This window comes from Halopseudomonas pelagia CL-AP6 (assembly GCF_000410875.1).
GTDB classification, from domain to species: Bacteria; Pseudomonadota; Gammaproteobacteria; order Pseudomonadales; family Pseudomonadaceae; genus Halopseudomonas; species Halopseudomonas pelagia.
Genome location: NZ_AROI01000035.1, coordinates 1 through 112,432, shown reverse-complemented (window position 1 = coordinate 112,432; position 112,432 = coordinate 1). Strand labels below are relative to the sequence as shown.

The window sequence follows — 112,432 nt, the reverse complement described above, 5'->3', positions numbered from 1 at the left end:
GTTTTTACACACTCTGGGCCAGAAGCGGATTCCCGATTTCTGTGAGAGAATCCGAATCAGTTTACTCAAGCTAGAACGGACTCGATCTTATATGGAATTGAATCGCCCAACTCTCTACGACATTGCATGTCACTTCTGCGTCAGTGGCATAACGGGCGCGACCATTCCCTACACTCGCCTGAGTAATATCCTCGAAAGCATGTTTCATGAACGACCGCTCACTGCATTGTCTCTGAGCTACTTACAGCAGCAAAATCTCAACGAACTGCATCAACTTGCGAGCGGCCATATCACATATGAAGCCTTCATCGAGGCTTTAGACCCAGTGTTAGTAGCTCGCGAGCAGGCAGCCAGATTAGAGCACCAAGTCAAGGAAGTAGAGCGACTGACTCAGGAAGCCGAGCTGGCAAAACGCAAGCGCGAAGCAGCAAAGGCTGCCCGTATTGCTCGCAAGGTGAAGTACGATTATGAGTGCGAGGCTGCTGAGACAGCTCGTGTTGCTCGAGAAACCGAGTTGGCGGAGCAGCGCGAGCGTAATTGCGAGGCTGCTGAGGCCATGTACAACGCTCGCATCAGCGAACCCGGCTCCATAGCTCCAACCCCCTACGATATTGCCCGGCACTACCGGATGAGCAACGCGCAAAGTGCAATTACATCGCCACTGAGTAATATTCTGGAAGCGCTCTATAAAGGTCTTCCGCTATCTGTAGCATATCTCAACTACCTCAAGATCAAGGGGTTCTCCCGGCTGTATGCACTAGCCATTGGTCAAACCACCTACGAGTCCTATATTTCAGACATTGATGCAGCGGAAGCTGCCGAAATCGTTCGCCTCGAACTGGCTGAAGCTCAAAGACGCCGGCGAGAGGCTACCGAGGCCGAACGCCTTGCTCGCGAAAGCGATCCGGCATACATCCTGCGCAAGAAATACGGGATTCTTGCCAACGCTCAGTCATTGAAGCGGCGATTGATGGATATCCTCCAGAACCTGGAGGTCGGCAACCGAATGGCAGCTGATGACCTCGTTTGGCTCAAAACCGAGGGCAACGTGTATTTCACTCAGGAACTTCGGGAGGCCTACCATATGCGCGAAGCCGAATTCGCCAGCAATGAGTACCGGCGCACCCTAGACCCGTGGAACGCAATCAACGCCAGTGGTCACTTCCGAAAATGCAATCAGCCTGAATCGGCACTTGAAATACTCGCTTGTGTGCCGGCCAACAGACTCAAACTGCCCAAGCTCCACTCAGCTATGTGCACTACCCGCGGCGGAGCCATGCGTGACCTGGGGCGTCGTGAAGAGGCACTTCAGCTCGGCAAGCAGGGGCATGAGTTACAACCGAGAAACTTCAGACCATGCACTTTGATAGGTGCTGTGTGCATGGAGCTAGGCGACTATGCAGCCGGGAATGATTGGTACGCCAAGGCTGAGGAGCGCGGTGCCAGCAAAGAGATCATCGACACCGAACTGCGAGGCATCTTCCTGCGGGCGGACAAAGCTTGGCGCGAAAGAATGCGGGCGTCCTTGCTGGCAAAAGATCCAGACCGTTACCGCTGGGTGAATGAGAAGAAATATTTTAGTGGATCGTTGCCAATTTCGAAGGCTAAACCAAGCATCCGCTGATTGTTAGCTGGAGTCCCTTTGAAAGTCCGCTTCTGGCCGGGAGCAGTCATTGCTTTATCGAATGGGCACAACCTTTCTCGCATTTTCTGGGTTAACAGAAGCGACAGAAAGGCTTCCAGTGGCGGCCTGATCAATATGCTGACTCCACCATTCCATCATTGGTCTGCGCCGTTCAATGTAGTCAGCACGGTTATAAGCGCTTCTGACCTCATTCTTGTCTACGTGCGCCAGGGCTACTTCAATCAGTTCAGGGTCAAATCCATGCTCGTTGAGAACGGTGCTGGCAATAGAGCGCATGCCGTGGCTTACCAGTCGGCCAGCAAAGCCCATGCGCTTAAGGGCCATGTTAGCGGTCTGGCTATTGCAGTGAGTGCGTGGATCGCGATCAGCCGGGAAAACGAACTCTCTATGCCCGCTGAAAGGCTTCACTGCATCCAGGATGGAGAGTGTTTGATCTGTTAGCGGCACGATGTGCGGACGACGCTTTTTCATGCGCTCTGCCGGGATAGTCCAGATCTTCTTATCAAAGTCGATGTCAACCCAGCGTGTGGTTGCTGCCTCTACTGGTCGGGTCATTGTGTGCAGCTGCCATTCGATCAAGGCACGGGTAGTGCGTTTGATGCTCGCATTGGCGATGGCAATCATTAGCTCTGGCAACTCTTCTGGACTAAGAGCTGCCATGTTCTGTTTCTTTGGCTTTTTGAAGACTGCTCTAATGCCGCTGAGGGGATTGGCGAGTACAAGACCTGAATTGACTGCATAGGTCATGATTTCGTTCAGCCGCTGAGACAGGCGCTTCACTGTTTCCAAACTGCCTTTAGCTTCAATGGGGCGAAGAAGCTCGATGACTTTCGGCGCTGTAACGCTAGATACCTGGGTATCTCCAAGATCCGGGAAGACATGCAGCGTCAGTGACCGCCAAATGTCTTCGGCATAGGCTGGTGTGACGTCCGTTTTCTTGAGATCAAACCAGGCTCCGGCAACTTTTCTCAAGGTGTGCTCGCTGGCAGCTTTTTGCTGCTGGCGGGTGTTATCTCGCTGTTCCTTAGGATCGGTTCCCTGAGAAATCAGCTGTCTTGCATCGATGGTGAGCTTGCGAGCTTGTGAAAGTGAGATTTCGGGATAGGTTCCAAGTCCCATGTTGAGACGCTTTTTGGTCACCGGGTGGTAGTAGTTGAAATTCCAGAGCTTAGAGCCATTGCTTCTCACTCGCATTTGAAGGCCGTCGCCATCACCTAAGACGTAATCCGTCTTTGCGGGGGCGGCATTCTTCACCTTGGCTTCGGTGAGACGTATGGCTTTGCCTGACATTTTGGTATTCCAGCGGCGTCTTTGGTATTCCAAAAAATACCATGTGAATGCTTGGAATACCATTTGGAATACCAGAAGTGCTGGCTGCTGTTGGACGTATATGGACACTGATGGATGCTAAGTTATTGATTTATATAAGCTTCAGGCGCAAAAAAAGACGTCCGGAGACGTCTTTAGATGTATATTTGGTGGAGCCGGGGGGATTTGAACCCCCGTCCGCCAGTCCGCCGCTATCGGTTCTACATGCTTAGCCATCTCAACTGAGTTAACTCCTCACCGCCCGAGTGGCAGGGTGTTTGGAGCGAGTTACGTAATGTTTAGCCGCTTCGTCCGTAACATACTAGGCGACGATTCTGTTCTATATGACAATCATTTCGAGTTTACAGACATCCTCTAATGATTGCTGGAGCCGAAGCTACCAGAAGTGCGACTAGGCTGCTTACGCAGCTAGTTGGGCACCGTAATTGTCATCATTGGCAATTATATAGGTTTGCAACAGTTTATTTACGAGTTCTGTTACCAACTCGGCATGCCCCTCCAGTTTTGTAACCGTCGTCGAATCCAAATCGGCCCCAAAACCATCATGGTCTTTCATACAGACTTAATTGTACGCGAAAGGTTCCCTGCTTCATAGAGTGCTGCTCAGCCTGAGAGACGGCGAGGGAAGAGGTGGACAAAAAAATGCCCCGCAGAGCGGGGCAGAAGTTCTTGCTTGCTTGGCCTCACGCCGGATTGGTGGAACTGACCAGTCCGGTATGCATACATTGACTGAGGCGCTGGCAGAAAGTTCACGTGCGCCACAAAAAAAATATCAGCCTGGCGAATATGCTGCCTTTAACGACTGTTATCGCGCACAACCCGCTGTTTTTCTCTGGCCCAGTCGCGCTCTTTCTCGACCTGACGCTTGTCGAAGTCTTTCTTGCCGCGTACCAGCGCTATCTCGCATTTGACCAGATGGTTCTTCCAGTAAAGGGCCAACGGTACGCAGCTGAAACCCTTTTGCTGTACGCCAGTGATCAACTTATCCAGTTCCCGTGCGTTCAGTAGTAGTTTGCGCGTGCGGGTTGGGTCGGCGATCACGTGGGCGCTGGCGGTTTGCAGCGGGGTGATGTGGGCGCCGAGCAAAAATGCTTCGTTGTTCTTGAGAAGGATATAGCTATCCACCAGCTGAACCTTGCCGGCACGCAAGCTCTTCACTTCCCAGCCGGTCAGTGCGATACCGGCCTCGAAGCGATCCTCGACAAAATATTCGTGTTTGGCCTTTTTGTTCAGCGCGATGTTGCCGCTGTTGGCCTGGGGTTTCTTTTGATTGCTCATAGGCGGCGCATTATAGGGCCTGATGCCCAGTTCGGCTACACGGGCCTTGTGAGCGCTGATCAAAATCTGGACAATGCCCCTCTTTTTTCTAAACGAAACTGGTGTGTATTCATGGCCAACGAGCGCATTTCAATACACGGCGTATGGACCAGCCGCTGGGTTTTTATTCTGGCGGCAACGGGTTCAGCCGTGGGCCTGGGGAATATCTGGAAGTTTCCCTACATGGCTGGGGTGTATGGCGGCGGTGCATTTGTACTGGTCTATTTGGTCTGTATTGCGCTGATTGGTCTACCGATCATGCTCGCAGAAACAGTGCTGGGCCGCCGCGGACGCCAGAGCCCGGTCAATACATTGCGCAGCTTGGCGCTGCAGGCTGGAGCGTCCCCGCACTGGTCCTGGGTAGCAATGATGGGCATGGTGGCAGCGCTGTTGATCCTCTCGTTTTACAGCGTGGTGGCGGGCTGGTCGCTGGATTACATCATCGGCATGGGGCGTGGGGAGTTTGTCGGGATCGACGGTGCGAGCGCGGGCGCGCGATTTGGCGGCCTGACCGCTGACCCCTTGCGGCTGACGCTCTGGCACACTCTGTTTATGCTGGTCACGGCAATAATCATTGCTCGTGGCGTGGTCGCCGGGCTTGAGAAGAGTTTGCGGATCATGATGCCGCTGCTGTTCTTGCTGCTGATTATTCTGCTCGGCTACAGCATGACCACCGGCCATTTCATGCAGGGCCTGACATTTCTGTTTCACTTTGATCTGAGTGAAGTGCCTGACGGCATTCTCGCCGCCATGGGGCACGCCTTCTTCACCTTGAGTATCGGGGTGGGCTCGATCATGGTGTTTGGCTCCTATATGCCGAAAAAATCCTCTATCGGCGGAACAGTCATGACAGTGGCGCTATTGGATACCGTAGTGGCGCTAACCGCAGGTATGGCGTTGTTTCCAATCGTCTTTGCTGCGGGCCTGGAACCCGGCGGTGGGCCTGGGTTGATGTTTGTTACGCTGCCAATTGCGTTTGGCAATATAGCCATGGGCCAGGTATTCGGGCTGCTGTTTTTTGTGCTGGTGGCGGTTGCTGCTTGGAGCTCGGCCATCTCGATGCTAGAGCCAGCAGTGGCCTATTGGGTTGAACGTACGGGGCGCACTCGCGCGCAGATTACCGCACTGATCGCGCTGATCTGTTGGGTGGTTGGTCTGGGTACCGTGTTGTCCTTCAACGTGTTGTCCGACGCCCGTTTCTTTGTGACTGACGAAGGCGGTTGGACATTCTTTCGCTGGGGCGCTGAGGGTGGCAAAACGGTGTTTGAAAGCATCGATTACCTGACCAGTCGAATCATGTTGCCTTTGGGTGGGCTGCTTTTTGCGGTGTTTGCCGGCTGGATTCTGGGGCGTGAGGTGTTTCGTGCCGAGCTGGCGCTACGCCACCCACGGCTGTTCCCGGTGGTATATTGGCTGTTACGCTACGTGGCTCCAGTAGGGGTTCTGATTGTATTTGTGACCGAACTGCTTAAATGAAGAGGCTTTGATACCAAGCTATGACTCATATCCAGCGTTCAGCGTTGCTGCCTTATCCGGCACAGCGCTTGTATGACCTGGTCAACCGGGTGGAACGGTATCCCGAATTTCTGCCCTGGTGTGCTCAGGCAGATATTCTGCATGAGGCTGATACCGAAATGCGCGCGCGCCTGACAGTGGCCAAGGCGGGGATGAGCCAGGCGTTTACTACTCGTAACGCACTGATCCCCGGTCAGCGCATCGAACTGCGTCTGGAAGATGGCCCATTCAGCGAGCTGCATGGCGTGTGGGAATTCAAGATGCTCGGCGAGCATGCCTGCAAAATCAGTCTTGATTTGCACTTCAACTATGCCGGGCCGTTGATCAAGGCAACGTTGGGGCCGCTGTTTAATCAGGCTGCTAACAATATGGTCGAGGCCTTTTGTCAGCGCGCCAAAGAGCTGTACGGTAATGGATAAGACATTGGTGGTGGAGGTGGCCTACGCGTTGCCGCACAAACAGAAGATACTCAGCGTGACCGTACCGGAAGGCACTACCGCCTGGGAAGCGGTGCAGCAGTCGGGCATCGAGAAGCATTTCCCGGAGTTGGATCTGGATACTCTCTCGGTAGGTATTTTTGGTAAGGCGTTGGCTAAGCCCGCAGAACGGGTGTTGCAGTCAGGGGAGAGGGTGGAAATCTATCGACCTCTGATCGCAGACCCCAAAGAAGTCCGCAAGCAGCGTGCGGCCAAGGCCAAGGCGGCCAAGGACGGAGAGTAGGGCTGTCACTCGACAGCCCATATTGTGTTACTCGCCGGTACCCAGCGGTGCACCCAGATCAACCGGGTAGGTTTCCAATGCTTCAGGCTCGGCCTGCTGGCGTGTGCCCATGATCTGTTCATCCCGGCTGGCGCCAGGAACGAAGTCGCCGGACAGGCCGACCAGCAGATCATTTTCGAAATTCAGGCTGATGCGCTCTTGGGTGCGCTCTTGATGGCCCGCCTGCATGCTGTAGATATAATCCCAGCGATTCGGATGAAAGGTGTCTTCTACCAGCGGAGTGCCCGTGATAAAGCGCACTTGGCGGGTCGTCATGCCTGGGCGTAATTGGTCCACCATGTCCTGGGTGACCACATTGCCCTGTTGAACATCAATCTTGTAAACACCCGGAAAACTGCAGCCAGAAAGGCTCAGGGCGGAGAGACACAACAGGATACATAGGATTCGGTATAAGCTATTTGGCATCACGTGGTAACATCCACTATCGTGAAATGGCTGAAAGGCCTTGAATCATACCCGACAGATCCCGCCCTGCGAAGCGCTGAACGAGAAACTGACATGGTTGAAAATCAAGAACTCCGGAAAGCTGGCCTTAAGGTCACCCTGCCACGCGTCAAGATCCTGCAGATGCTGGACCATTCGCCTGAGCGTCACATGAGCGCAGAGGACGTATATAAAGCGCTGATGGAAGCCGGTGATGATGTGGGTCTGGCTACGGTATACCGCGTCCTGACGCAGTTTGAGTCCGCTGGTCTGGTGGTGCGCCACAACTTCGACGGCGGCCATGCCGTGTTCGAGTTGGCCGACGGTGAGCATCATGATCATATGGTTTGCGTGGACACCGGTGAGGTGATCGAATTTTTCGATGCCGAAATCGAACGTCGTCAGCGTGAGATAGTGAGAGAGCATGGTTTTGAGATGGTTGATCACAATCTGGTGTTGTATGTGAAGAAGAAGGGCGTCTAGGCGCCTTTTTTCTTCAGCGGCAAGCTATAAGCGACAAGTGTTCCGAGCGGAAATGAACTCTCTTGGTCATTCTGATCGGAAGTGCTTGTCAGGTAAGGCTTTAAAGCCAGATCCTTGCAGCTGTCCTTAGACCGCCGACAGTAGTTTGCGCGCGTGCGCGAGCGACTCGTCGGTCAGGTCAATCCCCCCCAGCATTCGCGCCACCTCGTGCACCCGGCCATCCTCGTCCAGGTTGTCGATGCGGGTGCTGGTGGACTCCTTGCCTTGCTCTTTGCGCACAAATAAATGCTGATGCCCTTGTGCCGCCACTTGGGGCAGGTGGGTGACAGTCAGCACCTGGCCATGACCACCGAGCTGGCGTAGCAGGTTGCCGACGATTTCTGCCGTTGGCCCGCCGATACCCACGTCTACTTCATCGAATACCAGCGTGGGTACCCGAGAGGTCTGCGCGGTAGATACCTGAATGCCCAGGCTGATACGCGATAGCTCGCCGCCCGAGGCGACCTTGGCCAGGGGTTTGGCTGGCTGGCCGGGGTTGGCGCTGACCAGTAACTCGACGCTTTCCCTCCCGTGCGGCAGGCAGCTATGTGCTTCGTGGGTATTGAGCTGAACTTTGACCTGGCCGCCGGGCATGCCCAGTTGTTGAATCTCCCGCGTTACTGCCTCTTCGAGCTTGGTAGCGCCAGTCTGACGCTTGCCGCTCAGCTCGTCCGCCAACTGCCGGTAGTGCTCGCGGTAAGATTCCAGCTCTTCCGCCAGGCGCTCGGCATCGGCGTCCTGCTGCTGCATGCTCTCCAGTTCATCGATCAGTTGCTGTTGCAGCACGGGGATTTGATCCGGGTTGATCTTGTGCTTGCGCGCCAAGTCGTAAATGGCGCCCAGGCGCTCTTCCACCTGTTGTTGGCGTTCCGGATCGGCTTCAAAATGATCCAGATACCGCGTTAGCTCGCCCACCGCTTCTTCAATCTGGATCTGCGCGCTGGCCAGCATGCCGTCGGCTTCTTCCAGGCTGTGATGGCTGTTGCGAAAGGCCGCTAGCCGCTGTTGGCTGATGGTCAATGCATGCAGCACGCTGCCACTGTCGTTCTCGCTGCACAGGTTGATCACATGCTGGCAGGACTGCATGATCTCGCCGGCGTTGGCTAACTGCCGCTGGTCGTTCTCCAGTTCTTCCAGCTCACCTTCCTGCAGGCTCAGGTTCTCCAACTCTTCGAGCTGGTAGGTGAGCAATTGCAGGCGCGAGGTTTGCTCGTTGCCTTTTTCGCTGGCCTGCTTGAGCGCCTGCTCAGTCTGTTTGCAGCGTTGGGCGGCCAAATGCACTTGGCGGGCCAGGTCGGTGCTGCCGGTGTAATCATCCAGCAGGCGGCGGTGGGTGTCAGGTTTGAGCAGTGACTGGTGTTCGTGCTGGCTATGAATGTCGATGAGCATTTCGCCCAAGGCTTTCAGGTCTTGCTGGGGGCAGGGGCTGCCATTGATATAGCCACGCGAGCGGCCTTCGGCGGTAATCACCCGGCGCAGAATGACCTGCTGATCGGCGCTGTTCAGGTCGCGCTCATCCAGCCAGGCCTGGGCCTCGGGGATCTGACTGATATCAAAGGTCGCGAGAATATCGGCTTTGTCAGTGCCGGGACGCACAGCACCACTGTCGGCGCGGTCGCCGAGCGTCAGTGCCAAAGCATCAAGCATGATCGACTTGCCGGCGCCGGTTTCCCCGGTTATCACCGTCATGCCGCTGCTGAGCTCCAGCTCAAGGTGGTCGACGATGGCGTAATTGTTCACCGCAAGATGTACCAGCATGGCCGCGCTCCCGTATCAAGTCTGGTTATTTATACAGTAGTTTGGGTTTTGTTCACAAGAGGCGCGGGCTTTTCTGGTTTTTACGTCCTCGGGCTTTTCTGTTCTCTGGTCTTTTGGCCCTTGAAGCCTGCATTAAAGACCCCATATAAGGTGTAGACAATGATCAACAGGGTGCATGCTGCCCGATTGCTAGAACAGGAGACACAGATGGCAGACGAACAGAGACAGGATCCGGCCACCGACGAGTTGGCTGAAGATGCGCTGGATGCCGCAGCAACTGACGATCTGGCGGCACAGGTTGCCCGCCTCGAAGAGCAGTTGGCGGCAGCGCAGGATCAGGCTCTGCGGGCTGCTGCCGACGTGCAGAATGCCCGCCGCCGTGCCGAGCAGGAAGTGGAAAAAGCGCACAAGTTCGCTCTTGAGCGCTTTGCCAACGAGTTGTTGCCGGTGGTCGACAGCCTGGAGCGCGGTATGGAGTTGTCCGACGCCGAGGATCCGGCCATCAAGCCAATGCGTGATGGCATGGAGCTGACGCTGAAGATGTTTGCCGACACCCTGGGCCGTTTTCAGATTGTTGCGGTAGAGCCGCATGGCGAACCCTTCAATCCGGAACTGCATCAGGCGATGGCTATGGAAGAGCGCGATAACGTTGAACCCAATACGGTTATTCGCGTATTCCAGAAAGGCTACACCATCAGCGGTCGTCTGCTGCGGCCGGCTATGGTGGTGGTCAGCAAGACCCCGACAGACAAGCCGGCGTCTCCATCGATTGATGAGCAGGCTTGAAATAATTTCCACTGCCCCCATTAAGGGTGCATGAACAGACTAACCCGTGCCGCCGGTTATCCGCGGCAAGTTTAATCGGAGAATAGATATGGGCAAGATTATCGGTATCGACCTGGGGACTACCAACTCCTGCGTTGCAATCATGGAAAATGGCGTTGCCAAAGTCATCGAGAACGCTGAGGGCGCTCGCACCACTCCTTCGATCGTAGCCTACACCGGCGACGGCGAAACACTGGTCGGTCAATCCGCCAAGCGCCAATCGGTCACTAACCCGCAAAATACCCTGAACGCGGTCAAGCGTCTGATCGGCCGTCGTTTCGAGGAAGATGTGGTCCAGAAAGACATCAAACTGGTCCCTTACAAGATCATCAAGGCCGACAATGGTGATGCTTGGGTTGAAGTGAAGGGCGAGAAGATGGCGCCTCCGCAGATTTCTGCTGAAGTGCTGAAAAAGATGAAGAAGACCGCCGAGGATTACCTGGGCGAAGCCGTGACTGAGGCGGTTATCACCGTACCGGCTTACTTCAACGACAGCCAGCGTCAGGCCACAAAAGACGCCGGCCGCATTGCTGGTCTGGACGTCAAACGCATCATCAATGAGCCGACCGCTGCCGCACTGGCCTACGGTATGGACAAATCCCGTGGCGATTCCACCATTGTCGTATACGACCTGGGTGGCGGTACCTTCGACGTGTCCGTTATCGAAATTGCCGAAGTGGATGGCGAGCACCAGTTCGAAGTGTTGGCCACCAACGGTGACACCTTCCTGGGTGGCGAAGATTTCGACATGCGTCTGATCGACTATCTGGCCGACGAGTTCAAGAAAGAGAATGGCATCGACCTGCACACAGATCCGCTGGCGTTGCAGCGTCTGAAGGAAGCGGCAGAGAAGGCCAAGATCGAGCTGTCATCCAGCAGCCAGACTGACGTCAACCTGCCCTACATTACTGCCGACTCTACCGGGCCGAAGCACCTGCAGGTCAAGGTTACTCGCGCCAAGCTGGAATCGCTGGTGGAAGAGCTGATCAAGCGCAGCATCGAGCCTTGCCGTGTCGCGATGAAAGATGCCGGTCTGGACGTGTCCGAGATTAATGAAGTGATCATGGTCGGTGGTCAAACCCGTATGCCGCTGGTGCAGAAGACCGTAGCTGATTTCTTCGGCAAAGAACCGCGCAAGGACGTCAACCCCGATGAAGCGGTTGCCGTAGGCGCGGCGATCCAGGGCGCGGTACTCGCCGGTGACGTGAAAGACGTGTTGCTGCTCGACGTGTCCCCGTTGTCACTGGGTATCGAAACCATGGGCGGTGTAATGACCACGCTGATCGAGAAGAACACCACTATCCCGACGAAGAAGTCGCAGGTGTTCTCGACCGCTGACGATAACCAGACTGCCGTGACCATTCACGTGCTGCAGGGTGAGCGTAAGCAGGCCGGACAGAACAAGTCGCTGGGTCGTTTTGATCTGGCCGACATTCCGCCAGCGCCACGCGGTGTGCCGCAGGTTGAGGTCAGCTTTGACATCGACGCCAACGGTATTCTGAACGTGTCGGCCAAAGACAAGGCCACCGGTAAGCAACAGTCGATCATCATCAAGGCCTCTTCGGGCCTGACCGATGAAGAAATTGACAACATGGTGCGTGATGCCGAGGCCAACGTCGAAGAAGATCGCAAGTTCGAAGAGCTGGTGACTACCCGCAACCAGGCCGACCAACTGGTGCACGCAACCCGCAAGACGTTGACTGAAGCGGGTGACAAGGCTACCGAGGAAGAGAAAGCTGCAATCGAGACCGCCTTGGCGAATCTGGAAGCGGCAATCAAGACCGACGACAAAGCCGACATTGAAGCCAAGATCAATGCCTTGTCCGAAGCATCCGGCCCGCTGGTACAGAAGATGTACGCCGAGCAGGCGCAGCCAGACCAGGGCGGTGCGGATGCCCAGGCTGATGCGCAGCAGGAAGCGGGCGACGACGTGGTCGATGCCGAGTTCGAAGAGGTCAAGGACAACAAGTAGGCTCCTGACTCATCGGCGGTGCTGGCGCAAAGATGCGCCGGTAGCTGACCATTACCAGGCAACGCGGGAGCTATTCCCGCGTTGCCGTTTGTGTAACAGGGGCAGGCAAGCGTCCCGGTAAAGGAAATTTGAACGATGGCCAAGCGTGATTTTTACGAGGTGCTGGGTGTCGAGCGCGGCGCTAGCGAAGCGGAGCTGAAAAAGGCCTACCGCCGTCTGGCAATGAAGTATCACCCGGACCGCAATCCGGATGATGAAGGCGCCATTGAGAAGTTCAAGGAGGCCAATGAGGCCTACGAAGTGCTGACCGATGCCCAGAAGCGCGCTGCCTACGACCAGTACGGCCATGCCGGGGTCGATCCGAGTATGGGCGCTGGCGCTGGCGGCGCCGGTTTCGGTGGCGGTAATTTTTCCGATATTTTCGGCGACGTCTTCGGCGATATTTTTGGTGGTGGCGGCGGTGGTCGCGGTGGTCGTTCCAGCGTACAGCGCGGCAGTGATCTGCGGTACACGCTTGAGCTGGACCTGGAAGAGGCAGTGCGTGGCACCACGGTGACCATTCGTGTTCCAACCCTGGTCGAATGCGCTACTTGCGATGGTTCTGGCGCCAAGAAAGGAACCTCTCCGGTGACCTGTACCACTTGTGGTGGTCATGGTCAGGTACGCATGCAACAGGGCTTTTTCTCTGTGCAGCAGACCTGCCCACGCTGCCACGGCACCGGCAAGATGATTACCGATCCGTGTAACGACTGCCACGGCCATGGCCGGGTAGAAGAGCAGAAAACCTTGTCGGTCAAGGTGCCTGCGGGCGTCGATACCGGCGACCGGATTCGCCTGGCGGGCGAGGGCGAGGCGGGTGTGCACGGTGGCCCTGCGGGTGATCTGTATGTGGTGGTCTCTGTGCGTGAGCACAAGATCTTCCAGCGCGACGGTAAGAACCTGTTTTGTGAGGTGCCGATCAACTTCGCCGATGCCGCGCTCGGTGGTGAGTTAGAAGTGCCGACTCTGGATGGCCGCGTGAAGCTGAAGATTCCGGATGGTGCGCAGACCGGCAAGCTGTTCCGCTTGCGTGGTAAGGGGGTGACGCCGGTACGTGGTGGCTCTGCTGGAGACTTGCTGTGCAAGGTGGTGGTGGAAACACCAGTCAACCTGACCAAGCGCCAGCGCGAACTGATCCAAGAATTGCGTGAAACCCTGCAGGAAGAAGGTTCCAATCAGTCGCCGCGGGCCAAGAGCTGGTTCGATGGAGTAAAGAACTTCTTCGAAGATATGAAATTCTGATCGGAGTCAGCATGAGAAGAATAGCGGTGATTGGCGCCGCCGGGCGCATGGGCAGAACGCTGATCGAAGCGGTAAACCAGGCGCAGGGGGCGCAGCTGACTGCGGCCATCGAACGGCCCGAGAGTTCGTTGTTGGGTGCTGATGCCGGCGAGTTGGCGGGTATCGGGCGCACTGGTGTGAAAATCGCCGGCAGCCTGCAAGACGTGCTTGAAGACTTCGACGTCCTGATCGATTTTACCCATCCGACTAGTACGTTAGTAAATTTGGCGCTCTGCCGCGCGGCGGGCAAGGCCATGGTCATCGGTACTACCGGCTTCAGTGACGATGAGAAGCGCTTGCTGCTTGAGGCCGGCCAGGATATGCCGATTGTCTTTGCGCCCAACTTCAGTGTCGGCGTTAACCTGTGTCTGAAGCTGCTTGATATGGCGGCCAGGGTTATGGGTGACGAAGCCGACATTGAAATTATTGAAGCGCACCACCGGCACAAAGTCGATGCGCCATCGGGTACCGCCTTGCGTATGGGTGAAGTAGTAGCCGATGCTCTGGGTCGTGATCTCGCCAAGGTGGCAGTATATGGTCGCGAGGGTCAGACCGGTGCGCGCCCGCGCGATACCATTGGTTTTGCTACGGTGCGGGCGGGTGATGTGGTGGGTGATCACACGGTACTCTTTGCCACCGAAGGCGAGCGAGTGGAAATCACCCATAAAGCCTCCAGCCGCATGACCTTTGCCAAAGGCGCAGTGCGCTCTGCGCTCTGGCTGGATGCGCGTGCGCCTGGCCTGTACGACATGCAGGATGTGCTATCGCTCAAGGATTAGCTGCCGAGCATAATATAAAAAAGGGCGACCGCGTGCAGCGTGTCGCCCTTTTTTGTGGCTGAGTTGCTGATTAGCGGGTGACCATTTTCTGGTTGCCCTGTGGGGCGCTGACCCGATAGCGTCCATCGTTATCGCGCTCGACATGGGCGATCGCGACCAGAGGGTCATGGGTAAATACCAGACGTCCTCCACGCTCCACCAGAGTATCCAGAAGACCTTCCTTTTCATCGATCAGGGTTTCCGGAAATCGGTCATAGCCCATAGTGATGGGCAGATGTACCCATGGGGTGCCAGGTATCAGGTCTCCGGGGAAGACCACAGGGCCGTCAGGCATGTCGAATTCGGGAATCATCAGACCGGGCGTATGGCCATCGCTGAAGTGAAAGCGCCAGCTCTTGCCCAGAATCGATGAGTGTCGGCCATCTTCGATCAGTTCCAGTCGCCCGCTGGTTTCCAGCAGCTGTAGCAGCTCCGGGATAAATGAAGCCTGATCGCGCGGATGTGGGCGTTTGGCGCGGTGCCAGTGACGCTGACCAGTAATGAAGGTGGCATTGGGAAACAGCAGCGTCGATGGCTGGCCTTGCTCCCAGGCGCTGAGCAGGCCGCCGGCGTGATCAAAATGCAGGTGTGTGAGTACAACTACGTGGATGTCCTCATGGGTCAGACCGACTTCGCTAAGGCTGTCGAGCAGTACGTGGTGGTCTTCGACTATCCCGTAACGCTCTTTCAGACGCGGCTCGAAGAAGGCGCCAATGCCGGTTTCCACCAGAATGTTGCGACCTTCTTCCTGCACCAGCAGCGCTCGGCAGCTCAGATTGATGCGGTTCTGTTCATCGGTTTCAACCCAACGCGACCAAAGAGCCTTGGGCGCGTTGCCGAACATGGCACCGCCATCGAGTCGCTGACTGTTGCCTTCCAGAGTGGTGAATATGCGCATTGGCGCTCCTATTTTCGCTAGTGGGTGCGGGTTGTGTGGCACAGATCAAAACGAGATGTTGTACCCAACAATAATCCGGTTCTCATCCATGTCGCTGGCAAAGCTGCTGCGGTAGGTTGCGTTGCGCCAATGCAGCGACAGATTTTTCAGCGGGCCACTCTGCAGGGTGTAGGCCAGATCGGTATTGCGCTCCCATTCACTGCCACGACCCGTGGCCAACTCGATGTTGTCACCGTGGGTGTAACGGTTCATCAGGCTCAGTCCGGGCAGGCCAAGATCGGCAAAACTGTAGTCGTGGCGCACTTGCCAGCTGCGCTCATCGCGATTGGCAAAGTCGTTGATCTGGACCAGATGGGTCAGGAACGGATCAGTACCGCTGAGGTAGGCGAAGCCGGTACGCCCGTTCATCTGCTGATAGCTGGTACCCAGCCGATGCATATTGTGCTGCCAGGTTAACGCCAGACTGGTCATGCGGTTGTCGATGTTGCTGCGCCCGGCATTGCTGCTGTCGGCATAGCGCAGGTTGGAATCAAGCTTGCCGATGCTCAGTGGCCGGCTGTAGTTGAGTACCAGGTAGTGCTGACGATAGATGCTGTCGAGTTCGCCATAGTGGTAGCTGGCCCGGGTGTTGTCGCTGAAGCGGTAGCTGGCTCCGGCGAAGTCAAAGGCATTGCTGTCTGGCTTGCCGCTGACAATCACATTGCGCGCGCCGCCCTGCACCGGCGTCATGCGCTGGTGGTCGGAGGAATCGCGCAGGTTGATGGCATTAAAGCGTCCGAGGTCGAAGCTCAGTGCCTCACTGCCCTTGGCTTGCAGCCAGCCGCCACGGAAGGTCTGAGGCAGCAGCCGGGAATCATTGTGCATGGCCAGTGGCAATTGTGGCAGTAGGGTGCCCAGGCGCAGAACGTGCTGATCCAGTCGCAGTTTGGCGGTTAGGCCTAGTTGGCTGTATTCATCCATCGCGCGGTTGTCACTGCGGTCTCGCTTGAGCAGGCCGGTGCCGGTGCGATCAGGGCTGGAGTCCAGTTTGATACCTGACAGCGCAAGGGCGTCCAGGCCGACGCCGAAACGGCCGTCGGTATAGCCCGATTGCCAATAGGCACGAATGCCCTGAGCCCATTCTTCGGCCTTGCTTTGGCTGGCGCCGGACTGGCGAAAGTCGCGGTTGAAATAAAAGTTGCGCAGCTCGATACGGCTCTGGCTGTCTTCCAGAAAGCTGGCGCTGGCCGGCAGGGCTAGCAGCGTGCTCAGGGCTATCAGGGTGGTGTTGTGCAGTATTTTCATTGAAATGGTCTCGCTTGTTTTTGTGTTAATCGCGGCTTTCAGGGATGCGGTCAGTGGGCGTTTCTGCGCTGTCCTTGATGCTGCGGAAACGCAGGATATGGGTACGCTCGATCAGAATGTAGAGTGCGGCGCCCGCCGCCAGTCCCCAGCCGGCGCCATAGACCGCCAGGACCACGCCCATGGTGCCGGCGATACCGCGTTCGGTGTTGTTATTGAGCTGTTCGAAGCCGACCATCAGGCAGATGTAGCCGGTCAGGATCAGCGTTAGCGACAAGGCAATCGGCAGTACCGGTTGGAAAAAACTGACCAGCGGCAGTGTGAACAGGGCAATAAAGCCGGTAATCCAGAACGTGCCGCCGCCGCTGTAGATCGAGTCCATCGCTTTACGACCATACTTGTAACGCTCGGCCATGGTGGCGGCAACGGCGGTCCAGATTGGCCCGGCCAGGCCAGGATAGGGTGCGAAGAAGGCATGCAGGCCATTGCGCAGGGCGGTGACCAGATGTACGCGATCTATGTTGTTCTCGATAAGTTCATCCGGGCGTAGTTCATCGGCACGCTGCATCAGCGACTGGCCGACAATGATGTCACCGAAGGCAATGATGTAGGCGATAACAGCGGTGGGAATGGCGAGCATGAACACCTTGGCATCCGGGATGCCGATGACCAGCGGCAGGTAGTTCCAAAGCTCACCGAAGGCCGGTGTGGTGATGCCCCAGCGCACGTCCGGCATCTCGTATTCGCCCACCACAATGCCCACGATAATGGCGATCAACATGCCCGGTACCATGCCGTAGTTGACGATCTTGCGCATGAACGGCAGGCGTTCGGTCAGCCCCTTGAAGGATACCGAGAACATCAGATACAGGCAGATCAGACTGCCCAGTACCAGAGAGATAGGCGTATTGGCCAGTCGCCCGCCGCTGGATATCTCACCCATCAGGGCCGCAATGCCGGCACCGATGATAATGCCGCCTTTCATCGAGTTGGGTACGATACGCACCATCACGCTGCCGAGCCGGGTAATGCCGAGTATCAGAAAGATCAGGAAGACCAGAAGCTGCAGCGCAAACAGCGCCTGAATGGCCTCCGGGCCGGGTTCGAAGTCGCCCAGAAACAGCAGCACCACCGGAATCGCCGGGGTAATCCAGCCAGGCACCATGGGCACCCCCAGCAGCGCGGGTAACATGAAGCCAATTCCCCCGACCACGACATAGGCCAAGGCAACGTCATAGGGCAGGCCAAGGAATCTTTCCAATAGTGGAATCATGGCCAGGCTGACCACAAACATGATCAGTGCCTGCAGCATTTCCGCGGTTTCCCAGCGGTAATGTACAAAGGGCAGACGAATCTTGAACGGTCCGCATGGCCAGTAGGGTTGCTCCGCGCCGTCAGCGCGCTTGTAAACTTGCATGATAAACCTCCGTCAGCCGGGTAGAACCCGGCCTATTGTTGTTGTGAAAAGGGTTATGCGAAGTTGGTGGTGTCGCGCTAGAGCGCCTTGGCCCAATCGCGAAGCACGTATTTCTGAATCTTGCCAGTCGAGGTTTTCGGAAGCTCGGTGAACACCACGGTCTTGGGCACCTTGAATCCCGCCAGGTGCTCGCGGCAGTACTGCATGATGGTTGCGTCGTCGGCCTGGTGACCGCTTTTAAGGGTGATAAAAGCACAGGGGGTTTCACCCCATTTCTCGTCAGGCCGGGACACAACGGCCGCTTCCAGTACGGAGGGGTGTTTGTAGAGCGTATCTTCAACCTCGATGGTGGAGATATTTTCACCGCCGGAGATGATGATGTCTTTAAGGCGGTCGCGGATCTCCACATAGCCGTTGGGATGCCACACCGCCAGGTCGCCGGTGTGAAACCAGCCGCCCTCAAAGGCTTCGGCTGTTGCTTCCGGGTTTTTCAGATAGCCCTTCATCACCGTGTTGCCGCGCATGAAGATCTCACCGATAGTTTCACCGTCACGCGCTACTGGCTGTAGCGTCTCGGAATCCGCCACCATGACGCCTTCCAGCGTCAGATAGCGCACGCCTTGGCGTGATTTAAGGCTGGCGCGTTCTTCTAGTGGCAAGGCGTTCCATTCGTCATGCCAGGCACAAACGGTTACCGGCCCGTAGACCTCGGTCAGGCCATAAACGTGAGTGACTGCAATGCCCATGGACTCAACGGCACCAATGATTTTGGCTGGCGGTGCCGCGCCGGCGACCATGGCCTTGACCGGATGGTCGATGGCGGCTTTGGCCGAGTCGGGCATATTGACCAGCGCGTTGAGTACGATGGGTGCGCCGCACAGGTGCGTGACCTGATGCTCATGGATTAGATTGAGGATTTTTTGCGGATCCACCCGGCGCAGGAACACATGCACGCCGGCCATCGCGGTGATGGTCCAGGGGTAGCACCAGCCGTTGCAGTGGAACATCGGTAGCGTCCACAGATAGACTGGGTGCTGGCCCATGCCCCAAGTCGCCTGGTTACCCAGGGCATTCAGGTAAGCACCGCGGTGATGGTAGACCACGCCCTTGGGGTTGCCGGTAGTGCCGGAGGTGTAGTTGAGCGAAATGGCCTGCCATTCGTCGCTGGGCCAGTGCCAGTCGAAGTCTGGATCGCCTTCAGCCAGAAAGCTCTCATAATCAAGCTCGCTGACTGCCTCCCCTTCACCATACTCGGGGTCATCAACGTCGATCACCAGAATGGGGCGCTTGATCAGGGTCAGTGCCTCACGCACGACATCATGAAACTCGCGGTCAGTGATGAGTGCACGGGCTTCGCCGTGATTGAGCATGAAGGCAATGGCCTCCGCGTCCAGCCGCACATTGAGCGTATTGAGCACAGCACCGATCATGGGGACGCCGAAGTGCGCCTCGAGCATGGCTGGAATGTTCGGCAGCATCACCGCTACGGTGTCCCCTGCATTGACGCCCCGCCCATGCAGCGCTGAGGCCAAACGGCGGCAGCGCTGATAGGTTTGCTGCCAGTCACGACGAATCCCACCGTGGATGACGGCGGGATAATGCGGGTAGACGCTGGCGGTGCGCTCGATGAAGCTGAGAGGGGTGAGGGCTATGTGGTTGACCGGGTTCGGAGACAGGCCTTCCTGGAAGATCGACATGGCAATACCTGTGGCTGATTATTTATTGGCTCTGGGTGCATACTTGCCGTGTGGGTCAAGGCGTTCAGCATTTGATCGGAGGAACTATAGAGTAAAGTCGATTAATATAGAAACATGTCTAAGGTATTATAGTAAGACTACTATAAGGTGTTTCAGTGACGGAAAACTCTGATTTACGCTGTGCTGTAGCCACTCTTTTGCTCGAAAGTGAGCCGCTTCCGGCGTTGTTAATCCCTGCTCGAGGTGAAGTGCTGCCAGCCAATCCTGCTCTGCAGCAGTGGATTGATCAGGTGGCGCCCTTGGCGACGTTGCTGCCTGCCAACCATGCACCCTTGGTGGCAGCCTGTCAGCGTCAGCAGCGCTGCATTGAAGATGTCGAGGTAAGCGTCGGCGATCGCTATCTACTCTGGACTTACATTCCCCAGCCAGCACTGCAAGCCGTGTTGGTGCGCGGGCGTGATGCCAGTGAGAGCCTGCGATTACAGCATGAAGCCATGCGTGCCAGCCGTCTGTACCGACTGATCATCGAGAACACGACGGATCTGATCTCCCGGCATACGCCCGACGGCCGCTTTCTCGATGCCTCGCCTGCCGCCTGGACTCTGCTGGGCTATTGGCCAGAGCAATTGCGCGGCGAGTCGATGGTCGAGCTGTTTCACCCGCAGGAGCGGGAGCAACTGATCGAGCGCTTTCAGCGCGCGCTGGAGCAGGACGGTTACCTGACGCTGACCTATCGCATTCGCCATCAGGCTGGGCATTACCTGTGGTTTGAAACGGCCAGCCGCGCTATACGGGAGACTTACACTGGTGGCGTTGTTGAGGTGATCAGTGTGTCGCGCGACATTACGGCGCGGATTCAGAGTGAGGAAAATAACCGCCGCCTGCAGGACGAACTCGCGCATGCCGCGCGGCTGGCGACACTGGGTGAGCTTGCCTCGGGTATTGCTCACGAGCTGAACCAGCCGCTTGCCGCCATTCTCAACTATGCCAATGCCAGTCAGCGTTATCTGGCTGCTCTGCCGCAGACCGGAGAAGGCTGTAACGGCGAGGAATCTGACAAAGTTGCCCAGGGCTTGGCGCGCATCGGGGAGCATGCGCAGCATGCGGCCGAGGTCATTCGTCGGCTGCGGGGCTTTCTGCGTAAAGGGCAGCGCCGGCAGCAGCGTGTAAACCCCTTGCCGCTGGCCCGTGGGGCGGTAGGTCTGTGCGCCTGGGAGGCGGGGCAGCATCAGGTCGAGATTGTCGAGCAGGTCGACGGATCCTTGCCAGAGGTCATGGTCGACCCGATCCTGTTGCAACAGGTGTTACTTAATTTGCTGCGTAACGCCATTGAAGCCAATCGAGAGCAACACCCGGAGAGCCCCTCACGGATCGAGCTGGGCCTGAGTACGCATGATGACAGACTGCATATACGGGTCACGGATCAGGGCCCAGGTGTAGATGAAGCGGCGCGGGCGCGGTTGTTCACGCCTTTCTATACCAGTAAGCCGGAGGGGTTGGGCTTGGGACTGTCGATGAGTCAGGGTATCGTAGAGGGTTTTGGTGGCGGCTTAGAGGCTTTGCCGGCTGACAGCGGAGGGCTGTGCCTGCATTGCTGGTTGCCAGTGGTCAGCTCCGACTAGGGGCAAGGTGATACAACGAGGAACGCGAATGCCCGATCTATCTCAGCAACTCGTCTATGTGGTCGATGACGATCAGGGCATGCTTGATTCGACTGTCTGGCTGTTCGAGTCGGTAGGGCTCAAGGCCCAGCCTTTTACCAGTGGGCAAGCCTTTCTGGACGCCTGCGATCCGGCCGCGCCGGCCTGTGTTCTGCTGGATATCCGCATGCCGGGCATGGGTGGTCTGGCGGTACAGGAAGCCATGCGCGCCAAAGGGATTGATCTGCCGGTGATCTTTGTCAGTGGTCATGCCGACGTGCCCATCGTAGTGCGTGCCTTTCGTGGTGGCGCGCTGGACTTCATTGAGAAGCCCTATAATGAGCAACTGCTGCTAGACAGCGTGCAGCGTGCGCTGAGCCGCCAGCCTGTGATGGCGACCAATCAGCGGGCGCAGAATGAGGTCAAGGCTCGGCTTGGCAGCCTGACACCACGCGAACGCGACATCTTGCTGCCATTGGTCCAGGGCTTCAATAATCGTGAAATTGCCGAGCAGCTGGGGGTCAGTGTCAAGACAGTTGACCTGTATCGCTCACGGGTGATGAAGCGAATGCAGGCCGCCAGTCTGCCGGCACTGGTGGGCATGGCCATTGGCGCTGGACTGGTTGAGCCCTTCAGCCTGGAGGCTGCCAGCGCCTGATTGGGTTGCTAGTGGCAGCGCTCAGGCGCCGCTGCGTACCGCTTCGCGTGCCAGGTTGTTCAGTGTTTGCACGTTGCGTTGCAGGTAAAACGCGGCAATGGTCGGTACCCAGTCTGATAGCGGGTTCTTCAGTCGCGGCTGGATAAAGTCATATTGCTTGTCCAGGCGTGAGAAAGTGTCGGCTTGCCCGGGGTAAAGTCCCTTCAGTTCGGCAGAGCGGGCAAGGATACTGGCATCGAGAATGTCGAACAGGCCTTCCTGGTTTTCCAGAAAATACACGCCTACCGAGCTGAACATGTTGTTCTGGTAGAGCGTCAGTATCTGGCTGGTCTCCAGGCTTTGTTTGTGTAGGGCGCGCAAGTCGGCGGGCATGTCCACGGCGGCTTGTTCATAGGCGTTGGCGGCGGCCAGGTCGAATTCGCCATGCGCCTGCATGATGCGATTGACGGTGGCCAGATTGTAGTGGGCTTCTTCTTCTCCCAGCGCCTCCAGCTCACGGATCAATAGTTGGAAGCTGGCGAAGGGAGTGCTCAGCTCGGACGGGTTGCCCAGTTCTTGCAGCAGGCGGCTCATATTGCCCAGTGAGCGGTTGTACTCTTCCCGGTTGCCGGGCTCGCGTACGCGCTCGAACAGATTGTTGTCAATCAGCAGATAGGTGCCAGCGGTGTAGCCTTCGCTGCGTAGTTCATGCAGGGCTTGTAGGCGCTGCAGATCGGCATGAGCCATGGGCGCCAGGCACAGCAGTACCAGTACAAGGAAGCGTTTCAGGTGCAATACCATCATCTAGTCCCCGAATCCTTTTGTTTTTTATGATGCTGTCGCCAGATCACGCCAGCTTATTGTCCCATTTATTGTTTTATCACAAATGTCTCGGCATATGAAACATAGCGGCCTGTATGTTGTCTCGCTTATCGCTCTGCAGTGTGTTTGTGCAGGTCATTCGGTCTAGATATTTGCGTGTCAAGCCGTTACAATTACGAGCTAATCTGTTCAGCGCGCATCTGACAATGCCTTGCAGCGGGATGAAGTGTTAAGCACCTCATTCCCGCTTTTGTGCAGCCCGCGTTTGGTAAAAACTGTCAGTCCTATCGGAGGTTTTCTTGTCCAAGCCAGCCATTCTCGCCCTTGCTGACGGAAGCATTTTCCGTGGTGAGGCCATCGGCGCCGACGGTCACAGTGTTGGCGAGGTCGTATTCAACACGGCCATGACCGGTTATCAGGAGATCCTCACCGATCCGTCCTACGCCCGCCAGATCGTCACACTCACTTATCCGCACATCGGCAATACCGGGGTAACCCCGGAAGATGTCGAATCCGACCGCGTGCATGCTGCCGGTCTGGTGATTCGTGATCTGCCGCTGCTGGCCAGCAGCTGGCGTAACAAGCAGCCGCTAGATGCCTATCTGCGGGATAACAACGTAGTGGCGATTGCCGGCATTGATACTCGCCGCCTGACCCGCATCCTGCGTGAAAAGGGCTCACAAAATGGCTGCATCATCGCCGGTGACAACATCACTGATGAGCAGGCGCTGGAGTTGGCGCGCAGCTTCCCCGGTTTGAAGGGGATGGATCTGGCCAAGGAGGTCAGCGTTAAGCAGGCCTATCAATGGCGCTCGAGTGTTTGGAATCTGGAAACGGACAGTCACCCCGAGATTGCCGATGCCGACTTGCCCTACCACGTTGTTGCCTTCGATTACGGCGTGAAATACAACATTCTGCGCATGCTGGTGGCGCGCGGCTGCCGCTTAACCGTGGTTCCGGCGCAGACACCAGCCTCTGAAGTGCTGGCGATGCAACCCGATGGTGTGTTCCTGGCCAACGGCCCGGGCGACCCGGAGCCTTGCGATTACGCCATTCAGGCGATCCGTGAAGTGCTGGAAACCGAGATTCCGGTCTTTGGCATCTGCCTGGGGCATCAGTTGCTGGCCCTGGCCTCCGGCGCCAAGACGGTGAAGATGGGTCACGGCCACCACGGCGCCAACCACCCGGTCCAGGATCTGGATACTGGCGTGGTGATGATTACCAGCCAGAACCACGGTTTTGCGGTGGATGAAGCGTCGCTGCCGGACAATCTGCGGATCACGCACAAATCGCTGTTTGACGGCACATTGCAGGGTATCGAGCGTACCGACAAAGCGGCCTTCAGCTTCCAGGGTCACCCGGAAGCGAGCCCCGGCCCGCACGATGTCGAGCCGCTGTTTGACCGTTTCATCGAGGCCATGGCGAAAAGCCGCTGAGCCGCCGGTACACCCAAGGATTTGTAGACGACTATGCCAAAACGTACAGACATTAAAAGTATTCTGATCCTCGGCGCCGGCCCCATCGTGATCGGCCAGGCCTGCGAGTTCGACTACTCCGGTGCCCAGGCTTGCAAGGCGCTGAAGGAAGAGGGGTTCCGCGTCATTCTGGTGAACTCCAATCCGGCCACGATCATGACCGATCCGTCGATGGCCGATGCGACCTATATCGAGCCGATCAAATGGCAGACGGTCGAGAAGATCATCGCCAAGGAACGTCCCGATGCCGTATTGCCGACCATGGGCGGCCAGACCGCGCTGAACTGTGCGCTGGACCTGGAAAAGCACGGCGTACTGGAAAAATACAACGTCGAAATGATCGGTGCCAATGCCGACACCATCGACAAGGCCGAAGACCGTTCGCGCTTCGACAAGGCGATGAAGTCCATCGGTCTGGCCTGCCCTGTATCGGGTATCGCTCACGATATGCAGGAAGCCTACAAGGTCCTCGATCAGGTCGGCTTCCCGTGCATTATCCGCCCCTCATTCACCATGGGCGGCACCGGCGGCGGCATCGCTTACAACCGCGAAGAGTTCGAAGAAATCTGTAACCGCGGTCTGGATCTGTCGCCGACCAAGGAGCTGTTGATCGACGAGTCGCTGATCGGCTGGAAAGAGTACGAGATGGAAGTGGTCCGCGACAAAAAGGACAACTGCATCATCGTCTGCTCGATCGAGAACTTCGATCCGATGGGTGTACACACCGGTGACTCCATCACCGTCGCACCGGCGCAGACGCTGACCGACAAGGAATACCAGATCATGCGTAACGCCTCATTGGCGGTACTGCGTGAAATCGGTGTAGAAACCGGGGGCTCCAACGTCCAGTTCGGTATCAATCCGGTCGACGGCCGCATGGTCGTGATCGAGATGAACCCGCGGGTATCGCGCTCCTCGGCATTGGCCTCCAAGGCAACCGGTTTTCCGATCGCCAAGATCGCCGCCAAACTGGCTGTGGGTTATACCCTGGACGAACTGCAGAACGACATTACTGGCGGCCGCACCCCGGCTTCCTTTGAGCCGTCGATCGACTACGTGGTGACCAAGATCCCGCGTTTTGCCTTTGAGAAATTCCCCAGTGCCGACGCGCGCCTGACCACGCAGATGAAATCGGTAGGTGAGGTCATGGCCATTGGTCGCACTTTCCAGGAATCCCTGCAGAAAGCCTTGCGCGGTCTGGAAGTGGGTGTCAGCGGCCTGGATCCCAAGCTGGATCCGGCCGCTACCGATGCCAAGACTGATCTGATCCGCGAACTGACCGTGCCCGGCGCAGATCGTATCTGGTATGTCGCAGATGCCTTCCGTTTTGGCATGAGCATGGAAGAAATTTTTGAGCTGACCAAGATTGATCCCTGGTTCCTGGTGCAGATCGAAGATTTGATCAAGGACGAAGAGCGCATCAAGACTCTGGGTCTGGTCGATGTCGATCGCGACCTGATGTTCCGTCTCAAGCGCAAGGGCTTCGCCGATATTCGCCTGGCCGATCTGCTCAGCGTCAGCGAAAAAACCCTGCGCAGCCTGCGTCACAAGCTTAACGTCTATCCAGTTTACAAGCGGGTAGACACCTGCGCTGCGGAGTTCGCTACCGACACGGCTTACATGTACTCGACCTATGAGGAAGAGTGCGAAGCCAACCCCAGCAGCCGTGACAAGATCATGGTGTTGGGCGGTGGTCCGAACCGTATTGGCCAGGGTATTGAATTCGATTACTGCTGTGTACATGCGGCGCTGGCGATGCGTGAAGACGGTTACGAGACCATCATGGTCAACTGTAACCCGGAAACTGTCTCCACCGACTACGACACCTCTGACCGCCTGTATTTCGAGCCGGTGACCCTGGAAGATGTGCTGGAAATCGTCCGCGTCGAACAGCCCAAGGGCGTGATCGTGCAGTACGGCGGGCAAACCCCGCTGAAGCTGGCGCGTGCGCTGGAAGAGGCCGGTGTGCCGATTATTGGTACCAGCCCGGAAGCCATTGATCGCGCCGAAGATCGTGAACGCTTCCAGCAGATGGTCGAGCGTCTCAATCTGCGTCAGCCGCCGAACGCCACCGTACGTAGCGAAGAAGAAGCCATCCGTGCCGCCGGCAAGATCGGTTATCCGTTGGTAGTGCGTCCGTCTTACGTATTGGGCGGCCGGGCGATGGAGATCGTCTACCAGGAAGAAGAGCTCAAGCGTTACCTGCGTGATGCTGTGAAGGTCTCCAACGACAGCCCGGTGCTGCTGGATCACTTCCTCAACTGCGCGATCGAAGTGGATATCGACGCCGTATGTGACGGTACCGACGTGGTGATCGGCGCGATCATGCAGCATATTGAACAGGCTGGGGTGCACTCCGGCGACTCCGCCTGCTCGCTGCCACCGTACTCGCTGCCGGCCAATATTCAGGACGAGATCCGCGACCAGGTCGCCAGAATGGCGCTTGAGTTGGGTGTGGTTGGTCTGATGAACGTGCAAATGGCGGTGCAGGGCGAGACCATCTACATCATTGAGGTTAACCCGCGCGCCTCGCGCACCGTGCCCTTCGTGTCCAAGTGCATTGGCCAGTCACTGGCCAAGATCGCTGCACGGGTCATGGCCGGCAAGACGCTTAAGGAGATCGGCTTTACCAAGGAAGTGGTGCCGACCTACTTCAGCGTCAAGGAAGCGGTATTCCCGTTTGCCAAGTTCCCTGGTGTTGACCCTATTCTCGGGCCGGAAATGAAATCTACCGGTGAAGTCATGGGTGTGGGCGACAGCTTCGCGGAGGCTTTTGCCAAAGCCATGGTTGGTGCCGGCGAAACATTGCCTACCGGTGGCTGTGCCTTTATCAGCGTACGTGACGACGACAAGCCCTATGTGGTGGAAGTGGCTCGCGCGCTGATTGACCTGGGTTTTGAAGTCGTCGCCACCAGCGGTACTGCCAAGGTTATTCAGGCGGCCAACCTCAAGGTGCGTCGCGTCAACAAGGTCACCGAAGGGCGTCCGCATATTGTCGACATGATCAAGAACGATGAAATCAGTTTACTGATCAATACCACTGAAGGTCGGCAGTCGATGGCGGACTCCTACTCCATTCGTCGCAATGCATTGCAGCACAAGGTCTGCTCCACGACCACCCTGGCTGGTGGCGAGGCAATCTGCATGGCATTGAAATTCGGTCCGGAAAAAACGGTTCGCCGTCTCCAGGACCTGCACGCAGGAATCTGAATATGAAATATCCAATGACCAAGCAGGGCGCAGAAGCCCTGGAAGCCGAACTCAAACACCTGAAAAGTGTGATGCGTCCGCAGATCACCCAGGCTATCGCCGAAGCGCGCGAGCTGGGCGATCTCAAGGAAAATGCCGAATACCATGCCGCGCGCGAACAGCAAGGCATGGTTGAAGCGCGCATCCGCGATATCGAAGGCCGCCTGGGCAATGCCCAGGTGATTGATGTCGCCAGCTTGCCTCGTACCGGCAAGGTGTTTTTCGGCACTACCGTTGAGATCGTTAACGTCGATAACGACGAGTCAGTCAGCTACCAGATCGTCGGTGACGACGAAGCCGACATCAAAATCGGCAAGATCTCTGTCAGCTCGCCCATCGCCCGCGCCTTGATCGGCAAGGAAGAGGGTGATGTCGTGGCGGTAAAAACACCGGGCGGTGTGGTCGAGTATGAAATCGTCGAGGTTGCGCACAAGTGACCGCTCCGGTGACGCCCGCCGCGCCAGCCCCCGGGTTGCGTGGCGGGCGTATTGCCTGGCAATTAGCGCAAACGCTTTGGGTCGGCGGGGTATGGATGCTGCACTTCGTGCTGCTACCTGCCTTGCAGAAGTTTGGCCTGGCGCCGCTGCTGATCCACGAAATCGCCGGATTCATGCGCCCGTTGGTGCTCGGCTTTGCCGGGGTTTGCGCGGTGCTGCAGTTGCTGGTTGTGTTGGCGGCGCAAGGCCGAGGCGTCATGCTTGACCTGCGGGCACAGCTGCTGGTGGTGGTATTGCTGGCGGTGGGCAGCTTTTTTGCGGTAACACCCTTGGCAAACGGGCCTTATTTGCAGCTATTTGCGTACCTGGTGGTGGCCTTTTCCGGGCTGGTGCTGGTGCTGCAGCGGCGCCCGGATGAAACCGGGCGCTGAGGCTGAGCCACTTACATCTCTTTGAAGCGCACCAGATTCGACAGATTGGGGTTGGCCTTGTTGTTTTTGCGCAGCAGAATGGCCATCTTGCCGATCACCTGTACCAGCTCGGCGCCACTGGCCTTGCACACCTGCTCGACCAGCGCGTTTTTGGTATCACGGTCAGCCACGCTGATGCGAATTTTGATCAGTTCATGATCATCAAGGGCACGATTCAGCTCCGACAGCACGCCTTCGCTGGCGCCCTGGTCGCTGACGATGACCACCGGCTTGAGATGATGGCCAATACGTTTGTAGTCTTTCTTCTGCGCTGAGCTGAGGGTCATAATGATCTGTATGCTTACCGGATTGAATTGAAGAAGTAATGAAGTAGTAATGTCGTGCCTGCCAGTCTGGCAGTGCTGACCACAGTTTAACAGGCGGCGCGTTCCGCTGCATGGGGTATTCCGTGGCACAATCGAAGACCAGCAAAGGCTGGTTGAAAGAACATTTCGACGATCCCTTTGTCAAACAAGCACAGAAGGATGGTTATCGCTCGCGGGCCAGCTACAAGTTGCTGGAAATTCAGGAAAAAGACCGCTTGCTCAAGCCCGGTATGACCGTGCTGGACCTGGGGTCTGCGCCCGGTGGCTGGTCCCAGGTTGCCAGTCGGCTGATTGGTGAGCAGGGTACGATCATCGCGTCAGATATCCTGATGATGGACAGTATTCCAGATGTGACCTTTATTCAGGGTGACTTTACCGAAGACAGTGTATTTGAAGCCATCCTTGCCGCCATTGATAACCAGCCCGTGGACCTTGTTATTTCCGATATGGCCCCCAATATGAGTGGTACACCGGAAGTAGATCAGCCGCAGGCGATTTATCTCTGTGAGCTGGCGCTGGATATGGCTGAAAAAGTGCTTAAGCCAGGTGGCGATTTTCTCATCAAGGTGTTCCATGGTGAAGGCTTTGATGCGTACCACAAGCTGGTGCGCAGCCGCTTTGACAAGATGGTCACGCGCAAGCCTGATGCATCGCGTGGCCGCTCCCGCGAGACCTATTTGCTGGGCAAGGGCTTCAAGGGCGCTAGCAACTGATCAAGCGCCGGTCCGCTAGGGCTGGCGACATAGTGCGTTACACTGGTTTGACTGCAGCGCAGGGTGGATCTGGTGTAAGGTGATTAAAGGTATATAAGACTCAGCTAGGCCTTGGCTGCAAGTGCGGCAAGGCAAGAGGGTAGCGAATTGAACGACATGGCGAAGAACCTCATTTTGTGGCTGATCATTGCCGCTGTTCTGGTGACGGTGATGAACAACTTCAGTGGTCCCGCAGAGACGACCAACAACCTCAACTACTCTCAGTTTCTTGAGTTGGTCAGGGATCGTCAGGTCGAGCGCGTCACGGTTGACGGCTTTGAAATCACTGGCAAGAGTGTTGACGGCAACACCTTCAAGACTGTGCGTCCTGCTATCCAGGACAACGGCCTGATCGGTGACCTGCTGAATAATGACGTGGTGATCGAGGGCAAACAGCCTGAACAGCAGAGCATCTGGACCCAGTTGCTGATTGCCAGCTTCCCGATTCTGATTATTATCGCCATCTTCATGTTCTTTATGCGTCAGATGCAGGGTGGAGCGGGCGGCCGTGGCGGCCCGATGAGCTTTGGCAAGAGCAAGGCGCGCATGCTCTCTGAAGATCAGGTCAAGACTACCTTTGCCGATGTCGCCGGTTGTGACGAGGCCAAGGAAGAAGTCGGCGAGCTGGTTGAATTCCTGCGTGATCCGGGCAAATTCCAACGCCTGGGCGGCCACATTCCACGTGGCGTATTGATGGTCGGTCAGCCGGGTACGGGTAAGACGTTGCTGGCCAAGGCCGTCGCTGGCGAAGCCAAGGTGCCATTTTTCACCATCTCCGGTTCCGATTTCGTCGAAATGTTCGTCGGCGTCGGCGCCAGCCGCGTGCGTGACATGTTCGAGCAGGCCAAAAAGCACGCTCCGTGCATTATCTTTATCGACGAGATCGATGCTGTAGGCCGTCATCGTGGCTCGGGAATGGGCGGTGGCCATGACGAGCGCGAGCAGACTCTGAACCAGTTGCTGGTTGAAATGGACGGTTTTGAACCCAACGACGGCATTATCGTTGTGGCGGCGACCAACCGGCCTGACGTGCTTGACCCTGCCTTGCTGCGCCCGGGTCGTTTTGACCGGCAGGTGGTAGTGGGTCTGCCGGATATCCGTGGCCGTGAGCAGATCCTCAAGGTGCACATGCGCAAGGTGCCGTTGGGCGATGATGTCATGCCCGCCAATATTGCCCGTGGCACACCTGGTTTCTCCGGTGCCGACCTGGCCAACCTGGTCAACGAGGCGTCACTGTTCGCTGCGCGGTTTGGCAAGCGGCTGGTAGAGATGAAAGAATTCGAGATGGCCAAAGACAAGATCATGATGGGCGCTGAGCGCAAATCCATGGTCATGTCCGACAAAGAGAAGCTCAATACCGCCTACCACGAGTCTGGCCATGCCATCGTCGGGCGTCTGGTGCCTGAGCATGACCCAGTCTACAAAGTCTCGATCATTCCCCGTGGCCGCGCCCTGGGCGTGACTATGTTCCTGCCCGAGGAAGACCGTTACAGCCTGTCCAAGCGTGCGCTGATCAGCCAGATCTGTTCGCTGTTCGGTGGCCGTATTGCCGAGGAAATGACGCTGGGCTTTGACGGCGTGACCACCGGCGCTTCCAACGACATCATGCGTGCCACCCAGTTGGCCAAGAACATGGTCACCAAGTGGGGCTTGTCCGAGAAGCTCGGGCCGCTGATGTACGGCGAAGACGAGAACGAAGGCTACCTGGGTCGCGGTGGTGGTGGTCAGGCGTCAGGCATGTCTGGTGAGACGGCCAAGCTGATCGATCAGGAAGTGCGCAGTATCATTGACAGCTGCTACGCCACGGCGCAGCAACTGCTCAAGGATAACCGCGACAAACTGGATCTGATGGCTGAAGCCTTGATGAAGTACGAAACCATTGATGCCGACCAGATTAACGACATCATGACCGGTCTGCCGGCACGTGAGCCCAAGGATTGGGGCAAGGACGACAAACCCGGTCCCGGTGCTGCGGCCAAGCCTGAGCCGGATGACAGCATTGATGTTGCCGGAGACGGCAAGTCAGATGACGATAGTGGTACCGTCGGTGGTCCGGCCAGCGGGCACTGATCTGGTATGAGCACTGCAGACTATGGCTCCCGGTTGCCTTGCGGCGATCGGGAGCTTGATCTTTCCCGTACCCATGTCATGGGTATTCTCAATACCACGCCTGATTCCTTTTCCGACGGCGGCCAGTACCTGCAACTGGACGCTGCGCTGCGGCATGTCGAGCGCATGCTGGAGGACGGCGCCACGCTGATTGATGTGGGCGGGGAATCAACTCGCCCCGGTGCCGCGCCGGTCAGTCTTGAACAGGAGCTGGAGCGCGTGGTGCCGGTTGTTGAGGCCATCAAGGCGCGTTTTGATACCATCGTCTCGGTTGATACCAGCACCCCTGAAGTGATGCGCGATAGCGCCGCGGCAGGTGCCGGGCTGATCAATGATGTGCGCGCCTTGCTGCGCCCAGGGGCCTTGCAGGCGGCAGCACAAAGTGGTTTGCCAGTGTGCCTGATGCACATGCGTGGCGAGCCGCAGACTATGCAGGAAGCGCCCCGCTATGAATCCATTCTGACAGAAGTGGGACGTTTTCTTACCGAGCGGGTCCAAGCCTGCGAACAAGCCGGTATTGGGCGTGAGCGTTTGTTACTGGACCCTGGTTTTGGCTTTGGCAAGACGCTGGAGCACAACCTGGAGCTCTTCGCCCATATGCACTTGTTGCAGCCTGCCGGGCTGCCATTGTTGGTCGGCGTGTCACGCAAGAGCATGATTGGTCAGCTATTGGGGCGCCCGGTCGATCAGCGTCTGGCGGGCGGGCTGGCGCTTGCCGCCTTGGCGGTAGCCCGGGGCGCGCGTATCATCAGGGTCCATGATGTGGCCGCCAGCGTTGATGCAGTACGCATGAGCGAGGCCGTGCTGCAAGCGCAGGCCCGGTAATCGCCACACGGCTCGATCACCCTTATTACACTCGCACTTATCCCAGGATTCTGCAGATGGACAAAAAGTATTTCGGCACGGACGGCATTCGTGGTCAGGTAGGAACACATCCCATTACCCCCGAGTTTGTACTCAAGCTGGGTTGGGCGGTGGGCACGGCCTTTCGCAAGCAGGGCACCTGCCGCGTCATGATCGGCAAGGACACGCGCATCTCCGGTTATATGTTCGAGTCCGCGTTGGAAGCGGGCCTGTCTGCAGCCGGTGCGCATGTGCAATTGCTTGGCCCGATGCCCACTCCGGCGATAGCCTACCTGACGCGCACCTTTCAGGCGGATGCGGGCATCGTTATCAGTGCCTCGCATAACCCCTTCTACGATAACGGCATCAAGTTTTTCTCGGCCGACGGCAGCAAGCTACCCGATAGTCTGGAGCTTGAGATTGAGCGATTAGTTGATGCGCCCATGGAAGTGGTGGATTCGGCGTCGCTGGGCAAAGTTTTCCGGGTCGAGGACGCGTCTGGTCGCTATATCGAATTCTGCAAAAGCAGTGTGCCGACCAGTACCAGTTTCAAAGGCCTGAAAATCGTGCTCGACTGCGCCAATGGGGCCACCTACAAGGTCGCGCCCAGCGTGTTTCGTGAGTTGGGTGCCGATGTCACGGTGATTGGCGCCAGCCCCGACGGGTTGAATATTAACGACAAGGTCGGCTCTACCGATCTGAGTGCGTTGCGTGAACAGGTACTTGCTCGCGGTGCGGACCTGGGTATTGCTCTGGATGGTGACGGTGATCGGGTGTTGATGATCGATCACCAGGGGCATGAGGTCGATGGTGATGAGTTGTTGTTTATCATGGCCATGGAGCTGCAAGAGCGCGGTCAGTTACGCGGCGGAGTGGTTGGCACGCTGATGAGCAATCTGGGTCTGGAGCTGGCACTGCAGGAGAGGGGCATCGAGTTTGTGCGGGCCAAGGTCGGTGATCGCTACGTTATGGCCGAATTGCGCCAGCGCGATTGGGTGCTTGGCGGCGAAGCCTCGGGGCATCTGGTGTGCCTGCATCACTCCAGCACCGGTGATGGCATTATCGCCGCATTACAGGTACTTAAAGCATTGCAGCGCTCGGGGATAAGCTTGGCTGAGGCGCGCAAGGGCATGCACAAATGTCCGCAGGTGTTGATCAATGTGCGTTATCAGCGCGGTAGCGAGTCGCCGCTGGCTGACCCCACGCTGCTGGCCGCCGTCGAACAGGCAGAGCAGCGCCTTGGGCACACCGGTCGCGTGCTGCTCAGGCTGTCTGGTACTGAGCCGTTGCTGCGCGTCATGGTTGAGGGGCAGGACGCCAAGCAGGTGTCTGCCGAAGCCAATGGCCTGGCAGCACAGGTACGCACTCTGTTCGCCGACTAAAAAGGCGGTTGTGTCGCTCGGGCAACTTGGTTAAGATTGGCGCCCGCTTGAGCTGAGAGGTTTGGCATGCGTCGCCCGCTAGTCGCCGGTAACTGGAAAATGCACGGTACTCGGCAATCCGTTGACAGCCTGTTGAAAGGGCTCGGTCAGCAGGACTGGCCAGAGGGTGTGGATGTCATGATAGCCCCGCCGGCACTGTATATTCAGCAGTGCCACGCGAGCCTGATCAAGACGCCGGTGTATATCGGTGCTCAAAGTTGCGCTTCCCAGGCCGAACCTGGTGCGTTGACCGGTGAGATTTCCCCGGCGCAACTGCGTGACGCAGGATGTGAATATGTGCTCGTTGGGCACTCCGAACGGCGTAGCCTGTTCGACGAGTCTGACGAGGTGGTACGCAAGAAGTTTGCCGCAGCATTGGCCTGCGGATTGCGTCCGGTACTCTGTGTTGGTGAAACGCGTGAACAGCGTGACGCTGGCCTGACCGCCGAAGTGGTGGGTACCCAGTTGCAGATTATTCTCGACGCCTTTGGTGTCGGTGGTTTGGCCCAGGGCGTGATTGCCTATGAGCCGGTGTGGGCTATTGGTACTGGCTTGACAGCCGATCCGGAGCAGGCTCAGGATGTGCACGCCATGATTCGCGCCCGGCTGGCTATTGTGGATGATGAGCAGGCCCAGCTGGTACAGATTGTTTACGGTGGCAGCGTCAAGGCCGATAACGCCGAAGACCTTTTTGCCATGCCGGATATCGATGGGGGGCTGGTAGGTGGTGCCTCCCTCAATGCAGATGAATTTGGCGCGATCGCACGTGCCGCAGGACGAGTGTAATGATTGAAACCGTAGTAGTGGTTATACATCTGATGGTCGCCATCGCCCTGGTCGGACTTGTTCTGATCCAGCAAGGCAAGGGTGCCGAAACAGGTGCGTCATTTGGTTCGGGTGCGTCCGGTACTGTGTTTGGCAGCCAGGGTTCGGCTACCTTTCTCAGTCGCCTGACAGCAGTCTTGGCCACGGTGTTCTTCGTTACTTCTCTGGGTCTGGCTTATTACGCCAGTCACCAGTCGGATGTCATTCGCGACGCAGGCTTGCCGGAACCGGCCCTGCAAATGGCGCCAGTGGTGCCGGCGGCGAGTGAAGATGTACCGGTTCTTGAACAAGAGCTGGCTCCTCAGGCTCCTGCTGCGGATGAAGTACCTGCAGTAGAGTAAGCCAACAGTTTTGCGGAAGTGGTGGAATTGGTAGACACGCTATCTTGAGGGGGTAGTGCCTTAGGGTGTATGGGTTCGAGTCCCATCTTCCGCACCAATCAAACAGGGCCTGCATTTGCAGGCCCTGCTGTTTTCAGGGCTGAGTGCGCTGGTTGTCTTGTCAGGCTTCCAGGCGTATAATCATCGCCCTAGATTCGACGCGGGGTGGAGCAGTCTGGTAGCTCGTCGGGCTCATAACCCGAAGGTCGTAGGTTCAAATCCTGCCCCCGCAACCAGTTTTAAAGCCCCTTTTCAGGGGCTTTTTATTAGCTGTCCTGTTCAATGACGGACGCTGTAGACAGGATGGGCTTAGTGCCCATTTTTTATTTGTAATGTTTTTAGACTATACGAGGCGGTAAATTTGTCCGGCAAATTGACTGAGTTGGAGGCCATGGTGGTCCCGATTGTCGAAGCCTTGGGCTATCGTTGTTGGGGCATTGAGTATTTGTCCCAAGGGCGCCATACCCTGCTGCGGGTGTATATCGACCATGCAGATGGCATCAGCGTGGAAGCCTGCGCGGAAGTCAGCCGGCAAGTAAGTGCCGTACTGGATGTGGAAGATCCGATCACTGGCGACTATACCTTGGAGGTATCTTCTCCGGGTATGGATCGGCCATTGTTTACACTTGAGCAGTTTGCCGACCACATCGGCGAGCAGGCCAAGATCAGATTGCGCGTTCCTTATGAAGGGCGGCGGAATTTTCAAGGTGTCATCCGTGGAGTCGAAGGCGACGAGATCATATTGCAGGTAGATGAGCACGAATATCTGCTGCCGATCGATAGCATCGACAAGAGCAACATTATTCCGCGGTTTTGAGCATTATTTTGGGCTCCTGTGGCCCCAATGGATGGCGTTAGGCGAGGCATACGATGAGCAAAGAAGTGCTGCTGGTTGTGGAATCCGTTTCCAATGAAAAGGGCGTACCGCCCGGTGTAATTTTCGAAGCATTGGAACTGGCATTGGCCACAGCGACAAAGAAGCGTTATGAAGACGAAGTAGATGTACGCGTGGCAATTGATCGCCACACCGGCAGCTACGAAACCTTTATGCGCTGGACTGTGGTCGCTGATGAGGATTTCGAAGAGCCCGGTATGCAGCTAACGCTGGACCAGGCCCAGGAGCGCGATGCTGCGCTGAACATCGGCGATGTGATCGAAGACAAAATCGATTCCGTCGAGTTCGGCCGTATCGCAGCGCAGATTGCCAAGCAGGTGATCGTCCAGAAGGTCCGTGAAGCCGAGCGCGCCCAAGTGGTTGACGCTTACCGTGATCGCCTTGGCGAAATCATCAGCGGCACCGTGAAGAAAGTGACCCGTGACAGCGTCATCGTTGATCTGGGTAACAACGCCGAAGCGGTGCTGCCGCGTGAAGAAATGATCCCGCGTGAGACTTTCCGTACCGGTACGCGTATTCGTGCGCTGCTCAAGGATATCCGCACCGAGAACCGCGGTCCGCAGCTGGTACTGTCGCGTAGCTGCCCGGAAATGATCATTGAGCTGTTCCGCATCGAAGTGCCGGAAATCGCCGAAGAGCTGATTGAAGTCATGGGCGCTGCCCGTGATCCGGGTTCGCGTGCCAAGATCGCCGTACGCTCCAAAGACAAACGCATTGATCCGCAGGGTGCTTGTATCGGTATGCGCGGTTCACGCGTGCAAGCCGTTTCCGGTGAGCTGGGTGGCGAGCGGGTCGACATCGTATTGTGGGATGACAACTTCGCCCAGTTCGTGATCAACGCCATGGCTCCGGCCGAAGTAGCGTCGATCATTCTGGATGAAGACACTCACACGGTTGACATCGCGGTTGCCGAAGACAATCTGGCCCAGGCCATTGGTCGCAGCGGGCAGAACGTCCGTCTGGCCAGCATGTTGACCGGCTGGACCCTGAACGTGATGACCGAAGACGACATCCGCGCCAAGCAGGAAGCCGAAACCGGCGACATTCTGCGCACCTTCATCGCCGAACTGGATGTTGAAGAAGACCTGGCGCAGTTGCTGGTAGAGGAAGGCTTCACTTCCCTGGAAGAGATTGCCTACGTACCGATGGAAGAAATGCTGGCGATCGATGGCTTTGACGAAGACATCGTCAACGAACTGCGTTCGCGTGCCAAGGACCTGTTGTTGACCAAGGCCCTTGCCAGCGAAGAAAAGTTGGATGAAGTACAGCCGGCTGACGACCTGTTGAACATGGAAGGTATGGATCGCGCCCTGGCATTTCATCTGGCCGCCAAAGGCATTATCACCATGGAAGATCTGGCAGAGCAGTCAATTGACGAGCTGCTGGATATCGAAAATATAGATGAAGAACGTGCCGGCGCCCTGATTATGGCTGCCCGCGCACCCTGGTTTGAATAACCGGTCGGCATAGCAAGCCCACCCTGCGATAACGCAGGGCCCCGACTGAGGAGAGAGTTGAATGGCGGAAGTAACGGTCAAAGATTTAGCGCAAACAGTAGGCACGCCTCTGGAGCGCCTGCTGCAGCAAATGCAGGAAGCTGGTTTGCCCCAAACCAGCGCGGAGCAGCGTGTCAGTGATGATGAAAAGCAGACTCTGCTGGCATTCCTGAAGAGTGCCCACGGCGGTGGTTCAGCTCCATCCGAGCCACGCAAGATCACGCTCACGCGCAAAACCGTCAGCACCCTGAAAGTGGCTGGCAGCAAGACGGTCAACGTCGAAGTGCGCAAGAAGAAAACCTACGTCAAGCGCGATCCGGCCGAGCTGGAAGCAGAACGCACTCGCGAAGCTGATGAGATGCGCGCTGCTGAAGACGCCCGCCAGGCCGCTGTAGAAGCCCAGCGCAAGGCCGAGGAAGAAGCCCGCAAGAGCGCTGAAGTATCAGCAACTGCTGCGGCCGAAGCGCCTGCCGCTGTGCCCACCGAAGCCCCTGTTGTCAGCGAAGCAACGCCCGCGCCAGCAGCACCTGCGGCGCCAGCTCCTGTAGCCCCCGCAGCCCCGGCTGCGCCAACCGTAATCGCCCCTCCGGCCGACAAGCCCGACCATTCCAAGAAGAAAGACGCGCATCGCAAGCCGACCCGCGCCGAGGAAGAGGAAGAGCGCAGCCGCAAACGCGCCGGTGGTCATGCAGGCAAAGGCCGCAACGCAACGCGCAGTGGCAGCGACGACGACGACGCTATGGCCCGTCGCCGTGGCGGCGGCGGTGGCAAGCTCAAGGCAAACAAAAAACGTAACCAGCACGGCTTCGAGAAGCCGACAGGACCTTTAGTGCGAGAAGTTGTAATAGGCGAGACCATTACTGTGGCCGAACTGGCGCAGAAAATGTCGATCAAGGCTGCTGAAGTCATCAAGTACATGTTCAAGTCCGGCAACATGGTGACCATCAACCAGGTACTGGATCAAGACACCGCCAGCATCATTGCTGAAGATATGGGCCACAAGGTCAAGCAAATCAGCGATAACGATCTGGAAGATGCGCTGGTATCGGCATCGCAGACGCATGAAGGCGAACTGCTCAGCCGCGCACCTGTGGTCACGGTCATGGGCCACGTTGATCATGGCAAGACCTCGCTGCTCGACTATATCCGGCGCGCCAAGGTCGCCTCCGGCGAAGCTGGCGGCATTACCCAGCATATTGGTGCCTACCACGTTGAAACTGAACGCGGCATGGTTACCTTTCTCGACACCCCCGGTCACGCGGCGTTTACCGCCATGCGTGCCCGTGGTGCCAAGGCCACCGATATCGTGATTCTGGTGGTGGCAGCGGATGACGGCGTGATGCCGCAAACTGAAGAAGCTGTGGCTCACGCCAAGGCTGCCGGTGTGCCGCTGGTCGTTGCCGTGAACAAGATCGACAAGGAAGACGCCGATCTGGACCGCATCAAGAACGCCCTGGCGGCGCTCGATGTGATCCCGGAAGAGTGGGGCGGCGACACCATGTTCATGCCTGTCTCGGCCAAGGTCGGTACCGGTATCGATGAACTGCTCGAAGCGGTTCTGTTGCAAGCCGAAGTGCTCGAGCTGCGCGCTCAGCCGTCTGCACCTGGGCGTGGCGTTGTGGTTGAGTCACGTCTGGACAAAGGTCGTGGCCCGGTCGCTACCGTGCTGGTTCAGAACGGTACCCTGCGTCAGGGCGACATCGTTCTGGCCGGCGTCAACTATGGCCGCGTACGTGCCATGTATGACGAAAACGGCAAGCCGATCAAGGAAGCTGGCCCGTCCATCCCGGTCGAGATTCTCGGCCTGGATGGTACTCCGGATGCCGGCGATGAGCTGACCGTAGTCACCGACGAGAAGAAAGCCCGTGAAGTGGCGTTGTTCCGTCAGGGCAAGTTCCGCGAGATCAAGCTGGCCCGTCAGCAGTCCTCCAAGCTGGAGAACATGTTCGACAACCTCGGCCAGGACGAGAAGAAAACCCTCAACATCGTTCTCAAGTCCGATGTGCGTGGTTCTCTGGAAGCGCTGCAAAGCTCGCTCAACGAGCTGGGTAACGAGGAAGTACAGGTCAAGATCATCTCCGGCGGTGTCGGCGGGATCACTGAGACCGACGTTAACCTGGCACTGGCTTCCAACGCCGTGGTCTTTGGCTTCAACGTGCGTGCCGATGCAACAGCGCGCAAGATCGTCGAATCCGAAGGTCTGGATCTGCGCTACTACAGCGTGATCTACGAGATCATCGACGACGTGAAAAAGGCCCTGGGCGGTATGCTCGGCAGCGACGTTCGCGAGCAGATCCTCGGTGTGGCCGAAGTGCGTGACGTGTTCCGTTCGCCCAAGTTTGGCGACGTGGCAGGCTGTATGGTCATTGAAGGCACCATCCACCGTAACCGTCCGATCCGCGTATTGCGTCAGGACGTGGTCATCTATGAAGGCGAGCTGGAATCCCTGCGTCGCTTCAAAGATGACGTCGCCGAAGTGCGTAATGGCATGGAGTGTGGTGTTGGTGTCAAGAACTACAATGACGTTAAGCCCGGTGACCGTATCGAAGTATTCGAGCGTATCCAGGTACAGCGCAGTCTGTAACCGCCTTTAGCGGCGTCACACGGCAGGTTCGGGGGTTTGCGCAAGCAGATCGACGGACTTGCCGTTGACGTTTCCGCAGGTTAGATTTTTTAGGCTGCCAAAGGCAGTCAGAGACAGAATGTAATGGCAAATGAAAACAGTCGTACCCACCGCGTAGCGGACCAGATGCAGCGCGAGCTGGCCATCCTGGTGCAGCGCGATATTCGTGATCCGCGCGTTGGCATGATCACCGTGACCGCCGTGGAAGTGAGCCGCGATCTGGCCCACGCCAAGGTGTATATCACCCTGATGGACAAGGACAGCGATGAAGATATCGCTCAGAACCTGTCGATCCTCAAGGGCGTGGCCGGCTTTCTGCGCATGCAGCTGGGCAAGGTCATGAAGCTGCGCAGCGTGCCGCAACTGCACTTCCATTACGACGAAAGCGTGCGCCGTGGCGTGCACCTGTCGTCGCTGATCGAACGCGCCGTGGCCGAAGACCGCAGTCATAAATCGGAAGACGAGGAGTAAGCTTTGTCGGCACCGCGCAGCAAACGCCGTGATATCGACGGCGTCCTGATTTTCGACAAGCCCTTGGGCATGAGCTCCAACAATGCCCTGCAAAAGGTCCGCTGGCTGTTCAATGCCGCCAAGGGCGGGCATACCGGCAGCCTTGATCCATTGGCCAGTGGCGTATTGCCGTTGTGCCTGGGTGAAGCCACCAAGTTTTCCCAGTACCTGCTCGACGCCGACAAGGCCTACGTGACCGAAGCGCGCCTGGGCATGACCACCACCACCGGCGATGCCGAAGGTGATGTACTGGAAACCAAACCGGTTAACGTGACCCTGGAACAGGTCGAATCCTTCCTGCCTCAGTTCACTGGTGACATTCTACAGATTCCGCCGATGTACTCGGCGCTCAAGCACGAAGGTCAGCCGCTCTACAAACTGGCCCGCGCCGGCGAAACAGTGGAGCGCAAGCCGCGATCTGTTACTATCAATCAGCTTAAAGTACTGGGTCTGGAAGGCGATCGTCTGCGGCTGGAAGTGCACTGCACCAAAGGCACTTACATTCGCACGCTGGTAGAAGATTTGGGCAATGCTTTGGGTTGTGGCGCGCACGTATCTGAGCTGCGCCGCATCCAGGCTGGCCCCTTTGATCTGAGCAAAGCCGTGACCCTGGAAACCCTCGAAGCGCTGCATGCCGAGGGCGGACACCTGGCGCTGGATCATTTACTGCTGCCCAGCGACTGCGGCGTGGAAGACTGGCCCGAGGTTGAGCTGACCGAGCAAACCGCCTACTACCTGAACCACGGCCAAGCCGTACGGGTACCCGGCAGCCCAGCCTTTGGCATGGTGCGTTTGCGCGATCCAAGTGGCCAGTTTATCGGCATTGGCGAAATGACCGACGACGCCCGAGTAGCACCGAAGCGCTTGATGCGTTTCAACGGATAAAGAATGGATTCCCGCCTGCGCGGGAATGACGGTGTGGGGCGCGGGGGTCGCTGACTGAAGGCCCAGCCCCTAGCTCTTCGTCATTCCCGCGCAGGCGGGAATCCATGTTGACCTTGGCCCAAAACGCCGAGCCAGCAGAAGTAACAAAGACAGGGTGTATACAGGAGCAGAGCCCGCGGCCAACTCGCACGCCACTCCCGACCCACCCCGTCATTCCCGCGCAGGCGGGAATCCAAGCGGACTCGGCCCACCACGCCAAGCCCAGTGTCAGGAACTACCGTCAAACCCGTATTTACGGATTGGCGTATTATCGTAAAGTTACAGGAGTTGAAGGCCCAGGCCCACAGCGGCAGTCCCGCCCACCGGTCTACCCTCCAACCCCGTCATTCCCGCGCAGGCGGGAATCCAAGCGGACTCAGCCCAACACGCCGAGCCCGCTAAAGAAGTTGACCCATCAGGGTCACAACGAGGGTGGCTGTTAACAGGCATGGTCACTCCTCGATTTAAAACACGGGATTAGGTTCCCGGCCTGTTCACTCAGAGGAAAGCTATCATGGCACTGAGCGTCGAAGAGAAAGCTGCAATCGTAACCGAATACGCACGTGGCGAAGGTGACACCGGTTCTCCGGAAGTCCAAGTAGCGCTGTTGACTGCAAACATCAACAAGCTGCAGGGTCACTTCAAGGAAAACAAGAAGGATCACCATTCCCGTCGTGGTCTGATCCGGATGGTAAACCAGCGTCGTAAGCTGCTGGATTACCTGAAGTCGAAAGACATTCCGCGTTACGCCAGCTTGATCAGCAGTTTGGGTCTGCGTCGCTAAGCGACACGTCCCGTTTGGACATGGCCGGGTCCGAAACCCGGTCGTGCCCAGAGTTTCCCCAAAGGCAAATACAGAGAGAGAACACACCGTGAAACCGGTTATCAAACAATTCAAATTAGGCAATAACACCATTACCCTGGAAACCGGCCGCATGGCCCGTCAGGCTTCTGGTGCAGTACTGGTCAGCATCGACAATGCCGTCACCGTTTTGTGTACCGTCGTTGGCGCCAAGAAAGCCGACTCCGGTCGTGACTTCTTCCCTCTGTCAGTTCATTACATCGAAAAGACCTACGCCGCAGGCCGCATCCCCGGTGGTTTCTTCAAGCGTGAAGGCCGTCCGACTGAAAAAGAGACCCTGACCTCGCGCCTGATCGACCGTCCGATCCGCCCGCTGTTCCCCGAAGGCTTCATGAATGAAGTCCAGGTTGTCTGTACTGTCGTCTCCACTGACAAGACCACTGATCCGGATATCGCCGCCCTGATCGGCACCTCCGCCGCGCTGGCCATCTCCGGTATCCCGTTTGACGGCCCCATCGCCGGTTCACGCGTTGGCTTTGATTCCAACAACGGCTATATCCTCAACCCCACCTACGAACAGCTGAAAGACTCGCGTCTGGACATGATCGTAGCCGGTACTGAAGACGCCGTACTGATGGTTGAATCAGAAGCCAAAGAACTGACCGAAGACCAGATGCTGGGCGCCGTACTCTTCGCCCACATGGAATTCCAGCCCGCCGTTCAAGCCATCAAGGAACTCGCCGCTGAAACCGGCAAGGCTCGTTGGGACTGGACCGCCGCCCCGGAAAACACCGTGCTGCTGGACGCGATCAAGTCGCAGTATGGTGCCGGTATCGCCGAGGGTTACACCGTTACCGACAAGATGGCCCGCTACACCCACCTGGGTGAGCTGCGCTCGCATGCTATCGCCGCGCTGGCTGGCGACCAGGAAGAAGGCAAGCCTTCTGCCAGTGACGTCAAAGACGCCTTCGGCGAGATCGAATACCGCACCGTGCGTGAAAGCATCGTCAACGGCAACCCGCGTATCGACGGCCGTGACACCAAGACCGTTCGCCCGCTGAACATCGAAGTTGGTGTTCTGGATCGCACCCACGGCTCCGCTCTGTTTACCCGTGGCGAAACACAGGCGCTGGTTGTGACTACCCTGGGTACCGCGCGCGACGCACAGCTGCTGGACACCCTGGAAGGCGAGAAGAAAGACCCCTTCATGCTGCACTACAACTTCCCTCCCTACTCGGTAGGCGAGTGCGGTCGTATGGGCGGCACCGGTCGTCGTGAAGTCGGCCACGGCCGTCTGGCACGCCGCAGTATCGCTGCCGTCATGCCGAACATGGATGACTTCCCCTATACCATTCGTGTGGTATCGGAAATCACCGAGTCTAACGGTTCCAGCTCCATGGCTTCCGTGTGTGGCGCGTCTCTGGCACTGATGGACGCTGGCGTACCGCTGAGCGCTCCAGTAGCCGGTATCGCCATGGGTCTGGTCAAGGAAGGCGAGAAGTTCGCCATTCTGACCGACATCCTCGGTGACGAAGATCACCTCGGCGACATGGATTTCAAGGTAGCCGGTACCAGCAAAGGCGTAACCGCCCTGCAGATGGATATCAAGATCAAAGGTATCACCGAAGAGATCATGGAGCTCGCCCTGGGCCAGGCCCTGGAAGCGCGCCTGAACATCCTCGGCCAGATGAACCAGATACTCGGCGAGTCGCGTAAGGAGCTGTCTTCCAACGCACCGACCATGATCAGCATGAAGATCGACTCCGACAAGATCCGCGACGTGATCGGCAAGGGTGGCGCGGTCATTCGCGGTATCTGTGAAGAAACCGGTGCCTCCATCGACATCACCGACGACGGTTCAGTCAAGATCTTCGCGCCCACCAAGGACGCCGCCAACGCGGCCAAGGCCCGGGTTGACGAGATCACCGCAGAAGCGGAAATCGGCAAGATCTACGAAGGCAAGGTCGAGCGCATCGTCGACTTCGGCGCATTCGTCAACATCCTGCCCGGCAAAGACGGCCTGGTGCACATCTCTCAGATCGCCAACGCGCGCATCGAGAAAGTCACCGACGTACTGACCGAAGGCCAGATGGTACGCGTACTGGTACTGGACGTGGACAACCGCGGCCGTATCAAGCTGTCCATCAAAGACGTTGAAGCGATTGACGCCGAAAACGCCTAAGCACTATCTGCAGTACCGAGAAGCCCAGGCAATGCCTGGGCTTTTTACTCCCGGAAAAACCCGCTAGCACTTTGCCCCTGCCACACCCCGTGTTATATATTTAATCCACTGGCCAAGCTTGCTTGACAGCACTCCCTCCTTTTTTGGCAAGGACTGCCGACAATCCCGCTTGTGTGCTTTTTCTCGTCCAGACAGACGCTGTGCGTATTTTTGTGCGCGAAAAGTGGGGCGGTAGCGTGCCTGGGGTTGGTGGGAGAGAGAATTCGGCCCACCCCGGTTAGGCACGGTAGTAATGGAACCACAAAATATCGAAATCAAGCGAATACGTAATGAGTGCAGGGATGGAAGGGTAGTGCGTTGTTTTTAAAATAAAAAATGCTCTGGCGTTGGAGATGCGTACCGGAGTTATCTCGAATCATCCGTTATGCATTAATACCGCATGCGGTCTAATCACTGTTATGAAACAGAGCCATGATCACATCAAGCACTCCTGAAAACTGGAATGATGTCCAAAACGAGGTAGGCCGCCTGTTAGAAGAATGCGGATTCACGGTGGAGATTGAGAAAAAAGTACAAACGGTACGCGGCGAAGTCGAGCTTGATGTATACGCTCAAGAGGAAGTTAAAGGGCGAAAATACTCAATTGTCTGTGAATGCAAACACTGGAAAGCTCGCATACCACAGAATGTAGTGCATGGTTTCAGAACAGTTATCGCCGATATTGGAGCTAATGCGGGATATATTGTTTCACTTGCAGGTTTTCAAGAGGGGGCGGTCTCAGGGACCAAGTGCAACACTCAGTTAATGGTCTCAAGGCTGTTACTCACCGAAAGCTGGAGGTGGTCAACAAGCACTTCTACCGGGAATCTCCAGCCTAAAGTCTGGCGTGGACGAGTATTCAGCAGCTCGGCAATCTCATCAAGACGCTCTTGGCTGACCACCGATAGATCAGTACCCTTTGGCAAGTATTGGCGCAGTAAACCATTGGTATTTTCGTTGCTGCCGCGCTGCCAAGGGCTATGAGGGTCGGCGAAGTAGATCTTCAGCCCAGTGCTCGCCGTTATATCTTGGTGACGGGCCATTTCACTGCCTTGATCGTGCGTCATGGTTTTCAGTAGAGAGGGCGCCATACGCGACATCTCTCGGGTGATCGCCTGAGCGGCGCACTCAGCTGTCGGCTCATCCAGTTTGGCTAGAACAACAAAGCGGCTGGTGCGCTCGACCATGGTAGCCACCGCCGACCTATTGCTGGCACCCATGATCAGATCGCTCTCCCAGTGTCCCGGAACAAGGCGGTCCTCGACCTCTGGTGGTCGCAAGTGAATGCTCAGGTCTGCCGGATAGCGCTCACGCCGTCCAGGGCTTACCGTGCGGCGGCGACGCTTACCGTGGCCTTGGCGCAGATAGCTAATCAGTTGCCGCTTCAACTCGCCGCGTGGGTAGGCATAGATCGCCAGATAAATACTCTCGTGACTCACATGAAACTCGGGTCTGTCAGGCCATTGAAGCTTCAGTCTGGACGCGATTTGTTGAGGAGACCAGCGCCGTTTTAGCATTTTACATACGACTTGGAAAAGCTCGCTACTCGGCAGCAAGCGCGGAGGTCTTCTTGGCTTTGTGCGCCTATCACGCGCCAAAGCGCAAGCCTGTATGACATCGTAGTGGCGGGTAGGACTGTTGCGCCTCAGCTCTCGGCTAAGCGTGCTTGCGTGCCGGCCCAGGTGGCGACTGATTGAACGCAGGCTCAATCCTTGGTCTTGCATCAGCATCAGAACGATGCGTTCATCAGTAGTTAAATGCGAGTAGGTTTTCATGGCAACACTCTATCTCATGTGTTGCACTTGGTCCCTGAGACCGCCGTGTCGAGGGAAGTGTAAAAGGGACACGAATCAGTGTCTGTGACACCGTTGCTTACCTTGTTGGTTGGGAGAGGTTGGTATTGAAGTGGCATAGTTTAAAATCTCAAGGGCTGCCCGTTGATTTCCCAGAGACAGGCTACAAATGGAACCAGTTGGGGCTGCTCGCAGAGCAGTTCTACAAGCACTATGCCGATTGGCAGTATCAAGACTTATTAGCAGAGCTTGAATTGACGTTGAGTGAATTGCTTTCACTGATTTCAAGCTTAAGTAACTATGAACTATATGAGACAACGTGGTACGACACATGGCCATTGGGTCGTATGATTCAGTTCAATACATCATCACCAATGAAAAACATGCGTAGTAAGGTTAGGCGATTCAAGAAAAACAAAGGGATACAGTGAAGCATTCACATAACACGACCAGGCACGCGATAAGCGCGTGATGGCAGATGAGTTCCAAGGGTCATTGCCCAGGCGCCGCATAGGCTGTAGCCCCCCGAGTGGCTGATGATGGCCTAGTAGTGACTGCCCCAGGCGTGTCAGAGCGATGCTAGAGCCTGGTCGATGATTGAATAAACCACGGCCTGGAAGATCTAGAGTCCAAAATGGGTTTTTCTATAGCCTTGTTCGTGCTGCGCCATCATCCCAGGCCAGGGTGATTAATCAGGACTCCCTTGACATCGGGATATCGATTGATATCTTGAATAAGTCTTTAGAGATTCAGTCGAAAAACGATGCAAACAGAAAAGGATGCAACCCATGGCCAACCCAAATATCCCGGGGTTTGAGATCAAAACAACTGCGCCCGTTGGATTCGAACACGAGCCCGACGCAACCTCCGGCTACTGGCGCCACCGGCCACAGAACACGTTGCCTACGCATGATTTCATCGGCCCTTATGCACGGCACCGACCCTTGCCGACCCCCGGCGTGGAAAACCGCAAAGCCTATATCATTGGCGGCGGTATAGGCGGTTTGGCGGCTGCCTTTTACCTGATCCGGGATGGCCATATGCCGCCCGAAAATATCACCATTGTGGAAGAGATGGAGGTCGAGGGAGGTTCCATGGATGGTGCGGGTAACCCTGAGGATGGCTATATCGTCCGCGGCGGCCGCGAGATGAATTGGAACTACGACACGCTGTGGGATCTATTTCAGGACGTGCCCGCAAGCGAATTGCCCGAGGGGTATTCGGTGCTGGATGAATACCGCATGGTCAACGACAACGACCCGAATTATTCCAAAGCCCGGTTGATGCGCAATTGCGGCGAAATCATGGATTTCACCGATTTTGGTCTCTCGAAATATCAGCAATGGGAAATGATGCGGCTGATCCTCAAACGCAAAGAAGACCTTGATGACATCACCATTGAGGAATACTTCAGCACAGGTTTTCTTGAGAGCAATTTCTGGTCGCTGTTCCGCAGCATGTTCGCCTTTAAGAACTGCCATAGCTTGTTGGAAGCCAAGCTCTACATGCACCGTTTTCTTGACTCCATTGATGGGTTTGGTGACATGTCGGTGCTTGTTTTCCCGAAATACAATCAATTCGATACCTTCATCAAACCGCTGGCCAATATGCTACGCGACAAGGGTGTAAGCGTTCAGCTTGGAACCCGTGTGTATGATCTTGACATGACCCTGTCTGCCGGTCAGAAGACCGTCACCGGGCTACGGTGTGTTGTGGCGGGGGAAGAGCAGCGCATCGATGTGGCCGACGGCGATCTGGTCTTTGCGCTCACGGGTTCAATGACGGAAAACACCGCCTATGGGGACATGGATACAGTGCCGGAGTTGACGGTGGGCCGCCATGAACCGGGCGAGAGCAGTGGGTGGGACCTCTGGAAAAATCTCGCCCTAAAATCCCCAGTCTTTGGCAAACCAGAGAAATTCTACGGCGACGTAGATCAGTCGATATGGGAGTCCGCCACGCTGACCTGTAAGCCCTCTCCTCTGGTGGATAAGTTGGCGGAACTGTCAGTCAACGATCCCTATTCGGGCCGAACTGTGACGGGTGGTATCATCACCTTTACGGATTCCAATTGGTTCCTGAGCGTCACCATCAACCGTCAGCCGCATTTCCCGGAGCAGCCGGACGACACGCTGGTGATTTGGGTCTACGGCCTGCTGATGGACAAGGACGGTAACTTTGTGAAAAAGCCGATGCCGCAATGCACCGGCAAAGAAATCCTCGCGGAGCTGTGCCACCATCTCGGCATCGAAAGCAAGCTTGACGACGTCGCGGCCAAGACAAAAGTGCGTACCGCGCTCATGCCCTATATCACCGCGCAGTTCATGAAACGTGCCAGAGGCGACCGACCACAGCCGGTGCCGGAGGGCTGTACCAATCTGGGCCTGATCGGGCAGTTCGTCGAGACTCGCAACGACATCATCTTCACTATGGAATCTTCGATACGAACCGCGCGGATCGGAGTGTACAAGCTCCTCAACATTCCCAAACAAGTGCCGGACATCAGTCCAACGCAATATGACATCCGCAATATGATCAAAGGCGCGCGGGCGTTGAACAGCGGAAAGCCTTTTATGGGCGAACGTCTGTTGCATCGGGTCTTGGACAAAACCTATTTTGCTCATATCCTACCGCCTCTACCTGAGCCCGAGAGCTCTAAACATGAGATGTTTGCGCAGGAGGTCGGAGAGATCTTGGGCAAAGGGGGCGAGGCCGTTAAAGGAGTTGGGGCTTGGATTTCCAAGTTCCGAGACAGCTTCATCGGCAAGGACAAGTAACCCGAACCATACCGGCGGCGCGCCTGTTGAAAGGATTTAAGAATGACACACGCGGCTCGCCGTCTGACCCGGCATGAACAACAAGAGCAAACCCGCGTCCGCCTCATCGAGGCTGCAGATCGCATGTTCGCAGAAGGTGGCATCAACGCCGCTTCTCTGCGCAGCCTCTGCGAACGCGCGGGGTTTTCCCAGGGGGCGTTTTATTCGAACTTTGCTAGCAAAGAGGACCTCCTGCTCTCCGTTTTGGAGCGCCATATCCAACAGGAAGTTGCCCTCATGCAAGGGCTGGTATCCAGTTCAGATCGCGATGACCTCGACGAAGCGTTGGATCGGCTGGCGCATCGCTTGGCGGAGATCGCGCGGGATCCACACTGGTCGCTTCTATCCATCGAATTACAACTTCATGCCCGACGCGACCCGCAGTTTGCAGTGCGCACTGAGCAAGTTAAAGCGGCGAGTCTTGGTGAGTTCACCACTCTGTTGGAGGGTCTCATTATTCGTTACCATTTGACCCCGGCCATCACCGCCCCTGATCTAGCAAGAGGCCTCTACGCACTCTGGTCCGGTCTAGCGTTGCAAGGCTCAATCAAAGAGGCGCTGCCGAGAGATCAGGTGTTTCTCTCTTTTCTACGCAACATGATCGGATCGCCGCGAACTTAATACGGGTTACGGCTCTGGAACCAAAACCTGGGGACCACTCGGCTCCCTTAAGTCGAAGTGGTCCCACGAGAAAAAGGGGGGGCAGTTCAGATTGAACTAGCCCCTTAGCGCATTAGACGCTATGCGCGGCCCCATGGGCCTGCGCTAAAACAATCCCATTGCCCACGCTGCCATAAACAGCACCAGCGAGAAGCCCCACATCCACCACAGCGAGTAGCGGATGTGCCGTCCCAGATCCAGTCCAGCCAAGCCCAGAGCCAGCCAGAGCGCCGGAGAGAAGGGGCTGATAAAGGTACCAATGATGTTGCCGATGGTCAGCGCATAGACCACCTCGGCAGGTGCCACGCCGTGATTGCCGACGACCTCCAGTGCTACCGGCAGCAGGCCGAAATAATAGGCGTCGGTGCTCAATACTAGTTCCATGGGCAGGCCGAATACACCCAGGACGATATGCAGCATAGGTACCATTGATTCAGGCAATACCCGCACCAGGTCCTGCGCGATGGACGAAAGCATGCCGGTACCGGTAAATATCCCCAGCATTGAACCGGCAGCCAGAATGATCATGCCCATGCTCAGGGCCGAGGGTGCGTGTGCCGCCATGCGGGCCATCTGCACCTTGCCGCCTGGATAGTTGATCAACAGGGCGGCGGACAGACCGATCATGAAGATGTAGCCGGCAGGCAGCACACTGGTGAACAGCGAGACGATTACCAGCAACAGCAGACCGGCATTTATCCAGATACGGCCGGGACGCTGCAACTCAAGCTCTGCGGCGGACGCCTCTTGCAGAACTTTGAAGCTGTCTACCGGTTCGCCCGGATCGGCGTCGCTCGCAGCGGCCGCGATGCGGCGTTTCTCCCGCCAGCCGAGCAGCGCGGCCATCGCCACTAGCAGTACCGCACCGAAGATTTGAAGCGGAATCAACCCGTGCCATAGCTCGGTCACGTCGATGCCTGTCACTGCGGAGGCACGCCCCAATGGCCCCGCCCAAGGCACCATGTTCAGAATGCCGGCTCCGAGCGCCAGTAACAGCAGCATCAGGTACGGACTCATGCGCAGTTCCTTGTACAACGGTAACAATGCAGGGATTGTCAGCAGAAAGGTGGTTGCGCCCGCGCCGTCCAGGTGGGCCAGCATACCGATCAGCGCCGTGGCCACGGTCACGGCGATCACGTTGCCGCGGGTGACCCGTACCATCGAGTTGATAATGGGGCGGAACAGCCCGGTATCCTGCAGCACGCCGAAAAAAGTGATGGCAAACACGAACATGGTGGCGATGGATATGACCCGCCCCAGGCCTTCAGTGTAGAAACCTGAGATGGCCTCTGGCCCGAAGCCCGCCGCGAGCGCACCCAGCAGCGGAACCACGATTAGCGGCAGAATGGGGGACATACGTCCGATCAGTAGCAACAATACTAGGCTGCCAATGGTCAACAGGCCGATTAGGGTCAGCATGCCGAGATCTCCTCTTCTTTTGTAATTGTGTAAAAACGGGCAGGGAGCGTAAGGGATGAAGCTTTCATGAACCTTAACCATGGCGACTCGGCAGCAGCGGGACATGGATGCCATCGCAATCTGCAGTCACCGGCTGCTGGTTCAATATCCTTGCAACGAACAACGGGCGCTGGATGAGCTAAAAACCTTCCCGCCCCCTTTGCTATCTGAACTTTTTACGTTTGCGCGCATCTTTCAGGTGCACGCTCAAGCCGCTTGCTTGAACGTTGATACCCCCGGAGATGTAATGCCAAAACACCCTACTGAAGCCCAACAACGAGCCATACTCAAGCGGCTGGATAAGTTCAGCCGCTTCACTGACAGCAGCATCGGCCTGCCTTTCACCCGGTTCAAGATTGGGGTCGAGGCCATCATTGGTCTGGTGCCGGGTATCGGTGACCTGATTGGATTGGTGATGTCGGGCTATGTGCTGCTGGAGGCGCAGCGGGCAGGTGCGAGTAATGACGTGAGGCGGCGCATGCTGCGTAATATAGGCATCGACTTTGTTGGTGGTCTGATACCGGTGGTGGGCGATGCCTTTGATGCCGTCTACAAAGCCAACACGCGTAATACCCGATTGCTGAGGAACTATCTGAACGCGCAGCTTGCAGTAGAACCGCCGCCGTCTTCTTTTCCCTGGAAAATATTAATTGGTTTGTCTGTCCTGTTCGCTGGGATCGCGGGTGGCTTGATGTTTCTCTTGTAAACGCGGGTGGAAAACAGAGCAGACTAAACTGACTCTTTGTTCCGGGGCATGCGCTCACCCTCGTTAGTTCCTGTGTTGGCGGTACATAGCAGGGCGAGACTCTTGCCGGGCTGAATATGATTTTGGTTAATGCGGTCGCGGCCCTGAGCGCTGGCGCGAATATGCTAAGGTCTGGCTCACAGGCTAGTGAACGCCGGGAATACCGAGCGCATGCTGGGTGGTGTGCCGCCATCGAAGGAAAGCCGTGGCATTGGCTCCTATGAAGGGGAGCATAGAGATCGGCAGGTAGAGATTGCAGTGCAACTCTTCCAGGCGATGGGTATCGCGCGTGACGACAAAGACAAGCGTCAGGACTGGATCTTGCGCGGGTTCCGGGGTAATCCCCCCATTCTTAGCGGGGTTCAGAAGTAGAGTCAGGCCACCATGGCCAACTTCTGTCGCGGCGTGATGCCACCCAAGGCCATATTTGGCCGTTCGTTATTGTATGTCCATAACCAACGTGTCGCGAAGTCCTGGACCTGCTCAATCGAGTCGAACAGATAGTGCGACAGCCAGTCATAGCGGACGGTTCGGTTGTAACGCTCGATATAGGCGTTCTGTTGCGGCTTGCCTGGCTGGATAAAGCTGATAGTAATGCCACGCTTTTCAGCCCAGGCAGCCAGCTTGCCACTGATGTACTCGGGGCCATTGTCGCAGCGGATCTGGGCTGGTTTACCGCGCCATTCGATGATCTGGTTCAAGGCTCGGATAACACGCTCAGCCGGCAGTGACAGATCAACCTCTATACCCAGTCCTTCGCGGTTGAAGTCATCCAGCACATTGAACAAACGATAGCTGCGACCGTCGCTGAGTTGGTCGTGCATGAAGTCCATGGACCAGCATGCATTGATTGCTGAAGGTACTGCGAGTGGTTCAGGCTTCTCACGTACCAGGCGCTTACGGGGCTTGATGCGCAGATTCAACTCAAGCTCTCGATAGATGCGATAGACCCGCTTATGGTTCCAGCCAAAGCCCTTCACGTTGCGTAAGAACAGGAAGCACAAGCCAAAGCCCCAGTTGCGCTGATTGTGGGTCAGGCGCAATAGCCAGTCGGCGATCAGCGCGTTCTCAGTGCTCAGCCGGGCCTGGTAGCGATAGCAGGTCTCGCTGATACCAAACAGAGCGCAAGCCAAGCGTATGCTGGCCTTTTTATCGCTAACTGCTTTGTGCGCCATCTCGCGACGGTGAGACGGCTTCACCTCTTTTTTTCGATGGCTTCCTTGAGGATCTCAGCCTTGAGACGCTCCTCGGCGTACATTTTCTTCAGCCGTCGGTTTTCGTCTTCAAGCTCTTTGAGCCTGGCCATCATGGATGCATCCATGCCGCCGAACTTGGAGCGCCATTTGTAAAACGTCGCACTGCTGAATCCGTGCTCGCGGCAAAGCTCAGGAACCGGTACACCGTTCTCGGCTTGCTTCAGGATTGCCAGAATCTGGCTGTCGGTAAAACGTGATGTTTTCATGCAGAATCTCCCTGCAAATAGCTTACGGAAAATTCTACTTCTGATCACCGCTGTTTTTCGGGGGGATTACCCCGGCAGTTCGATGCGCCGGTATCTATCGTGGTGACCTATGACCGGGTTTTGCGCGAAGGCGACATTGCCCAGTTCGATTGTGGCGCCTTGGTCAATGGTTTGGTGAACGCAGCCTGGTCGCGCGGCCTGGGCTGTGTGGTGAACAGTCAGGGCATCATGCACTCGCCGGTGGTTCGCGAACATGCCGGCATTCCTGAAGATCAGGTCATCATGATTTGTGTTGCCATAGGCTACCCGGATGAAGAGTTTCCCGCCAACGCGGTGGTATCCAAGCGTCGGTCGGTGAGTGAGGTGGCGACCTTTGTTGGTTTTGATGAGACAGTGTCGTAGAAACAGTAGGCATAGGATAAATGGTTGAAGACTGGAATGGGGCCAGGTTTAACCGGCCCCGCAATTGACTCATCTGGTAATACTGCTCACCAGTTTCGCGCAGAAATCCTCGGTAATATTCAACCTAAATAACGTCTGCAATATCCCAGGTAACTCTTCAGCAGCGATCAACTGCTCCTGCACTAGCTGGTTAGGCAGGAAGGTTTTCAAGCGTAAACCGGTCAGTGCATAGCGAATGGTCGCGCCGTTGTATTGCGCTACCATTTGCTGGGTAAAGGGTGAGTCGGGGTGGGTCGATACGTAGTAGTTGTGGTGGGCAAAGTCGTCCCGATAGTAAGGCTCATCGCTGAACTGATAGATATTGAACCACCCGTCGTGGCGCCAATATCGTAATACCCAGTGATGTGCCACACGATCCAGACGGTAGCGCCAGGCATCCTGCATAACCTGATTCCACGCCTTCAGTTCGATCGGCTCGCGTGGCCCGACATTACCCACGCCAACATCTACCAGCCAGTTGCTGCCATTCAGGTCGACGTTCAATAACGTGTGACCGATGGCGGTCATCTCCTGCTCGCTGATACCCATCAGTATTCGTGCACTGCGTCCTGCCACCGCAAAGCCCAGGCGTTCCAGCACCGCTGCGAACAGAGTGTTGTGTTCGTGGCAATAACCGCCGCGACCCTGGCTCACCAGTTTTTCCTGTACCTGCAGCAAGTCGATATCAATGCTTTCACCCGCAATGATGTCGAGGTTTTCAAAGCTGATGGCGTCCAGGTGTGCCCGTGTCAGTGCGCGCAGGGTGGGTAGGGTAGGCGCTAGCGATCCCTGGTAATCAATGCGCTGCAAATAGGCTCGCAGATCCAGTTTGGCGGACTCCCAGGTGGCGGAAGGGTGGGTGCTCAGGATTTGAGGAAATGACGTCATGGTTTTGCTCCACCAAAGTGAGCCGGGTAGCTAGAATGGTCGGGAGTCTAAAAGGTAAAGTTAACTTGAGGTCAAGTTGCTTTTTCTTTATGCCGTTGTTTGGTACCAATGCATTGATACTGATCAAGCCGAGGTAGGGCGTTTCGGGGTTTAATTGGACCATACCCACAGCCTGAGGTGCTTATGGCGCTGCACAAGACCCATCAATGGAATCTAGGCTATTTCGTCTTTGCCTTCGCCTTGCTGATGCTATTTCAAGGTTGGTGGGGCACCCAGCGGGCAACCGTCACTCTGCCCTATAGCGAGTTCCTTGAGCAGGTTGAACGGCGCGCCCTGACTGATCTGGTTATTGGCCAGCATGACATTCAGGGTCGTTTTGTCTCACCGGCGGGCGCCCATACGCGCTTTGTTACCCAGCGGGTTGATACTGATCTGGCGGAGCTGCTGGCGCGTCATGAGGTGGTATTCCGCAATCGGCCGAGTAGTACCTGGTTGAGCAATCTGCTGTCCTGGCTGTTTCCAATGCTGCTGATCATTGGTTTCTGGGTGTTCATGTTCCGCAATATTGCCAACCGTCAGGGCCTTGGCGGTATGGTCAATATCGGCAAGTCGCGAGCGCGCGTGTATGTCGAGCGTGATACCGGGGTGACCTTTAAAGATGTGGCTGGTATTGATGAAGCCAAAGCCGAGTTGCAGGAAATCGTCTCGTTTCTCAAGGATCAGCCCCGCTACGGCCGTCTAGGCGCGCGTATCCCCAAGGGCATCCTGCTGGTCGGCCCGCCGGGTACGGGTAAAACCCTGGTGGCCCGGGCGGTAGCGGGCGAGGCTGGGGTGCCGTTCTTTTCGATTTCCGGTTCAGAATTCGTTGAGATGTTTGTTGGCGTGGGCGCGGCGCGGGTTCGCGATCTCTTTGTTCAGGCCCGCGAGGCCGCGCCCTGTATCATCTTTATCGATGAGCTGGATTCCCTGGGCAAGATGCGTGGGGCTGGCCAACTGGGCGGCAATGATGAAAAGGAACAGACCTTGAACCAGTTGTTGGCTGAGCTGGATGGGTTTGATCCGCGCGAAGGAGTGGTTCTGCTGGCAGCCACGAACCGCCCTGAAGTACTGGACCCGGCCTTGATGCGGGCGGGTCGATTTGATCGGCAGGTGGTTATCGACCGCCCAGACCGGGTTGGCCGTGCGGCAATTGTGCAGGTTCATCTGAAGCGAGTTATCTGTGATGCCGACATAGATCCGGACAAAATCGCTGGCCTGACGACTGGTTTTACCGGTGCTGATCTTGCCAATCTGGTCAATGAAGCAGCGATCGTTGCCACAAGGCACGATGCCGATAGTGTGGGCATGGACGATGTCACCCAGGCCATCGAACGTATTGTGGCCGGTTCCGAGCGCCATGGCCGGCTGCTGCAACCGCATGAAAGAGAAGTAGTGGCCTATCATGAAATGGGCCACGCCCTGGTGGCGGCGGCGCTGCCCGGCATGGATCCGGTACACAAGGTATCCATCATCCCGCGCTCAATTGGCGCGCTGGGTTATACCCTGCAGCGGCCAACTGAAGATCGCTACCTGATTACTACCCAGGAGCTGAAAAACCGTCTTGTGGTTCTGCTGGCTGGCCGCGCTGCGGAGGACGTAGTGTTCCAGGAAATCTCTACCGGCGCTGCAGATGATCTTGCCCGGGTAACCGATATTGCACGCCAGATCGTCACCCGCTTTGGTATGTGCGCAGAGCTAGGTCAGGCGGTTTTTGAACGGCAACCATCGCGCTTTCTGGGTGACACGCCTGACGTGAGTCTGACCCGCGACTACTCCGAAAAAACCGCAGAGAAAATCGACCTGTCGATCAAACAGTTGATAGACAATGCCTACCAGGAGGCGCGTACCCTGCTGGAGCAGCGACGTGACTTGCTTGAGCAGGGTGCACGCATGCTGCTTGAGCAGGAAACCGTCACGCCCGAGCAGTTCCCGGCCTTGATCGGCGAGCCTGCGCCCTAACCCCAATGCAACGGCCCAGGTGAACAGCGAGAAAACCAAGGCTTGTGATGCCCCGTGATAGGGCGTTATCGAGCACATGCGTCTGCCGTGAATCTACATGCGGTGCATATACACAGGCGCGGTACTGAGTAAAACTCCGTTGCGGGCGGTCCATAGTGCGTCGCCTAACCAATTTGAGGAGTTTTTTGTGAGCCGATCCACCCTGTTTCGCTTGGTCGCCTGTGTTGTTCCCCTGTTAATAGTGGGCTGCGCCCAACAGCCCGAGGTACCGGTGCGCAGCGCCGAGCCTTTCCGCATCAGCTACACTGTTGGGCCTTGTTACGGCACTTGCCCGGTGTATCAGGTGGCGGTTCAGGCCGATGGCTTTACCTACTTCAATGGTGAGCGCCACACCCTGATTGAAGGGCCGCGGCAGCGCAAGAATCAGACGGGTGTGTTTCAGACAGTGCAAGCGCGCCTAGCTGAATGGCAGCCGGCGATAGGCGTAACCCAAGCGACCCAGGATTGCGAACCGCGCGCAACCGACCTGCCCGAGTACGCCGTCATCTGGACTAATGCAGCAGGAGACAAGGCGGTGCTGGAACACGACACCGGTTGCCGTTCCGAGAATGCCCGGCAGTTGACCGACGCACTCAAAAGCCTGGATGGTCTGCTGGGTGTGGATGCTTGGGTTGGGCCCGCTGCGCGCTAATGTGAGCACGTTCGATCTCATGGTCACGATGGCGCTGGCCGAGGGTTAGCTGCCTCAAATCCCCGGTCGGTGCCGTCTGGCCGGGCACCCACTGACGCCAAACACTATTTTATTTTCTCAAATGCCTATCGGTATGGGGCAATAGCTACCTTTCTTGCTTTCTTTTTAATACAATGCGAATCGTTATCAATATTATGCGCATTAATAAGGAAGCCCGTCATGCCTGCGTCACCCTCGCTCATCCGCTCCGGTTCCGTTTTTGCTGTCCATCCCATGGCGACCAGGCGGCCGCTGCGTCTTGCGATCCATTTGCTGGCCATCGGCGTTGCTTGGGCAGTACTGCCCGCCTGGGCACAGCAGGCAGATACGGCGGACGCTGAAAGCTGCGTGGCGCTGGATTCCGTGATTATTACCGGCTCTCAGAATTCGGCTGTTACCGAGGGTACCGAGTCCTATACTGCTAGAGCTGCGCGCACGGCTACGCCGCTGAGCCTGTCACTGCGCGAGACGCCACAGTCGGTTAGCGTGGTTACCCAGCAGCGCATTCAGGATCAGGATATGCAGACGATCCTGGATGTGGTTAACAACACTACCGGCGTGTCGGTCAATCGCTACGAGACCGATCGCGCCCAGTTCAACGCCCGTGGTTTCGAAATCAACTCGTTGATGATTGATGGTGTGCCGACGGTATGGGAACAGCCGTGGAGCTCGGGAGAAATTTTCAGCAGTCTGGCCATGTACGATCGTGTTGAGGTGGTGCGCGGTGCCAACGGCCTGATGGCAGGGGCGGGCGATCCTTCTGCCTCGCTGAATCTGGTACGCAAACGCGCCAGTAGCCGTGATCTCACCGGCTCAGTGGAGCTGAGTGCTGGGAGTTGGGATACCTTCGGCACCACGGGTGATGTGTCCTTCGCGTTGAATGAGGCGGGTACCGTGCGTGCTCGGTTAGTCGGCGATGTGAATGACGGCGAGAGCTGGATTGATATGAAATCCACCCGCCGCGAAACCCTGTACGGCACCATGGATATCGATCTGACGCCTGACACCACCTTATGGTTTGGTCTGAGCCGTCAAGACAGCAATTCGGATTCTCCGATGTGGGGTGGTCTGCCAATCTGGTATGCGGACGGTGGCCGCACCGACTGGAGTCGTTCGAAAACCTCGTCCGCTGACTGGAGCCGTTGGGATAACAGTTACGAGACCTATTTCATTAATCTGGATCACACCTTTGCCAACGACTGGCAGCTGAACCTTGGCTATAACCGTGGCGAACGCACGTCCGACTCTTACCTGCTGTACTTATTTGGCAACCCAGGCAGGAATGGCAGCTCTGCGATGGGCGCGTTCCCCGGCTCGTACGCCACCAAGTCGGTTCAGGATGATTACAGCATCCGCCTCAACGGCCCGCTTGCGCTGTTCGGGCGGGATCACGAGTTGGCCTTTGGTTACATTCACAGTGAGCAGAAGTTTGATGCCGATAGGCGTGCCGCGTTGGGGGGGACGGTGCCGAACTTCGATGCGTATGACGGCGATTACCCTGAGCCGGCCTGGAGCGGGAAGACGCCTTATAGCTATGGAGATCTGACGCAGACAGGACTTTATGCGGTGACGCGCTTGAATCTGACCGATGAGCTCAAGCTGATTGTCGGCGCGCGCAACAGCCGGTACAAGAAGGTCAGTGACGATACGCCGTTCGACACCCCGTCGCGCATCGACGACAGTGAGCTGACGCCGTACGCTGGCGCTATATACGACCTCAGCGAGAATGTGTCGGCCTATGTCAGTTACACGGAGATATTCCTGCCGCAGTCGGACCGGGATATCACCGCGCAGCAGTTGGCTCCCATCGTCGGCGAGAGCTACGAGACCGGCCTGAAGGCCGAGTTCCTTGATGGCCGCCTGAATACCTCTGCGGCGATTTTCAAGATCAAGCAAAACGGCTTGGGTGATTCCACTGGCATTCCTGTTCCGGGCGGCCTTCCTGGCGAGTTCGCCAATGAGGCGATTGACGTTACCAGCAAGGGTTTCGAGCTGGAGGTGACAGGTGAGCTGGCTCCCGGTTGGAATGTCATGGCCGGTTACACCCAGTTCGATGTGGAAAACTCGGCTGGCGACGCGGCTAACACGCGTTATCCGACCAAGCTGCTACGTACCTTCACCACCTATCGGCTGCCTGGTGTGCTGAACAAGCTGACGCTTGGCGGCGGGGTAAATTGGCAGGCAGATATTCATACCATGGCCGTCAACCCGGCGGGGGATCTGGAGCGTATCGAGCAGGACGCGTATGCGTTGGTTAACCTGATGGCACGCTATGACATCAGCGATAATCTGTCGGCGCAGATCAATGCCGATAACGTCACTGACGAGAAGTACTTCGATATGTTTGATGCTTACGGCGCATTGACCTACGGGGCACCACGTAGCCTCACTGCGTCGGCCAAGTACCGCTTCTGATAGGCGCATGGCAGGTCGGCGTTACTGCTGACCTGCTAATGCTGACTGCGCGATAAGCCTCAACGACGTGCCGCACGTCCTCGGTATTGCCCTTCTGCACGTTCCGGTAGTGTTTTAACGTCTTGTTCAGATAATCCCGAGCGATGCTTTCCTGCGCGGCGCTGTCCGCCTGCCAGATCTGTTCGCCCAGGGGGCTGATGGTCTTTTGATCGGTGCTCCGTTCGCGGTTTGCCGATACCAGCAGCACTTCATAAAAGCGCTGGTTGTCCTTTATCAATATTTCCTGTGTTAGGCGAAAATCCAACGAGATGAGCTGCTGGCGCAAACGGTATTCCTGATGAACCGGGCACAGCAGGAAGTCGAGGTTGGCGTGCGGATGTTGTTGGTGAAGCGCCTTAATAAAATGCGTCATCAGCTCACCGCCCACGCCAGCGACGATGATCAAATGCCTGCCTGCATACTGCGCCAGCGGCAATGCGGCGGTATCCAGGCAGTGCGTATGCCAGTTGCCGGCAGTGTTCGGGTAGAAACGCTGGAGTTTGTCATCCAACTGGCTGATCAGCTCGGGGAGGATATCGACAAAATGGATCTTCGGCGCAGCCTGGCGCGCCAGCAGGGCTGCGCCAAGCAGGCCGTGATCACAGCAGCAATCCCAGATATGCGCGTAGCCGGGTGTGACCATGGATTCGATTTGCCTGAGGCGTTTGCTGAGTTTCAACGCGGTTATCTGTTCCGGGGGCGTGATTTGCCGCAGTGAATGAGGCGGGCATTATGTCCTAATAGAACTGTTGTGCCACCGCGCGGTCTTAAATTGAGGCTGCGCGCCATTCAGCCGTAGCTGGGTAACTTAGGTGGTCAATATCAAATTGGAGTTGATTATGAGTCTTACAATTAAATCGTTGCTGCTCAGTATGGCTGTTCTGTTCATTGCGGGCTGTAACACAATGGAAGGTGCCGGTCGGGATATCCAGGACGCGGGCGAAGCGGTTGAGCGCGGAGCGCAGAACTAAGCATTTGCAATGCCCGACTACTCGGCCACAGTTGGCGGCCTGGGTGGTCGGGGGTGTTGATTATTCGCCGTTCCCCATCGGTTTTTCCTCCCGCCTGCTCAACTTCGGTCAGTCAGGATCTCGCGCATGATCCGCTTCTGCTGGGTTACCTCTGGACCTAATCCCTGACCCTTCGTGCAGATTACACCGACGGGTTAACGTACAATACCGCCTGACTTCACATGCAGGCGCGGCGCAATGGCGATTCAGTGGTACCCCGGACATATGCACAAGGCCCAGAAGGCGATCAGGGAAGTATTGCCCCAGGTCGACCTGCTGATCGAAGTGCTGGACGCGCGCATTCCCTATTCCAGTGAAAACCCGGCGATTGCCGAGCTGCGTGGCGACAAGCCGTGCATCAAGGTGCTGAGCAAGACCGACCTGGCCGACCCGCAAGTCACTGCGGCGTGGCAGGAGTATCTTGAACAGGAGCGTGGGGTAAAGACCTTTGCGACCACTACAGAGCAGCCGGGGCGTATCAAGTTGCTGGTCGATCTGTGCCGCAAGATGCTGCCGGAGAAGGAAGCCGGGGCGAAGAACATCAATGCGATGATTGTCGGTATTCCTAACGTGGGCAAATCGACCATCATCAATACCTTGGCCGGACGCGTGGTGGCCAAGACCGGCAACGAGCCAGCGGTGACCAAGGATCAGCAACGCATTAATCTGGGTAGTGGTGTGGTGTTGCTGGATACCCCCGGTATTCTCTGGCCGAAGATCGAAAATCCCAACAGCAGCTACCGTCTGGCCGCGACCGGGGCGATCAAGAACACCGCGATGGAGTATGAGGATGTCAGCTTCTTTGTTGCCGAGTATTTGATCAAGGCTTATCCGGAACTGATCCAGGCGCATTTCCAGTTGGAATATCTGCCCAGCACCGAGCTGGAGTTTCTTGAGATGGCGGGCGCGCGCCGTGGTGCCTTGCGTGCCGGTGGCAAGGTCAACCTGCACAAGATCTGTGAAGTGCTGATCAATGAATTACGCTCGGGCAAGCTTGGTTTGATCAGCCTGGAAACCCCGGCCATGGTTGAGCTGGAAAAGCGCGCTATTGCTGAGGCCAAGGTGAAGAAGGAAGCGGAAAGCGCGGAGCGCAAAAAGCGCTTCAAGGAAGGCTCACGCAACTCTGACCGCGCTGATCGCAAGGAACAGAAAAACCAACCGCCTGCCCCCAGCAAGGGCACCGGCAGCCGCAATCACCCGCGCAAGAAAAAATAGCGGGCTAGTGCACCGGGCTTAGCTGACCTGGCGCAGAATTATCTGCCATTGCTCCGCGCTGACCGGCATTACCGACAGCCGGCTACCGCGCTTGACCAGGGCCAGTTCTTCCAGGCCGGGCAGTGTTTTTAATTCATTCAGCGGGATCAACCGGGGCAGCTTGCTGACGAAGCGCAGATCCACCGACTGCCAGCGCGGGTTATCCCGAGTGCTTTTTTCATCGAAATAGGGCGAATCGGGGTGGAACTGGGTTGGGTCGGGGAAGGCTGTTTTGACCACCTTTACTACGCCGGCAATGCCGATATGCTTGCAACTGGAGTGGTAGATAAATACCTCATCGCCTGCGCTCATCGCCTTTATGAAGTTGCGCGCCTGGTAATTGCGCACGCCGTCCCAGGTAATGGCTGTTTCCGGCGCCTGGGCAAAATCGTCAATGCCGCATTCGTCCGGCTCGGTTTTCATCAGCCAATGGGCCATAGGTGGTTTCTCCTGGGGAGGAAAGAGGGGTAACCTGCGAGCATGACATTCTCTTCCGAAAGCCCGTCGTTGCAAAGCCCTGGTCTCGAAAGCCCTGACTTGACGCGCTTTCGCAATCCGGCGGTGCGTCATCTGGCGTGGATGTGCCATACCGCGCAGTTGCTTGGCGGCCCGCAAGTCATGGCAATGCGAGCCTATTGGCCTGACGATTTGCTGGCGCGGCTGACCCGCTGGGACGCCGAGCCCGAGGCCGGCCCAGCAGTGTTGACTGAGGCAGCCAATCCGCGCTTGGGCATGTATTTCGAGAGTCTGTATGCCTGTCTGCTGACGGATGTGCTTGGCTGGGATTTGCTGGTCAGAAACCTGCCGATCCGGCGTGGCGGTATTACTCTGGGGGAGCTGGATTTTGTCGTGCGCAATCCGCACTCCGGGCTGGTCGAGCATCACGAAATCGCAGTGAAGTTTTACCTGGGTTATATCCAGCCCGGCTCAGTCGACAGTGAGCAGAATGTGAGCTGGTACGGCCCCAATGCGCGTGACCGTCTTGATCTGAAAACCCGGCGCCTGCTGGATGAGCAAAGCCAGCGCACGGCGTTGCCGGAGGCCGTAGCAGCGTTACGCCAGCGGGGCATCGAGCAGCCGCAGATTTCGCGTATTTTTATGCCCGGGTATTTGTTTTATCCGCGTAATACGCAAGTGCAGGCGGCCGAATGGGTGCCGGCTGATCACCCGCGGGGCGGCTGGGCCTATCTGAAGGCTGCGCTGCAGCTGGATATGAGCGATTGGGTGCCGCTGCGCAAACCGCATTGGCTTGGGCCCTGGGTGCAGCCGAGCGCACCCAGCGCGGATGAACGGGAGATAGCCTTGGCTGAGATCCGTGATGCCGAGACACCGCGGTTGTTTGCCCAGCTACGTCAGCATCCATTGACGGATGATTGGTGTGAAGTGCAGCGGATCTTTGTTATGCCTGCGCGCTGGCCTGGCGTCTAACATCTGCCTCAGCGGCAGGGGGCGCAGGTAACTACGGTATTGCGACCGGCATCCTTGGCTCGGTATAGCGCCGCGTCGGTCTCGACCTTGAGTTCATCCAGGTCTGTAGTAGGGCCGGGTAGACGCGAGCAGACCCCGACGCTGACGGTGATCACGCGGCCAATGTCGGACAGTTTGTGCGGCATCTGGGCAGCCTCGATGGCTGCGCGGCAGGCTTCGGCTACCTTTATGGCGTTATCGGTATCAGGCAGGACAATCGCGAACTCTTCCCCGCCATAGCGGGCCAGCAAGTCAGTAGGCCGGCGCACCACGGCTTGCAGGATGCGAGCGACCGCACGCAGGCATTCGTCTCCGGCCGGGTGACCATAGTGGTCATTGAAGGCTTTGAAATAGTCGATATCCAGCATGACCAACGCCAGGGGGGTAGACAGCCGTGTGGCGCGGGCCCACTCCTGCTCGAGGAAACGATCAAAATGCCGACGGTTGGCCAGGTTGGTTAGCCCGTCGGTCAAGGACATCTTTTCCAATTTGTCTTTGGCTTCATTTAGTACGCGATTGCGATTCAGGTTAATTAACGCGTAGATCACCAGCAGCGCAATGAATAGCACCCCCGACACCATCACTAACGCTGGTAAGTAGCCGCGCCGGCGGTCGATATAGGTTTGGGAGGGCATGGATTCTATATGCCAGGCCCGTCCCGCTATGTCGGCCAATGGCGTTTGGTAGGTCAGGTTGCTCACCCAGCGCGGGTCCTCGGGATCGGCATTGCTATACAGTACTTTGCGCTCTGAGTCAGTCACATCGAGAACCTTGAATAGCAGGCTGGAGTTGTCGCCCCAACCAATTACCTGGTTTGCCAGTTCGCCGACCCGGAATACCCCGGTAATAAAGCCATAATGCGTCGCTCGGCGCTGCTCCAGGTTGTTGGGCTGGCCTTGATAGAGCGGTGCAAACACGAGAAAGCCCTGCTGGGTGTCTGGCTCTTGCACCAGCCTGATACCGGCCGTGGCGACCAGCCTGCCGGTATCGCGCGCGGACTCAAGGGCGTCCAGCCGGCGCTGTTCGCTGGCCAGATCAAAGCCTAGCGCAGCGCGATTTTTTTCCAGGGGTTCGATAAACTGCACGGGTACATACCAAGGCCGGTCAGATACCGGTACCAAGTGGTCTTCAGGGCCGCGTTCGGTGACCTTCAGGTCCTTGAACAGCCGCTGTTGCACGCTTTCGAAACGCCGCAGGCTATCGCGATCAATCACCGGGGCCCAGGCAAAGGCCATGATTGCTGGTGAGCGAGTCAAGATGCCCTCGCTGAGCGCTTTGAAGCGGTCCGAGTGCATGCCGGGCATGATGTCCATCGCTGCTTTCAGGGCGTGAAGCAGTTCAAGGTTGAGCAGTACCTCACGCTCGAATACCGCTGCGGCTTGCTGTATGTCGCCCTGGAATTCGTTGGCGATCGCCTTGGTTTCCTGATTGTAGACAGTACGGCTGAGTGCCGCGCAGATAGCGATACCCACCAGAGCAAGCAGGATTATGGCCAGAAGTGGATAGCGTTTCACTCTGACCTCCTGGGTAAATAATGTGAAGAAAAAGGGCCAGTACTACTGGCCCCTTGCTATGACGCTATAACCGCTATTCAGTTCCCTTTGATGCCTTTGGCGATGCGCTCACCAATCTCCTGATCGATATTGCGCCAGTACTCCAGTGAGCGCTCCAATACCGGTTCGGTAACGCCATTCTTGAGATGCCCGACGACGTTGGAGATCAGTCTTTCGCGCGCCGCATCGTCCAATACTTCACGGACCATGGTGCCTGCCTGGCCAAAGTCGTCATCGTCCCTGCGCAGGGTGTAGGCGCTGCGCACCATGTCGCCGCTGGTGGTCCAGGTATCCACTGGCGGGTTGAGCGACGGATCGGCTTTTGGGCCGCCTTTGGAGTTGGGTGCATAAACCGGGTCGGTGACGTTATCCATACGCATCGCGCCATCTTTGCTGTAACTGTGCACAGGCGCATGCGGACGGTTGACCGGGATCTGCTTGTAGTTCACCCCGAGCCGCGCACGATGTGCATCTGCGTAGGCGAAAATCCGGCCTAACAGCATCTTGTCTGGGCTAACACCGATACCCGGCACCAGGCTGTTGGGCTCGAAGGCGGCCTGTTCGATCTCGGTGTGGTAATCCGTGGGGTTGCGCGTCAGCGTCAATCTGCCAACCGGGATTAGCGGGTAGTCGCCATGCGGCCAGACCTTGGTCAGGTCGAAGGGATTGAAGCGATAGGTTTCGGCATCCTTGAACGGCATGATCTGCATCTGTAGCGTCCAGCTGGGAAGGTCGCCATTCTTCAGCGCTTCATACAGGTCGCGGGTGTGGTAATCGGCATCCTGACCAGCCAGTGTGTCGGCTTCTTCCTGGGTCAGAAAGTCGATGCCCTGGTCGGTTTTGAAGTGGTATTTGACCCAGAACTTTTCGCCCTGGGCGTTCACCCACATAAAGGTGTGGCTGCTGTAGCCATTCATATGCCGCCAGGTCTTCGGAATGCCGCGGTCACCCATCAGCCAGGTCACCTGGTGCGCTGACTCAGGCGACAAGGACCAGAAATCCCACTGCATGTCGTGGTCGCGCAGGTTGGTATCGGCGCGGCGTTTCTGTGAGCGAATAAAGTGCTGAAACTTCATCGGGTCGCGGACGAAGAAGACCGGGGTGTTGTTGCCGACCAGGTCGTAATTGCCCTGGCTGGTGTAAAACTTGATCGAGAAACCGCGCGGGTCGCGCCAGGTATCCGGGCTACCGCGCTCACCGGCTACGGTGGAAAAGCGCACCAAGACATCGGTCCTGGTGCCGGGCTGGAACACTGCTGCTTTGGTATAGGCGCTGACGTCGTGGGTCACTTCAAAGTGGCCAAAACCACCACCGCCCTTGGCATGCGGTTGCCGCTCGGGAATACGCTCACGGTTGAATTGCGCCATTTGCTCGATCAGATAATGATCATGCAGCAGAATCGGGCCGTCTGGGCCAATGGTCAGGGAGTGCTCGTCACTGGAAACCGGTATTCCGGCATCGTTGGTGGTAGGTTTTTGCTTGTTGTCCGCCATCATCAGGGCTCCTTGTCGTTAGGTGAATCCGCGATGCTGGCTCTTCTCGGTTGCAGGCGCATCACGTGTTCGCAGGGGCTCGGCTAGCGATTGGAGTCACTGCCGCTTAGCCGCTTAGCCGCTTTATATTGGAGTCATCCTGTGGCTATAGTTCATTCGGATTTTGCTGGGTTCATCGTACCTGCGGCATACCGGCTGCTAAGCACCAGGGGAATTGGCGTTGAGGATTTTGTTGAGAGTGCTGTCGAGAGCGCTGTCGAGAGCGCCGTTGGTCGGAGAGTGGCAGCCTGCATGAACTTCGTGGGTGGCCTGGCCTCCAAATTTTACAAAGCAATTGTGTACTATTGTTTTTAGTTGTATAGCTTTCAATCCACCCGGCAAGGGTCTTACGCCGGAGAGGTATAGCCTGGATGCTGACAATGTCCAATCCACTCGAAGGACTGCGTTATGCAAAAACAGCTCTCATCGCTACCGCGTGCGGCCAAATCTGCAACGCGTCACGTGCTCGTTCCACCGCCTATCCCCGGCGTTATTGAAGTTGTAGAGCTGCCTGACCGGCAGCAGCGTCATCTTGACGCGCTGCGTGTGCATATTAACGAGCTCTTGGCAGACCAATGGCTGATCGCCAGCCGCAACCCGTTGACACTGCGGCGCGGCCAGCAGGTCTGCTATGTGCTGCACGGGATGCTGGTGTCTGAAGGCTTGGTTTGATTAGGCGGCTTATCGGCTTATTCAGGAGCCGATGCGGCAATTTCACGTAGCGCTTCCACCAAGGTGCCTGGTTCCTGCGCGCCTGCAATCATGTATTGTTGATTGATTATAAAGGCGGGTACCGCAGAGACACCGGCCTGCTGATAGGTCGTCTCCTCATCGCGTACTGCCTGGGCGAAGTCAGTGGAGTTGAGTATTTCAATAGCCTGCGCTGCACTCAGTCCAATTGACTCGGCGCAGCCAGCAAGAATCTTGGAATCGGCGATGTCCGCTGCCTTGCCGAAGTAGGCATCGAACAGCGCCATTTTCATCTCGGTCTGTTTACCCTGCTCACCAGCCCATTTGACCAAACGGTGGGCATCGAAGGTGTTGCGGGTATAGCGTTCCTGCATCCGGGTAAAGTCCAGACCCAGCTCCTGAGCGATGCTCATCATGTTGCTCTGCGTGGCTTCCATCTCGGCAACGCTGCGGCCATATTTACGGCTGAGCGCGTCCAGAATAGGCATCGGCTCGGCATCCTGGTCGGGGTTTAGCTCGAATGCACGCCATTGCACGTTGAAGCCCAGCTCGCCGGCCAGTTCGCGCATGGCCAGCTTCAGCCGGGCATAGCCAATCGCACACCAGGGGCAGGCGATGTCGGAAACGATGTCGATGTGCAGGGTTTTCATGCTGAACTCTCACTGTGGGTCTCAAGTCTATTGTTCAGCTTACACAGAAATGGAGGCGATTTGTTTCAGATTCTGGGCGTTCTTATGGGCGTAATGGCCAGCATGGCCGGGCAATGAGCCTTTCTATTGCGGTGATCGGCAGTGGTATGGCCGGGCTTGCTGCGGCTCATGGTTGCCGCCGTAACGGCCATCAGGTGACGGTATTCGAGGCGCAAGACGGCCGTGGTATGGATGCCCATGCGCTGGCGGTAGAAGGCGGTCTGGTGGATGTGCCGCTGCGGGTAATGAGCCGCGATTCCTGGCCCAGCGTCTTGGCCCTGGCCAATGCGGTAGGGGTGGGTACCTATGAGGTTAACACCTACAGCTCCTGCAGCTGGCGCGATCAAAGCACCTGGTTTCGCAGCGGCCAGCTACCAGGGGTTGATTGGCCCTTTATCGGGTCCTGGCGTTACTTGAATGGGCGCGCGGTACGCATCGCGCTGGGTCTGCGCAAGTTGGCCCGGCTGACGCGCGCGCTGGAGGCGCAGCAGTCCCGGCAGACGCTCGCCGAAGTATTGGCGGAGCACCCCATGGATCCGCTGTTCTGGCGCGGGCTGGTGTTGCCGATTCTGACCACCATCTGCACCTGCGATGAGCAACACCTGATGGCTTGGCCTGCGGTACAGCTCCTTAACCAATTGCATGACATCGTGCACGGCTCGACGCTGTTACGTTTGCAGGGCGGCACCTCGGTGCTGGCGCAACGTCTGGCGCAGAATCTGACCTTTTACTCGGGTAGTCCGGTGCTGCAGATGCTGACTGAAGGGCAGGACCTGCGCGTGCGTAATAAACGCGGTGACGGCGGTTTGTTTGACCGGGTGATTATCGCCACCCAGGCCAATCACCTGGGTTTTCTCGATGGGCAGGCGTTCGCTGAGGAGCGCCGTGTGCTTGGCGGTATCCGCTTTGATGCGGGTGAGCTGTGGGTGCATCAGGATCTGCGTTTTCTGCCCGCCAGGTCTGCGGACTGGACTGCGTTGAATTTTCAGATGGATCGGCAGATGCACAAGGCGATGTTCACTGTGTTGGTTAATCAGCTCGAGCCCAGTTTGGCTGACCGGGCACCGGTGATGCAGACCTGGAATCCGCTATTTGAACCTGACTCCTGTAGGGTGCTGGCACGAATCCCCTTCGAGAGAGCAGTAGTGCACCAAGGCACGGCGAAGGTACATGAGCATTTGCGCCAATGGCATGCCACGCCCGGCCGTAAAGTGTTTTTCTGCGGCTCTTGGGCCCATGAGGGTGTGCCTCTGCTGGAATCGGCCGTGCGTTCGGCCGATACGGTGGTGGCGGCTATTGGTTAAATTCAATGATCTGGTTTCTGGCTCTAGTTAATACGTGAGGTGCTATGACGCGTGTCCACAGTTTTATTCCGCTTGCGCGTTCTGACGCCACTTGTTTGGTGCTGGGCTCGATGCCAGGCCAGGCCTCTCTAGCAGCGCAACAATACTATGCGCATCCGCGTAATTATTTCTGGCCGTTCATGGAGTTGATATTCGAAATTCCACCGGGTTTAGCGTATGAGCAACGCTGTGAACAGCTGCTGGATCGGCGAGTGGCGGTCTGGGATGTGTTAAGCGCCTGTACCCGCTCGGGTAGCCTTGACTCGGATATTATCGAAGCGTCCATTATCCCCAACGATCTGAGAGGGTTCCTTGAGCTGCACGGGCAAGTCAGGCGGCTGTTTTTCAATGGTGCCAAGGCCGAATCGAGCTTCCGACGCCACGTGTTGCCGGGGTTGCCAGACGCACTGCGCGGCCGTATACATCTGCAACGCTTGCCTTCTACCAGCCCGGCCAATGCCTCGGTGCCGATGGCGGTAAAGCTGAGTGCCTGGCAGCAGTTGCTTGATGGGTGACGCGCCAGGGAGGAGCGAACCGATTGATTGGCGGTAGACAGCGCGGGTGTCTTTCCGGGCAGGGTGGCGGGCAGTTGCGCCATCCAGCCTGCCGACGCTGGCGGCTGAGCCTGACTCTGTGCATGCTGTGGGCTTGTTTATGCCCTCGTTATGCCCCAGGAGCCGCGCATGTCCGTCAGACCCAGTGTTGCCGAGTTGAATGCCTTTTTTAAGCGTGAATTCCCTCAGGCCAAAGTCTGCGTGGACGAACTGGGCGCCTGTTCGGCGAAAGTGCGGCATCAGGTCGGCGAGGGGGAGCTGCGGCCGGGTGGTACGGTGTCTGGTCCGGTGATGATGACCACTGCGGATGTAGCCCTGTATGCGGCCATTCTTGGTGAACTCGGGTTGGTCGCACTGGCGGTGACAACCAATCTGAATATCAATTTTCTGCGTAAGCCGGTGTCCGGTCGCGACATTATTGGCGTATGTACGCTACTCAAGGTCGGCAAGACATTGGCGATTGGTGAAGTCGCCTTGTATTCCGAGGGCACTGAAGAACCGGTCGCGCATGCGGTAGGGACCTATGCGATCCCACCGCAGCGACTGCGTTAAGCGGTTTTGGTCTACCTTCAGCCGACTACGACTTCGCTGATTTGGAATAGTGGAGTCAGGTCTGTGTAATTGGCCACATCGGCGGTGATGACTGCAGCATGCGGAGCAAAGCTGCTCTGAAAGGCTTCTACTGACGCGCAAAAGATATGGCACATGGCGATGTAGGTCGCTTCGCTGCCGGGGGTGGCGCCAGCCAATCCCTTGTCTACCGTGTAATGATCGCAGGCGTCGCCCATCAATTTCTTGACTAGCGGCATATGCGTGTCGCGGTAGTAATCGTGGTCGAAACGTGCGCCGGGGGTGTTCGGGTACATGACACTGACTTTGATCATGGGTGCATCCTTATGGTTGTCTAGCCAGCCTAGAACAGCCGGCGCATGGCGGCAAGGTTGGTGATGTCAGCGCAGCTGCTGGATAAGCAGGCCCAGGCCATGGTGCGCTTGATGCCTGAGGGTGAGGTCGGATTACCCAAGGTGGCGGATCAACTGCACCTGTTGGTGCGGACCTTGCCGCGCCGCCTGGAAGCCAGGCAATCAAGTTGGCGAGAACTGCTGGACCGTACGCGCGAGCAACTAGCTGGGCATTATCTTTTGGACCCGACTTTGACCCTGGGCGACATAGCTCTGCTGCCCGGATTTTCCGAGCAGAGTGCCTTTAATCGCGCCTATCGCCGCTGGACCGGCACAACACCAGTGCGGGCGCGGTGCGACCAGCGATTGCGACTTTAAATAAAAAGCCGTCTGCCCAGTGCTGTGCTCACACCAGATGCACCACTTCACGTGGGTCAAAGTCTTTCCAGCTGCCGTCTTCGAGAAGCCCTTCAGCCTGCTCTATATCCATTGCGGCATGGGTTTTCAAGGTGCGCAGCGCCAGCGCCTGGGCGTCATTCGGAGCATCGGCGCCATCCACCCGCACGGCGACATGAATGCCCGCGTGGCGTTCGGTTAATTTGCGTGCGCTCTCGCCGTCGTCGACAGCTTCATCTACCTCTGATTCCTTGTTAGTACTGTTTACTGCACCCGCCAGAGAACCAGTATATGCCCCTACGCCGGCTGCGGCTGCGATTCCAGCGGGCCCTGCGACGGTTGCCGCTGCTGCACCCACGGCCAAACCTGCCGCCGCGCCAAGCCCGCCGCCCGTGGCTGCGCCCTTATCCGCATCGCGCGCGCCGGGCGAGTCATCGTCATCGCCGCCAATCGGGTAGAGGTCATGTTGGCCGTCGGGATTGACGTAAAATAACGTCATCGCCGCTGTAGGGAAGCCCGCTTGCTGCAGGGCACGTAATACTTCTTCTCCTTGGTCTTGCAATTCAAATCGTCCGGCAATAATGGTATTCATACTGTCCTCCTGGATAAGCGCATTAGGACATCACCATAGTGGCGTAAATGGTATGCCTCACCAGAATGCGGACTCGCACGAGAGCAAAAGGTCGCAATTAAAACGTAACAAGGGATTTAATCAGGCGGTCTGCCAGTACAGGTGTAATCTGCAGGCCTGATTTGCGGTAAAGTCCGGTCTGAACGCTTAGCCCGAACCATTATGCTAGCCAGCACCATTAATCTGATCGATCAAATTGACGCTCTGGAGCACGCACTACATGTCTTACATTGAAGACTCGCTGTCTGATGGTGAAAGGGTTGATGCCCTTTTTCAACTGCACTGGTTTGCCAAGGTGCCGATGATTATCTGGATTATTCTGGCTATTCCAACCGTGGGTATCACCCTGTTGTTGGCGTTGTATGAATACCTCAAGCTGCGTTCGATCGAGCAGGGCGTGACCAATAAGCGGGTGATTCTGAAAACCGGCTTTATCAGTCGGCATACCGAAGAAATGAAGCTTAACTCCATCGAGACGGTGGAAATTCGCCAGGGCGTCATGGGCCGAATGTTCGGTTTCGGCACCATTGAGGTCACCGGCCGAGGCATCAGCGATGTGGTGTTCAAGGGTGTTGATGATCCTATGGGGGTCAAGCGGCGGATCGAAAGCGTAAGCAATCCGATAGCCTGAACTGCGTCTGCATCAGGCCGCTGACCTGCCCGCCAGGGGTTACCCGATGGAATCGATTTCCGTTTGACTCAGGGGCCTGAAATCCCCCGCTTGCAATCTGTCATCCAGCACAATGTCGCCCATGCTTTCTCGATGCAGCGTGAGTACGCGGTTGCCCAGGGCGTGGAACATCCGTTTGACCTGATGGTAGCGGCCTTCAAAAATGGTAAGCCGCGCCTCATGGGTGCCCAGGCGTTCCAGCTGGGCAGGGGAGGTGGTCAAATCCTCAAAGGCGAAATAGATCCCCTGGGCAAAGCGCTCGGGCGTTTCGGCCGAAATAGGCTCTGCCGTGGTGACCCGGTAGACCTTGGGGATTTTGATTTGTGGGGCGGTCAGGCGGCGTGACCAGAGGCCGTCATTGGTCAGGATCAACAGGCCCGAGCTACCTCGGTCCAGACGTCCTCCAATATGCAATGCTGCGCGCAGTGGCTCGGGCAGCAAGGCCATGACCGTGATGTGCTGCGGATCGCTGGTGGCGCTGAGGTAGCCAGCCGGTTTGTGTAGCATCAGATAATGGGAGGCTACAGCCGGCTTGAGTGGCACTCCGTCCACGCTGACCATCATGAAACGATCTACTTCCATGCGCGCGTCGCGCACTAGCAGTGCGTTCACCTGGACCCGCCCTTCGGCGATCAGCAGGCGTGCGCTGCGTTGGCTGTACTGGCTGTGGTTGCCGATCAGGCGGTCTAGTCTCATAGGCCGAATTATAACGGCATACTCGTTAACAGATTACGGCTTCTGCTTCGTGTCAGAGTGCATTATTATCGTTCTGGTTATTTGTAAGGACGCAATGATGTCACACTCATGGAAGGTCAGCCGCCAGTGTCTGCTGGTGGTCGTAGTTTGTGTTGCCCTAGGCGCCTGCGCCCTGAGCGGGTCCCCGCATCGCAGCAGTAACCTGTTGTCGTACCTGTACCCCAATCAGCAGCAGCCTGTGGCGAAAATCGCGGCAGACGGCATGGTTTTGCCTGTGCGCGTACCTGTGCGTGTAGGAGTGGCCTACGTGCCTGAGCAGGGTTTGAGCCATCAGGCGCTGACCGAGGCTGACAAACGCGGCTTCAAGACGGAAATCGCGGCGTACTTCGAGCAGCAGCCGTTCGTCAGCGAGGTGACACTGGTGCCGTCGGCTTATCTGACCCCTGGCGGCAGTTTCGGTAATCTTGATCAGTTAAGCAGGATGTATGACATCGACATGATGGTGTTGCTGTCCTACGACCGGACGCAGTTTGCCGAGGCTAGACCGGGTGTGATCAGTTACTGGACGCTGGGCGGCGCGCAGTTGATCAACGGTGAGAAGAACGATACACATACTCTGTTGGATGCGGCGGTGTATGACATTAGTACACGGCAGCTGTTATTCCGGGCGCCGGGGTCCAGCCTGATTCGCTACCAACGAGGAGCGCTGAGCCTGGCCGAGCAGTTACGACAGGACAGTCTCGCGGGTTTTGAGCAGGCTAGCGCCGAGCTGCTGACCCATCTTCGTCAGCAGTTGGCAATGTTTGCTGACGGGCCGCAGTCCTCGGCTGGCGAGCCTGCCACTATGGGTACCACTCCCCTTATCTTCCTGGATACGCTCCCCACGCAATAGGCTATCCTTCGAGCTCTATAACAATAATGGCGTCGTGTTAGCGGTGATAAAATTCCTGAGTGAAGTCTGGTCAATAGGGGCCGAGAGCGGGACCAATGCATTGCGCAGGCAGATTGCGCTGAGCAATCAGGTGGGCATTCTGGGCGCGATGGCGACCTTGCCTTACCAGGTTTTTTATCTGCTCTACGATATTGGCGTTTATTGGGCGGTGTTCAGCCTTAACTTGGTTTTTGTTGTCTTCTATCTGTCTGTGGTGCTCTGCAATCTGGTGGGTCGCCATTCTTGGGCGCGGGATCTCGCGCTATTGACCGCCTGTACGCAGATTTTTGTCGTCACTTTGCTGATCGGCTCAGCGGCAGGCGTGCAGTTGTTTTATTTTTCTATCGGGGCTGTGCTGGCGCTGGTCTATAGCCGTTTGAATGCCTGGCGGTTCTGGCTGCAATCGGCTGGCATTGGTAGTCTGTTTATCATCAGCCACTTTCTGTTTACACCCACCAGGGCTTTGACTCCAGTACCTTCCCCCTATGTTGAGATCATGTTCGGCGGCAGCGTGTTGGGTGTGCTGACGCTCTCAGCAGTGGTGGCCTATCTATATCGTGGCGCGATTGACCAGGCCGAGTCCGAGCTGACTTTGAACAATCGCAAACTGATCACGCTTAGTGCTACCGACAAGCTGACTGGGCTAGCCAACCGGCGCAAATTGGATGAGACGCTCACCCTTGAATGGGATCGCATGCGGCGTAACGGGCAGCCGTTGTCATTTATTATGTGTGATGTTGATTACTTCAAAATTTATAACGATCACCTTGGCCATCAGGCCGGTGATATCTGTTTGCAGGAAGTTGCCAGCGCCTTGCAGGGGGCCTTGGCACGGCCCGGCGATCTGGTTGCGCGTTATGGGGGCGAGGAGTTTGCTGTGGTATTGCCGAACACCGGTGCGCAAGGTGCTCATCAGGTTGCGGAGACCCTACGTCAAACGGTCGGCGCGCTGCGCATACCGCATGTGCCTGAGCAGGGTGTTGCGTTTCTCAGTATTAGCCTGGGGGTGAGTAGTGCGGACCAGTCTATGCTCGGCGCAACCCCGGACAAGCTACTGAGAAAGGCTGACGAGGCGCTATACATAGCCAAGGCGACGGGCCGGAATCAGGTGGTGTTCCTGCCATTACGGGCGGAGTCCGCCAACGCCGAAGGTTGATCCCGCGTCGCTGCGCGATGGGTATCAGCCTGCTCAACAGCGGCTTTAGGCTGTGCTTTTGCACCTCGTTGTCGGCGTTAGCGTTATGCCGTTTAATCCGGCGGCGCATCCAGCAAGCCTTGGCTCCAACCGGGGTCAGGGCTGAAACGTGCGCCGTGGTCTTCTTCCAGATCGCGTAGACGTTTGATGATCTCTTCAACCCCCCGCTGTGTGGCGTAGTGCAGCGGCCCGCCGGTAAACGGTGCGAAACCGGTAGCGAAGATCATCGCACCATCGAGCAACTCAGCATCGGTGATCACCTCCTCACGCAGGCAGGCCATGCAGGCATTGAGCATGGGCAGGATCAGACGATCGAGCGTGTCCTTGGGTGCCGGTTTGCGCGGGCTGCGCTTTTTCGGCTTGCCATCTTTCCAAGTATACAGCCCCTTACCGGTCTTGCGTCCCAGATGACCCTTTTCCACCTTGCTGCGCAGCCATTCCGGGGTTTCCGGTTGATGCGGGTTGACGCGCTCTCGGAGCATGTCGGCCACGTCCACACAGACATCCAGGCCGATCTGGTCGGCCAGTTCGATGGGGCCCATGGGCATGCCGAAATCGATAGCTACTTTATCAATGGCTTCGGCGGGCACGCCTTCGTCGAGCAGGCAGATGGCCTCGACCAGATAGGGCGTCAGTGCGCGGTTAACCAGAAACCCTGGGGCGCTGGCCAGCGGAACCGGCAACTTGCCGATCTGATCGACAAACTGTCGAGCGCGCCGAAAAATAGTGGCATTGACGACCGAATGATGAACCACCTCAACCAGTTGCATTTTCGCCACCGGATTGAAGAAATGAATCCCGACCAGACGCGTTGGGTCCGACAGCTCACCGCGCAGGTCCTCTAGAAGGATGCTTGAGGTATTAGTGGCGAGTATCGCGCCGGGTTTCAGGCGCGGTTCGATCGCAGTATGGATTTTCAGCTTCAGCTCGAGATCTTCCGGCACCGCTTCCAATACCAGATCAGCCTGTTCGACGCCGCTGTTATCCGGGTCAGGTATCAGCCGGTCGAGTACATCGCGGGTTTCGGCGTTGGACAGATGCTTGCTCTGGCATAGCTTTTCCGCATTGCCAATGGCCTTGGCGATGGATTCTGGCTGGGTGTCATGTAGGCTTACGCGCAGCCCCTGCAGCGCGCCCCAAGCGGCGATGTCGGCACCCATCGCGCCAGCGCCGATCACGTGCAGATGCTTGATCGCGTCGCTGGACAGGCTCTTCGACTTGCCCTGTTCCTTGAGTTTCTCGCGCAGAAAGAATACCCGGACCAGATTACGTGAGGCCGGGGTGTTCAACAGCTTGGCAAAGGACAGCAGCTCGGCGTGGAGCATGCTGCCGGGGTTGCCGGCGTGCTTTTCCCAGAGGCTGATCAGCGCCTCGGGTGCCGGGTAATGCTGCGCGGGTGCCTGCTTGGCAGCTTCGGCGCGCATGCGCCGGCCGACCAGCCGACGTACCCAGCCATACAGAAACGGCTGTGCGCGCCAATCACTGCGGCGCCGATGCAGTTTGCCATTGATGGCATCCTCGAGCGCCCCGGCCAGGTGGCGTTCTTCGACCAGACGATCAATCAAGCCCAAGCTCAGCGCCTTGCGGTCGTAAGTGTTCTTGCCGGTGAGCATCATCTGCATCGCATCCAGCGGCGGGATCAGCGCCGGTAGCCGTGCGGTGCCACCCAGGCCGGGATGCAGGCCAAGCAGAATTTCTGGCAGGCCGAAGCTGGCGCCAGGGATCGCCAGGCGATAATCGCAGCACAGCGCCAGCTCCAGGCCGCCGCCGAGTGCCGCGCCATGAATAACCGCAATGGTCGGGCAGGGCAGGTCGGCCAGTTGCTGGATAAGGATGTGCGCGTCGCTGAGTTTGTTGATCACATCACGCTCGTTGCGCAGCTGGCGGAACTCGCTGATATCGGCGCCGACGCAAAAGCTGCCGGGTTTGGCCGAACGGATCACCAGCGCACGGGGCATCTCGTCCTGCAGGCTTTCGATGACGTCACCCAGTTCGCGCAATACTTCCTCAGACAACACATTGGCGCTGGCGCCAGCCTTGTCTAGCAGCAGCCAGGCGACATCGCTGGCATCGCGGGCCAGGTGCCAGTGACTCCAGCGTTTGTGGATCGCCGAACGGTGCAGCAACTGGGTGGCGTTGCCGAAGGGGCCGAGCTCCATACGACGGTCATTCAATGCGCTGTAGACGGGTCCTGTCATGGTCTGGCTCCTAGACGGTTTCGATCAGCATGGCACCAGCTTGGCCACCACCGATGCATTCAGTGGCGATGCCGCGCTTGAGGCCGTTACGATGCAGCGCGTTGATCAGGTGCAGTACTATGCGATTACCGCTGGCGGCGACCGGATGGCCAAGGCTGATGCCGCCGCCATCGATGTTCAGGCGCTTGTGGTCGATACGCCCCAACGGCCGTTCCAGGCCCAATACGCGGCGGCTAAAGTCGGCATCATCCCAGGCCGCTTGACAAGCCAGAACCTGGGCGGCAAAAGCTTCGTTCAGTTCCCAGAGGTCGATATCCTGCATGCTGTAATGATGACGTTTGAGCAGGGCGGTGCCGGCGAGTACTGGGCCCAGACCCATTATTTCCGGATCGAGCGCAGCCCAGTGGCTATCAACAATGACCGCGCGTGGCTTGAGATTGTATTTCAGCACTGCCTGTTCGGAAGCCAGAATGACCCAGGAGGCGCCATCGGTGATCTGTGAGCTGTTGCCGGCAGTGACCTTGCCATAGGGTCGCTCGAACACCGGTTGGAGCTTGGCCAATGCGTCCAGGCTGTTGTCGGGCCGCACGCCGTCGTCGGCCTTGAGGATCTTGCCCTGGGGTGTGATGGCTGCTACCACCTCTTCATCCAGCCAACCCTGTTCCTGCGCGTGGGCGAGCCGCTGATGGCTACTCAGGGCGTACTCGTCGGCGCGCTCGCGGCTGATATTGAACAGATGGGCTAGCACTTCGGCGGTCTGGCCCATGTTCAGTTCCACAATCGGATCGGTCAGACCCTTGACCAGGCCAACCTCAGGCTTCAGGAAGCCTGGACTGAATCGCAGCAAGGTGGCCAGTTTAGCCGGCAGATTGCTGGCGCTCTGCAGTTGCGTGAACCATTTCGTCGCCGGTTGCGAAAACAGCAGTGGCGAGTGGCTTAGCGCTTCGGTGCCGCCGGCTAGAATCAGGTCGGCACTGCCGTTGCGAATGTACTGTGCCGCCGTGTCTATCGACTGCATACCCGAGCCGCAATTGATCTGTACGGTATAGGCCGGCATGGCTTCGCCCATGCCCAGGCGCAAAGCAGCAACGCGGGCCGGATTCATCTCTTGCGCTACGACATTGACGCAGCCGAGAATGACCTGATCGAAGTCCTGCGGCGCAAAGGGTTGGCGCAGCAACAGCGGGCGACCACATTGCACGGCCAGGTCCACCGGCGTAAACGGGCCGCGGCGGCTCCCGGCCTTCAGGAAAGGCGTCCGTGCGCCGTCGACGATATAAACGGGCTGCCCTGATGCAGACGGCGTTAGCTCAGTGGCCATGACTTCTATCCTTCTGTACGGTCCATTTATCATCTACCTCAGGCTGCGAGCAAGCGCGCAAGTTCCCTGGAAGCATTAGTCTAGACTAGGTGCGCATGCAACTTTCGGCAGCGCTGTCAGTCACGGTGACAATTGCTGACATTATGGCAGGTATAGTGAAGGCCGATACGGTTCGGCTCAGGAGGCAGCGTGGGGGATTGGGTTATTGAGGTGACAGAGTGGACGGTAGCTATTACCGAGCTGCTGGGATTGGGGGTCATTGCCTTGACGGCGCTCTATTCCATCGTGATAGCCGGCGTGCATGCGATTCAAGGCTATAACGCCGAGCGGGTCTTCCGTGAGGTGCGCCAGCGCCTGGGGCGCGGAATATTGCTTGGGCTGGAGTTTCTGATTGCCGCCGATATTATATTCACGGTGGCGATTGATCTGACCTTTGAATCGGTTGGGGTGCTGGCGTTGATCGTGCTGGTGCGCACCTTCCTGAGCTTTACTCTGGAAGTTGAACTGACCGGTAGTTGGCCCTGGCAACGCAAGAGCCATGCAAAGTCTGAACAGGACTAAAAGTGCTTGCCTTGAGCGCTGCGTCGCGTTCAGCATGACGGTATTGCACAGTTAACCCCATGCTTTCATCAGGTGCTTCATGTCTAATTCAGCTCCCCGGATAGTATCGATCAATGCTGCGCGCCGGCGAAGCATTGAAGTCGGCAGCAAAACCCTGCAAACCGGGCTCTTCAAACAGCCGCTGCACGGATCTGTGCTGATCGATGGCAACGGCTTGCCGGGTGACGAGATAGTCAACCGGCGCTTTCATGGCGGCCCGGATCAGGCTGTGTATCTGTATAGCCAGGAGGATATCAACTGGTGGGCAGAGCAGTTGCAGCGTGAAATTGAGCCCGGCTTTTTTGGCGAGAACCTGACCATCAGTCGTTGGTGGCCGGAGGTGCGGGTCGGTGATCGGCTGCAAGTCGGCGAGCTGTTGATGGAAATTACTGCGCCGCGAGTACCCTGTGCGGTGCTGGCCGCGCGGGTCGGCAACCCGGCCTTCGTCAAGCAGTTCGTCAAAGCTTGCCGGGGTGGGGCCTATGTCCGGGTGTTGCAGTCCGGGCCAGTGAGTGTTGGCGATAACCTTCAGGTCACGCCGGCGTTAGATGCCCACCCCACGGTTGATGAGATCTTCCGCTACTGGCATGGCAAAACGCCGAATGCGGATTTTTTGCGTCGCACGCTGGCTGCGCCGATAGCCATCCTCCTGCGCGAGGCGCTAGAGAAACGATTGCCGGAAGCCGAGGCCGCTACCGGGCAGTTGCCGGGGCTCTGAGAGCATGGCCTCCGAGACGTTCTACCATTGGCTGGCCAATGCGGTGCTGACGCTGCATCTGAGCCTGGTGGTGTTCGTCGTCCTGGGCCTGCTGCTGGTGATCGTCGGCAACCTGTGTCACTGGCGCTGGGTCAATAGTCTGTGGTTCAGAATGGCGCACCTGGCGACTATCGGGGTGGTGGTGGCCGAAGCCTGGCTGGGCGTCGTGTGCCCGCTGACTACGTTGGAAATGTGGCTGCGTAGCCAGGCGGGTACGGCGACTTATGCCGGCAGCTTTATCCAATACTGGTTCGAGCAACTGTTGTATTACGATGCGCCGGAATGGGTATTTATCATGGTCTACAGTGTCTTTGGTCTGCTGGTGCTGGTCAGTTGGTGGATCTTCCCGCCCCGTAGGCGGCGTTCGCTCTGAACCAGGCGCCAGCCTTGTTCAGGGGACTTCAAGAGGAGTAGCCGTTGAGCGGATTACCCGGTTTACCAGTGCTACTGCTGCTGGCGTACTTGCCCGTGGCCGCCTGCGCCGCAAACGATGCACAACAACATGATTGTGCCGAGGCCATCAGTACTCTGGCGATCAACCAATGTGCCCAGGCCCAAGTGCGGCAGGCGGAAGGGCAGATGGAGGTTTATTTGGCGGCAGCCAGTGAACGCTATGCAGAGGATCCGGAGGCGCTTACGGCGCTGCAGACTGCACAGCAAAGCTGGGTCTCGTTTCGTCAGGAGCATTGCGCCGCAGTCTATACATTATGGCGCGAGGGCAGTATTCGCGGGCTGATGCACAACCAATGCATGCTGCAACAGACCCGCCAGCGGTCGCATGACATCTGGCAGGTCTATCTGACGTACATGGATGGCAGTCCGTCGCTACTACCGGATCCCTTGGTCGAGGTTGCCGAGTAGCATACGCAGAGCGCTCCTGGAGGTTCTCAGTCAGTCGCGTTGCAATGCCAGCGCCACGCCTTGGCCACCACCGATGCACAGCGTAGCCAGACCTTTCTTCGCATCGCGACGGAGCATCTCGTGTAGCAGGGTCACCAGCACCCGGCAGCCGGAGGCGCCGATCGGATGGCCCAGCGCGATTGCGCCGCCGTTAACATTGACCTTGTTGGCATCCCATTGGAGTTCCTTGCCGACGGCCAGGGCCTGGGCAGCGAAGGCTTCGTTGGCTTCGATCAGATCAAGGTCGCTGATCTGCCAGCCGGCTTTGCTCAGGCAACGCTGGGTAGCGGATACCGGCGCGATGCCCATGATCGCGGGGTCTACGCCGGCGTTGGCATAGGCGGCGATCTTGGCCAGTACCGGCAGGCCCAGAGCTTTGGCTTTGTCGGCGCTCATCAGCATGACCGCAGCGGCGCCATCGTTCAGGCTTGAGGCGTTACCGGCGGTGACGCTGCCGTCCTTCTTGAACGCGCCGCGCAGCTTGCCGAGGGACTCGGCTGTGGTGCCGGCGCGCGGTTGTTCGTCTTTGTTGATCTGCAGGGCATCACCCTTGCGCTGGGCAACGCTGACCGGGGTGATTTCTGCATCAAAGTGGCCGGCTTCCTGGGCGGCGACGGCTTTCTGTTGGGAAGCTGCGGAGAAGACATCCTGCTCTTCACGACTGATCTGGTATTTAGCCACCAGATTTTCTGCGGTAACACCCATGTGATAGTCGTTGAACGCATCCCACAGGCCATCGTTGATCATGCTGTCGATCAGCTTGCCGTGGCCCATGCGCTGGCCGCTACGCGAGGTAGGTAACAGGTGGGGTGACAGACTCATGGATTCTTGGCCGCCGGCGATGATGATCTCGGCGTCGCCGCAGCGGATTGCCTGGGCACCCAGATGCAAGGCTTTAAGGCCTGAGCCGCAGACCTTGTTCAGATTCAACGCGGGGACGGAGAACGGCAGGCCGCCGTGGATAGCTGCCTGGCGGGCGGGGTTCTGGCCGCAGCCGGCGGTCAGCACCTGGCCGAGAATGACTTCGTCTACGCTGGCTGGGTCAATGCCAGTCTTTTCCAGCAAGGCGCGAATAACCGTGGCGCCCAGTTCGTGGGCGGGGACGGTGGCGAACTGCCCGGCGAAGCTGCCGATGGCGGTGCGGGTGGCGGCAACGATCACTACGTCTTGCATGAAAAAGCCCTCTATGCGGTTTCCCAAAGGGCAACAGCATAGAGGGCTGGTCAGGTCAGGACAAGGTGTCTCAGGCGCGATTCAATCGGTTCGTCACCAGTTCGTCGACTACCGCCGGATCAGCGAGCGTGGAGGTATCGCCAAGGGTATCCAGCTCATCGCAGGCAATCTTGCGCAATACACGCCGCATGATCTTGCCTGAGCGGGTCTTCGGCAGGCCTGGCGTCCATTGCACGAAATCGGGTTTGGCGAATGAGCCAACCTGTTCGGCAACGAATGCCTTGAGCTCCTTGACCAGCTCGTCGCTGGGGGTCACGCCGCGCATCGGCATCACATAGGCGTAAATGCATTGGCCTTTGATATCGTGCGGGCAACCTACTACCGCCGCTTCGGCAACCGAGTCATGCAGCACCAGAGCACTCTCGACCTCGGCAGTGCCGATACGGTGGCCAGACACGTTGAGCACGTCATCCACGCGGCCGGTGATCCAGTAGTAGCCATCCTCATCACGACGTGCACCGTCACCGGTGAAATACACGCCTTTGTAAGCGCTGAAGTAGGTGTCGATAAGGCGCTGGTGATCACCGTAGACGGAGCGGATCTGGCTCGGCCAGGAGCGCTTGATGATCAGGTTGCCGCTGGCGACGCCTTCCAGCTCGTTGCCTTCGGGGTCAACCAGCGCCGGTTCCACACCGAAGAATGGACGTGTGGCCGAACCGGGTTTTAGGTCCGTTGCGCCGGGCAGAGGAGTAATCATGATGGCGCCGGTTTCGGTCTGCCACCAGGTGTCTACAATGGGGCAGCGCATGTCGCCGACCACGTGGTAGTACCACTCCCAGGCTTCCGGGTTGATTGGCTCGCCAACGCTGCCGAGCAGCCGCAGGCTGGCGCGGGACGTTTTGGTGACCAGTTCGTTGCCCTGGGCCATCAGTGCGCGGATCGCGGTGGGCGCGGTATAGAAGATGTTGACCTTGTGCTTGTCGATGATCTCCCAGCAGCGCGAGGCGTCGGGATAGGTTGGCACGCCCTCGAACATCAGTGTGGTTGCACCGTTGCACAGTGGGCCATAAACAATATAGGAATGGCCGGTAATCCAGCCTACGTCCGCGGTGCACCAGTAGACCTCACCCTCGTGGTAGTCGAATACATAGTAATGGGTCATCGCCGAGCCGAGCAGGTAACCGCCGGTGGTGTGCATTACGCCCTTGGGTTTGCCGGTGGAACCCGAGGTGTAAAGAATGAACAACGGGTCTTCGCTGTCCATGGCCTCAGGCGCGCAGTCGGTGCTCACGGCGGCGCAGGCCTCGTGGTACCAGATATCACGATTTTCGGTCCATTCCACATCACCGCCCGTGCGTTTGACGGTGACCACGGTATGCACGTTGGGGCACTCTTTCAGGGCCTTTTCCACGTTCTGTTTGAGCGGCACGCGCTTGCCACCGCGAACGCCTTCATCGGCGGTGATCACCGCCTGGCAATCCGAATCATTGATGCGATCGCGCAGCGCGTCCGGTGAGAAGCCACCAAATACCACCGAATGCACCGCACCAATGCGTGAGCAAGCGAGCATTGCGTAGGCCGCTTCGGGGATCATCGGCATATACAGGCATACCCGGTCGCCTTTCTTCACGCCACGGGCGCGGAGCACGTTGGCCAGGCGGCAGACGTGCTCGTGCAGTTCACGATAGGTAATGTTCTTGGAATCGCTGGGGTCGTCGCCTTCCCAGATAAGCGCGGTTTGCTCAGCGCGCTTGTCCAGGTGGCGGTCGATGCAATTGACGCTGACATTCAGCTTGCCATCGATAAACCAAGCTGCTTCACCTTTGCTCATGTCGCTCTCATGGACCTTGGTCCAGGGCTTTTCCCAGGTCAAAAAGCGTTTGGCCTGCTCGGCCCAGAAGGTATCTGGCTCTTCCAGTGACTGCTTGTAAAGACGGTTATATCCCGCTTCGTCGAGGTGGGAGTCGACGCGGGCAGCGTCCGATACCTTATGGTTTTCAATCTTGTACATGGCTAAGGGTCCTCTTGTTTTTGTTCGGCATGGCCTGAATGTGTCTGCACCAAGCGTCGATCAATACGCCGGGCAATTCAATCCTTCTTTGGTCTGATAGCGGCGCAGGGCCCGTCAGCCGGACGTTTTGATGACGTCCGGTTGCAGAGTAAGTGCGCTGGGATGGGGCAGGGGATCAGTTGATGACGAAATGCAGGTTGTCGATCAGGCGGGTTTTGCCCAAGTAGGCGGCGGCCAGTACCACCATATCGGTGGTGTTGGCGGTTACCGGGTGGAGGCTGGTGGCGTCACGCAGGTCCAGATAGTCTGCGCGCAGTCCGGCTATTTCCAGCTGTTGGCGCGCTCGTTCGATGAGCGCCGCATAGTCGCGCTGCCCGCTTTGGATCTCACTGGCGATGGATTGCAGGGTTTTGTAGAGTACCGGGGCTGTCTGCCGCTCTGCCTCGCTCAGATAGCCATTGCGTGACGACAATGCCAGCCCGTCTTCGGCGCGGACGGTAGGCTCGCCCATGATCTGCACGGGCAGACACAGATCCTGAGCCATCTTGCGGATCACGGCCAATTGCTGAAAGTCCTTTTGGCCGAACACCGCTAGATCAGGCTGAACGATATTCAGCAACTTGCTGACGACCGTGGCGACGCCCTCGAAATGCCCAGGACGACTGGCGCCGCACAAGCCTTCGGAGACCACCGGGACGCTGATGCGGGTGTGCCCCTGCATCCCGTGCGGGTACATTTCATTTACGTTCGGCGCGAAGACCAGATGCGCGCCAGCGTCCAGCAGTTTGCGTTGATCGGCTTCCAATGTGCGTGGGTAGCTATCCAGATCTTCTCCGGCAGCGAATTGCAGCGGGTTGACGAAGATGCTGACTACGACGAAGTCGGTGCGTTGCCGGGCCTTTTCCACCAGGGCGATATGGCCGGCATGCAGGTTGCCCATAGTGGGCACCAGGCCAATGCGCTTGCCGTCCTGGCGGGCCCGGCTCAGGGCCGCGCGCAGTTGAGCAATGCTGTGCAGAGTGTTCATGTGCTCAGAACTCGTTTTCGGCTGCAGGGAACTCCACGCGCTTGACCGCATCGACGTAGGCGCGCAAAGCCGCCGGTACGTCTTGTTGATCGAGCATAAAGTTTTTAACAAAGCGTGGCTGGCGGTGGCCGCGGGTCAGGCCGAGCATGTCATGCACAACCAGTACCTGGCCATCGGTGCCACTGCCGGCGCCAATGCCGATCACCGGTACTGATACGGCCTGTGTGATGGCGTTGGCCAGGGTGCTGGGCACACATTCAAGCAGCAGCATGCTGGCTCCTGCAGCTTGCAGGGCCTGGGCATCCTCAAGCATGGCCTGGGCCTGGGCGTCGAGCCGGCCCTGTACCTTGTAGCCACCAAGCAGGTTGACCGCCTGCGGGGTCAAGCCCATGTGAGCGCAGACCGGCACGCCGTTGTTGGCCAGCGCCCGAATGGTGTCCGCTAGCCAGCCTGCGCCCTCTAGCTTGACCATGTGAGCACCGGCCTGCATCAGCACTGCGCTGCTGCGCAGGGCCTGCTCCACCGTGGCGTAGGACATGAAGGGCAGGTCGGCCATAATAAACGCGCCGCTATTGCCGCGCTTGACCGCACGGGTATGGTAGGCCATGTCGTCGACAGTCACAGGCAGCGTGCTGTCGTGACCCTGGAGAACCATGCCCAGCGAATCACCGACCAGGATGAGCTCTACGCCCGCTTCATTGATCAGCTTGGTAAAGGTGGCGTCATAGGACGTCAGACAGGTGATCTTTTCGCCGCTCTGCTTGAGCTTGTTCAGCGTTGTCAGGGTTACATCAGACATGGCAGATTCCACTGGTGCGGCCTCTTCGAGGCGTCGTGTATTGGGGCTCCGGCTGGATTGTGTCACAGCACGGACCTTTAAGACTCAAGGCTCCATCCACCTGGAAGTGAGTATAGCCTTGAAGCCTGTGTGTACGATTGCGAGTCATCTTTTACCCTTGTGCGGGCTGGTCGGCAAGGGGCGTTAACCCTTCTGCCGGGCATTTTTCCAGCCACGCCTGCAGTGCGGTGCCGTCAGGCAGGATCAGTTCAGGATCAAGCTCTGCCAGCGGATAGAGCACGAAGGCCCGCGCATGCATATGGTAGTGCGGCACTTCAAGCCGATCATGGTGAATATGCTGGTCACCGTACAGCAGTATGTCCAGATCCAGCGTACGCGGCCCCCAGCGTTCGGCCTTGCGCTGCCGGCCCTGGTTCAGCTCGATATCCTGCAGCGCATCGAGCAGTGCCAGCGCTGGAAGCTGGGTGTTCAGCAAGGCCACTGCGTTGATGTAGGGCGGCTGATCTTGCGGGCCCATGGGTGCGCTGCAATACAATCTCGAGCAGGCAACCAACTGGGTCTGCGGTAACGCAGCGAGAGCGGTGCAGGCGCGCTTGAGCTGATCGGCTGGGTCAGCTTGATTGCTGCCCAGTCCGATGTAGCATCGTACGCTCATGAGTCTGCGGCAGTCCTGGGTTTGCGCTTGCGCTTGTTGCGCGAGCGTTTGGGGCCGGAGGCCTTGTCACCCAGTTCGGCAATCATCTTGCGCCGCTGGTCGTCGCCGACATCCTGATAACGTGTCCACCACTGGCCCAGGCCGTCAGTCTCTTCGCCTGCGCTTTCACGTAGCAAGAGAAAGTCGTAGGCGGCCCGGAAGCGTGGGTGCTCCAGCAGCAAATCGGCACGTCGGCCGCTACGTCGTTCAAGCCTTGGCTGCATATCCCAGATCTCGCGCAGCGGTACGCTGAAGCGCTTGGGGATTGCGATATGCTGGCACTGTTCGGTGATCAGGTCCTGGGCCGCCTGCTGCTGGGCAGGGATAGTCGGCACGCCCTGATCTTCCAGCGCCTTGATGCGCGGGCCCAGTGCAGGCCACAACAGTGCGGCAAACAGAAACGCCGGGGTGACCGGACGGCCTTCGCGGATACGCTCATCGGTATTGGCCAGCGCCTGGCGAATCAGTGCCAGACTGTAGTCGGGGTTCTGTTCGATGGCTTCTTCGGTGTCCGGAAACAGCGGTTCGAATAGATAGTAGTAGTGCAGCAGGTCGAAGGTTTTTACGCCCTGACCGCTCATTAACAGCTTCAGAGACTCATCGAACAAGCGCGCTGGCGGGATATCGAAGAGCAAATCGGCCATGTCAGGAATCGGTGCGGCGGAATGTGGCTCGATCTCGAAATCCAGTTTGGCGGCAAAGCGCACTGCGCGCAGCATGCGCACAGGGTCTTCCTGGTAGCGCTGCTGTGGATCGCCTATCAGCCGCACCTGGCGCTCACGGATATCATGCATGCCGTTGGCATAGTCATGGATATGCCCACTGCTGACGTCGTAGTACAGGGCATTGATGGTGAAGTCGCGGCGCTGGGCATCGTCTTCAAAGCTACCGTATACATTGTCACGCAATAAACGGCCGGACTCGCTTTGGCGGGATTTTTCATCCCCTTGAGCCAGGCCGGTTTCGGCATCATCGGCATGGCTGGCACGGAAGGTGGCGACCTCGATGATTTCGCGTCCGAAATGCACGTGAACCAGCTTGAAACGCCGGCCGATCAGTCGCGCATTGCGAAAGGTTGCGCGCACCTGCTCCGGCGTTGCGCTGGTGGCCACGTCAAAGTCCTTTGGGGTCATATCCAGCAGCGAGTCGCGTACGCAGCCGCCGACAACGAAAGCCTGATAGCCTGCTTGCTGCAGCCGCTCGACCACGTTCACCGCGTTCTTGCTCATGCGCTCTCGGCGCAGAGTATGTTGACTGGCGGGAATGACCGAAGGCGTAGTACGCCTGTGGGCCGCACGGCCAAAGGGGGTAGGGAGTTTTTTCAACAGCTTGCGAATCATAGGGTCAGGCTTTCCACCGGCTTATTTCAGTCGCAGGTTCGTTGCGCTGAAAAAATAGCATTAATGTCAGGGAAAAATCACTGAAGAGCATATCGCTGGATGCAGCGTCTCTGCCTATGGCAGCCGATTGCCTGACTTGAATGAACGGCATTCTAGCCTGATTGAGGCAAAAATTGAATTATAAGCGGATATCAGTGTTGTAGAGGGGTGTTCGGAGGGGCAAATAGACGGAGAAATAAAGCTCAGGGGGAGTAGGCCACTCCCCCTAATGGTTTTATTATTTTTATTATTATCAAGAGCATTTGTTTTTGTTTGGCAGAGGCGACAGTGTCGCCCTGTGATCGACCCATCCCGGGTTATCCAAAAACAAACGGATTGCTTTGGAAGCTTATTATCCTACTCAGGCCTATCATTGGCATTGGACTGTCGGGTTGCTCAGGCAACTTTTATTCTTCTCTGTCCAATCGAACATCCTGTTCGCAGAGTGGAGACACATTCTCCAAAAGAATCAGTTTGCTACGACTCGCACGTTTTATTTTTATTGTGTGTGTAGTCAGATTTTATTTTTATTATGGTTGCTTGGTTTTTATTGTTGTTATGCCAGATATAAAGCATTTGCTGTGCCAACTTTGAAAATTCGTTTTAAAACAATTACTTATGATTTTATGTGTTTTTTGTCTCGTCGCGCTTGGCGGGATTCGTTACCTATCAACCCGATGAAGTGTTACGGGTCAGGTGGCGGGGGTAACAGTTGAGGTGAAGCGGCTGGGGGTAACAGGTAACACTTTTGTCTTTTTGAATCGCGTAGCGTCTGGCATGCGGTTTTGATGCCGCTGTGCGGCATCAGGAATTGGCGGTCTTCTTACGCGGAATACCTAGGCGCTGGCGCCGTTCCCAGAGGCATTTACGGCTGATCCCGAGCTTGTTGGCCAGTTCCGTTTCGGTCATGTGCTCCTGGTGCTCAAGAACGAAATGCTGAAAGTAATCCTCCAGCGACAGGTCCTCGGTGGGTTCGTTGCTCAGGCTGTCGCCGTGCTGCATGGTTTCCAGGGCATTGGCAGCCTGGGACGCGCGCTCATGCTCAAGGTCGAGTTCGATCCCCAGTAGATCGGGTGTAATGGCGTCTTCATCGCACAGAATGGCTGCCCGCTCCACGGCATTTTCCAGCTCGCGCACGTTGCCCGGCCAGGTATGCAGGCGGATTGCATTCATTGCATCCTGGGTGAAGTGCATGCCCTGCTGATGCATTTTGCTGCCCGCGCGCGTCAGCAGCGCCTGGGCAATCAGCATGACGTCCTCACCGCGTTCACGCAGCGGTGGCAGGCGTAATTCGATCACGTTCAAGCGGTAGAACAAGTCTTCGCGAAACAGACCTTGGCGTGCGAGGGTTTTAAGATCTCTATGGGTGGCCGCGACCAGGCGCACATTGACCTTGTGTGATTGTACTGAGCCAACGCGGCGAATTTCGCCTTCCTGCAATACCCGCAGCAGGCGTGCTTGTGCTTCCAGCGGCAGCTCGCCGATCTCGTCGAGAAACAGCGTGCCGCCGTCAGCGGCCTCAACCAGTCCGGTGCGGCCGGCGGTAGCGCCAGTGAACGCGCCCTTTTCATGGCCGAACAGTTCGGACTCAATCAGGGTTTCAGGGATGGCTGCGCAGTTGACCGAAATCATTGGCGCACTGGCGCGCCTGGAATTTTCGTGCAGCGCTCGGGCTACCAGCTCTTTGCCGGTCCCGGATTCGCCTTGAATGAGTACAGTGGAGTCAGTGGGTGCAACTTTATTGATCCGTTTGAACAGCGTCTGCATCGGCGCGCAGGTGCCGATGATTCCCATGGAATGGCCACTGCCGGTAGCTACCTGGGGTGTGTCTTTTGTTGCCGGGGTCTCAGAGGCTGAAGGTCCGCCGATACTCGGGGCCTGGGTGCGCCGTGCACGGCTGTCGCTGATGATACGGGCAACGGCCTGGAGCATTTCTTCGTGATCAAAAGGTTTGGCGATGTAGTCCACTGCGCCGAGCTTCATGGAGTCGACAGCCGAGCGTAGGCTGGCGTAGCTGGTCATGATCAACACTGGCGTATTGGGGGCCTTGCGGATCATTTCGGTGCCGGGCTCGCCGGGCAGACGTAAGTCACTGACGACCAGATCAAAGCTGTTCAGGTCGAAGCGCTCGACCGCTTCGCCGACCGAGCCGGCTTCGCTGACCTGATACTGGTGACGTTCCAGCAGGCGGCGCAGGGCCGAGCGGATAATCGTCTCGTCTTCAACAACCAGAATATGCGACATAATAACCTCATGCGGTGGGCGGTCCGGCCTTATTCAGGTCAGACGCTCGCACCGGTGCTCAAAACGCTGTAGCGCGGCAATGTAATGGTAAAACGAGTGCCGCGCTTGAGAGTAAGATCTGCCGGACTGTCCACGGTGATCTGCCCATAGTGCTCTTCGATAATCGAGTAGACCAGTGCCAAACCGAGCCCTGTTCCTGTCCCTGGTTGCTTGGTGGTGAAGAAGGGCTCGAACAATCGATCCATGATGGCTTTGTCAATACCACTGCCTTGGTCTTCTACCAGCAGCAGGACCTGATGTTCGTTTTGTTGGGTCGATACGGTGATGCGATCGCCGTTGCTACTGGCGTCGCGGGCATTACCCAACAGGTTGATCAATACCTGTACCAGCCGTTGGTTGTCACCGGCGGCAACATGGTCTGGATGGCACAGGTTAACATAAATCACTTCCGGGCCTTGTCGGTTGAGCGACAGTAGGTGGATCGCTTCATTGGTGCAGGCGGCCAGGTCGACTTCGTCGTTGGCGTTGTTATGACGGCTGCCGACATGCGCGAAATTGACCAACGACTGCACGATGCGTGAGATGCGGTGGGTTTGCTCGATCACCTGTTCAGCCATTTCCCGCGCTTCAGGTTGGTCAGACTCCTCTCGCAGATTTTGCGCCAGGCAGGCTATGCCGGTGACCGGATTGCCGATTTCGTGGGCCACACCTGCGGCCAGCCGACCAATAGAGGCAAGCCGTTCGGAGTGCATCAGCTCGTCCTCAAGCATGCGAGTTTCAGTCTGGTCCTCAATCAGCAGCACTAGGCCGCTGGAGGCATTGTTGCCGGGCTCGTCAATCGCGGCTTTGTGCAGGTTGAGCCATTGGGTGTGGCCGTTGCTGACGAGCTTTTGTTTATGCAGGTGCGCGGACTGATCGGCAACAAAGCGCTCAAGTAGTTCGTTCCATGGGTCAGGCAGATTGCCCAGGCGCGAGCCAACCACCGCCTCGGCGCTGATGCCGGTGAGGGCTTGCATGGCGCGGTTCCACATCAGAATTTCATTGTCCTTGGCCAGCGAGCAGACGCCCATCGGCAGATCCTGCAGTGTCTGCCGGTGGTAGCGGCGCAGCGCGTCGAGTTCCGCCGCCAGGCCGGTGAGCCGGGAGTGGTAATCCTCAAGCCGGTTCTCAATGAAATGAATGTCCTCGGTAACATAACCCTCGCGTGCCAGCTTGAAGGGCAGGAAGGTTTCGATAATGTCCTGCGCTACCGCTGGGCCCATCAGGCCGGACAGGTTGGCCTCAAGCCGGTCGCGCAGGCGGCGCAGGGCATAGGGGCGGCGTTCGTCGAAGGGTAGTTGTAGGTCGCGCAGCGCCTGCTCGACCTCTTGCTGTGCAGTTTTGTTGCCGAGCGGCTTGGCCAGTTGCTGGGCGAACTCCTGGGGTGAATTGGCCAGTAGCTCCATGCGCTGCGGGCGGCTGACGTTGTCCACTGAACAGGCTTCAGCGGCGCTGCGTTCCTCGATGGAGCGCTGCGTGAACAGCGATACCGAGGTAAACACGAAGATATTCGCCGCCAGCGAAGCAATGGCTGCCAGGTGCCAGGTATCGGCATTGAAACTGAGTGCCTGACCAAAGAGCTGCAGGCCGGTCAGCTCGGTAATCAATGGCAGCAGCAGGGTGATGGTCCACACCGCCATCCCGGCAATAAGCCCGCCGATGAAGCCGCGTCTATTGGCCTGCGGCCAGTACAGTACGGAGAGCGCGCCAGGCAGAAATTGCACGGTGGCGACGAAGGAGGCAATACCCAGGTTGGCTAGGTCCTGCTCGGCACCGAGCAGCCGATAAAAGCCGTAGCTGGCCATGATGATGGTGGCGATCAGGGTGCGTCGAGTCCAGAGCAGCCAGCGGTAAATATTGTTGTCGGCACTGGGCTGGTAGACCGGCAGTACCAGATGGTTAAGGACCATGCCGGATAGCGCCAGGGTGACCACAATGATCAGGCCGCTGGCGGCAGACAGGCCGCCGACAAAGGCGACCAGCGTCAGCCAGTTGGCGCCCGAAGCCATACCCAGGCCGAGGGTGAAGTACTCCGGATTGGTCGGTACGTTCAAATGCAGGCCGGCCCAGAGAATCGGCGGCACGGCCAGGCTGATCAGCAGCAGGAACAACGGCAACCCCCAACTGGCCACCGCCATCGAGCGGGGATTGATATTCTCGGTAAAGGCCATGTGATACATGTGGGGCATGACGATGGCGGCAGCAAAGAACACTAACAGCAGCGTGCGCCAAGGGCCTTCCTGCAGAGGCGTATGCAGGGTAGTGAGTGCCTGCTGATTGTTGGTCAGCCAGGACTCCAGCCCTTGGGGGCCGTCGAACACCACATAGAGTGCATAAAGCCCGACCATGCCAATCGCGATCAATTTGACCAGTGACTCGAAGGCGATGGCAATCACCAGGCCTTCGTGCTTTTCCCGGGTAGAAATGTGCCGGGCGCCGAACAGAATGGCGAACAGTGTGATCAGTACGCAAAAGCCCAGTGCCACGGTGTCCTGTCCGGTTTCCTGGGTCAGAATCTGCACCGAGTCGGCTACCGCTTGAATCTGCAGGGCCAATAGCGGTAACACACCAATCAGCATGAAGACGGTGGTCAGTGTGCCGGCCAGGGTGCTGCGAAAGCGGAAGGCAAACAGGTCGGCTAGCGAGGATAGTTGGTAGGTACGGGTAATGCGCAGAATGGGACTGAGCAGCACGGGCGCGAGCAGGAAGGCGCCGCAGATCCCCAGATAGTACGCAAGAAAACCATAGCCGTATTGATAGGCCAGGCCGACGGTGCCGTAGAACGCCCAGGCGCTGGCATAGACGCCCAGTGACAGGGTGTATACCGCTGGATGGCGCAACAATGCGCGCGGCAGCAGGCCTTTTTCAGTTACCCAGGCTACGCCAAACAGCGTCATCAAATAGAGGATGCTGATCAGCAGCAGGTGGCTTAATTCAAAGCTCGTCGGCATCTTTCGGGCTCTGCAGGAGGATACCGGCGATGATCAGAATCAGCCAGAGAACGTAGGGCCGGTACCAGGCACCCTGTGGCTCAATCCACCAGTCCATGATGGCCGGGGAGAACAGGTAGATGCCAATGACCAGCAGCAGAACCAGGCGGTAGATATACATGGGCTTCCATTGTGTCATGCCAGCAGTGCCGTGCCAGAAATGTCATGGCAACCTGGGCGGTGGCAACGGCGGCAACGAGTGCCGGCCATGTTGCCTTGGGTCGAGAAATAATGCACTAGGTTAATCAGCGCGGCAGCGGCTGCCAAGCGTGCCGAAGGCGGAAGGCGTTAGTAGTTAACTGATGGGCAGTGACTCCTGGGGTACTTCAAGGGTCGCGGGCAGTCGCAGTGGATCCCAATGGCGGCTGGCCCAAGCCAGCTGTTCGCGGATGCTGGCGCCGCGCAGGGTCGCCGGCGGCCGCTGGTACAGTGCGGCCAATGCGGTGAACAGGGTGTCTTCGGCGAGGGTTATATCTAAACCGGCGGAGCCCAGACGCTTGCTGAGCTTTTCGCCCTGCTGGCGCACTACTAGCGGAATATGCAAGTAGCGGGGCGCTGGCGCGCCGAGCAGCTTATACAGCCACAATTGCCTGGGGGTAGAGTCGAGCAGGTCGGCGCCGCGCACCACATCGGTTACGCCCTGGGCGATATCGTCCATCACCACCGCGAGCTGGTAAGCAACAATGCCGTCCCGCCGGCGAATCACAAAGTCGCCGACCTCGGCTTCCAGCTGCTGGCGGAAGGGCCCTTGTAACCGATCAACAAACTCGCAGGTGCTGCCCTTGGTCAGTACACGCACTGCATGATGGGGCGCAGCAGGCAAGTGGCGCTCGCGGCAGGTGCCGGGGTAGATGCCCTGAAAGGGCGCCAGATCGCTTCTGGAGCAATCGCAGTAATAGGCCTGGCCCTGATCGATCAAGGCCTGGATCTGATCGGCATAATAAGCCTGGCGGTCACTCTGTACCCATACCTCGCCGTCCTGGTCCAAGCCGAAAGCGTGCAGGGTGTCGAGAATCTGTTGGGCAGCGCCGGGTTTGTTGCGGGGCAGATCCAGGTCTTCCATACGGACCAGCCAGATGCCCTGGTGATGGCGCGCATCAAGATAGCTGGCCAATGCGGCCAATAGTGAGCCGAAATGCAGGTGACCACTGGGTGTAGGCGCGAAACGGCCAATATAGGGAGAGGTTGCCGACATGGCTATGCAGCCCTGGCTGGGTAAAACACGGGGAAACAAAAGCTAGCTTTGCCTGTACGGCGGCGGCCCAGCCTGCTAGCGGTTGCGGGCAAGGATGGGCCGTGCCGACGGACGGATCAGCTGCCTACTTGCTTTTCCTTGATCTCTGCAAGGGTTTTGCAGTCGATACACAGAGTAGCGGTAGGGCGAGCTTCCAGGCGGCGAATACCAATTTCTACGCCGCATGAATCGCAGAAACCGTAGTCATCGTCTTCGATGCGCTGCAGTGTCTGGTCGATCTTCTTGATCAGCTTGCGTTCGCGGTCGCGAGCCCGCAGCTCAAGGCTGAACTCTTCTTCCTGGCTGGCACGGTCGGCCGGATCGGGGAAGTTGGCTGCCTCATCCTGCATGTGATGCACGGTGCGGTCGACTTCCTCCATCAGCTCCTTTTTCCAGCCGTTGAGGATCGAGGCGAAATGCGCAAGCTGTTGCTCGCTCATATACTCTTCGCCTTTCTTTTCCTTGTAGGGCGCGAACCCGCGAATCAACATAGAACTTTTTTCTTTGGCATTGCTGGGCATGAGAACCCCTCACTTTTAGCTCGATCGTCCTGTGTCAGGCCTACATCTAGATGACCTGAGAGTGCAGCCACTGGCGTGCAAGCGGGCAAAACTACCAGAACATCGCCAAGCGCGCTACTGTTTGCCGCTAGAAGGTGAATTACACCTGCTATATAGAGGATCGGCGGGCTGTTGTGATGGGCCCAAGCAGGTATGATTCGGGGTTTTCGCCGGAGAGAAGTATGCACCAGCCAGAGTGGGCGCGCCGCAGCCGTGATATCCAACCTTTCCACGTGATGGCGGTGCTGGCTCGCGCCAAAGCCTTGGAGGCAGCAGGCCGTGACGTCATTCATATGGAAATTGGCGAGCCGGATTTCACTACGCCGGAGCCGATTATTCGCGCCGGCCAAATTGCGCTGGGCGCGGGCCATACCGGCTACACGCCAGCGCTGGGCATACCCGCGTTGCGCGAAGCCGTGGCCGGTCTGTATGCCTCACGCTACGGCATAGATCTGGATCCACGTCGGGTAGTGATCACACCCGGAGGCTCTGCGGCGCTGTTGCTGATCAGCGCTTTGCTAGTGGAAGCTGGCCAGGAGGTGCTAATGGCGGATCCCTCCTATCCGTGCAATCGGCATTTTCTGCGCTTGGTTGAGGCTCGGGCGCGGTTGGTGCCGACCGGCCCGGAGTCAGCTTACCAACTGACGCCTGAGCTGATCGAGCAACACTGGGATAGCCGTTGCGCGGCGGTGTTGGCCGCGTCGCCGGCCAATCCCACCGGCACCATGCTCAGCGCAGCCGAATTGCGGGCGCTGGCCGAAACAACTGCGCGGCTTGGCGGCCATCTGGTGGTCGACGAGATCTACCATGGTCTGACCTACGGCTGTGAGGCCAGCTCGGTGCTTGAAGTGGCGCCCGAGGCGTTTGTGCTCAACAGTTTCTCCAAGTATTTCGGCATGACCGGTTGGCGGCTGGGCTGGCTGGTGGCGCCGGAGGCGGCCATACCAGAGCTGGAGAAGTTGGCGCAAAATCTGTACATCTGTGCCCCCCATATGGCCCAGCAGGCGGCTTTGGCGGCCTTTAGTGCGCAGACCCAGGCGATCTGCGAAGCGCGTCGCGAGGCGTTCCAGGCGCGTCGGGATTTTCTCCTGCCGGGGCTGCGAGACCTGGGGTTTGACATCCCGATAACACCGCAGGGTGCCTTCTATCTTTATGCCGATATGCAGCAACTGGGCGGAGAGAGTGATGCGCTGTGCCGGCATTTGATCGAAACCGAGTACTTGGCGGTAACTCCAGGTCTGGACTTCGGTCATTACCGTGCCAATCAGCATGTGCGCTTTGCCTATACCGCTTCGATTGATCGCCTGGGGCAGGCGCTGGACCGTCTGGCGCTCGGCCTCAAGCAGTGGCCAGCATGCTGATCTCGTTCGAACCAGCGCTGCTGCCGGGTATTCTGGTGCGGCGCTACAAGCGTTTTCTGGCGGATATTGTGCTGGACGATGGCCGTGAGCTGGTATTGCACTGCCCGAATACCGGGTCGATGAAAAACTGTGCCCAGCCGGGGAGTCGCGTTTGGGTGGACATACAGCACAAACCAGGGCGCAAGTTGCCGGGAACCTGGGAGCTGGTTGAAGTGGCTCCGGGGCAGCTCGCCTGTATCCACAGTGCGCGTGCCAATCGGGTGGTTGCTGCAGCGTTCAAGGCTGGGCTGATCAGCCCATTGGCAGGCTTTGCTGTACAACGTCCGGAGGTACGACTGCCGGGCGGTGTGAGCCGTTTCGATTTTTTGCTGAGTGAGCCGACACTAGGCTCGGTTGGCGAATGTGTAGTCGAGGTCAAGAGCGTGACGCTGGAACTGGGCGACGGCATCGGTGCTTTTCCCGATGCGGTAAGTTTGCGTGGGCAGAAACACCTGCTGGAATTGATCGAGGTAGTCACCAGCGGACGTCGCGCCTGCCTGCTGTTTTGCGTCATGCATTCCGGTATCAGCCGGGTCAGACCGGCGGATGAGATTGACCCTGTCTATGGGCAGTATTTACGCCAGGCTGCCGCCGCTGGAGTGGAGATTGTCGCCTGGTCGGTGATTCCGACGCCAGAGGGATTACGCATTGCCGGCCAGCTACCTGTGGACCTCAGTCCAGCCAAAGATGACCGTTGCTGATATGGCAGGGGCGTGCTTTCAGGTAGTCGCCAGCACAGGGCCCGGCCACACACTCGCCGCTCTCGGGTAAAAACAGTGCGCCATGGGTGGCGCACTGAATCAGGCGTTGGGAACTGTCGAGAAACTGGTCGGGCACCCATTCCAGCGGAATGCCGCGATGCGGGCAGCGGTTTTCATAGACGAATACCTGCTGGCCCTGGCGCACCGCGAACAGTGCCTGGCCCTGATGCACGAAGCCCTTACTACCAGGATCTGGCAGGGCCTCCATAGAGCAGAGCGGGGTGGGCAGGAAGTTATCGTCATTAATCATCCGCCGATTATCCTTGTCGGCCTCGGTGTTTGCCAGCTTTGCCGTCGTCGCGGGCTTGCCCAATGCGCTCTGGCCGATTTATAGCCAGCCTTAGTGGTTGCGCGCAGACGATTGCTGATACCTTGTTGCACTTGCGCCCGGTACTGCCCTGTACGTAGTGACCCGGTAAATTAAGGATGTTGTATGCACTTTGCCCACCGGTTGCGGCCGGTCATCATGTTGTTACTGGCTGTACTGCTGCTTCTGGCGTTTCTGTTGTCGCTGGCGCTTGGTGCTGTGGCGATTCACCCGCTCGACACGTTGAAAGCGCTTGGCAGCCTGCTCGGTTTGACCGAGGTGGCGCCGGACACTCGCTTGATCATCGAACATATTCGTCTGCCGCGCAGCCTGATGGGGTTGATGGTCGGGGCAACCTTGGGCCTGACCGGCGCGGTCATGCAGGGGCTGTTCCGCAATCCGCTGGCCGATCCGGGATTGATCGGGGTGTCCAGCGGGGCGGCGCTGGGAGCGGCATTGATGATCGTTCTGGGGGGCTGGCTGTTGTCCGGTTTGCCCGCTGGCTGGATGCCCTACGCCACGGTAGCTGGTGCTTTTAGTGGTGGCGTGCTGACGACCTTGCTGGTCTATCGGCTGGGTCAAACTGCCCAGGGTACGTCAGTCGCCAGCATGCTATTGGCTGGTATCGCGATTGCCGCGATCAGCGGCGCCTTTATCGGTTTGCTCAGCTACATTGCCGATGACACCATGCTGCGCACACTGACGTTCTGGAATATGGGTAGCCTCGGTGGTGCCAATATGGAGAAAGTGGGCGTGCTGACGCTGTGCTGCGCCTTGGTCTGGTGGCGTCTGCCACGCCAGGCCAAGGCGCTGAACGCGCTGTTGCTGGGCGAATCCGAGGCTCGACATCTGGGTGTTGATGTCGAGCGGGTCAAGCGTGAGCTGGTGCTGTTGACCGCACTGGGAGTCGGTGCCAGCGTTGCCGCCGCCGGGCTGATCGGTTTTGTCGGGCTGGTAGTGCCACATCTGGTGCGGCTGGTGCTGGGGGCTGACCATCGACGGGTGATTCCCGCTTCAATGCTGCTCGGCGGCGGCCTGTTGTTGTTGGCCGATGTTGTTGCCCGTCTAGTGCTGGCACCTGCCGAACTGCCGATCGGTATTCTTACTGCCCTATTGGGGGCGCCGTTCTTCCTGTTACTGCTGCTGCGCGCCCAGCGCCGGGGAGGTCTGTAATGCTCAAGGCCGACCAACTGGCCTGCGCACGTGGCGGTTGCCGGATTCTGCACGGCATCGATTTTACCCTGGCTGCTGGTGAGGTGCTGGCGGTACTGGGTACCAATGGGGCCGGCAAAAGCACGCTGATGAGTACCCTGACCGGCGAACTGTCAGCCGATGCTGGCTGTGTCGAGCTGGGTGGCCGAGCCTTGGGCGACTGGCCGGCGCTTGAACGCGCCCGGCGATTGGCGGTGTTACCCCAGTCCTCGACACTGGCGTTCCCGTTTGCCTGTGAGGAGGTTGTCGCGATGGGGCGTCTGCCGCATGACAGTGGTCATGAGCGCGATCTGCAGATTATCGAGTTGGCCATGCGGGCTGCGGATGTTGCGCATCTGCGTGCGCGTAATTACCTGACGCTGTCCGGCGGCGAGCGACAGCGCGTGCATCTGGCTCGGGTATTGGGTCAGATATGGGAGTCGGAGGGCGCCTGTCTGTTGCTGGATGAGCCCACGGCCTCGCTGGATCTGGCGCATCAACACATGACGCTGGCTCAGGCTCGGGCGGTGGCTCAGCGGGGTGGCGCGGTGCTGGTGATTCTGCACGATCTCAATCTGGCGGCGCGCTATGCTGATCGTATTCTGCTGCTTGATCGTGGGCGCATGGCGGCGTTGGGCAGTCCCTGGGAGGTGCTTGACGCCCAACGCATCCAGGCGGTCTTCGACGTCAGCGTCAAGATCGATCGGCATCCGCAACAGGACTGTCCGTTAGTGATTATCTGAGGTGGTGATGAAGGTACTGTTTGCGACTGTACTTATGACGCTGTCATCGCTGCTGGCTGCAGCACCTTTGCCCGATTGGGTTAGCCCGCGCGAGCTTGATCACCCGCGCCTGGGGCAGGTGCTGGATACCGGCAATGGGGAATGGCTGCAAGCCGCAGAGCTGCTTGAGCGGCTGGTTAGCGAGCCTTATGTGCTGGTCGGCGAAAAACATGACAATCCGGATCACCATCGCCTGCAACTGTGGCTACTGAAGCAGTTGCAGGCCCGCCGCCCCCAGGCGGCATTGGCGTTGGAGATGCTCGATACCGGTCAGCAGGCAGCCGTGGATGAGCTCCAGAAACAGTCATTGCCTGATGCCTCAGTGTTGCAGCAACGCCTGCATTGGGCTGAAGGTTGGGATTGGGCGTTGTATGGGCCGCTGGTACGCTGGGGGCTGGCAACGCCGGATCGGTTGCTGGCGGCCAATCTTACCCGGGAGGACATGCGTGCGCTGTACGCCGAACCCGTTCCGCTAGCGACGGTGTATGACCAACGGGCTCGCGAGCAATTGGCCCAGATGATGCGCGACGCGCACTGCAGCCAGTTGCCCGAGGCGCAGGTGCCGGCCATGCTGGCGATCCAGCAGGGTCGTGATCAACGCATGAGTGCCGTGCTTGCCGCCGCGCCGACGCCGGTCCTGCTCCTGGCCGGCAGCTTTCATGTGCGCAAGGATTTGGGCGTACCGCTGCACTGGTCCGCTGAGATTGCGCCAGTAGTGCTGATGTTGGTCGAAGCCGGTGCGGATTTACCCGGTGCCGGGGAGGCCGATTACGTCTGGGTTACCGCTGCCACAGCGGAGCAGGATTACTGCGCCGACATCCGCTGAGCTGATGTCTACCCGTTGTTGATAGCCATACTATGCCCGATCAATCGACTGCCGCGAGGTGTTGGCAGTCAGGCGGTCTGTGGGTGTAGAGAGGCAGCGTGGGGGTAGTAAGATGCAGGCAAAAAAATGGCCCGCTCAGAGAGCGGGCCTAATCCGTGATTAGCCTGATGAGGAGATAACCGCTTGAAACAAGCTGCTATCAACAAGTCACCTCGCGATGACTTGTTGCTAATGATATAGATTCTCATTCTCACGTCAAGGGCTAATGTGAATTATTTTACCGCCTGCTTGTAATGGGTCAGTTCTTTGTTCATCAGGTCGATGCGTCGAGCCATGCTTTCAATCAGGCTGTGGGCTATGCGCGGGTTACTTTGCATCAATGCCAGGAACTGTTCCTTAGGAATCATCATCACCGTGGTAGGGGCGCTGGCCTTGACCGTGGCCGAGCGCTTTTCCCGGGTAAACAGGGCCATGGCACCAAATATCTCGTCCTTCTGTACGTCGCCTACTTTGATGCCTTCGACAAAGGCTTCGGCGTGCCCTTCGGTGATGATAAACACATGATCGGCATCGTCACCCTGGCGGATCAGCTCTGCCCCAGCGGGGAAGTGCTGGAAGCCGGTTACCGGACGCACTTCCGGCGGGCGGCTGTGCGCTAGGGCATCGGACATCAGCGCCGCCTGCCCGAGGATATATTGGGTGAACTGTTCCTGGCGTTGGCTGCTGGCGTGGATATGCTTGAACAGTGCTTCCCGGTCGTAGGGCACCAATACCAGAGCTTCTTCGCTCTTGTAGGTGCAGGGTGCCGTGTTAAGCCCCTGACGCAGACCAATCAGATCGCCTTCCTGAACGTAGAAAATCGGTTTTTCTTCTATCTCGGCATGCAATAAACCGCTTTGCAGCAGGTAAATGCGGTTGTTGCCGATATGGGTATACAGGTCGTCGACGGCATCGAGCTCAATAGGCTCGCCGAAGGGCGCCAGGCCGTCGAGCAGTTGTGCGGGGATGAGCTGCAGTGCATTGATGAGCTTCTCAGCGTAGGGCGGCTGGTCACCGATTAGGTACATAGACGAATTCCTTTTGTGTTTTCCCATCTTGCCGGGATGTCAGATACGCTGTTGTTTACACCCGGCAGACTCGGCGGCTATACCCTAAGATACTGTAGAGAGCCTGGACACTGCCAACATAAATTGCCTGATGCAGGCCGGCAAGCCGCCTGCTATCGCAATGTGAGCTGGGTCGCTTTTAAATCTCGCGGGGCGGGCCTGGGGTCTCATGCTCCTTGAGCTGTTTCAATAACTGTTGCTTGTATTCGGCGGGCAGTTGATTCCAGTGAACATCTTCCAGTGCGCCGGCAATCGCAAACATGAGTGATTTCGATGCTCTGAACCCTCTAGCTCTGACCGCACAATAAGCCCCTACCGGTCCGCGCTGGAGCAGGTCGTCGCGACTGTGGATGCCTGTTGCATGCAGCCATTGGGCCGAGGTCTTGCCCAGGTTGCGCAGCGTCAGCAACTCGTCATTGATCATCATGCCCTCCCATAAACAGGGGTGGCGGAAGCAGTTCCAATATCAGGGTTAGCGGAGCTGAACGGACAGCAGTGGCCGACCGCAGTCGGTGGCTTTGTGAGCATAAAATGATCCGGGCTTGTTTTTATTGGTTCCCTGGATCGAGTGTAGTGCGCCTGGGCCGTTACGTACAGCCGGGCGCACTACTGTGCGTGAGGTGTTAGAAGCGCTGGCGCAATTGACTGACCAGTTCGGCCACGCTGTCAGTGCTGTCTGTCGCTACCTGGAGGCTCATGGGTTGTTCGTCGGCAGTGAGCGCTTCCATCTGCTGCAGTTGTTGGCGGGCAACGTTGATATCGCCGTCCGAGGGGTCGCTGCCCTTCTGGCGGCGCTCTTCCATCCAGGCTTCAATCGTGTCTAGCGGCGCGCTGCACTGCAGAATGAGGCAGGGCGCGCCCTGGTCTTCGATGGCCTGGCGCAGGGTTTCGCGCTGGCTGTGTTTGAGATGGGTAGCGTCGACCACCACCGGGTAGCCGGCAGCCAGTATCTGCGCGGCCAGATTCGCTAACCGCGCATAGGTTTTGGCGCTGCGCTCGGGCGCGTAAAGGCCGGCATTCAGCTCGCCGCTGCCTTCGCTGCCGAACAGCCGTTTGCGCTCAACGTCTGAACGAATGCGGATCGCCCCCAGTTGTTCGACCAGGTGCAGCGCGATGGTGCTCTTGCCTGATCCGGATATTCCGTGCGTCAGCAGACCAAAGCGCAAGGGTACATAGGTGTAGCGCTCGGCGAGCTGGGTATAGCCCTGGTAGCGGGCCAGTACCTGTTGGCGCTCCGAATCACTGACCCCTTCCTGAGTAAGACGCAACAGCGCGACTTTGGCCCGGACCATCGCTCGGTAGGCTTTGTAATAATCGAGTAAAGCCAGGCCAGCATAGTCACCGGTATGCTCCAGATAGGCGTTGAGAAAGCGTTGGGCCAATTCGCGCAGGCCTCGGTCTTCCAGGTCCATGACCATAAAAGCCACGTCGCTCATGACATCAATCCAGCGGAAAGCGTCGTTGAATTCGATACCATCAAACAAGGTGACTTCGCTGTCTACCAGGGTGACGTTGTCCAGATAGATGTCGCCATGGCATTCACGCACGAAGCCCTCGGCTTTGCGTTGTGCCAGTTGGGGAATCAGGCGTTGGAAGGTAGTATGCGCCCACTGTTCCAGCTGATCGAGCTGGGCCAGGTCCTGATCAGAGCTAAGGAGTGGGCGGATATCGTTGAAGTTGTCGGCTACCGGTGCATGCAGGTTGTCTGGTTGGCCCCAGGGGCTACTCAGCGGGGCGTGGTCTATCTGCTGATGAAAATGCGCTAGCTTGGCTGCCAGGCTGTCGATATGGTCCGCTGTCAGCTTGCCAGCACGCTGCAGGTTGCCGAGCAGATCCTGCTGCTGGAACTGGCGTGTCTTGACCATATATTCGATAACCGGTCCGTCACTATTCAGGGTTGGCGCGGTCTCAGTGCCGTGCACTGCGATCACGCCGAGGTAGAGATCGGGCGCCAGGCGGCGGTTGAGGCGTACCTCTTCCGCGCAGAAATGCTTGCGTTGCTCGAGGCTGGAATAGTCAAGAAAGCCGAAGTTGACCGGTTTCTTGATTTTGTAGACGAAGTCGCCCGTGAGCAATACCCAGGAGATATGCGTCTCCATCAGGGTAAAACCACTGACGGGATGATCATAGAGGTCGGGGTTTTGCAGCGCTTTCAGGAGTGTCTGGCTCACGGTATATCCTTGCTTTGACAGGCAAAGGAGGCATTATGCGGGTTGGTGAGGCAGAGGCCAACCTTGAAAGGGTTCTGATCGCTGGTTGAGACCGGTGGACTCATCCTGGGTTCTTCCAGGGTAATAAAGTAACGGTGCAGGGGAATATGGCTAGAAAACGCAAGGCAAGCAAAAAGCAGGGTTTCTGGCGTCGCTGGTCGGGCCTGATGATCAAGCTGGGTCTGGTCGGCCTGGTGTTATTGGCGGGCCTGACTATTTATCTGGATGCGGTGGTGCAGGAGAAGTTCTCCGGCAAGCGTTGGGCTGTGCCCGCAAAGGTGTTTGCCAGACCGCTGGAACTGTATGTCGGCCAGCAGTTGAGCCGTGATGATTTTGTTACCGAACTGTCGGCGTTGGGCTATCGCACTGCGTCGGCGGTCCGCCAGCCGGGTCAGATGGCGGTCGCCGCCAGCCAGGTGGATGTGCACACCCGCGGATTCCAGTTCTTTGAAGGTACCGAGCCTTCGCAGCGCTTGAGTGTGCGTTTCAGCGGGCGCCAAGTGGCGGCCCTGTCCGGCAGCAAGGATCCGGTGATGGCGCGTATGGAACCGCTGCTGATCGGCGGGATCTATCCTGCGCATAACGAAGATCGCATTCTGGTGCGTTTGGACCAAGCCCCGCCGCATCTGATCGAGGCGCTGATCGCCACGGAGGATAGGGACTACTTCCAGCACTTCGGGGTATCGCCCAAAGGCATCATGCGCGCTATATATGTCAATACGGTCGCTGGTGGCGTGGTCCAGGGCGGCAGCACGCTGACCCAGCAATTGGTGAAAAATTTCTATCTCACCAGTGAGCGCAGCCTGGTACGCAAGGGCACTGAGGCTATCATGGCCATTCTGCTCGAGGTGCATTATCCCAAGGAAGAGATTCTTGAGGCTTACCTGAACGAGGTCTTTCTCGGCCAGGATGGTCGCCGTGCCGTGCATGGGTTCGGCCTGGCGAGCCAGTACTATTTTGCCCAGCCTCTGCACGAATTGCAGTTGCATCAGGTCGCGCTGCTGGTGGCTATGGTCAAGGGACCTTCCTACTATAATCCGCGCCGCCACAGCGAGCGCGCCAAGGCGCGTCGCGATCTGGTGATTGGTATGCTGGCAGAGCAGGGCATGATCAGCCAGGAGCAGGCCGAAGACGCGCAAAAGCGCGATCTTGATGTGTCTGTGCGTGGCAGCATGGCAGACACCAGTTACCCGGCCTTTATGGATTTGGTCAAACGTCAGCTCAAGGAAGATTACCGCGACGAGGATCTGACCAGCGAGGGCCTGCGGATATTCACCAGCTTTGATCCGCTATTGCAGAACAAGGCGGAAAAAGCCGTGCAGGAGACGGTCAAACGGCTGGGCCCTGCCGACGGTGATATCCCCATTGAGGCAGCCATGGTGGTGACCAGCGCACAGGCGGGCGAGGTGCTGGCGCTGGTGGGCGGTAGCGACCCACGTTATTCCGGTTTCAATCGTGCGCTGGATGCGTCACGGCCGATTGGCTCGCTGATCAAGCCCGCTATTTATTTGACCGCACTGGAAAAGCCCCAGCAATATGCATTGACCACCTTGGTCGAAGACGCCCCAATGACGCTGCAGGCCGAGCCAGGCAAGACCTGGACACCGCAGAACTATGACCGTACTAGCCACGGATGGGTGCCATTGCACAAGGCGTTGGCCAGCTCTTATAACCAGGCTGCTGTGCGAGTGGGTATGGATGTGGGCGTGCCTGAAGTACTGAAAACGGTTGAACGTCTGGGCGTAAGGCATAACTGGCGACCCTTGCCGGCCATGTTGCTGGGATCGGGTGCGATGACGCCGATGCAGGTGACGGATATGTTCCAAACTATCGCAACCGGTGGTTACAGTACCCCGCTCAGGGCTATTCGTAACGTACTGGACTCGCAGGGCGAGCCACTGCGGCCTTACCCCTTTGAGACGCAGCAGCGTTTCGACCCGGCAACGGTGTACCTGCTGCAGGAGGGGATGTCACGGGTTATGGCCCAAGGCACCGGACGCTCTGCCTACAACCAGGTGCCGTCGAGTATCCGCCTGGCTGGTAAAACGGGGACTACCAATGATCTGCGCGATAGCTGGTTTGCCGGTTTTTCCGATGATCTGGTTGCGGTCAGTTGGTTGGGCAGGGATGATAATGGTCCTACGCGATTGACCGGTGCTTCAGGCGCTCTGCAAGTATGGAGTGCCTTTATGGGGCAGGCTTATCCGCGCAGCCTTTCCAACGTACCACCTGGCGGCATTACCATGGCCTGGATTGATGAGACGACCGGGCTGGGTAGTGATCAGAGCTGTCCGGGCGCGATTCAGGCGCCATTTCGATCCGGCTATGAGCCGCTGCCAGGCCCCGGTTGCGAAGTATTGATTGATACGGAAGGTCTGAAAGAAGGCGCTAATAAGGTGCTGGATACAATTCGGGGCTGGCTGCAATGAAGCAAGAGGACGTAATGATGACGATGAACAAGATGGGGCTGCTGGCCGGTTTGATACTGCTGCTGGCCGGTTGTGCCTCTGGTGGCGGCAATATCCCGGTGGTGGATTCGGGGCGCAGTGTATCCAACGAAGATATGCAGTCGGGAGCCGGCATGCGGCCCTCGCAGCAACAGCCGCAGGTCATTGATGACGGTGGTGGCGTGGTCGTGATGATACCGGATCAGGCGGGCAGTTCTCGTCCGATCGAATCCTTCCCCGTGGACTCGCAGCCGACGTTGCAGCAAGGCGGCTCTTCCGCCCCCGCTGCCCCGCAGAGCGGCGGCCTGCAACAGGATGAGCAACTTGATGGGCCGGTGTTGTCGCTACTGACGGTGTCGCGTGATCAAGAGTCGCGTGGCGATCTGGGTGGCGCTTCTTCGAGTTTGGAGCGTGCCATGCGGATAGCGCCGCGCGAGCCTCAGGTATTCTATCGCCTGGCCCAGGTCCGTCTGGCGCAGGGTAATGCTGCGCAGGCAGAGCAAATGGCCCAACGTGGTCTGTCGTTTGCGGCTGGGCGGCCAGCATTGCAGGCGGGGCTGTGGGAGTTGGTTGCCCAGGCGCGCGAGCAAATGGGCAACGCAGCCGGCGCGGCTGAAGCGCGTCAGCGGGCCCGCGTCAATCTGTGAGTGAGTCGCCTTGGGATGAGATGGCGCAGGCATTGCTTGAGCTAGAGCGAGCTTTGCGCGAACTCGGTTTCTGGGCTGCTGCACCGCCTGCAGCGGATCGCATGAGCAGCGCCGCGCCTTTCTGTATCGATACGCTGAGCTTCGAAGAATGGTTGCAGTGGATACTCATCCCTCGTCTAGGCGGGATCGCTGCGCGGCGTGAGAGGTTGTCTGCTGGCGCCAGCATTATGCCGATGGGTGAGCAGAGTTTCGCTCACCTTGGGCGTCGCCAGCAGCCCTTGTTGGTCGTGCTGGCGCAGATTGATCAGCTATCGCACAAACTGCTGTAGCGCTAGTTTTTGCAGTAGTTCTCCAGATCTATTTTGGTCTGAGTGATCAGCGCTTGGCGTTCGTCTTCCCCAATACGTTCAACCTCGCCCGCGTCGTTGGTGCGGCTCAGGCGTGGGTTAGTTTCCATGGTGTGCAAATTGGCCTGCAGTTGCCGGCATTGTTCCAGCCGCTGGGCTTCCATTGCTTTATCGTTGGCGGCCTGGTTCTGGCGCGGCTCTTCGCTGGGAGCTTCAGACTTGGTCAAGGGGGCGGGGGCGCGCAGCGTGCCGCCTGGCGGTGGGGCCGAAATAATGTCAACGCGTTGATAGCTTCTGCCTTGCGGTGGCTGCTGTCCGAACTGGGGTATGCCTTGATCGTCTACCCAGCGATACATCTGTTCTGCGCTGGCGGCGCTGCTGAGCAAGCTGAGCGTCAGGGCAATGAGCGTCTTGTACATGCGGTTTCCATTCCTGCTTGAGAAGTGTCGAGAGCCGTTACTATAGCCAATCCGGCAAAAAGGGACACAGCTGTGTATTGACGGAGCTTAGTTGTGCGGCTTTTGTCTAACTTGGCTTGACTTGTCGCGTCCGAGTGTAAACAATTCGGGGTTCACATAAGCAGGCTGTTAACGGAACCCACACGGTCTCCGGGTCAGCTGGCTTTGTTGCTCAATCCAGGTGGCGAAACCCGCCGACCCCTGGCCTGGCACCCGCACGCGCTACCTCGCGCTGGGTGAGGCGGCTCCGGCATCACCATAGAGCCTGCCTCCATTGCACGTAGTCAAGCTGATGCATGACGACCACCGTTGTCAATGCTCTGCCGAGCAGTAAACAGGTACCCTGCTACCGTCCAGATGGCGAGTGGCAAGCTAGAGGTGATTCTAAAGTGGAGCTTTTATCCGGCGCTGAGATGGTCGTCCGCTCATTGCGTGACGAGGGTGTTAAATATATTTACGGGTATCCCGGTGGTGCCTTGCTGCACGTCTATGATGCGATTTTCCGTCAGGACGATGTCGAGCATATTCTGGTTCGCCACGAACAGGCGGCCGCGCATATGGCTGATGGCTACGCGCGCGCGTCCGGCAAGGCCGGCGTGGTGCTGGTCACTTCCGGTCCGGGTGCGACCAATACCATTACCGGCATTGCTACGGCGTACATGGATTCCATCCCCATGGTTATCCTGTCCGGTCAGGTCGCCAGCGATATGGTTGGTACTGACGCTTTCCAGGAAACCGACATGGTCGGTATCTCGCGTCCCATCGTGAAGCACAGCTTTATGATCAAGGATCCGCGGGATATTCCGGAAGTCATCAAGAAGGCCTTTTATATCGCCCAGAGCGGTCGCCCTGGCCCTGTGGTTGTGGATATTCCGAAAGACATGACCAATCCGGCTGAGAAGTTCGAGTACAGCTACCCGAAGAAGGTCAAGCTGCGCTCCTACAATCCCGCCGTTCGTGGTCATTCCGGGCAGATCCGCAAAGCGTTGGACCTGATGGTTGAGGCCAAGCGGCCGATCATCTATTCCGGTGGCGGTGTGATCCTCGGTGGCGCAGCGGCGCAACTGACCGAGCTGGCGCGCGAACTGGGTGTGCCGGTAACCAATACGTTGATGGGTCTGGGTGCTTATCCAGGTACCGATCCGCAGTTTGTCGGCTGGCTGGGTATGCATGGCAGTTACACCGCCAACGTCAGCATGCACCACAGCGATGTGATTCTCTGCGTCGGTGCGCGTTTTGATGATCGGGTTATCAATGGCGCGAGCAAGTTTTGCCCGAATGCCAAGATCATCCATGTGGATATCGACCCGGCATCCATTTCCAAAACCATTCGCGCTGACGTGCCTATCGTTGGTCCGGTAGACAGCGTGTTGACCGAGATGGTCGCCATGGTCAAGGAGCATAACCTGCGCCCGGCCAAGGAATCACTGGCCAGTTGGTGGAAACAGATTCGTGAATGGCGTGGCGAAGGTCGCATGTTCCCCTATGACGAGGGCGACGGTTCGATCATCAAGCCGCAGACGGTTATTGAGACTCTGTGGGAAGTAACTCAGGGTGACGCCTATGTGACCTCCGATGTTGGCCAGCATCAGATGTTTGCTGCCCAATACTATCCCTTTGATAAACCTAATCGCTGGATCAACTCCGGTGGGCTCGGCACCATGGGCTTTGGTTTGCCAGCGGCCATGGGCGTCAAGCTGCATTATCCCGATGCGCAGGTGGCTTGCGTCACCGGCGAAGGCAGCATCCAGATGAACATTCAAGAGCTGTCCACCTGCCTGCAATACGATCTGCCGGTGAAGATCATTACGCTGAACAACCAGGCGTTGGGAATGGTTCGCCAGTGGCAAGATATGCAGTACGGTAGCCGCCACTCGCATTCCTACATGGAGTCGCTGCCTGATTTTGTCAAACTGGCCGAGTCCTACGGGCATGTCGGTATGCGGGTAGACAAACTGGAAGACCTCAAGCCAGCGATGGAGCAGGCGTTTGCCAACAGCAAACAACTGGTGTTCATGGATATCCGAGTGGACAACTCCGAGCATGTGTATCCGATGCATATCAAGGATGGATCCATGCGCGATATGTGGCTGAGCAAGACGGAGCGCACGTGATGAGACACATTATTTCCGTATTGCTGGAAAACGAGCCTGGCGCCTTGTCCCGTGTTGTCGGGCTATTCTCCCAGCGTAACTACAATATCGAGACCTTGACCGTTGCGCCGACCGAAGATCCGACTTTGTCGCGTCTGACGCTGACCACGGTTGGGCATGATGAAGTCATCGAGCAGATCACCAAGAACCTCAACAAGCTGATCGAGGTGGTCAAGCTGGTGAATTTATCCGAAGGATCGCACATCGAGCGCGAGTTGATGCTGGTGAAGATCAAGGCCACCGGCGCGCAGCGCGCCGAGGTCAAGCGGACCACTGATATCTTCCGCGGTCAGATCGTTGATGTGACCAGCAGCGTGTATACCGTGCAGTTGGCAGGCACGTCTGACAAGCTGGACAGCTTTATTGAAGCAGTTGGCCCAACCACGGTCATCGAGGTGGTGCGCACCGGCGTATCGGGCATCGCCCGTGGCGAGAAAGTGTTGAGCATCTAATTTAGACAGCAGGTCCGTAAGGGCCTGAACAGGAAACAGGGGAATTTTATGCACGTTTATTATGATAAAGATTGTGATCTGAGCATCATCCAGGGCAAGAAAGTAGCTATTATCGGTTACGGTTCGCAAGGCCATGCACACGCCTGCAACCTGAAGGATTCCGGCGTCGACGTCACTGTGGGCCTGCGCCCCGGTTCTTCTTCCATTGCCAAGGCTGAAGCCCATGGACTGAAGGTCACTGACGTTCCGGCCGCCGTTGCCGCTGCCGATATCATCATGATCCTGACGCCAGACGAGTTCCAGTCTCAGCTGTATGCAGGCGAGATCGAGCCGAACCTGAAGCAGGGCGCTACCCTGGCTTTTGCTCATGGTTTTGCCATCCACTACAACCAGATTGTGCCGCGCAAGGACCTGGACGTGATCATGATCGCACCCAAGGCCCCGGGTCACACCGTGCGTACCGAGTTCACCAAGGGTGGCGGTATTCCTGATTTGATCGCGGTATTCCAGGACGCTTCCGGCAATGCCAAGAATGTCGCGTTGTCTTACGCTTCCGGCGTGGGTGGCGGTCGTACCGGTATCATCGAGACTACTTTCAAGGACGAGACCGAAACCGATCTGTTCGGTGAGCAAGCGGTGCTTTGTGGTGGCGCTGTTGAGCTGGTCAAGGCTGGTTTCGAAACGCTGGTTGAGGCCGGTTACGAGCCCGAAATGGCCTACTTCGAATGCCTGCACGAGCTGAAGCTGATCGTTGACCTCATGTATGAAGGCGGTATCGCCAACATGAACTACTCGATCTCCAATAATGCCGAGTACGGCGAGTACGTCACCGGTCCGGAAGTGATCAACGCCGAGTCTCGCGAAGCCATGCGTAATGCACTCAAGCGCATTCAGTCTGGCGAGTACGCGAAGATGTTTATTGCCGAAGGCGCGCACAACTATCCGTCCATGACCGCTGCCCGTCGTCTTAACGCAGCGCACCCGATCGAGCAGGTCGGTGAGAAGCTGCGTGGCATGATGCCTTGGATCTCCGCGAACAAGATCGTGGACAAGTCCAAGAACTAAGCGGTATTGCATCAGTCAAAGAGAACGCGGCCCCGGCCGCGTTTTTTGTGCCCGGTGGCAAGGGCTGGTAATGCACTGGTTGTGTTGCCACACTGTAGTTCTGTTAATGCAGCAAGGTATCCCCATGATTGAGAAGCACGAGCACGACCCAAAAGACGACATGGATGCGGCGCACGCGATGCTGCCCATTGACGAACATATAGAAGAAGTACCAGGTCCTGATGGCAAGAAGATCCGGCACCGCGGGATTTACCTGCTACCCAACCTGTTCACCACTGCAGCGCTTTTCTCCGGTTTTTACGCCATCGTTAGTGCTATGGACGGCAACTTCGCCAACGCTTCAATCGCCATCTTTGTGGCGATGGTGTTGGATGGGCTGGATGGCCGTGTAGCGCGCATGACCAATACTCAAAGCGCGTTCGGCGCCGAGTTCGACTCGCTGTCAGATATGGTTGCGTTCGGTGTGGCGCCGGCTCTGGTGGTATTCAGCTGGGCGCTGGCTGATCTGGGTAAAGTGGGCTGGGTATTTTCGTTTATTTATTTGGCCGGTGCAGCGTTGCGGTTGGCGCGCTTCAATACGCACATAGGTGACGAGTCTGAGGACAAGCGCTTCTTTACCGGCCTGGCAAGTCCGTCAGCCGCAGGCCTGGTTGCCGGTATGGTCTGGGCGTTGAGCGATTTTGGTGTTGATGGCGGTGATATCAGCTTCCTGGTAGGCGTGCTGACCGCCTTGGCCGGTTTGCTGATGGTCAGTAATGTGCGCTACTACAGCTTCAAGGATCTGGATCTTAAAGGACGTGTGCCGTTCTTCGTCATCCTGCTGGTGGTGCTGGTGTTCGCGATCATCTCTACCGATCCTTCACGGATTCTGTGGTTCATCTTTATCGCTTACACCGTATCCGGCCCGATCCAGGCTCTGTGGCGCTGGCGCAGCAAGCAGAAACCCACGCCTGAGGCGTAGGGCTCTCTGCGACTTCTTTGAATAAAACCGTCAATTAACCCTTGACGGTTTTTTCTCAGCC

101 protein-coding genes, 2 tRNA genes, 1 other RNA gene and 4 pseudogenes are annotated in these 112,432 nt (G+C 57.7%); 67 read left to right on the top strand and 41 right to left on the bottom strand.

The window, feature by feature from the left end; all coding sequences use genetic code 11:
• Window positions 1–1,624, top strand: a 1,624-nt coding sequence (locus K787_RS24440) for a tetratricopeptide repeat protein (protein ID WP_235801964.1), incomplete at its 5' end; no start/stop codon positions are given.
• A gap of 54 nt (window positions 1,625–1,678) precedes the next feature.
• On the opposite strand, the gene K787_RS0120025 is transcribed toward K787_RS24440, so the two are convergent.
• The 3 genes from K787_RS0120025 to smpB form a co-directional block, all read right to left on the bottom strand.
• Window positions 1,679–2,935, bottom strand: coding sequence for an integrase domain-containing protein (locus tag K787_RS0120025; RefSeq protein WP_022964593.1), 1,257 nt, complete (start codon window positions 2,933–2,935; stop codon window positions 1,679–1,681).
• A gap of 186 nt (window positions 2,936–3,121) precedes the next feature.
• Window positions 3,122–3,509: a transfer-messenger RNA gene (gene ssrA, locus K787_RS24895) on the bottom strand.
• Window positions 3,510–3,769: 260 nt separating this feature from the next.
• Window positions 3,770–4,252, bottom strand: a complete 483-nt coding sequence (gene smpB / locus K787_RS0120015) for an SsrA-binding protein SmpB (protein WP_028615148.1) — start codon at window positions 4,250–4,252, stop codon at window positions 3,770–3,772.
• Between the two features lie 111 nt (window positions 4,253–4,363).
• Here smpB and K787_RS0120010 point away from each other — a divergent pair, with 111 nt between their 5' ends.
• From K787_RS0120010 to K787_RS0120000, 3 genes are read left to right on the top strand one after another with little or no spacing between them, the layout of a single operon-like run.
• The gene (locus K787_RS0120010) at window positions 4,364–5,767 is read left to right on the top strand and encodes a sodium-dependent transporter (protein ID WP_022964590.1); all 1,404 of its coding nucleotides are present in this window, start codon (window positions 4,364–4,366) and stop codon (window positions 5,765–5,767) included.
• Between the two features lie 20 nt (window positions 5,768–5,787).
• Window positions 5,788–6,225: a type II toxin-antitoxin system RatA family toxin gene (locus K787_RS0120005; protein ID WP_022964589.1), complete on the top strand. Its 438-nt coding sequence runs from the start codon at window positions 5,788–5,790 to the stop codon at window positions 6,223–6,225.
• A complete protein-coding gene (locus tag K787_RS0120000) occupies window positions 6,218–6,526 on the top strand; it encodes an RnfH family protein (RefSeq protein ID WP_022964588.1) in 309 nt (102 codons plus the stop codon). Before K787_RS0120005 ends, K787_RS0120000 begins: the two co-directional genes overlap by 8 nt.
• Before the next feature lie 27 nt (window positions 6,527–6,553).
• Here K787_RS0120000 and K787_RS23915 read toward each other — a convergent pair whose 3' ends face one another.
• Complete coding sequence (locus tag K787_RS23915; protein ID WP_022964587.1) at window positions 6,554–6,991, bottom strand: outer membrane protein assembly factor BamE; 438 nt, start codon at window positions 6,989–6,991, stop codon at window positions 6,554–6,556.
• A 93-nt stretch (window positions 6,992–7,084) separates the two neighbouring features.
• Between K787_RS23915 and fur the strand changes: the two genes are divergently transcribed.
• Window positions 7,085–7,492: a ferric iron uptake transcriptional regulator gene (fur, locus tag K787_RS0119990; protein WP_022964586.1), complete on the top strand. Its 408-nt coding sequence runs from the start codon at window positions 7,085–7,087 to the stop codon at window positions 7,490–7,492.
• Between the two features lie 126 nt (window positions 7,493–7,618).
• Here the strand turns inward: fur and recN are convergent, their stop codons facing one another.
• Entirely contained in the window at window positions 7,619–9,289 is a 1,671-nt protein-coding gene (recN, locus tag K787_RS0119985) for a DNA repair protein RecN (protein WP_022964585.1), read from the bottom strand.
• Window positions 9,290–9,448: 159 nt separating this feature from the next.
• On the opposite strand from recN, the gene grpE reads away from it, so the two are divergent.
• From grpE to dapB, 4 genes are all read left to right on the top strand, one after another.
• A complete protein-coding gene (gene grpE / locus K787_RS0119980; protein ID WP_268870414.1) occupies window positions 9,449–10,075 on the top strand; it encodes a nucleotide exchange factor GrpE in 627 nt (208 codons plus the stop codon).
• 88 nt (window positions 10,076–10,163) lie between these two features.
• A complete protein-coding gene (dnaK, locus tag K787_RS0119975) occupies window positions 10,164–12,086 on the top strand; it encodes a molecular chaperone DnaK (RefSeq protein ID WP_022964583.1) in 1,923 nt (640 codons plus the stop codon).
• A 135-nt stretch (window positions 12,087–12,221) separates the two neighbouring features.
• Window positions 12,222–13,367 (top strand): molecular chaperone DnaJ, encoded by a 1,146-nt coding sequence (gene dnaJ / locus K787_RS0119970; RefSeq protein ID WP_022964582.1) that lies wholly within the window; start codon window positions 12,222–12,224, stop codon window positions 13,365–13,367.
• 11 nt (window positions 13,368–13,378) lie between these two features.
• A complete protein-coding gene (gene dapB / locus K787_RS0119965) occupies window positions 13,379–14,185 on the top strand; it encodes a 4-hydroxy-tetrahydrodipicolinate reductase (protein ID WP_022964581.1) in 807 nt (268 codons plus the stop codon).
• A gap of 70 nt (window positions 14,186–14,255) precedes the next feature.
• Here the strand turns inward: dapB and K787_RS23910 are convergent, their stop codons facing one another.
• The 4 genes from K787_RS23910 to K787_RS0119945 all read right to left on the bottom strand — a co-directional run bounded on the left by K787_RS23910 (window position 14,256) and on the right by K787_RS0119945 (window position 19,517).
• Window positions 14,256–15,122 (bottom strand): MBL fold metallo-hydrolase, encoded by an 867-nt coding sequence (locus K787_RS23910; protein ID WP_022964580.1) that lies wholly within the window; start codon window positions 15,120–15,122, stop codon window positions 14,256–14,258.
• Between the two features lie 45 nt (window positions 15,123–15,167).
• On the bottom strand, window positions 15,168–16,412 hold the full coding sequence (locus K787_RS0119955; RefSeq protein WP_370736762.1) for an OprD family porin: 1,245 nt from the start codon (window positions 16,410–16,412) through the stop codon (window positions 15,168–15,170).
• Window positions 16,413–16,431: 19 nt separating this feature from the next.
• A complete protein-coding gene (locus tag K787_RS0119950) occupies window positions 16,432–17,820 on the bottom strand; it encodes a hypothetical protein (protein WP_022964578.1) in 1,389 nt (462 codons plus the stop codon).
• Window positions 17,821–17,897: 77 nt separating this feature from the next.
• Complete coding sequence (locus K787_RS0119945; protein ID WP_022964577.1) at window positions 17,898–19,517, bottom strand: acyl-CoA synthetase; 1,620 nt, start codon at window positions 19,515–19,517, stop codon at window positions 17,898–17,900.
• A 155-nt stretch (window positions 19,518–19,672) separates the two neighbouring features.
• On the opposite strand from K787_RS0119945, the gene K787_RS0119940 reads away from it, so the two are divergent.
• A complete protein-coding gene (locus tag K787_RS0119940) occupies window positions 19,673–21,139 on the top strand; it encodes a sensor histidine kinase (RefSeq protein WP_022964576.1) in 1,467 nt (488 codons plus the stop codon).
• 28 nt (window positions 21,140–21,167) lie between these two features.
• A complete protein-coding gene (locus K787_RS0119935) occupies window positions 21,168–21,815 on the top strand; it encodes a response regulator transcription factor (protein WP_022964575.1) in 648 nt (215 codons plus the stop codon).
• A gap of 21 nt (window positions 21,816–21,836) precedes the next feature.
• On the opposite strand, the gene K787_RS0119930 is transcribed toward K787_RS0119935, so the two are convergent.
• A complete protein-coding gene (locus K787_RS0119930) occupies window positions 21,837–22,598 on the bottom strand; it encodes a hypothetical protein (protein WP_022964574.1) in 762 nt (253 codons plus the stop codon).
• A 317-nt stretch (window positions 22,599–22,915) separates the two neighbouring features.
• Between K787_RS0119930 and carA the strand changes: the two genes are divergently transcribed.
• Genes carA through K787_RS0119910 form a run of 4 tightly spaced genes read left to right on the top strand, consistent with a single transcriptional unit; the run spans window position 22,916 to window position 28,208 of the window.
• On the top strand, window positions 22,916–24,052 hold the full coding sequence (gene carA, locus K787_RS0119925; RefSeq protein WP_022964573.1) for a glutamine-hydrolyzing carbamoyl-phosphate synthase small subunit: 1,137 nt from the start codon (window positions 22,916–22,918) through the stop codon (window positions 24,050–24,052).
• Window positions 24,053–24,085: 33 nt separating this feature from the next.
• Entirely contained in the window at window positions 24,086–27,301 is a 3,216-nt protein-coding gene (gene carB / locus K787_RS0119920; RefSeq protein ID WP_022964572.1) for a carbamoyl-phosphate synthase large subunit, read from the top strand.
• Window positions 27,302–27,303: 2 nt separating this feature from the next.
• Complete coding sequence (gene greA / locus K787_RS0119915; RefSeq protein WP_022964571.1) at window positions 27,304–27,777, top strand: transcription elongation factor GreA; 474 nt, start codon at window positions 27,304–27,306, stop codon at window positions 27,775–27,777.
• 35 nt (window positions 27,778–27,812) lie between these two features.
• Window positions 27,813–28,208, top strand: a complete 396-nt coding sequence (locus K787_RS0119910) for a hypothetical protein (protein ID WP_028615144.1) — start codon at window positions 27,813–27,815, stop codon at window positions 28,206–28,208.
• An 11-nt stretch (window positions 28,209–28,219) separates the two neighbouring features.
• Here K787_RS0119910 and yhbY read toward each other — a convergent pair whose 3' ends face one another.
• Window positions 28,220–28,534 carry a ribosome assembly RNA-binding protein YhbY gene (gene yhbY / locus K787_RS0119905; protein ID WP_022964569.1) on the bottom strand — a complete coding sequence of 105 codons (315 nt, stop codon included), beginning with the start codon at window positions 28,532–28,534 and terminating at the stop codon, window positions 28,220–28,222.
• Window positions 28,535–28,656: 122 nt separating this feature from the next.
• On the opposite strand from yhbY, the gene rlmE reads away from it, so the two are divergent.
• The 16 genes and pseudogenes from rlmE to K787_RS25895 form a co-directional block, all read left to right on the top strand.
• The gene (gene rlmE, locus K787_RS0119900) at window positions 28,657–29,286 is read left to right on the top strand and encodes a 23S rRNA (uridine(2552)-2'-O)-methyltransferase RlmE (RefSeq protein ID WP_028615143.1); all 630 of its coding nucleotides are present in this window, start codon (window positions 28,657–28,659) and stop codon (window positions 29,284–29,286) included.
• A gap of 156 nt (window positions 29,287–29,442) precedes the next feature.
• A pseudogene (ftsH, locus tag K787_RS23905) lies at window positions 29,443–31,266 on the top strand (ATP-dependent zinc metalloprotease FtsH); the annotation flags it as partial.
• A gap of 135 nt (window positions 31,267–31,401) precedes the next feature.
• On the top strand, window positions 31,402–32,259 hold the full coding sequence (folP, locus tag K787_RS0119890; protein ID WP_022964566.1) for a dihydropteroate synthase: 858 nt from the start codon (window positions 31,402–31,404) through the stop codon (window positions 32,257–32,259).
• Window positions 32,260–32,315: 56 nt separating this feature from the next.
• Window positions 32,316–33,659 carry a phosphoglucosamine mutase gene (gene glmM, locus K787_RS0119885; protein WP_022964565.1) on the top strand — a complete coding sequence of 448 codons (1,344 nt, stop codon included), beginning with the start codon at window positions 32,316–32,318 and terminating at the stop codon, window positions 33,657–33,659.
• Between the two features lie 66 nt (window positions 33,660–33,725).
• Window positions 33,726–34,484 carry a triose-phosphate isomerase gene (tpiA, locus tag K787_RS0119880; RefSeq protein ID WP_022964564.1) on the top strand — a complete coding sequence of 253 codons (759 nt, stop codon included), beginning with the start codon at window positions 33,726–33,728 and terminating at the stop codon, window positions 34,482–34,484.
• The gene (gene secG, locus K787_RS0119875; protein ID WP_022964563.1) at window positions 34,484–34,864 is read left to right on the top strand and encodes a preprotein translocase subunit SecG; all 381 of its coding nucleotides are present in this window, start codon (window positions 34,484–34,486) and stop codon (window positions 34,862–34,864) included. The genes tpiA and secG overlap by 1 nt, the downstream gene beginning before the upstream one ends.
• Before the next feature lie 12 nt (window positions 34,865–34,876).
• Window positions 34,877–34,961: transfer RNA gene (locus K787_RS0119870), tRNA-Leu, on the top strand.
• A 101-nt stretch (window positions 34,962–35,062) separates the two neighbouring features.
• A tRNA-Met gene (locus K787_RS0119865) sits at window positions 35,063–35,139 on the top strand.
• 125 nt (window positions 35,140–35,264) lie between these two features.
• A complete protein-coding gene (gene rimP, locus K787_RS0119860; protein ID WP_022964562.1) occupies window positions 35,265–35,720 on the top strand; it encodes a ribosome maturation factor RimP in 456 nt (151 codons plus the stop codon).
• Between the two features lie 53 nt (window positions 35,721–35,773).
• Window positions 35,774–37,255 carry a transcription termination factor NusA gene (gene nusA / locus K787_RS0119855; RefSeq protein ID WP_022964561.1) on the top strand — a complete coding sequence of 494 codons (1,482 nt, stop codon included), beginning with the start codon at window positions 35,774–35,776 and terminating at the stop codon, window positions 37,253–37,255.
• 61 nt (window positions 37,256–37,316) lie between these two features.
• On the top strand, window positions 37,317–39,878 hold the full coding sequence (gene infB, locus K787_RS0119850; protein ID WP_022964560.1) for a translation initiation factor IF-2: 2,562 nt from the start codon (window positions 37,317–37,319) through the stop codon (window positions 39,876–39,878).
• A gap of 123 nt (window positions 39,879–40,001) precedes the next feature.
• On the top strand, window positions 40,002–40,388 hold the full coding sequence (gene rbfA / locus K787_RS0119845; protein WP_022964559.1) for a 30S ribosome-binding factor RbfA: 387 nt from the start codon (window positions 40,002–40,004) through the stop codon (window positions 40,386–40,388).
• A gap of 3 nt (window positions 40,389–40,391) precedes the next feature.
• Window positions 40,392–41,312 carry a tRNA pseudouridine(55) synthase TruB gene (truB, locus tag K787_RS0119840; RefSeq protein WP_022964558.1) on the top strand — a complete coding sequence of 307 codons (921 nt, stop codon included), beginning with the start codon at window positions 40,392–40,394 and terminating at the stop codon, window positions 41,310–41,312.
• 553 nt (window positions 41,313–41,865) lie between these two features.
• Window positions 41,866–42,135, top strand: coding sequence for a 30S ribosomal protein S15 (gene rpsO, locus K787_RS0119835; RefSeq protein ID WP_028615142.1), 270 nt, complete (start codon window positions 41,866–41,868; stop codon window positions 42,133–42,135).
• An 88-nt stretch (window positions 42,136–42,223) separates the two neighbouring features.
• Complete coding sequence (pnp, locus tag K787_RS0119830) at window positions 42,224–44,335, top strand: polyribonucleotide nucleotidyltransferase (protein ID WP_022964557.1); 2,112 nt, start codon at window positions 42,224–42,226, stop codon at window positions 44,333–44,335.
• Between the two features lie 471 nt (window positions 44,336–44,806).
• A pseudogene (locus K787_RS25895) lies at window positions 44,807–45,103 on the top strand (restriction endonuclease); the annotation flags it as partial.
• Window positions 45,104–45,132: 29 nt separating this feature from the next.
• Here K787_RS25895 and K787_RS0119825 read toward each other — a convergent pair.
• Window positions 45,133–46,149 carry an IS30 family transposase gene (locus K787_RS0119825; RefSeq protein WP_022964556.1) on the bottom strand — a complete coding sequence of 339 codons (1,017 nt, stop codon included), beginning with the start codon at window positions 46,147–46,149 and terminating at the stop codon, window positions 45,133–45,135.
• A gap of 62 nt (window positions 46,150–46,211) precedes the next feature.
• Between K787_RS0119825 and K787_RS23900 the strand changes: the two are divergent.
• From K787_RS23900 to K787_RS0119810, 3 genes and pseudogenes are all read left to right on the top strand, one after another.
• Window positions 46,212–46,598, top strand: a pseudogene (locus K787_RS23900) (ClbS/DfsB family four-helix bundle protein); the annotation flags it as partial.
• 357 nt (window positions 46,599–46,955) lie between these two features.
• Window positions 46,956–48,944 carry an oleate hydratase gene (locus K787_RS0119815; protein ID WP_022964554.1) on the top strand — a complete coding sequence of 663 codons (1,989 nt, stop codon included), beginning with the start codon at window positions 46,956–46,958 and terminating at the stop codon, window positions 48,942–48,944.
• Window positions 48,945–48,986: 42 nt separating this feature from the next.
• Complete coding sequence (locus K787_RS0119810) at window positions 48,987–49,604, top strand: TetR/AcrR family transcriptional regulator (protein ID WP_022964553.1); 618 nt, start codon at window positions 48,987–48,989, stop codon at window positions 49,602–49,604.
• Between the two features lie 144 nt (window positions 49,605–49,748).
• Here K787_RS0119810 and K787_RS0119805 read toward each other — a convergent pair whose 3' ends face one another.
• Complete coding sequence (locus tag K787_RS0119805; protein ID WP_022964552.1) at window positions 49,749–51,062, bottom strand: CitMHS family transporter; 1,314 nt, start codon at window positions 51,060–51,062, stop codon at window positions 49,749–49,751.
• A 286-nt stretch (window positions 51,063–51,348) separates the two neighbouring features.
• Here K787_RS0119805 and K787_RS0119800 point away from each other — a divergent pair, with 286 nt between their 5' ends.
• Together K787_RS0119800 and K787_RS0119795 are read left to right on the top strand one after the other, a co-directional pair.
• Window positions 51,349–51,807 carry a DUF4112 domain-containing protein gene (locus K787_RS0119800; protein ID WP_028615141.1) on the top strand — a complete coding sequence of 153 codons (459 nt, stop codon included), beginning with the start codon at window positions 51,349–51,351 and terminating at the stop codon, window positions 51,805–51,807.
• 186 nt (window positions 51,808–51,993) lie between these two features.
• Window positions 51,994–52,218 carry a hypothetical protein gene (locus K787_RS0119795; protein WP_201765131.1) on the top strand — a complete coding sequence of 75 codons (225 nt, stop codon included), beginning with the start codon at window positions 51,994–51,996 and terminating at the stop codon, window positions 52,216–52,218.
• Window positions 52,219–52,220: 2 nt separating this feature from the next.
• Here the strand turns inward: K787_RS0119795 and K787_RS0119790 are convergent.
• Window positions 52,221–53,308, bottom strand: a protein-coding gene (locus tag K787_RS0119790) for an IS3 family transposase (RefSeq protein ID WP_235801963.1) whose coding sequence is annotated in 2 segments (ribosomal slippage) — window positions 52,221–53,047 and window positions 53,047–53,308 — 1,089 coding nt in all. Because the reading frame shifts where the segments join, the coding sequence is not laid out codon by codon here.
• An 81-nt stretch (window positions 53,309–53,389) separates the two neighbouring features.
• On the opposite strand from K787_RS0119790, the pseudogene K787_RS23895 reads away from it, so the two are divergent.
• Window positions 53,390–53,710, top strand: a pseudogene (locus tag K787_RS23895) (nitroreductase family protein); the annotation flags it as partial.
• Between the two features lie 69 nt (window positions 53,711–53,779).
• Here K787_RS23895 and K787_RS0119775 read toward each other — a convergent pair.
• Entirely contained in the window at window positions 53,780–54,637 is an 858-nt protein-coding gene (locus K787_RS0119775; protein ID WP_022964546.1) for an arylamine N-acetyltransferase family protein, read from the bottom strand.
• Between the two features lie 189 nt (window positions 54,638–54,826).
• On the opposite strand from K787_RS0119775, the gene ftsH (K787_RS0119770) reads away from it, so the two are divergent.
• The 3 genes from ftsH (K787_RS0119770) (at window position 54,827) to K787_RS0119760 (ending at window position 59,780) form a co-directional block, all read left to right on the top strand.
• Entirely contained in the window at window positions 54,827–56,635 is a 1,809-nt protein-coding gene (gene ftsH, locus K787_RS0119770; protein WP_028615139.1) for an ATP-dependent zinc metalloprotease FtsH, read from the top strand.
• A gap of 187 nt (window positions 56,636–56,822) precedes the next feature.
• Window positions 56,823–57,326, top strand: coding sequence for a DUF6438 domain-containing protein (locus tag K787_RS0119765; protein WP_022964544.1), 504 nt, complete (start codon window positions 56,823–56,825; stop codon window positions 57,324–57,326).
• Between the two features lie 219 nt (window positions 57,327–57,545).
• Window positions 57,546–59,780 (top strand): TonB-dependent siderophore receptor, encoded by a 2,235-nt coding sequence (locus K787_RS0119760; protein WP_022964543.1) that lies wholly within the window; start codon window positions 57,546–57,548, stop codon window positions 59,778–59,780.
• Here the strand turns inward: K787_RS0119760 and K787_RS23890 are convergent.
• Window positions 59,752–60,498: a tRNA (adenine(22)-N(1))-methyltransferase gene (locus K787_RS23890; RefSeq protein WP_022964542.1), complete on the bottom strand. Its 747-nt coding sequence runs from the start codon at window positions 60,496–60,498 to the stop codon at window positions 59,752–59,754. The two genes, K787_RS0119760 and K787_RS23890, sit on opposite strands and share 29 nt — an antisense overlap.
• 160 nt (window positions 60,499–60,658) lie before the next feature.
• On the opposite strand from K787_RS23890, the gene K787_RS24885 reads away from it, so the two are divergent.
• Both K787_RS24885 and ylqF read left to right on the top strand, forming a co-directional pair.
• The gene (locus tag K787_RS24885; protein ID WP_084672216.1) at window positions 60,659–60,790 is read left to right on the top strand and encodes an entericidin A/B family lipoprotein; all 132 of its coding nucleotides are present in this window, start codon (window positions 60,659–60,661) and stop codon (window positions 60,788–60,790) included.
• Window positions 60,791–61,027: 237 nt separating this feature from the next.
• A complete protein-coding gene (gene ylqF, locus K787_RS23885; RefSeq protein ID WP_022964541.1) occupies window positions 61,028–62,044 on the top strand; it encodes a ribosome biogenesis GTPase YlqF in 1,017 nt (338 codons plus the stop codon).
• A gap of 18 nt (window positions 62,045–62,062) precedes the next feature.
• Here ylqF and K787_RS0119740 read toward each other — a convergent pair whose 3' ends face one another.
• Window positions 62,063–62,521 (bottom strand): EVE domain-containing protein, encoded by a 459-nt coding sequence (locus tag K787_RS0119740; RefSeq protein ID WP_022964540.1) that lies wholly within the window; start codon window positions 62,519–62,521, stop codon window positions 62,063–62,065.
• 42 nt (window positions 62,522–62,563) lie between these two features.
• Between K787_RS0119740 and K787_RS0119735 the strand changes: the two genes are divergently transcribed.
• Window positions 62,564–63,511 (top strand): DUF1853 family protein, encoded by a 948-nt coding sequence (locus tag K787_RS0119735; protein ID WP_022964539.1) that lies wholly within the window; start codon window positions 62,564–62,566, stop codon window positions 63,509–63,511.
• Window positions 63,512–63,519: 8 nt separating this feature from the next.
• On the opposite strand, the gene K787_RS0119730 is transcribed toward K787_RS0119735, so the two are convergent.
• Entirely contained in the window at window positions 63,520–65,064 is a 1,545-nt protein-coding gene (locus K787_RS0119730; protein ID WP_022964538.1) for a CHASE domain-containing protein, read from the bottom strand.
• A 77-nt stretch (window positions 65,065–65,141) separates the two neighbouring features.
• On the bottom strand, window positions 65,142–66,596 hold the full coding sequence (locus K787_RS0119725; RefSeq protein WP_028615135.1) for a catalase: 1,455 nt from the start codon (window positions 66,594–66,596) through the stop codon (window positions 65,142–65,144).
• Between the two features lie 447 nt (window positions 66,597–67,043).
• Here K787_RS0119725 and K787_RS25330 point away from each other — a divergent pair, with 447 nt between their 5' ends.
• Window positions 67,044–67,307 (top strand): hypothetical protein, encoded by a 264-nt coding sequence (locus K787_RS25330; protein ID WP_022964535.1) that lies wholly within the window; start codon window positions 67,044–67,046, stop codon window positions 67,305–67,307.
• Window positions 67,308–67,324: 17 nt separating this feature from the next.
• On the opposite strand, the gene K787_RS0119710 is transcribed toward K787_RS25330, so the two are convergent.
• The gene (locus K787_RS0119710) at window positions 67,325–67,975 is read right to left on the bottom strand and encodes a DsbA family oxidoreductase (RefSeq protein WP_022964534.1); all 651 of its coding nucleotides are present in this window, start codon (window positions 67,973–67,975) and stop codon (window positions 67,325–67,327) included.
• A gap of 113 nt (window positions 67,976–68,088) precedes the next feature.
• Between K787_RS0119710 and K787_RS23875 the strand changes: the two genes are divergently transcribed.
• The 3 genes from K787_RS23875 (at window position 68,089) to K787_RS0119695 (ending at window position 70,463) form a co-directional block, all read left to right on the top strand.
• Window positions 68,089–69,318, top strand: coding sequence for an FAD-dependent oxidoreductase (locus K787_RS23875; protein WP_022964533.1), 1,230 nt, complete (start codon window positions 68,089–68,091; stop codon window positions 69,316–69,318).
• Between the two features lie 44 nt (window positions 69,319–69,362).
• A complete protein-coding gene (locus K787_RS0119700) occupies window positions 69,363–69,872 on the top strand; it encodes a DNA-deoxyinosine glycosylase (protein WP_022964532.1) in 510 nt (169 codons plus the stop codon).
• Between the two features lie 168 nt (window positions 69,873–70,040).
• Entirely contained in the window at window positions 70,041–70,463 is a 423-nt protein-coding gene (locus K787_RS0119695; RefSeq protein ID WP_022964531.1) for a PaaI family thioesterase, read from the top strand.
• Window positions 70,464–70,480: 17 nt separating this feature from the next.
• Here K787_RS0119695 and K787_RS0119690 read toward each other — a convergent pair whose 3' ends face one another.
• Window positions 70,481–70,795 carry an EthD family reductase gene (locus K787_RS0119690; protein WP_022964530.1) on the bottom strand — a complete coding sequence of 105 codons (315 nt, stop codon included), beginning with the start codon at window positions 70,793–70,795 and terminating at the stop codon, window positions 70,481–70,483.
• Between the two features lie 63 nt (window positions 70,796–70,858).
• Here K787_RS0119690 and K787_RS23870 point away from each other — a divergent pair, with 63 nt between their 5' ends.
• Complete coding sequence (locus K787_RS23870; protein WP_022964529.1) at window positions 70,859–71,191, top strand: helix-turn-helix domain-containing protein; 333 nt, start codon at window positions 70,859–70,861, stop codon at window positions 71,189–71,191.
• Window positions 71,192–71,219: 28 nt separating this feature from the next.
• Here K787_RS23870 and K787_RS0119680 read toward each other — a convergent pair whose 3' ends face one another.
• Window positions 71,220–71,801, bottom strand: coding sequence for a hypothetical protein (locus K787_RS0119680; RefSeq protein ID WP_022964528.1), 582 nt, complete (start codon window positions 71,799–71,801; stop codon window positions 71,220–71,222).
• Between the two features lie 259 nt (window positions 71,802–72,060).
• Between K787_RS0119680 and K787_RS23865 the strand changes: the two genes are divergently transcribed.
• Complete coding sequence (locus K787_RS23865) at window positions 72,061–72,471, top strand: PH domain-containing protein (protein WP_022964527.1); 411 nt, start codon at window positions 72,061–72,063, stop codon at window positions 72,469–72,471.
• Window positions 72,472–72,510: 39 nt separating this feature from the next.
• On the opposite strand, the gene K787_RS0119670 is transcribed toward K787_RS23865, so the two are convergent.
• A complete protein-coding gene (locus K787_RS0119670) occupies window positions 72,511–73,206 on the bottom strand; it encodes a pseudouridine synthase (protein ID WP_022964526.1) in 696 nt (231 codons plus the stop codon).
• Window positions 73,207–73,303: 97 nt separating this feature from the next.
• On the opposite strand from K787_RS0119670, the gene rhlP reads away from it, so the two are divergent.
• Together rhlP and K787_RS24435 are read left to right on the top strand one after the other, a co-directional pair.
• The gene (rhlP, locus tag K787_RS23860) at window positions 73,304–74,098 is read left to right on the top strand and encodes a rhombotarget lipoprotein (RefSeq protein ID WP_022964525.1); all 795 of its coding nucleotides are present in this window, start codon (window positions 73,304–73,306) and stop codon (window positions 74,096–74,098) included.
• Window positions 74,099–74,198: 100 nt separating this feature from the next.
• On the top strand, window positions 74,199–75,293 hold the full coding sequence (locus K787_RS24435) for a GGDEF domain-containing protein (protein WP_022964524.1): 1,095 nt from the start codon (window positions 74,199–74,201) through the stop codon (window positions 75,291–75,293).
• A gap of 92 nt (window positions 75,294–75,385) precedes the next feature.
• On the opposite strand, the gene K787_RS0119655 is transcribed toward K787_RS24435, so the two are convergent.
• The gene (locus tag K787_RS0119655; protein WP_022964523.1) at window positions 75,386–77,530 is read right to left on the bottom strand and encodes a 3-hydroxyacyl-CoA dehydrogenase NAD-binding domain-containing protein; all 2,145 of its coding nucleotides are present in this window, start codon (window positions 77,528–77,530) and stop codon (window positions 75,386–75,388) included.
• Window positions 77,531–77,540: 10 nt separating this feature from the next.
• On the bottom strand, window positions 77,541–78,851 hold the full coding sequence (locus K787_RS0119650) for an acetyl-CoA C-acetyltransferase (protein WP_022964522.1): 1,311 nt from the start codon (window positions 78,849–78,851) through the stop codon (window positions 77,541–77,543).
• Window positions 78,852–79,040: 189 nt separating this feature from the next.
• Here K787_RS0119650 and K787_RS0119645 point away from each other — a divergent pair, with 189 nt between their 5' ends.
• From K787_RS0119645 to K787_RS0119630, 4 genes are all read left to right on the top strand, one after another.
• Entirely contained in the window at window positions 79,041–79,412 is a 372-nt protein-coding gene (locus K787_RS0119645) for a DUF1622 domain-containing protein (RefSeq protein ID WP_022964521.1), read from the top strand.
• A gap of 79 nt (window positions 79,413–79,491) precedes the next feature.
• Entirely contained in the window at window positions 79,492–80,169 is a 678-nt protein-coding gene (locus tag K787_RS0119640; RefSeq protein ID WP_022964520.1) for an MOSC domain-containing protein, read from the top strand.
• A gap of 4 nt (window positions 80,170–80,173) precedes the next feature.
• Window positions 80,174–80,581 carry a DUF2784 domain-containing protein gene (locus tag K787_RS0119635; RefSeq protein ID WP_022964519.1) on the top strand — a complete coding sequence of 136 codons (408 nt, stop codon included), beginning with the start codon at window positions 80,174–80,176 and terminating at the stop codon, window positions 80,579–80,581.
• A gap of 44 nt (window positions 80,582–80,625) precedes the next feature.
• Entirely contained in the window at window positions 80,626–81,069 is a 444-nt protein-coding gene (locus K787_RS0119630) for a lysozyme inhibitor LprI family protein (protein WP_084672210.1), read from the top strand.
• A gap of 30 nt (window positions 81,070–81,099) precedes the next feature.
• Here K787_RS0119630 and K787_RS0119625 read toward each other — a convergent pair whose 3' ends face one another.
• From K787_RS0119625 to dksA, 11 genes are all read right to left on the bottom strand, one after another.
• Window positions 81,100–82,281: an acetyl-CoA C-acetyltransferase gene (locus K787_RS0119625; protein WP_022964517.1), complete on the bottom strand. Its 1,182-nt coding sequence runs from the start codon at window positions 82,279–82,281 to the stop codon at window positions 81,100–81,102.
• A 70-nt stretch (window positions 82,282–82,351) separates the two neighbouring features.
• Window positions 82,352–84,292, bottom strand: coding sequence for an acetate--CoA ligase (acs, locus tag K787_RS0119620; RefSeq protein ID WP_022964516.1), 1,941 nt, complete (start codon window positions 84,290–84,292; stop codon window positions 82,352–82,354).
• 175 nt (window positions 84,293–84,467) lie between these two features.
• Complete coding sequence (gene panC, locus K787_RS0119615) at window positions 84,468–85,319, bottom strand: pantoate--beta-alanine ligase (RefSeq protein ID WP_022964515.1); 852 nt, start codon at window positions 85,317–85,319, stop codon at window positions 84,468–84,470.
• Between the two features lie 4 nt (window positions 85,320–85,323).
• Window positions 85,324–86,118 carry a 3-methyl-2-oxobutanoate hydroxymethyltransferase gene (panB, locus tag K787_RS0119610; protein WP_028615131.1) on the bottom strand — a complete coding sequence of 265 codons (795 nt, stop codon included), beginning with the start codon at window positions 86,116–86,118 and terminating at the stop codon, window positions 85,324–85,326.
• 151 nt (window positions 86,119–86,269) lie between these two features.
• Window positions 86,270–86,773, bottom strand: coding sequence for a 2-amino-4-hydroxy-6-hydroxymethyldihydropteridine diphosphokinase (gene folK / locus K787_RS0119605; RefSeq protein ID WP_022964514.1), 504 nt, complete (start codon window positions 86,771–86,773; stop codon window positions 86,270–86,272).
• Window positions 86,770–88,152, bottom strand: a complete 1,383-nt coding sequence (locus tag K787_RS0119600; protein ID WP_022964513.1) for a polynucleotide adenylyltransferase PcnB — start codon at window positions 88,150–88,152, stop codon at window positions 86,770–86,772. Before K787_RS0119600 ends, folK begins: the two co-directional genes overlap by 4 nt.
• Window positions 88,153–88,995: 843 nt before the next feature.
• Window positions 88,996–90,435, bottom strand: a complete 1,440-nt coding sequence (locus K787_RS0119595) for a sigma-54-dependent transcriptional regulator (protein ID WP_022964512.1) — start codon at window positions 90,433–90,435, stop codon at window positions 88,996–88,998.
• Between the two features lie 38 nt (window positions 90,436–90,473).
• On the bottom strand, window positions 90,474–93,425 hold the full coding sequence (locus K787_RS0119590; RefSeq protein ID WP_022964511.1) for a sensor histidine kinase: 2,952 nt from the start codon (window positions 93,423–93,425) through the stop codon (window positions 90,474–90,476).
• A complete protein-coding gene (locus K787_RS25155; protein ID WP_169337545.1) occupies window positions 93,409–93,603 on the bottom strand; it encodes a hypothetical protein in 195 nt (64 codons plus the stop codon). Before K787_RS25155 ends, K787_RS0119590 begins: the two co-directional genes overlap by 17 nt.
• A 156-nt stretch (window positions 93,604–93,759) precedes the next feature.
• Complete coding sequence (gene gluQRS, locus K787_RS0119580; RefSeq protein ID WP_022964509.1) at window positions 93,760–94,659, bottom strand: tRNA glutamyl-Q(34) synthetase GluQRS; 900 nt, start codon at window positions 94,657–94,659, stop codon at window positions 93,760–93,762.
• Between the two features lie 116 nt (window positions 94,660–94,775).
• On the bottom strand, window positions 94,776–95,219 hold the full coding sequence (dksA, locus tag K787_RS0119575) for an RNA polymerase-binding protein DksA (RefSeq protein ID WP_022964508.1): 444 nt from the start codon (window positions 95,217–95,219) through the stop codon (window positions 94,776–94,778).
• Between the two features lie 221 nt (window positions 95,220–95,440).
• Here dksA and K787_RS0119570 point away from each other — a divergent pair, with 221 nt between their 5' ends.
• The gene (locus K787_RS0119570; protein WP_022964507.1) at window positions 95,441–96,619 is read left to right on the top strand and encodes a pyridoxal phosphate-dependent aminotransferase; all 1,179 of its coding nucleotides are present in this window, start codon (window positions 95,441–95,443) and stop codon (window positions 96,617–96,619) included.
• The gene (gene sfsA / locus K787_RS0119565; RefSeq protein ID WP_022964506.1) at window positions 96,613–97,359 is read left to right on the top strand and encodes a DNA/RNA nuclease SfsA; all 747 of its coding nucleotides are present in this window, start codon (window positions 96,613–96,615) and stop codon (window positions 97,357–97,359) included. The genes K787_RS0119570 and sfsA overlap by 7 nt, the downstream gene beginning before the upstream one ends.
• Here the strand turns inward: sfsA and K787_RS0119560 are convergent.
• Window positions 97,331–97,669 (bottom strand): Rieske (2Fe-2S) protein, encoded by a 339-nt coding sequence (locus tag K787_RS0119560; protein ID WP_022964505.1) that lies wholly within the window; start codon window positions 97,667–97,669, stop codon window positions 97,331–97,333. The genes sfsA and K787_RS0119560 overlap by 29 nt on opposite strands.
• A gap of 183 nt (window positions 97,670–97,852) precedes the next feature.
• On the opposite strand from K787_RS0119560, the gene K787_RS0119555 reads away from it, so the two are divergent.
• From K787_RS0119555 to K787_RS0119545, 3 genes are read left to right on the top strand one after another with little or no spacing between them, the layout of a single operon-like run.
• Window positions 97,853–98,899: a FecCD family ABC transporter permease gene (locus K787_RS0119555; RefSeq protein ID WP_022964504.1), complete on the top strand. Its 1,047-nt coding sequence runs from the start codon at window positions 97,853–97,855 to the stop codon at window positions 98,897–98,899.
• Window positions 98,899–99,660 (top strand): heme ABC transporter ATP-binding protein, encoded by a 762-nt coding sequence (locus tag K787_RS0119550; protein WP_022964503.1) that lies wholly within the window; start codon window positions 98,899–98,901, stop codon window positions 99,658–99,660. Before K787_RS0119555 ends, K787_RS0119550 begins: the two co-directional genes overlap by 1 nt.
• Window positions 99,661–99,667: 7 nt before the next feature.
• Window positions 99,668–100,525 carry a ChaN family lipoprotein gene (locus tag K787_RS0119545; protein WP_022964502.1) on the top strand — a complete coding sequence of 286 codons (858 nt, stop codon included), beginning with the start codon at window positions 99,668–99,670 and terminating at the stop codon, window positions 100,523–100,525.
• Between the two features lie 272 nt (window positions 100,526–100,797).
• Here K787_RS0119545 and K787_RS0119540 read toward each other — a convergent pair whose 3' ends face one another.
• From K787_RS0119540 to K787_RS0119530, 3 genes are all read right to left on the bottom strand, one after another.
• The gene (locus K787_RS0119540; RefSeq protein ID WP_022964501.1) at window positions 100,798–101,592 is read right to left on the bottom strand and encodes a cyclic nucleotide-binding domain-containing protein; all 795 of its coding nucleotides are present in this window, start codon (window positions 101,590–101,592) and stop codon (window positions 100,798–100,800) included.
• A 178-nt stretch (window positions 101,593–101,770) separates the two neighbouring features.
• Window positions 101,771–102,052 carry a TfoX/Sxy family protein gene (locus K787_RS23850; RefSeq protein WP_040641167.1) on the bottom strand — a complete coding sequence of 94 codons (282 nt, stop codon included), beginning with the start codon at window positions 102,050–102,052 and terminating at the stop codon, window positions 101,771–101,773.
• Between the two features lie 202 nt (window positions 102,053–102,254).
• Window positions 102,255–103,802, bottom strand: a complete 1,548-nt coding sequence (locus K787_RS0119530) for a bifunctional aminoglycoside phosphotransferase/ATP-binding protein (RefSeq protein WP_022964499.1) — start codon at window positions 103,800–103,802, stop codon at window positions 102,255–102,257.
• A 146-nt stretch (window positions 103,803–103,948) separates the two neighbouring features.
• Between K787_RS0119530 and mrcB the strand changes: the two genes are divergently transcribed.
• From mrcB to K787_RS0119510, 3 genes are read left to right on the top strand one after another with little or no spacing between them, the layout of a single operon-like run.
• The gene (mrcB, locus tag K787_RS0119520; protein WP_022964497.1) at window positions 103,949–106,270 is read left to right on the top strand and encodes a penicillin-binding protein 1B; all 2,322 of its coding nucleotides are present in this window, start codon (window positions 103,949–103,951) and stop codon (window positions 106,268–106,270) included.
• 23 nt (window positions 106,271–106,293) lie between these two features.
• On the top strand, window positions 106,294–106,935 hold the full coding sequence (locus K787_RS0119515) for a tetratricopeptide repeat protein (RefSeq protein WP_028615128.1): 642 nt from the start codon (window positions 106,294–106,296) through the stop codon (window positions 106,933–106,935).
• Window positions 106,932–107,264, top strand: coding sequence for a YqcC family protein (locus K787_RS0119510; RefSeq protein WP_028615127.1), 333 nt, complete (start codon window positions 106,932–106,934; stop codon window positions 107,262–107,264). The genes K787_RS0119515 and K787_RS0119510 overlap by 4 nt, the downstream gene beginning before the upstream one ends.
• Window positions 107,265–107,266: 2 nt before the next feature.
• On the opposite strand, the gene K787_RS0119505 is transcribed toward K787_RS0119510, so the two are convergent.
• Window positions 107,267–107,701: a DUF4124 domain-containing protein gene (locus K787_RS0119505; protein WP_022964494.1), complete on the bottom strand. Its 435-nt coding sequence runs from the start codon at window positions 107,699–107,701 to the stop codon at window positions 107,267–107,269.
• Window positions 107,702–108,129: 428 nt separating this feature from the next.
• On the opposite strand from K787_RS0119505, the gene K787_RS0119500 reads away from it, so the two are divergent.
• From K787_RS0119500 to pssA, 4 genes are all read left to right on the top strand, one after another.
• Window positions 108,130–109,854, top strand: a complete 1,725-nt coding sequence (locus K787_RS0119500; protein ID WP_028615126.1) for an acetolactate synthase 3 large subunit — start codon at window positions 108,130–108,132, stop codon at window positions 109,852–109,854.
• Window positions 109,854–110,345, top strand: coding sequence for an acetolactate synthase small subunit (gene ilvN, locus K787_RS0119495; RefSeq protein WP_022964492.1), 492 nt, complete (start codon window positions 109,854–109,856; stop codon window positions 110,343–110,345). Before K787_RS0119500 ends, ilvN begins: the two co-directional genes overlap by 1 nt.
• Window positions 110,346–110,393: 48 nt before the next feature.
• Window positions 110,394–111,410 (top strand): ketol-acid reductoisomerase, encoded by a 1,017-nt coding sequence (gene ilvC, locus K787_RS0119490; RefSeq protein WP_022964491.1) that lies wholly within the window; start codon window positions 110,394–110,396, stop codon window positions 111,408–111,410.
• A gap of 124 nt (window positions 111,411–111,534) precedes the next feature.
• Entirely contained in the window at window positions 111,535–112,371 is an 837-nt protein-coding gene (gene pssA / locus K787_RS0119485) for a CDP-diacylglycerol--serine O-phosphatidyltransferase (protein ID WP_022964490.1), read from the top strand.
• Window positions 112,372–112,432 lie beyond the last annotated feature (61 nt).

Excerpts from the sequence above, each read along its gene's own strand:
- K787_RS0120025 (WP_022964593.1), bottom strand. The coding sequence starts at position 2,935 with ATGTCAGGCAAAGCCATACGTCTCACCGAAGCCAAGGTGAAGAATGCC.
- smpB (WP_028615148.1), bottom strand. The coding sequence starts at position 4,252 with ATGAGCAATCAAAAGAAACCCCAGGCCAACAGCGGCAACATCGCGCTG.
- K787_RS0120010 (WP_022964590.1), top strand. The coding sequence starts at position 4,364 with ATGGCCAACGAGCGCATTTCAATACACGGCGTATGGACCAGCCGCTGG.
- K787_RS0120005 (WP_022964589.1), top strand. The coding sequence starts at position 5,788 with ATGACTCATATCCAGCGTTCAGCGTTGCTGCCTTATCCGGCACAGCGC.
- K787_RS0120000 (WP_022964588.1), top strand. The coding sequence starts at position 6,218 with ATGGATAAGACATTGGTGGTGGAGGTGGCCTACGCGTTGCCGCACAAA.
- K787_RS23915 (WP_022964587.1), bottom strand. The coding sequence starts at position 6,991 with ATGCCAAATAGCTTATACCGAATCCTATGTATCCTGTTGTGTCTCTCC.
- fur (WP_022964586.1), top strand. The coding sequence starts at position 7,085 with ATGGTTGAAAATCAAGAACTCCGGAAAGCTGGCCTTAAGGTCACCCTG.
- recN (WP_022964585.1), bottom strand. The coding sequence starts at position 9,289 with ATGCTGGTACATCTTGCGGTGAACAATTACGCCATCGTCGACCACCTT.
- grpE (WP_268870414.1), top strand. The coding sequence starts at position 9,449 with ATGATCAACAGGGTGCATGCTGCCCGATTGCTAGAACAGGAGACACAG.
- dnaK (WP_022964583.1), top strand. The coding sequence starts at position 10,164 with ATGGGCAAGATTATCGGTATCGACCTGGGGACTACCAACTCCTGCGTT.
- dnaJ (WP_022964582.1), top strand. The coding sequence starts at position 12,222 with ATGGCCAAGCGTGATTTTTACGAGGTGCTGGGTGTCGAGCGCGGCGCT.
- dapB (WP_022964581.1), top strand. The coding sequence starts at position 13,379 with ATGAGAAGAATAGCGGTGATTGGCGCCGCCGGGCGCATGGGCAGAACG.
- K787_RS23910 (WP_022964580.1), bottom strand. The coding sequence starts at position 15,122 with ATGCGCATATTCACCACTCTGGAAGGCAACAGTCAGCGACTCGATGGC.
- K787_RS0119950 (WP_022964578.1), bottom strand. The coding sequence starts at position 17,820 with ATGCAAGTTTACAAGCGCGCTGACGGCGCGGAGCAACCCTACTGGCCA.
- K787_RS0119945 (WP_022964577.1), bottom strand. The coding sequence starts at position 19,517 with ATGTCGATCTTCCAGGAAGGCCTGTCTCCGAACCCGGTCAACCACATA.
- K787_RS0119935 (WP_022964575.1), top strand. The coding sequence starts at position 21,168 with ATGCCCGATCTATCTCAGCAACTCGTCTATGTGGTCGATGACGATCAG.
- K787_RS0119930 (WP_022964574.1), bottom strand. The coding sequence starts at position 22,598 with ATGATGGTATTGCACCTGAAACGCTTCCTTGTACTGGTACTGCTGTGC.
- carB (WP_022964572.1), top strand. The coding sequence starts at position 24,086 with ATGCCAAAACGTACAGACATTAAAAGTATTCTGATCCTCGGCGCCGGC.
- greA (WP_022964571.1), top strand. The coding sequence starts at position 27,304 with ATGAAATATCCAATGACCAAGCAGGGCGCAGAAGCCCTGGAAGCCGAA.
- yhbY (WP_022964569.1), bottom strand. The coding sequence starts at position 28,534 with ATGACCCTCAGCTCAGCGCAGAAGAAAGACTACAAACGTATTGGCCAT.
- folP (WP_022964566.1), top strand. The coding sequence starts at position 31,402 with ATGAGCACTGCAGACTATGGCTCCCGGTTGCCTTGCGGCGATCGGGAG.
- glmM (WP_022964565.1), top strand. The coding sequence starts at position 32,316 with ATGGACAAAAAGTATTTCGGCACGGACGGCATTCGTGGTCAGGTAGGA.
- tpiA (WP_022964564.1), top strand. The coding sequence starts at position 33,726 with ATGCGTCGCCCGCTAGTCGCCGGTAACTGGAAAATGCACGGTACTCGG.
- secG (WP_022964563.1), top strand. The coding sequence starts at position 34,484 with ATGATTGAAACCGTAGTAGTGGTTATACATCTGATGGTCGCCATCGCC.
- nusA (WP_022964561.1), top strand. The coding sequence starts at position 35,774 with ATGAGCAAAGAAGTGCTGCTGGTTGTGGAATCCGTTTCCAATGAAAAG.
- infB (WP_022964560.1), top strand. The coding sequence starts at position 37,317 with ATGGCGGAAGTAACGGTCAAAGATTTAGCGCAAACAGTAGGCACGCCT.
- rbfA (WP_022964559.1), top strand. The coding sequence starts at position 40,002 with ATGGCAAATGAAAACAGTCGTACCCACCGCGTAGCGGACCAGATGCAG.
- rpsO (WP_028615142.1), top strand. The coding sequence starts at position 41,866 with ATGGCACTGAGCGTCGAAGAGAAAGCTGCAATCGTAACCGAATACGCA.
- K787_RS0119825 (WP_022964556.1), bottom strand. The coding sequence starts at position 46,149 with ATGAAAACCTACTCGCATTTAACTACTGATGAACGCATCGTTCTGATG.
- K787_RS0119815 (WP_022964554.1), top strand. The coding sequence starts at position 46,956 with ATGGCCAACCCAAATATCCCGGGGTTTGAGATCAAAACAACTGCGCCC.
- K787_RS0119810 (WP_022964553.1), top strand. The coding sequence starts at position 48,987 with ATGACACACGCGGCTCGCCGTCTGACCCGGCATGAACAACAAGAGCAA.
- K787_RS0119805 (WP_022964552.1), bottom strand. The coding sequence starts at position 51,062 with ATGCTGACCCTAATCGGCCTGTTGACCATTGGCAGCCTAGTATTGTTG.
- K787_RS0119800 (WP_028615141.1), top strand. The coding sequence starts at position 51,349 with ATGCCAAAACACCCTACTGAAGCCCAACAACGAGCCATACTCAAGCGG.
- K787_RS0119775 (WP_022964546.1), bottom strand. The coding sequence starts at position 54,637 with ATGACGTCATTTCCTCAAATCCTGAGCACCCACCCTTCCGCCACCTGG.
- K787_RS0119760 (WP_022964543.1), top strand. The coding sequence starts at position 57,546 with ATGCCTGCGTCACCCTCGCTCATCCGCTCCGGTTCCGTTTTTGCTGTC.
- K787_RS24885 (WP_084672216.1), top strand. The coding sequence starts at position 60,659 with ATGAGTCTTACAATTAAATCGTTGCTGCTCAGTATGGCTGTTCTGTTC.
- ylqF (WP_022964541.1), top strand. The coding sequence starts at position 61,028 with ATGGCGATTCAGTGGTACCCCGGACATATGCACAAGGCCCAGAAGGCG.
- K787_RS0119740 (WP_022964540.1), bottom strand. The coding sequence starts at position 62,521 with ATGGCCCATTGGCTGATGAAAACCGAGCCGGACGAATGCGGCATTGAC.
- K787_RS0119735 (WP_022964539.1), top strand. The coding sequence starts at position 62,564 with ATGACATTCTCTTCCGAAAGCCCGTCGTTGCAAAGCCCTGGTCTCGAA.
- K787_RS0119725 (WP_028615135.1), bottom strand. The coding sequence starts at position 66,596 with ATGGCGGACAACAAGCAAAAACCTACCACCAACGATGCCGGAATACCG.
- K787_RS25330 (WP_022964535.1), top strand. The coding sequence starts at position 67,044 with ATGCAAAAACAGCTCTCATCGCTACCGCGTGCGGCCAAATCTGCAACG.
- K787_RS0119710 (WP_022964534.1), bottom strand. The coding sequence starts at position 67,975 with ATGAAAACCCTGCACATCGACATCGTTTCCGACATCGCCTGCCCCTGG.
- K787_RS23875 (WP_022964533.1), top strand. The coding sequence starts at position 68,089 with ATGAGCCTTTCTATTGCGGTGATCGGCAGTGGTATGGCCGGGCTTGCT.
- K787_RS0119700 (WP_022964532.1), top strand. The coding sequence starts at position 69,363 with ATGACGCGTGTCCACAGTTTTATTCCGCTTGCGCGTTCTGACGCCACT.
- K787_RS0119695 (WP_022964531.1), top strand. The coding sequence starts at position 70,041 with ATGTCCGTCAGACCCAGTGTTGCCGAGTTGAATGCCTTTTTTAAGCGT.
- K787_RS0119690 (WP_022964530.1), bottom strand. The coding sequence starts at position 70,795 with ATGATCAAAGTCAGTGTCATGTACCCGAACACCCCCGGCGCACGTTTC.
- K787_RS23870 (WP_022964529.1), top strand. The coding sequence starts at position 70,859 with ATGTCAGCGCAGCTGCTGGATAAGCAGGCCCAGGCCATGGTGCGCTTG.
- K787_RS0119680 (WP_022964528.1), bottom strand. The coding sequence starts at position 71,801 with ATGAATACCATTATTGCCGGACGATTTGAATTGCAAGACCAAGGAGAA.
- K787_RS23865 (WP_022964527.1), top strand. The coding sequence starts at position 72,061 with ATGTCTTACATTGAAGACTCGCTGTCTGATGGTGAAAGGGTTGATGCC.
- K787_RS0119670 (WP_022964526.1), bottom strand. The coding sequence starts at position 73,206 with ATGAGACTAGACCGCCTGATCGGCAACCACAGCCAGTACAGCCAACGC.
- rhlP (WP_022964525.1), top strand. The coding sequence starts at position 73,304 with ATGTCACACTCATGGAAGGTCAGCCGCCAGTGTCTGCTGGTGGTCGTA.
- K787_RS0119655 (WP_022964523.1), bottom strand. The coding sequence starts at position 77,530 with ATGACAGGACCCGTCTACAGCGCATTGAATGACCGTCGTATGGAGCTC.
- K787_RS0119650 (WP_022964522.1), bottom strand. The coding sequence starts at position 78,851 with ATGGCCACTGAGCTAACGCCGTCTGCATCAGGGCAGCCCGTTTATATC.
- K787_RS0119640 (WP_022964520.1), top strand. The coding sequence starts at position 79,492 with ATGTCTAATTCAGCTCCCCGGATAGTATCGATCAATGCTGCGCGCCGG.
- K787_RS0119635 (WP_022964519.1), top strand. The coding sequence starts at position 80,174 with ATGGCCTCCGAGACGTTCTACCATTGGCTGGCCAATGCGGTGCTGACG.
- K787_RS0119625 (WP_022964517.1), bottom strand. The coding sequence starts at position 82,281 with ATGCAAGACGTAGTGATCGTTGCCGCCACCCGCACCGCCATCGGCAGC.
- acs (WP_022964516.1), bottom strand. The coding sequence starts at position 84,292 with ATGTACAAGATTGAAAACCATAAGGTATCGGACGCTGCCCGCGTCGAC.
- panC (WP_022964515.1), bottom strand. The coding sequence starts at position 85,319 with ATGAACACTCTGCACAGCATTGCTCAACTGCGCGCGGCCCTGAGCCGG.
- panB (WP_028615131.1), bottom strand. The coding sequence starts at position 86,118 with ATGTCTGATGTAACCCTGACAACGCTGAACAAGCTCAAGCAGAGCGGC.
- folK (WP_022964514.1), bottom strand. The coding sequence starts at position 86,773 with ATGAGCGTACGATGCTACATCGGACTGGGCAGCAATCAAGCTGACCCA.
- K787_RS0119600 (WP_022964513.1), bottom strand. The coding sequence starts at position 88,152 with ATGATTCGCAAGCTGTTGAAAAAACTCCCTACCCCCTTTGGCCGTGCG.
- K787_RS0119595 (WP_022964512.1), bottom strand. The coding sequence starts at position 90,435 with ATGTCGCATATTCTGGTTGTTGAAGACGAGACGATTATCCGCTCGGCC.
- K787_RS0119590 (WP_022964511.1), bottom strand. The coding sequence starts at position 93,425 with ATGCCGACGAGCTTTGAATTAAGCCACCTGCTGCTGATCAGCATCCTC.
- K787_RS25155 (WP_169337545.1), bottom strand. The coding sequence starts at position 93,603 with ATGACACAATGGAAGCCCATGTATATCTACCGCCTGGTTCTGCTGCTG.
- gluQRS (WP_022964509.1), bottom strand. The coding sequence starts at position 94,659 with ATGTCGGCAACCTCTCCCTATATTGGCCGTTTCGCGCCTACACCCAGT.
- dksA (WP_022964508.1), bottom strand. The coding sequence starts at position 95,219 with ATGCCCAGCAATGCCAAAGAAAAAAGTTCTATGTTGATTCGCGGGTTC.
- K787_RS0119570 (WP_022964507.1), top strand. The coding sequence starts at position 95,441 with ATGCACCAGCCAGAGTGGGCGCGCCGCAGCCGTGATATCCAACCTTTC.
- sfsA (WP_022964506.1), top strand. The coding sequence starts at position 96,613 with ATGCTGATCTCGTTCGAACCAGCGCTGCTGCCGGGTATTCTGGTGCGG.
- K787_RS0119560 (WP_022964505.1), bottom strand. The coding sequence starts at position 97,669 with ATGATTAATGACGATAACTTCCTGCCCACCCCGCTCTGCTCTATGGAG.
- K787_RS0119555 (WP_022964504.1), top strand. The coding sequence starts at position 97,853 with ATGCACTTTGCCCACCGGTTGCGGCCGGTCATCATGTTGTTACTGGCT.
- K787_RS0119550 (WP_022964503.1), top strand. The coding sequence starts at position 98,899 with ATGCTCAAGGCCGACCAACTGGCCTGCGCACGTGGCGGTTGCCGGATT.
- K787_RS0119545 (WP_022964502.1), top strand. The coding sequence starts at position 99,668 with ATGAAGGTACTGTTTGCGACTGTACTTATGACGCTGTCATCGCTGCTG.
- K787_RS0119540 (WP_022964501.1), bottom strand. The coding sequence starts at position 101,592 with ATGTACCTAATCGGTGACCAGCCGCCCTACGCTGAGAAGCTCATCAAT.
- mrcB (WP_022964497.1), top strand. The coding sequence starts at position 103,949 with ATGGCTAGAAAACGCAAGGCAAGCAAAAAGCAGGGTTTCTGGCGTCGC.
- K787_RS0119515 (WP_028615128.1), top strand. The coding sequence starts at position 106,294 with ATGAACAAGATGGGGCTGCTGGCCGGTTTGATACTGCTGCTGGCCGGT.
- K787_RS0119505 (WP_022964494.1), bottom strand. The coding sequence starts at position 107,701 with ATGTACAAGACGCTCATTGCCCTGACGCTCAGCTTGCTCAGCAGCGCC.
- ilvN (WP_022964492.1), top strand. The coding sequence starts at position 109,854 with ATGAGACACATTATTTCCGTATTGCTGGAAAACGAGCCTGGCGCCTTG.
- ilvC (WP_022964491.1), top strand. The coding sequence starts at position 110,394 with ATGCACGTTTATTATGATAAAGATTGTGATCTGAGCATCATCCAGGGC.
- pssA (WP_022964490.1), top strand. The coding sequence starts at position 111,535 with ATGATTGAGAAGCACGAGCACGACCCAAAAGACGACATGGATGCGGCG.